Below are 115,343 nucleotides of genomic sequence, written 5' to 3' on the forward strand. Positions count from 1 at the left end.
AATAATTATATGAACAATTATGTGGTGCCCCAAGTAAAAGAAAAATTTAATATTGACCTCCAAATAAGCGGTGGGCAGGGACCTGAAATCGTACAACTGGTCATGGGCGAGACAGAAGCAGGTATTGAAAACGGCCAAGTAGATATTGTGTGGATCAATGGGGAAACTTCTTTCCAACTGCGCAAAATAGACGGACTCTGGGGTCCTTTCATTGAGCAATTGCCGAATATTAAATTCATAAATCTGGAAGACCGCTACATCAACACAGATTTTCAGCAACCTATTGAAGGTATGGAAGCGCCGTGGAGCATTGGCCAGGCGGCAATGGTGTACGATTCGGCAAAAGTGGCAAGTCCGCCGCGCAATCTTGACCAGCTCGAAAGTTATGTGAAGCAATATCCCGGCACGTTTACGATAAGTAACGATTTTTCGGGCATGACCCAACTCAAAAGCTTCCTGGCAGAACTTGGCGGAAGTCCGAACAGCCTCAACGGCGCATTTTCCGAAGAAAAATACAAACGGCTTTCCACAAAATTGTGGGCGTATATCAACCGGAACAAAAAATATTTCTGGAAAGAAGGCGAAACGTTCCCAAAAGAACAAACGAAAATGAGTCAATTGCTTGCCAACGGCGAACTGTATCTGGGTTTTGGCTTTAGCGAGGGCGGTATTGAAGAAAAAGTAGTCAGTGGTTTGTATCCCAAAACCGTACGTTCCTACGCCTGGGAAAACGGTACGATAAAAAACGCCAATTATATGGGTATTTTGAACAATGCGCCTAACAAAGCTGGTGCGATGGCGGTGATCAATTTCCTGATCTCGCCAGCAGCGCAGTTTGAAAAATCGCATGCCAATGGTATGGACTCCAATACCGTCCTTGACTTGGAGCGCCTGCCACAAGAATGGGCAACAAAATTCAAAAACGCACCGCAACGGCAGTATGGTCTGGAAATGGATGATTTAAAAGACTACGCGATTGAAGAACCCGCCCCGGAATATATGATACGGCTGTATGAAGATTTTAGAACCCAGGTGATTGAAAAATAAAGGCTCCATACTCGGCATTGTTTTTTTTGTGATCATTGGCGTGGTGCCTTTTTTTGCAGCGTTTCTGTACGCGCTGGGTTACAGTTTTGGCATACTGGGTATTCTGAATGATGGTTTTACCACCCGCTTTTGGGAACAGGTTTTTATATCTGGGGAATTCCTTAAATCCTTTGGTTATAGCGTGGCAATTGCATTGGTTTCGCTTGTGCTTTCCATAGGTGGCGCACTTTGGGTGACGCTGAAGTTCCGCAGGGAGCTGGACAGGAAATTCCTTTCTTTTATGCTGTATTTGCCACTCGCCATTCCTGGGGTCGTGGCTGGTTTTTTCATGATACAATTATTTTCAAAAGGCGGCTTTTTTGCACGGATCGCATTTCAGTTGGGCTGGATTGAAAAAACATCGCAGTTCCCTGATTTAGTGAACGATTCGCTTGCTTTTGGCATTATAATCACGTTTATCACCATGCTCGTCCCGTTTTTCACTTTGCTTTTTCTGAATGCGTATAAAAATGAACGCATTGAAGAACTTTCCATTCTTGCGCATGCGCTGGGCGCCAATGTCAATCAAGTAACACGGCGCGTGGTTTTGCCCATTATTTTGAAGAAAACGGGGGTGCTCATCGCACTCTATTTTATCTTTTTGCTCGGTGCTTACGAGGTGCCGCTCATTTTGGGTCAGGAATCGCCGCAGATGCTTTCCGTTTTGATCATTAGGGAAACGCGCCAGTTTGACCTTAGCAAAATTTCAGAAGGTTACGTGGTCGCTGTAATTTACACGATCGTCGTCTCAATAACCGCCATTTTGTTGTTTTTACCAAAACGAAAAACAGTGTATGAAATCTAGCTGGAAACCTTATATATTAACGCTGATCGTACTGCTGATAACCTTCCCGTTCATCTTTATGGTGTTGCTGTCGCTTTCTTCAAGTTGGCGGTTTCCAGATGTGCTGCCCGGTTATTTTGGTTTTAAAAATTGGGTTACGGTCTTGAATTCTGAAGCGGGATTATTGCAGAGTTTTATCATTTCCGTAGTTATTTCGCTTGCCGTGGGAATGGTTTCCACGATCAGTGGATTTCTGATCAGTAGAGCGGTATTTTACCATAAAAACAAGCGGATTTTGACCCTTTTTGCCTATTTTCCATATGTTTTGGCTCCGGTGGTTTTCGGCGCATGCCTTAGTTTTTTCTTTCTGAAAATTGGTTTGTTTGGGAATGTGACCGGTGTGATCGTGGCGCAGTTTCTGGTCGCTTTTCCGTACGCGCTGATCTTTTTTGGCAGCTTCTGGAACAAAAAAATAAAAAGCTATGAAGATCTGGTCGCCACTTTGGGAGGTACTTCACGGCAAACCTTTTTTAAGGTCTTGCTTCCACTCGCTAAAAGCATGCTCCTCATCTGTTTTTTTCAGACCTTTTTGATCTCCTGGTTCGAGTACGGCCTTACCTCAATTATTGGCGTGGGCAAAGTGCAGACGCTCACCATAAAAGTATTTCTATTTATTAAAGAAGCCAATTATTATTACGGCGCGCTGAGTTGCTGCCTGCTTATTTTTCCACCCGTGGTGCTGTTGTATTTCAACAAGCGCTACGTATTTAAAAATCTTGTTTGATGTTTCTTGAAGTCCAGCATATCACAAAAAGTTTTAATTACGAGCATGTAGTCAAGGATCTCAATTTTACCCTTGATGCGCATAAAACGCTGAGTATTCTAGGCAAATCTGGGTGTGGAAAAACCACGATGCTAAAAATAATCGCCGGACTCATAAAACCTGATTCTGGCACACTTTTGCTTAAAGGGGAAGACGTTACAAACGCGCGTCCAGAAAAAAGAAATATCGTGTATTTATATCAGGAAGATTTACTGTTTCCGCATTTAAATGCCTTTGAAAATATTGCCTTTGGCCTTCGGCTGAAAAAAATTCCAGAACCCCAAATCAATGAAAAAGTTGATCATATGATCGCGAGTCTAGAATTACATGGTCAGGCCAGTAAGATGCCCACGCAGCTTTCGGGGGGACAGCGGCAACGGGTGTCTTTTGGCAGGGCCATAATAACAAATCCGTCGTTGCTTTTGCTCGACGAACCCTTTGGCAGCCTTGATGCCGGCACACGCCAGCGCATGCAGCAACTCTTTAAGAAATTGACCCAGGAGTTTAAAATCACTTCGCTTTTTGTGACCCACGATCTTAAGGAAGCGGTACTCATGGGAGATGAGATCGGTTTTATGCGCGCCGGAAATTTACAGGTCTATAAAGACAAAAAGGATTTTATAAACGATCCCGAAACTGGCGTGCAGGAGGAAATGAAGTATTGGAAGAGTTTGGGAGGATAAATGACGTAGGACCTAAGACTTTTTGACTCAAGACTAAAAATTAACCCTGGTACGTCATGCTAAATTTAATTCAGCATCACACTAGTTACGCTTAGGATGAGACCCTGAACCTAATTCAGGGTGACGCGTCTGGGAATTGAAAAAAGCTGAGAGAATACGGTAATGTGGCATTAAAGATAAAATTGTCTTATGTCCTACGTCAAACTATCTTATATCTCTTTAATTATAATTGAAATGATTATGACAAAAAAACAAGTTTGGATAGATACTGACCTCGCTGCGGGGATGAAAAGAGTCAACGCCGAAGGCTTTAGCGATGTGGATGACGCGTATGCGATCCTCCAATTAATGAAAGCTGAAAATGTTGAAATAGTGGGAATGAGCGCTGTTTTTGGCAATACGCCATTAGAAAACGCATTCCCCCTTTGCCAAAAAATGAACACGGAATTTGCCGGGGGAAAAATCCCCGTTCATAGTGGCGCAGCGGAAGCGCTCAACCTACACGAGATAAAAACCAATGACGCCGTGGAAGCGCTCGCGAGCGCCCTTAAAAAGCAAAAAATGATTGTTCTGGCCATTGGCCCGGCAACGAATATTGCACTTTTACTTTTACGTTATCCCGAGCTTAAAACCCAGATTGAAGAAGTTGTTCTGGTTGCCGGTCGTCGCAAGGAAACCGATCATTTCGCCATTGGTAACCAGGGCAGGCGTGCGCAGGACCTTAATTTTGATCTGGATAACGATGCATTTCGGGTACTCTTTGAAAGCGGGGTTAAGGTAGTTCTTTGTCCGTTTGAGATCTCGAATAAAGTCTGGTTAAAAAAGGCAGATCTTGACCAACTCGCGCAAGGCGACGCAGGCAACAAATGGCTTGCCGAAGTATCGCAAAACTGGCTTGCGCAATGGATACATCTGGGCGCAGACGGTTTTAATCCTTTTGATGTGCTAGCCAGTCACTATATCAGCGCCCCAGAAGATTTGGTTATGGAAGAATTGAATGCCCATCTTGAAATTTATCCCGATGACACCGTCCCGGAAAACGACCGAAAAGCATATAAAAACTACCTTTTATGTGATAAAAATGCCGGTTTTCCGGTGATGTATTGTTATGATGTGGTTGCGGATTATCATGAAAGATTAATGGCGAGTTTTTGAGATTTAAAGACCATTTTCGGGCCAAAAAATACTGATTTTAAGCTGAAATTGACGAATTTTAGGAAAAGTAGAATATGAAAACACTAGCCAACATAAAAAATCAATTGATTGATAAAATTTTATTGACAGATAATGCCGATTTACTTTCTGCGATCGATTCTATTTTTAACGCTACTCAAACAAGTGATTCTTTAAAATTAGATTCTTATCAATTGGAAATGCTGATGATGAGCGAAAAAGATATCGAAAATGGCAATTTGATCTCAGAGGCTGACCTAGAAAAAGAAGATGCTAAATGGATGGATTAGCTCTTTTTTGGACGGCAACTGCTAAAAAACAGCGCAATTATGTTTTTGATTATTGGAATAACCGAAATAAAAGTAAAAATTATTCTCGAAAACTAAACCTTTCCATAAGAGAGCGAACCAAATTATTGAAAAAAAATCCGGAAATGGGCAAGAAAATCGATTATGCAGAAATGCGCTCAATTTCAATGGGTCATTATTCAATAATCTACAAAATAGCTGCCGAAGCGATAATAATTATAGCTTTTTGGGACAATAGGCAAAATCCCAAGAAACTACTCAACTTTTTGAAAAATAATTGAACATGCATGTTCATAAATTTGGAAAATAACACTTCAATCCTAAAATATGGTCGGTTCTCGTTTGATAAAATTCATCCATGAGCCGTGAATTTATTTCAGTGTCGCATAAGAGAAATAACATGAGCGTGATGCTGAACTAAATTCAGCAGGACGCAACAAAGATTAAAATGCAAAAACTCACCACAAACACACCCCAACTCGAAGCCTACCTTAAAAGTCAAGGTTGGTTACAAGCGCAAGAATATATCGCCACCATCGAAAAACCGGGCGAGGGCAACATGAACTTTACGTTGCGCGTGGATACCGGTGAACGCACCTTTATCATTAAACAAAGCCGCGGTTATGTAGAGAAATATCCTCAGGTAGAAGCACCCGAAAAAAGGGCGCTTATGGAGGCCGAATTTTACGCATTGACTTCAAAAAACACGCACTTGAAAGGGATGATGCCCAATTTAATCGCGGTTGACACAACCAATAATGTGCTCCAACTGGAAGATCTGGGCAGCGGTAAAGATTACAGTTTTCTGTACCAAAAGGGAAAAACCATAGCTGAAGACGAACTTTTTCAGCTTATGGATTACGTGGCGCAACTGCATAACATAACGGCAGGAGCTGTAGAAAACCCCATTTCAAATCCCGATATGCGCGCGCTCAACCACGAGCATATTTTTGTTTATCCCTATATGGAAAACAATGGTCTTGACCTGGATGCGATCCTACCAGGACTTGCCTCTGTGGGCGCTACGTTTAAAAAAGACACGGAACTTCAGCGTAAATTAAAAACACTTGGCGAACTCTATTTGGCTGATGGGGATCATTTATTACACGGTGATTATTTTCCCGGAAGTTGGTTGAAAACCACTCAAGGTATCAAAATCATCGATCCCGAATTCTGCTTTTTTGGTCCGCCGGAATTTGAAATTGGGATCACTATTGCACATCTTAAAATGGCAGATCAGCCTGAAAAACTGGTGAAAAGTGCCCTAAAACAGTATAAAAAACAGGCAAAACTGGACGAAAATCTGAAAAAACAGTTCACCGCTGCCGAAATTTTACGCCGTATTTTAGGACTGGCGCAGCTTCCGCTGGAAATTGATTTGGCAAAGCGAAAAGAACTGGTTGAAGAAGCGAGAAATGTAATTCTTAACACATGATTTTAATTTGAAACAGATTCAAAAAAGAGAAGAGAGAAGAGAGAAGAGAGAAGAGAGAAAAGAGAAGAGAACAAAGAAAGTTCCATGAATCTTTATTCTCTGTTCTATTTTCTTTGTTCTAAAAATAAATGTTATGAAAAGCAATTTTGAAGAGTATTACTGTATTTACTGGGTGTTTACGCAACTTTGCAACGATCACTGCGACCATTGTTACAACAACAGCGGGCCGCAGGGAACGCGCATTTCCGAAAAGGACTGTATGGCAATCATCGGTAATTTGCCCAGTGGTTTAAAGCAGATCATTTTAAGCGGCGGCGAACCGCTGGCTGACAAGAAATTGTTGTACGCGATTCTGGATAAACTGGCTCAAAAGTATAAAAACAAACTTTTTGTCACGCTTCAGTTTAATGGCGATTTACTCAATCCCGAAGTGCTGCAAACATTGATTGAAAAGGGGGTTGATCGTTTTTCTATCGCAAGTATAGATCGCTATCATAAAAAGCAAGGTGCGCGCAAAGAAGAACTGTCAGGTTTATTTGAAAGCAAAGGGATCGAATTTGTGGAAGGCCAACCTAAGATCACTACCGAAGCCAAGGAAAAGGATATACTTTCCAGACCACTTTCCTACGGATTTTTTGGCGCTACCGAAGATATGTGGCTGGGCGGAAACTGGGCCCGTGGCCGTGCGCTTGAAAAAGATATTTGGTTAAAAGATGGCACGCACAACTTTTGTGCGATCCATTCTGGCGCGCGTGGGTTTCTGGGGCATGAAGATGCTAACGTAATGCAGGAACTTTCTATCCAGTTATGGAAGATCAATCCCTGCTGCCCAGGCACAAAAGTGCCTATGGGCGACGCCCGCAAAGAAAGGGTTTCTGAAGTTCTGGAACGTATGTCGAAACACGAAGTGATGCAAAAACTCAATAAAGGTGACATTTATGGCGTGGGAGAAAGCATCGGTATTTCAGCAAAAGAAGGACTGCAACGTGCCATCGAGACCGGTAATGTATGCCTGTGGTGCGATGCGTTTTTCGGAAAATATTACGACATGAAAAAACAGGAACCTAAAACAGCGAAAGTCTATACGCAAAAACTGGATATCTAAAGACTGTTTTAAAAATTAAGTGAATCATTAAAGTATTCTTAAAGATTAGCCTCAGGATTTGAAAACCGTTAATTGTTCTGAAATAAAGTAGTACTTTTCATTAAAAATAAGAAACTATGTCTACTAAGAATCTATTCAGCAAAGAGGCGAAAGATAAAATTAAAGAAATGGCAGAATCCATTGATTTTACCATGATGGCAACTGATCTAAAAAACACTCCTTTTCATACCGTGCCCATGAGTACCAAAAAGGTGGATGATATGGGTTCTGTATGGTTTTTGAGTCTAAGGGACAGCGAACATAACAGCCATATAAAAACTTTTGGGGATGTACATTTGACCTACAGCGATCCTTCGGGAATGGAATTTCTTACAATATACGGTACTGCAGAAATACGCACCGAAAAAGTACTTTTGGAAGAATTTTACGGGAAAACAGATGATAACTGGTTTGATGGTGTAAATGATCCCAACCTTACCGCAATACAGGTTAAACCGCAAGAGGCGCATTACTGGGAACCGAAAAGCGGCAAATTTGTAGCGCTTTTGAAAATGGGCGTAGGCGCCGTGACCGGGAAAAAGCCAGATGTTAGCAATGAAGGTGATTTAAAAGTTTAAAATGCTTAATTAGGTGTTTATTAAGAAAGCCCCTGAATTTTTAAAAATTCCAGGGGCTTTTACATTTTAAAGGCAATTCTTCGGTTAGTTATGTAGTTTTATTCCATTGCATCATATAAAACCTGCTGAATCTGGGTACGTGTATTTAAGAAATAAAGCCTTGTATTCTCTCGTGTGGGCAACACACGGTTAGAAAGAAAAAGATACAATAAATCTTTTTCAGGATCCATCCAGACCATGATGCCCGTAAAACCGGTATGGCCGAAACTGGCTTTGCTTGCATCCTCTGCCGTATTGCTATCCACTTCCTTATATTCCAGATAAGGCTTATCAAAGCCGATGCCGCGGTAATTGTCATTTTCGGGAAATTGTACCGTGCTCCACTCTTTTAAAGTTTCTGGATCAATATAGCGCTCGCCGCCGTACGCTCCCATATTTAGGTACATCTGCATCAGTTTTGCCAGATCGTTTGCATTTGCAAAAAGGCCTGCATTTGCTGAAACGCCTCCCATCATTATCGCTCCTTCATCGTGTACGCTGCCATGAATGGGCTCATGCCGAAATTGATAATCATGTTCTGTGGGAACGATACGGTTCAGTTTAAATTTTTCCGAAGGATTATACCCTAAGGTCACCGCACCCAGTTTGTCATAAAAGTGTGCATGAATATAATCCTGAAAATCTTCGCCGGTGATATTTTCAACAATAGTGGGCAACAGATAAAACGCCAGACCGGAATACTTATATTTTGCTTCCGGCAGCAAAGGCGATTTTTTAATCGCTTTAAAAATTTTCTCTTTGTAGTTGCGGTGCAGCCACATTTGATCATTTACTTTAGTGGGAAAACGCCGCGAAGAGTCCTTTTTAAACGTGTACCACTTGTAACTACCATTCTCGCGCAAGGTATTTTTCCAGTAAGGAATCCACGGTTGCAACCGGGCCTGGTGCGTTAAAATCTGCCGGAAGGTAATGCCAGCCTTGTTGGAGTGTTTAAAAGAGGGCAAATAAGCGTCAATTCCATTATCCAGATCGAACTTTCCCTCATCACTCAGTTCCATAAGTGCTGGCAGCGCGGAAGATATTTTTGTTACCGAAGCCAGATCGTACAGATCAGTCTTTTTTACTTTTACCGTATCACTATATTGATGCAGCCCGTAGGCTTTGTGAAAAACCACTTTTTGATCTTTTGCAACAAAAATTTGTCCGCCGGGAATGGCTTTCGCATCCATCGCTTGCTTCATCAGAGAATCTATACGTTTATGCAACACTTTAGAATGCATCCCGGCATCTTCGGGCAACGTGTATTTAAAACGCAGACCGCCCTTTACGTCCATTCCGTCGCCACTTTTAAACTTCTCTCCCACACTTACCGGTAATTTCCCGGAAGCATCGATGCCGCCAAAAATAAGTTGGGCAGCCAGTTCCTCCGTGGTTTCAGAATCCTGATACGCTACAATGAGCACAGCAGAGTTTTCAATACCTTCCAGTTTATTGAGCACATACGGATTTTTGAAAATACTGAATAAGGTATTTTTCTTTTGTGAAATAGCCTCTATAAACTGTTGCACTTCCGTGGAAATACGCAGGCTGTTTTGAGGCCTTAGGCTATGATCGTGCAGGCCTATAAGCACCACATTGTATTCCTTGAGCTGCTTCATAAGCATTTTGGTTTCTAAACTTCCTGCCTGCTCGGGAAGATTAAAGTGCCTCACTTTAGCATACAGATCAAGCGATTGCTGAAAAGTTGTTTTTTGATCCCTGCCTATGGATAGTGATGCGATTTTAAGCGTATCTAGTTTGCGTAGGGGAATTAAATTTTTGTCATTTTTAAGCACGGTAAGCGAAGCTTCCACCAGGTTGCGGTTGAGCAGTTGCGCTTCGGGGGTGTATAGTTTTTCAACCAAATTTTCAGTAGGCAACGGCTTGTAGTTGTTAAGGCCTACCCATTGTTTTACGGCGAGTATTTTCCGACAGCGCTCATCAATTTCCGCTTGCGATATTTCGCCGTTTTTGACCGCTTTTTCAATTTCTTTAATCGCTTTTGCTACGTTTTCGGTAAATTCAATCAGGTCATTACCAGCGACCAGCGCACGTTTGTCAACGACACCTATTTCATTCCCTACGGTTACGCCTTTCATGTTCATAGCATCAGTAACTATAAGTCCCTGAAAACCCAGTTTATCCTGTAAAATTCCAGAAATTATGGGTTTTGAAAGGGTCGACGCAACTCCAGTACTATCCATCGCCGGGATATTTAAATGCGCTACCATAACGCCACCCACGCCCGCTTTTATGAGGGCTTTAAAGGGATAAAGTTCCAGCGAATCGAGCCGTTGCGTAGTGTGGTTGATCTGTGGCAAACCGTAATGGGAGTCCGTCGCGGTATCCCCGTGGCCTGGAAAATGTTTTGCGGTGGTAAGCACTTGTTCCTGTTGCATTCCCTTCATGTAGGCAATTCCCTTTTTTGCCACATTCTCCTTATTTTCACCAAAAGAACGGTAATTAATCACCGGATTATCTGGGTTGTTGTTTACATCTACCACCGGCGCAAAATTGAGTTGCAATCCCACGTTTTTGAGTTGGCGCGCAATCTCCACGCCCATATCCTGTATAAGTTCCTCTCCTTGTATCGCGCCCAGTGCCATCTGGTAAGGAAAACTCATCGTACTGTCCAGGCGCATGCCCAGCCCCCATTCTGCATCAGTAGCGCCCAACAAAGGTACCTGAGAAGCTGCCTGGAATCTATTCATCAATTTTACCTGGTTTACCGGACCGCCCTGCATAAAAATAATGCCTCCTATTTTATGGTTTTTAATGAGATCCAGGACCGGCTTATCATTTGTGTTTTCTGGAGTGGAATACGCAGGAAGCATAAATAACTGCGCGATACGCTCTTGTGGAGTTAAGGTCTTTACTATTGAATCTACCCAGGCACTGTGCGTATATTCTAAAAATACCGGTGGCGTTGAGGATTTTTCTTGTGCAAAAACGCTAAAAACCGGCAAAAACAACACTAAAATACCCCAAAAACCGGCAAATCTTGTCAATTTATTCAAAATCATACTTTTATATAAATTTTATTTTTATCAAGTATATACCCCAGCAGCCACATCAACAGCACATAGCTTACCGCAAAGGCCAGGGAAGCGTTATATGGAGTCAGCCAACTTAAAAAAAGATTTTCATAAACCAGTCCACTAAGTGATTGCCCTCCAATTTGCAGTAACCCCATAAGTGTGATCACCACACCAGACATTATGTAGATAAACAAAGGGTTTCTCCCAAATGCTTCAAAAAAATAAGTCCAGCTTTTTTGCTTCGCAATTTCCAGAATGTAGATAAGGGCAGCCAGGATTACCAAATCCCAACCCGTACTGAAAAGAACATAGGAGCTGGTCCAAATGGGCTTGTTGATGGGGAAGAAAATATCCCATAATAGGGCAGTTATTAACAAAAAAACACCTGAAATCGCAAGATTTATGATCGTTTTTCGGGTATTTCCCCACTTCTGAATAAAAATTCCCGCTGCGTAACCGGCGATCACATTTACCACTGCGGGAAGCGTACTCAAAATTCCTTCAGGATCAAAAGCAATCCCGTAACCCTGGTAAAGATTTTCTGAGGGAAATAAAAAAAAGTCCAGTTTTAACGCTGCGTTATTCTCTAAACTATAAGGTGCGGGATGATCTCCAAAAAACCAGAGCAGCGCCCAGTAGCCCAGCAGTATAAGTACACTAACGCTCATTGCTTTTTTTAAACTCAAATAATGCAACAGCAAAGAAGCAATACCATAACAAAGTGCGATGCGCTGCAAAACACCCATAATACGCATAATACGGACTTCCGTAAAATCTATAAAATGAAGGCCATCATGGGCACGGTAAATAAATGGAAACGCATTGAGCAAAAAACCAATAAGAAATATTAGTCCTGTACGCTTAAAAACCTTGCTTAAAAATGCACTATTTGAACGGTTTTTATACTTTTTAAGACTAAAACTCGCTGCGTTTCCTATCACAAATAAGAAAGTAGGAAAGACCAGATCTGTAAGGGTAAAGCCATGCCAGGCCGAATGTTCAAAAGGGGCGTAAATGCTTGCCCAACTTCCGGGGGTGTTTACCAGAATCATAAGCGCAATAGTCATCCCGCGTAGTACATCGAGCGCAAAATAGCGTTGTACTACAGGTGGTTGATCATGTACATTCATTTGATCGTGTTTAATTAAATAAATTCTGACTTTTATATCTAGACTTCCTAAAGGTATAAATTTTATATAAATAAATAATCTTTTATAAAAATTTATAAAAAGTATTTTTGTTCTACCTTTTTTTATTTACATTTATTTTTCGATCAATATCTTATCAGGAGAACAATCGAAAATATTTTGATTTTTAGAAAAATCACCATGACGGCATCCTTAAACGACTTCTTATTAAATGAACAGCAGGTGCTGGAAATTGGTAATGTAGATCGTAAAAAATATCTTCAGAAATTAAGGATAATAAAACACTTGTTTTTAAACGGCGATACGTCCAATGCAGGGATTTGCAGTAGATTTTCCTTAAGCCTTCCAACATCTATGGGGCTGATCAACCAACTTTTATCTGAGGGTATGATCGCAAAAAAAGGACAGGGCAAATCTGAGGGTGGCCGCAAGCCTGACCTCTACGGCTTAGTTGATGATTCGTTTTTTGTCCTCAGCATTCATATTGGTCGGTACGGTTTAAAACTGGCTCTTATTGACAATAACCACAGACTTATAGCTGAAAATTCGCTCTCCCTGGATATTTCAAAAGCTTTTGATATTGTTGATATATTGCATGAAAACAGCCTGGAACTTCTCAAAAATGCGAACCTTGATTTAAAACAGATCATGGGAGTGGGCATAAGTATGCCCGGACTTGTTTCTACTCATGAAGGGAAGAATTTTACCTATTACCTAAAGGAACAGGAACCGGAATCCCTTCGGGAAAAACTGGCCCGTAAATTTGATAAATCCATCGTTATCCTCAACGATGCAAAAAGTGCCTGTCTTGCGGAATATCGTTTTGGCCAGGCAAAAGATAGAAATAACGCACTTGTCATATCCATGGATTGGGGCATAGGACTGGGCATTATCATGGGAGGAAAAATTCAGGATGGTGCTTCGGGTTTTTCGGGCGAATTTGGTCATATTCCCTTCACTGATGACGGTTTGTTATGTCATTGCGGCAAACGTGGCTGTCTGGAAACAGAAGCTTCAGGCCTGGCGCTGGTTCGCAAAACCAAAGAAGGCCTGCAAAAAGGTCAGATCTCAACATTAAGTGACCTTTCCGAAAAAGATTTCGATAAAATGGATCCTACCATGGTGATAGATGCCGCAAACAAAGGGGATCAATTTGCCATTAACATGCTCTCGCAACTGGGTATAGACCTGGGCAAAGGTATTGCGGTTCTTATTCAGTTATTCAATCCAGAGATTATTGTTTTAGAAGGTAAAATCGCCGAAGCCAAACAATTTATCACCACGCCCATTCAACAATCGATGAATACGTATTGTATGATACAGCTCAAGGAAAAGACAACTATCGCACTGTCTGAACTTGGCCCAAACACAAACCTCTATGGAGCTACTATTGCAGCCGTGGATGCGGTTTTCAAAACGCAAATGGAACTCTTGAAAAATCAAATAAACTAAACGATCAGAATACATCTTAACCTACTATTATGGCTCGATTAAACTTTTTAGAAGAAACCAGATTTGAAAAATTACCCGTTCGCGTGTATGAAAACGAAGACACCGCCTCAAAAAAAGTGGCAGCGCGTATTGCAGCGATTATTCGGCAGAAACAGGACAGGCATGAACATGCGGTGCTGGGACTTGCGACGGGAGCCACACCGGTAGATGTCTATAATGAGTTGGTACGCTTGCACAAAGAAGAAGGCCTGAGTTTTAAAAACGTGGTTACCTTTAACCTGGATGAATATTATCCTATGCAACCCGATGCAAAGCAGAGCTACGTTAGGTTTATGGATGAAAACCTATTTGATCATATAGATATAAAAAGAGAAAATATCCATGTGCCAGATGGTACACTCGACAAGGCGGATATAACTAATTATTGTTTGGCCTACGAACAGAAAATCTCTGCAATAGGTGGCCTCGACCTTCAGGTATTAGGTATAGGTAGAACGGGACATATTGGTTTTAACGAACCAGGATCTGCACCTAATTCCGGTACGCGCCTAGTCACCTTAGACGACCTGACACGTCGTGATGCATCCCGTGATTTTGGCGGAAAGGAAAATGTGCCTACCAAAGCGATCACCATGGGAATTGGTACCATATTCAAGGCGCGTGAGATCATATTAATGGCGTGGAGCAAGAAAAAAGCGCCCATTGTCAAAAAAGCGGTGGAAGGAGAAATCTCAGCGAGCGTACCAGCAACATACCTCCAACTTTCTGATAATGTAGAATTTATACTTGATGCGGATGCCGCTTCTGAATTGACCCGTTTTAAAATGCCCTGGCTGGTTAAAGATTGTGTTTGGGAAGAATCCCTTATCAAACGTGCGGTTATCTGGCTTTCAAACAGCTTGAACAAGCCTATTCTTAAACTTACGGAAGAAGATTACAATGCGCACGGCATGGCACAGCTCGCCACCGAAAAAGGTCCGGTTTATGACATTAATATTAATGTTTTTAACCTTTTACAACACAGTATCACAGGATGGCCCGGCGGGAAACCAAACGCTGACGATTCCCAGCGACCAGAACGTGCAAAACCTGCCATAAAACGTTCCCTGATTTTTAGTCCGCATCCTGATGATGATGTAATTTCAATGGGAGGAACTTTTATCCGTCTTGTTGATCAGGGCCATGATGTTCACGTGGCCTATCAAACGTCTGGAAATACGGCAGTCTGGGACACAGATGTGCTGCGGTATATGGAGTTTGCCATAGATTTTAAAAAGAGTGTAGATGAAGACACGCAGAAGCTCACGGAGATCTATGAGAACATGCGCACGTTCATCAAAGAAAAACAGCCCAATGATATTGACCTCAAGGAAATTCAGGAGGTAAAAGGTTTTATCAGAAAATCTGAAGCCATTGCAGGCGCGCGCTATGCTGGTCTAAAAGACAAAAATATCCACTTTATGGCGCTTCCGTTTTATGAAACGGGAAAAAAAGTAAAGAGCCCGGTTACCGAAAAAGATGTGGAACTTACCATTAACCTTCTTCAGGAAATTAAACCCCAGCAGATTTTTGCAGCAGGTGATTTTGCTGATCCACATGGTACGCACATCACGTGTTTCAATATAATCCTGGAAGCCATGAACCAACTGAGAAAAACAGAATCCTGGACTAAAGATTGCTGGTTGTGGATGTACCGCGGTGCATGGCAGGAGTTTGAGCAGCACGAGATAGAAATGGCCGTGCCCCTTTCCCCACAAGAGGTTGAACAGAAGAAGCACGCGATCTTTCAACATCAATCACAGAAAGACCGCCCTGTTTTCCCTGGCGATGACGAACGCGAATTCTGGGTACGTGCTCAGGAGCGCAACAAGGAAACAGCGGTGAATTATAACAAGCTTGGCCTTGCAGAATACGAAGCTATGGAAGCTTTTGTACGCTGGAAGTTTGACGAGGATACAAACGAATAATTTAAGCATTGATGATGATGAATGCCACAACTGGTTTAAAAATTGGCTCAAAAGCCTTACTAATGGGTGTTTTTTGCTGTTTATTGACCGCTTGTGGCAATCCTTACAGTAAAACTAACCGCTTATATAAAAAACAGGCCAGGCGCTACGCGCAACAGTTGCGACCGTTACCCACTAACAACTCCCTGGACACCAGTCTTACCTACGGGGAATATGTGGTGGGTACAACTAATTTTAATCTTAGAAAGCCAGATTATTTGGTCATTCACCATACCGCACAAGATTCCCTGCAGGAAACATTGCGCACGTTTACTCTGCCACATAAAGAGGTAAGTGCGCATTATGTGATAAGCGATGCTGGGAAAATCTACCACATGCTCAATGATTACTATCGTGCCTGGCATGGTGGCGTAGGGCAATGGGGCAACAACACAGACCTCAACTCCTCATCCATAGGGATTGAACTTGACAATGATGGTTTTGAGGTTTTTTCTGATGCTCAGATCAAAAGTTTACTGGCATTGTTGAAGGATCTAAAAGTAAAATACAAGATTCCTGCCATGAACTTTATAGGCCACTCTGACATTGCGCCTTCGCGGAAAGTTGATCCCAATGCAAATTTTCCGTGGGAAAAACTGGCTGACGAGGGCTATGGCTTATGGTATGACAAAGACGCTGTGGATAGTTTGCAAATGCCTCCAGCGCCTCTAAACAAAAGCGCCCAACAGTTAGTAGACACATTTCCGCTGGATATGCCCCTGACGAAAATAACTTTTCTGGATAGGCTGGTTTTTCCGGATGTCCTTCCGGCAGATTTTAATTATATGGAAGCCCTCAAAATTGTTGGCTACGATATTTCAGAACCACTCGCTGCCATACAGGGATTTGAACTTCATTTTATTCAGGAAAATATTAATGGCGTACTTGATCATTACGATCTCAAAGTACTTTATAATTTATACAAGAAGTATTTATAAAATTAAGGGTTTACTTTAGCGCATTTTGGATTTTAAATCAATCTACAGCCAACTAAAACATACATTCTAACCGAAGTTATTGCTTGTGCATGACCATCCTTCGGTTTAAAATTATGGTTTTATGGGAGAGCCGCTTTTAAAAGGTTGGTTATCTTTACACAAAATCATCCGGTGGCACGTCCCTTTTTAATTTTACTGCATTTTTTTGCGATCGTTTGCGCTTTTGGTCAGAATGACCAACTCGCACGCAATTACCTGCAACAGGGACAGTATGAAAAGGCGGCCGCAACCTACGAGATCCTGCTCAAAAACCAGCCAGGCAATCCCACTTACGCACTGGGTGCCGTAGAAGCTTACCAGCAACTAGAAGCTTATGATAAAGCTTCTCAATTACTTTTAAACGCCCTCAAAACCGGCCGGCCCCTGCCCCATTTGCAGGTGGAACTAGGTTACAATTACCAGCTGCAGCAAAAAGAAAAAAAGGCAGACAGCCTTTACAAACAAGCCATTGCTGAGGTTCAAAACAATCCAACGTATGCATATACCGTGGGTCGTACCTTTGAAGAACACACGTTATTAGACCAGGCAATTACCACGTACAAAACCGCCATGAATAGCGAGGGGAACTTGCTTTTTGAGATACAATTGGCGCGCATTTATGGAGAACAAGGAGATATTGCACTCATGCTCAGCACCTATATTGACCTCATCGCGCGGGATAATAAATTTTACATGTCCGCGCAGCGTAATTTTGCTCAGTTCATCACAGAAAACCCTGAAAACGAAGCCAATCAGATTTTCAAAACATTGCTTATAAAACGCTCACAACAAGAGCCCAATCTGCTATACAACCGCTTGCTGAGTTGGCTATTCATACAACAAAAAGAATACGGGAAAGCTTTCGCCCAGGAAAGGGCAATATTTAAACGCACTGATGATGACATGCAGGGCGTGATCAACCTAGCGTCTATAACACTGGGCGCTGACGAGCCTGACGCGACAAGGGAAATCCTTGAATTTATTATTGCCGAAACTGCGGATACCGGGATAAAACTTTCGGCACAGCAAAAACTGTTGGAAATTCGTGTAAATGGGGCAAAACCTACCGATTTTCCTTCTATAAAAGCCGATTTTGAGCAATTATTGACAGAAAATGGCAAAACCGCACAGACCTTGAGTTTACAGGTTGCCTACGCGCATTTTCTGGGTTTTCAGATGGATAATAAAGCGGAAGCCGAAGATTTTTTACAGGAAACATTGAAGTTGCCACTTTCCCGATTTCAGGAAGCACGCGCAAAGATGGAACTTGCAGACTTATTAGTGCTGGAAGAAAAATTTGGTTCTGCCCTGCTTTACTATACCCAAATTCAGAAAAAAGTAGAAAACGATGTGCTCGCGCAAGAAGCACGTTTTAAGGTTGCCAAAACGAGTTATTACAATGGCGATTTTGAATGGGCTCAAACACAGCTCAAGGTTTTAAAAAGTTCGGCCACGCAGCTTATTGCTAACGATGCGCAAGAGCTTTTTCTCCTTATCGCAGATAATTCCCTTGAAGATTCTACCCATACGGCCCTTAAGCTTTTTGCCCGGGCAGACCTGCTCGCTTTTCAGAACAAAACAGTGCAAGCTATGGAGACCTATGCGACTATTTTAACAGATCACAAAGGGGAATCTATAGAAGACGAGGCGCTGCTGGCACAGGCAAAACTGTATGAGAAGCAGCAAAATTTCGCAGAAGCGGAAAAAAATTATCTGAAGATCATCGCTTATTACAAAGAAGATATACTTGCTGACGATGCCTATTACAAGTTGGCCATGTTGTATGAAAATCAACTGCAGCAACCCGAAAAAGCAAAGCAACTTTACGAACAGATCATTTTTAACCACGCAGACAGTATTTACTACGTAGATGCGCAAAAGCGCTACCGTATGCTGCGTGGCGATATTTTAAACTAAGAGAACAAGATTATGATTATTTATAATGTTACCACAAATGTGGAAGAAAGTATACACGATGAATGGCTGCAATGGATGCGGGACGAACATATTCCCGCCGTACTTGCCTCCGGAAAATTCAGTAAAGCGATAATGACGCGCGTACTGGTAGAGGAATCTATGGGCGGCATCAGTTATTCTACCCAGTACACGACAGAAAACAAGGCAACGCTAGAGCGTTACTATAGCGAAGATGCACCTGCATTGCGCAAGGACGCTGAGCGTTTTGCGGGAAAATTTGTTTCCTTCCGCACAGAACTGGAAGTAATCACCGAACTGCACAGCGAATAATCCACACTATTACAAACGTATTCCCTCACTCCTAAAAAGATCATTTAAATGAATAAAAACAAGCGTTTTAGTGTCAAAAACAACGCGAAAAGTGAGAAAACGGGCGTACGTGCAAAAAAACACCTCGGCCAGCACTTTCTTAAGGATGAAAATGTGGCGCGCGATATAGGAAATACGCTCACTTTAAAAGGCTATGATCGCATTCTTGAAATAGGCCCCGGGATGGGCGTACTGACTAAATACCTCCTTGAACGTTGCAAAATGGTAACGGCCATGGAACTGGATTCTGAATCTGTGGTGTATCTCAACCATAGCTTTCCGCTAGAGCATCCCAGCCTTGCGGAGCGGTCAAATTTAGAAATCATTGAAGCAGATTTTTTGAAATTTGACCTTGACCCTATTTTTGATGGACAGCCTTTTGCAATAACCGGTAATTTCCCCTACAATATTTCGACGCAGATTGTTTTTAAAACCTTGAAATACCGTGACCGCATTCCAGAATTTACGGGCATGTTTCAAAAGGAAGTGGCGCAACGTATCTGTGAACCTTCAGGCAGCAAAACCTACGGAATTTTATCTGTCCTGGCGCAGGCTTTCTATCATGTGGAATATTTATTCAGCGTTTCACCACAGGTTTTTGATCCTCCGCCCAAAGTTGAAAGTGGTGTGATACGCTTAACGCGGAAAGAAGATCACGATAAGCTGGGCTGCGATCCTGACCAACTCTTTAAAGTGGTAAAAATGGCCTTCCAGCAGCGGCGCAAAACCTTGCGCAACAGTTTAAAACAACTTGACCTCCCAGAGGAAATTCGGGAACAGGAAATTTTCAACCTGCGCCCGGAACAACTTGATGTGGATCAGTTCGTCGCATTGACAAATCTCGTCATAAACGGCAAAACCAATTAAAATTATAATCTAAATTCAATAAGAAATATGGCCCACGGATCTAAAATTGCCATTTACGGAGCTATTGTGGCAAATATCCTTATCGCGATAAGCAAATTCATCGCCGCATTCTTCACCGGAAGCAGCGCAATGCTCGCGGAAGGAATTCATTCAGTAATAGACACCGGTAATGGTGGTTTGCTGCTTATGGGTATCAAGCGTTCCAACCGGGAAGCGGATGCCAGTCATCCCTTTGGTTATGGTAAAGAAATTTACTTCTGGAGTTTTGTGGTAAGTATTTTGATCTTCTCCCTAGGTGGTGGTTTTGCCATTTATGAAGGCGTCCATTCCCTACAGTCACCAGAGCCCATCACAGATCCCCTATGGAATTATTGTGTGCTGGGTGCAGCAATAGTTTTTGAAGGGATTTCCTTGATTATTGCCATAAAAACCTTTAATAAAAGCCATAAAACAGGCGGTTTGCTGTCTAATATTATCAAAAGTAAAGATCCCGCAAATTTTGCCGTGATCATTGAAGATTCTGCCGCTGTTGCCGGCCTGGTTATCGCTTTGGTAGGCGTGTTTCTATCGCAGCAACTTGACAATCCTTACATTGACGGTTCAGCATCCATTCTTATAGGTCTCTTATTACTGGGTGTGGCCACCTTTCTTGCGCGGGAGACTAAAGGCCTGTTACTAGGAGAAAGTGCAAGTCCTGCCATAATTAAAGGCATTGAGAACATATTGCGCCAGCATAAAAACGTTAAAACCTTCCAACCGCCCAAGACTATGCACCTGGGCCCCGTGAATATTCTTGTGGTCATAGATCTGGACATTGTAGAGGATATTCCGCTTATAAACGCAGAAGAGGAAGTCGCACGTATACGTGAGGAAGTGGCAGAGGTCTCCCCACGAATAGACCTTGTGGTTATACAAACTTCTAATACGATAAAACGTAAAGGAATGACTAAAAATCAATAACCTTTGAAAGCCTGCTTTCAATCTCCTGGGCCTGTTTAATAATTTCATTGGGATAACCGTTTATTTCCAGGATTTTGATGGCATTTCGTGTTTTTAAAGGTCCGTTTTTCAGCTTATGGTCAAAGGATAATTCGCTGTCTTCTATACTTTCGGTAAAATGATACAGTTCAAAATCCCTGGGATTCAGCAATTGGGTAAGTTTCATGTCATGTGTGGCGACCATGACAAAATGCTGTTCTTTATTCAAAAATGAAATAATAGAAGCACCAGCGGAAACACGCTCCATCGTATTGGTGCCTTTTAGCAGTTCGTCCATTACAAACAGACAGGGATTACTATCATCTGACGATGCCACAAGGGTTTTAATACGCAGAACCTCTTCAAGATAATAACTCTTCTGATTGAGCAGATCGTCAGCAATACGTATCGCTGAGTATATTTTAAAAAAGGGGGTGGAATACCTTTTCGCAAAGCAAATATGAAGGGTTTGTGCCAATAATGCATTGATAGCAGCAGCCCTGATAAACGTGGTTTTTCCAGACATATTAGAACCTGTAATAAGCATACTTTTATTCGAAATATCAAGATCATTAGGCACACATTCTGTCAAAAGCGGATGGGTCAATTCAGTATAAAAAATACTATTCCCTGAACTAAAAACAGGTGAACAGGTTACCGTATTGCTTGCCCGTACAGATGCGCAGGAGATGGCAACATCTAGTTCCCCCATAAATTCAAAGAGTTTATTTAAGTTGTTTCGCTCTTTGACGATACGGTCTGCCAATCTATGAAATGCGATATATTCTATGTTAAAAAGTATCTTGATGCATTCTGAAACAATCCAGGATACAGCCATAAATTCATTGAAAAGCTTGCTCTCAGTACTAAGAAATCTAGTTTTATTCCGCATAGAGACAAGTGGTCGCAAGAAATCAAAATCAGTATAAAATGGCTGAATATCTTCATTTCTAGCCATAAATTGGGCTACAGGCACCGCTTTTGAAAATACCTCAAGTCCCCGTATGTAATATCCTATCGTTTCTTTATTGCGGTAATGAAAAATCATATTAACCACAAAAATAAAGGGCAATACTAAACTAAATGCAGGATAGTAAAAACTCAGCCCTAAGGCCGCGAAGGCAGCTATGGAAAGGATATAAAGGAGCATTGCTATTTTTGGCTCTTTTGGTATATTTAAATGGGTCAGTTCCTCAAGTTTGTAGTCTTTGACCTTATTTAACGCTGAAAGTTCTCGCTGAAAAAGGGTTCTTGTTTCCACATTTTCATCAAAAATTGAACTCAACGCTGCAAAGCGCGTTAAATCTTTTTTTGGCTGTACCACACGAAGTTTATAATACAAATATTGCTGTCCTATTTTTGAGGAAGTATGATCCATTCTTTCAAAAACCTGATCAAAGTCCAGATCGTTACAGGTATCATCATCTATAACCTGATACACATTATTTACCACGGTCCTACGATCAAAATAACGACGTATGCTCAGCATATTGAGATAGGACGTTTCTTTGGGTCTTCCCCAGCCTTCTTTAATTGCTTTATAGCGTTTGGATAGCTTTTTCTTTCTCAACAAATGAGTGCACAAAAGAACGCAAACCACAATAAGCGCTGTAACCAGTATTAAGTTCATAGAATGAGAATTCTGTTGTCAGGATCTCAAAGATAACCCATTCAAAACAGACCTTTTTTAGCAGGCCAAGCATCTCTAGAATTTATTGCTGCCGCTGCGCTACTTTAGCTATATTTGCCAAGCCCAGAACAGTATATTCACACCTAAAATTCCCTTATGGCTTTTGAAATTACCGAAGAGCTTATCGAGCAATTGGAACTTCTTATTGAAGCTGGGAATGATCCACAGATCCTTGAACTTCTTCATGAAGTGCACCACGCCGATATTGCCGAGATCCTGGATGAACTCAATACTGAGGAGGCCACACATCTCGTAAAATTACTGGACAGCAGCACCACTTCTGAGGCCCTTATGGAACTCGATGAAGATTTAAGGGAAGAACTGCTGAGCAATCTTACCCCAGAAGAAATAGCGGAAGAGCTTGATGAACTGGACTCTGATGACGCGGTGGATTTTCTTTCTGAACTGAGCGACGAGATTCAACAACAGGTAATTGATGCCATTGAAGATGAAGACCACGCGCGCCATATTATCGAAATGTTGCGCTATGATGAAAATTCTGCCGGTGGTCTCATGGCGCGTGAACTGGTACGTGTGAGGGAAACCTGGACGGTGGCAGGCTGCGTGCGCAAAATGCGCGCACAGGCGCAAAATGTGACCCGTGTCCATTCGGTTTATGTGGTAGATCGCAGGGAACATCTTATAGGTAGGCTCTCGCTCAAGGATTTGCTTACGGCAGAAGCCAAATCAAAAATATCTGACATATACATACCCAATGTTGATGCAGTAAACGTGCATGATACCGGTGAGGAAGTCGCCCGGCTCATGCAAAAATACGATCTTGAGGCTGTTCCCGTGATCAATGATATGGGTGTGCTTCTGGGCCGAATCACCATTGATGATATTGTGGATTTTATACGGGATGAAGCAGATAAAGATTATCAGATGGCTGCGGGTATTTCTGAAGATGTGGAGGCAGATGATACTGTGTGGGAACTTACGCGTGCCCGTTTGCCCTGGTTGGTACTGGGCTTAGTGGGAAGTCTTGCTGCCGTTAATATCATGCAGAGCTTTCAGGGGGCGCTTACCGTACACCCAGAACTTTTCTTTTTCACTCCCCTCGTCGCGGCAGTCGCCGGAAATGTGGGCGTACAATCCAGCGCAATTATCGTGCAGGGACTTGCTAATGATAATGTGACCGGAAGCCCCTGGTTGCGCTTAATCAAAGAAATCAGCATTGGCCTCATCAACGGCCTGGCCCTTGGTATTCTGGTTATAGGCTTTGGCGTTATTGTTGGTTTTGGCTGGTTGTTAAGCTGTACCGTAGCGGTCGCCATGCTTTCCGTAATTATCGTGGCCGCACTGGTGGGCACTTTTGTGCCTATCATCCTTCACATGAGAGGTGTGGATCCTGCCATCGCCACTGGTCCATTTATTACAACGAGCAATGACATTTTCGGGATTCTTATTTATTTTTCCCTGGCCAAATTGATTTTGGGCTTTTAAGCCGAAAATTGGTCAAATTCAGTTAAAAAACTCCTTTAAAGGCGGTAATTGAAAACATGCTCTTGTATTTTCGCGACGCTAAAAAGTTTATTAATTTTAGAATATGAACGCAAAAGCATTTCAATTAAAAGTCACGGTACCAGAAAGTGCCATAGATGGTATGGACCATGTAAACAATGTAAAATATTTACAATGGGTACAGGACGTTGCCGAAGCCCACTGGCAGGACAATTCTGATGCAGAAATGCTTGAAAAATATGCATGGGTCGCGCTAGAACATACCATAAAATACCACGCTCCGGCATTCCTGGATGATGAAATAATCGTTGAAACCTGGGTAGAAAAGTTTGAGGGTGTGCGCTCCATTAGACGTACCAAAATCTTTAGGCCAAAAGACGACAAAATCCTTGCTACGGCAATCACGCAATGGTGTTTATTGAGCATGCCAAAAGGCCGACCTATGCGCGTGCCGGCAGCATTTACCGAAATTTATGAACGTGCCAACCAGTAACTTATGAAAACCATTAATTTTTCAGAAAAACTCAATAAATTTAAAGAGCGTTGGTCACCACATCAAATTGCAGTGGTAGATGATATGCAAGTGCTTCTGGTAAAGATCAAAGATGAATTTGTCTGGCATATGCATGAGGATGAAGATGAACTTTTTCAAGTTATAAAAGGAACACTGATCATGCGTTTCCGCGATAGCGAGCAAATCGTAAAACAGGGAGAGCTTATCGTCGTCCCCAAAGGCGTGGAACATTGTCCCACAACAAAAAATGGAGAAGAAGTACATATTCTCCTCTTCGAAAAACTGACCACAAAACATACCGGCAATGTCACCGCCGAACTTACCAAAACCCAATACCCGAAAATCTAATGTTCACCATACTTCACATTGATAACAATCATCCCCTAATGCTTGACCAGCTTAAAAAAGCAGGTTTTAAAAACGAAGAAGATTATACTTCTTCAAAAGAGGAAATTGAGGAAAAAATTGCAGACTATCAGGGTGTGGTCATCCGCAGCAGGTTTAAAATCGATAAAACCTTCCTGGATAAAGCGACCAACTTAAAATTTATTGCCCGTGTGGGTGCGGGACTTGAGAGTATTGATGAACCTTATGCAGCCGAAAAAGGCGTACTGCTTATTGCAGCTCCTGAAGGAAACCGAAATGCGGTGGGCGAGCAAGCGCTTGGAATGCTGCTTTCCCTCTTCAACAACCTGAATCAGGCAGATGCGGAAGTACGCGAAGGAAAATGGAACCGTGAAGCGAACCGTGGCCTGGAACTGGAAGGAAAAACCGTGGGCCTTATAGGTTATGGAAATATGGGGAAGGCTTTTGCCAAAAAGCTCACAGGTTTTGATTGTGAAGTGCTTTGCCATGATATCAAAGATAATGTGGGTGATAAAAATGCCAGGCAGGTTTCTTTACAGGAATTGCAGGAAAAAGCTGATGTCCTAAGTCTGCATACGCCATGGACACCGCTTACCGACAAAATGATTGACGCGAAATTCATTCACGAGTTTACAAAGCCTTTTTGGCTTATCAATACGGCACGGGGAAAAAGTGTGGTCACCACAGATCTTGTGGAAGCTTTAAAAAGTGAAAAAATATTGGGTGCCGGACTGGACGTGCTGGAATATGAAAAACTTTCTTTTGAAAACCTCTTTACAGACACTCTGCCAGAACCCTTACAGTATCTGGTTGAAGCTAAAAACGTGCTGCTGACGCCACATATCGCGGGATGGACGGTCGAAAGCAAAATTAAACTCGCGCAGACTATCGTGGATAAAATTCTGGCGAATTTTGAGGTTGTAGCTTAGAAAGTCCGGTGGAAATGGTCATTTATAACCAAAAATTGGTTGTTTTTTGACCATTTTTCAGGTATAAATGGCAAGTCTTAGCGCTCTTCCATTTTCTTTTCCAGTTCCTTCTGAAATTCTTCAAGGACTGGTTTTACAGTGCTTTCTGGCAGATCAGCGATACGAATGTACATGAGTCCGTCAATCGCATCGTTAAACAAAGGATCAACATTAAAGGCAACCACTTTTGCGTTTTGCTTAATGTATTTTTTAATGAGCACCGGCACGCGTAGATTTCCGGTTTCCATTTCTTCAATAAGTTTGTCCAGCTTGTTAAGATCGGCTTCGGCTTCATCAAAGACAAATTCCTTATCTGCATCTTTTAATTTTACCTTGAATTCCTTTTTCGGCCTAATATATTGCGCGATATAGGGATCGTAGTAGTGTGACCGCATAAATTCGATCATCAGCGATTTTGAAAAGTTTGAAAACTGATTGCTTATCGTAACCCCGCCTATCAGAAACTTGTGTTCAGGATAGCGCAACGTGGTATGAATAATACCTTTCCACAGTAAAAATAAAGGCATGGGTTTTTGCTGATATTCCTTGATCACAAAAGCGCGTCCCATCTCAATGCTCTCGCCCATCATTTTATGGAGTTCCGGCTCAAACCGAAACAGGCTTTGTGTATAAAAACCATCTATCCCAAACTCAGGTAGTATCTGCGAGCCCATTCCCATTCTGTATGCGCCGGCAATGGTTTTTGCTTCCTGATCCCAAAGGAATAAATGATGATAATGGGCATCATAACGATCCAGATCGCTGGGTTCATTAGTTCCCTCTCCCACGGCCCTAAAGGTGATTTCTCGCAATCTTCCCAGTTCCTTCAGAATGTTTGGTATATCATTGGCTGGCGCCAGAAAAACCTCAAAGTTTTTAGAATGGGTAAGCCTGCGGTTATTGTCCCGAAGCTGGTTTACCTCTTTTTCTATCCAATTCGCGTCAACTGATTTTGCAATTTTCTGCGGTTCGCGGGATACTTTTAAAGAACGGGGCAAAGTACTAAGCAAACTTTTCTTTTCAAATGTACGTGCAAGCATGTACGTTTTACGACGCAAAAATTCTGTGAAATCTGCTATATTTTCATGCTCCTGTTGTGCCTTGACATTGATGGGGTTCCCTATGCGCACCTTGATCACACGGTTTTTCTGCGTAAGCAGTTCCGAAGGGAGCTTCGCGGTACGCAGCGTATCGCTCAACTGTGAAAGCCTGTAAAAAAACCGACTGTTTTTGCCGTGAAAATAGATGGGAACCACCGGTAATTCGGCTTTTTTGATCAATTTCATTGCGGCTTCTTCCCAGGGTCTGTCAATGACAAGTTCTTCATCCTTTAAAGTAGAAACTTCGCCCGCCGGAAAAATGCCCAAAGGAGAACCGCTCCTTAGATGGGAAAGTGCCTGTTTAAAACCGCCTATGCTTGATTTTACATCTTTGCGCTCCTCAAAAGGATTTACCGCCATGACATATGGTTTTAATGGCTCGATGCGATGCAGTAAAAAGTTGCCCATGATCTTAAAATCAGGCCGCTGCTCCACCATGAATTTCAGCAATAAAATACCATCAATACCTCCCAGGGGGTGATTGCTTATGGTTATGTATGCGCCATCTTTGGGAAGGCGTTTAAGATCTTCTTCGGGAATTTCAAAACGCACCTGAAATTCATCCAGGATAGCATCCAGAAACTCCAGGTCACTTAGATGCTTATTGCGGTCATAAACCTCATTGGCCTTTGATATTTTCAAGATACGCATCATGGCCCAACCCATGAATGTACCCACAAAGCCTAATTTATCAACCTTCATGGCATGCGCGACTTCCTTTGCTGTTACTAATCCCATGTAGTGTGGTTGTCTATTTTGGCTAGAAGGGCAAAGATAGCAAAAAACGAGTCGGGAAGTTTACTTAACTACGAGTTGTGCCATATTTCCGGCAACTTGTTTTACCAGAACATTTTTATTAGTCTCAATATCAGCAATGGCCTCCGTCGTAAAATGGCGTATCGTATAGAGTTCAACACCCATTATTATTTCCACTTTAAACCGATTTTTAAGCTCTTCCTTGAGTTCTTCAATCTTATTAAACCTGTCCTCAACACACAGCGAAAAACTAATAGCTGAGTTCTGAAGCAGGTCAATTTTTACACGATAGCGTGCCATGAGATGAAAAACCTCACCCAGGTGCTCTTCAAGCATAAACGAAAAATCACGCGATGAAAGCCTGATTAGGATCTCGTTTTTTTTGAGTATAAAACAGGGAGGCAACCTCATGACGTTGCTACTATCTGCAATACAAGTTCCCGGGGCGGCAGGATCTAAAAAGGGCTTCACATAAAGTGGAATCCCTTTTTTCTGTATAGGCTGCAAGGTCTTGGGATGAATTACCGAAGCGCCATAAAATGCAAGTTCAATCGCTTCATTGTATGAAATGTGGCTCAAAAGCATGGTTTTATCAAAATACCGGGGATCTGCATTAAGAACCCCTGCAACATCCTTCCAGATGGTTACGCTCTCTGCGTTGACGCACGACGCTATAATTGCCGCGGTATAGTCACTTCCCTCACGTCCCAGGGTGGTAGTTTGCCCTGCCTCATTGCTGCCCAAAAAGCCCTGTGTAATATAAGTACGTCCCTCTTTTATTTCCTGAAGTATCACTTTTTCAGTACGGTGCCAGTCAATTTTCGCTTCGCGGAAATTAGCATCGGTGCGCAACAGTTTGCGTATGTCCAACCACTCTACTTCAAAACCATGTTGTTCTAAAACCGCATGTACTATCGTGCTAGACAGAAGTTCGCCATAAGAAACTAGCTGATCGTAGACATAATCATAATTTTGCTGGGTATTAGTGTCAAAAAAGGTATGGATTTCCGCGAAAAAGCCGCTTATTTTGTCAATAAGCGACTGCTTTTTATCCAGAACAAGGGCGTTAATTATGTCGAAATGGTATTCCTGGCAACCTTCTAAAATATCAGTAAACGAATTTGTCTTACTAAAGTAATGTGCTACTACTTCCTCGAGCGTATTTGTGGTCTTGCCCATGGCAGAAACTACAATAACCAAATCGTCTGCACCGGTCTGCTGAAGTACGCGTACTACATTATTAAGCCCTTCAACATCTTTAACCGAAGCGCCGCCAAATTTAAAAACTCTCATGTCAGGCTATTGCGAACTATATAGGATATCTTAAAATCTGCTATATCTTACCTCTATCTTTAAGGAATTTTTTCATTCCTTCTTTATGCATTTGGACGGTGTGCCAGTTCTTCATCACATGGGCACCTGAGGCTTCATAAAAACCTATTGCCCCATGGTTATCATCTACGACAACCCACTCTACCCTTCGCACATCGTGCTCGTAAGCAAAGTTGATCACCTCGCTATAAAGCGCCATACCTATACCTTCTCCACGCTTGCTCTCTTTAACCACAAGATCTTCAAGATGCACGGTTTTTCCCTTCCAGGTAGAAAATCTAAAATACGTAAGTGCGATACCCACGATACCTTCTTCAGCACTATCAGCAACAAAACAGGTAAAATCAGGGTTTTCTCCCGTACCATGCGCGATCAGGTCATCTACCGTAACTTCTACCGCATCTGGTTCATTCTCATGTATGGCAAGCTCATTGACGAGTCTTAAAACTGATGCCATGTCACTGGCTTCTGCCTTTCTAATCGTATAACTCATAATCTGGTTTTTTTGAGAATCAAAGATACGGCTTCACTTTTTACGAAAACGATCTCGCCCTGGCCATTTTTTAAATACATTTACAAAAACACATCTTTTATGTCCAGAAAAAATCAAACCTTAGGTGAATTTATAATTGAGAACCAAAAGGAATTTCAATACACCACCGGCGAACTTTCCCGACTTATAAACTCGATCAGACTGGCCGCAAAAGTGGTGAGCCATGAAGTGCGTAAAGCAGGTTTGGTGGATATCATTGGTGAAACGGGAGAAACGAATATACAGGGGGAAACCCAGCAAAAACTGGATATTCTGGCAAATGATATGTTTATAAAAACACTAACGAACCGGGAGATTGTTTGTGGTATTGCCAGTGAGGAAAACGATGAATTTATACCTATTGAAGACCGTAACGGCAAAAACAAATACGTGGTTCTCATAGATCCACTGGACGGTTCTTCTAATATTGATGTCAATGTTTCCGTGGGAACTATATTTTCCATTTACAGAAGGGTCACCCCACCGGGAACACCGGTACAGCAAGAGGATTTTCTTCAACCAGGTAATCAACAGGTAGCTGCTGGTTATATCATTTATGGCACGTCCACGATGCTGGTTTATACAACAGGGTATGGCGTTAACGGCTTCACTTTAAACCCGGCAATTGGCACCTTTTACATGTCTCATCCAGATATGAAAATCCCCGAAAATGGTAATATTTATTCCGTTAATGAGGGCAATTATGTGCACTTTCCCCAGGGCGTTAAAGATTACATTAAATATTGTCAAAAGGAGGAAGGCGACCGCCCGTACACGAGTAGGTACATAGGATCACTCGTTTCAGACATTCACCGCAATATTTTAAAGGGCGGCATTTATATTTACCCTACAAGCTCCATAAAAGCGCAGGGCAAACTACGCCTACTTTATGAGTGCAACCCCATGGCATTTATCGTTGAGCAGGCGGGCGGCAGCGCAAGTGACGGCCATAAGCGCATTCTCGATATTGAGCCCAGTGAACTTCATGAACGCTGTGCCTTTTTCTGCGGAAGTAAAAATATGATGGAAACTGCGGAAGATTTTATGAAATCCCCCTTAGCAAAATAGGATCAATCTTATTTATTGAGTAGGTATTGGTAATCCTCAAAATCGACCCCACCGCTAAATATTTGAATAGAACGCTTGATTAGTTTCTGGGCGGTTTCTGCATTAAAGCCAAGACCTATGGCATATTTTTCTATAAGAAAACGCTCATGGTCGTCTATACCGTGATCAGCAAAAATCATCTGAAAGAGATCATGCAGGCGCTCAAGTCGTTTTTCGGTAGTATTGGGTGGATTTATGGGGAATTTGGTTGGATTTTCAAGAACCTCAATATATTCAGATTCATCAATATCAAGTTTAACGGCAAAGCGCTTTAAGAGGGTTTCCTCTTCAGGGCCTATTTCACCATCTACAGTAGCCATGTTGGCAATTGCGGCAAAGTGACCTAAATTTCTGCGGTGCTCGCCGCTATCGAATAAATCTGTAAAAGACATAAGTAATTTTTAAGAGGTCAAATATAGGAATTCGACAGGTGTTGGGAAATTAAAATCTCATTAATTTAAAGATGCAATAAACATCCAGAAATGGTCAAAAACCTGGTTATTTGAGGCCGTTTTTAGCACTTTATACCTAATTTTTTCTTAATCCTTATCACCGTGTTGCCCCCAATACTTAATTTCAATAACTAGCCCTAGCATAAAACTATTCATTCCTAAAATTCCACATGCCTTTACTAGAATTCAATACAAAAGGGATTTATTGTCCGCCCGCAAAAGTATATCTGGACCCCTGGAAACCTGTTGACAAAGCCATTATTTCACACGGTCACGCAGACCACAGCCGCTGGGGTCATAAACAATATATTACGCACCATACAAACGTTCCCATCATTAAACACCGCTTGGGCGACATAGAAGTAACCGGAAAAGCCTACAACGAGACATTTGTGATCAACAACGTGAAGTTTAGTTTTCACCCTGCCGGGCACATCATTGGGAGTTCTCAGATTCGTGTGGAGCACAAAGGCGAAGTCTGGGTATTTACCGGGGATTACAAGACCGAAAACGACGGTGTGGCAGTTCCCTATGAACCTATAAAATGCGATACGTTTATTACGGAATGCACCTTTGGCCTACCAGCTTTTAAGTGGGTTCCTCAGGAAGAAGTTTTTGAAGATATCAACAACTGGTGGGCAACCAATAAAGCGGAGGGAAAAACCTCGATCCTTTTTGGCTATTCCCTGGGGAAAGCCCAGCGTTTGCTAAAATATTTAAATCCAGAAATAGGAAAGATTTACACCCATGGCGCCATCGAAAACATGACCGAGGTCGTGCGCCCTTTTATAGACATGCCACCCACAGAACGCATCACACGGGAAACCGACAAAAAAGCGATCGCCGGGAATATGGTTTTGGCACCGCCCAGTGCACACGGCAGCACCTGGATCAGGAAAATGGTACCTTATGTAACGGGCTCTGCCAGTGGCTGGATGACTTTCCGCGGAGCGCGAAGAAGACGTGCCATTGATAAAGGTTTTGTACTATCTGACCATTGTGACTGGCCCGGACTGTTAGAAAGTATCAAAGAAACCGGCGCCGAAAAAATAATAAGTACCCATGGCTATAGCGATATTTTCTCTCGCTATCTGCGCGAGCAGGGCTACGATGCCCGTACCGAAGCCACACAGTATGAAGGCGAACTCGCAGAACTGGACAGTAAAAAAGAGGCTGAGGAGGCGTAAATCCCCCTAACCCTCAAAGGGGGGACTTTAATTCTTTGAATTTTAAAAGGCTCCCCTCTTTTTCAAGGAGGGAAAATTTTCCGCTTGCGGAAAGAGGGGTGGTTGCAGTTTAAAACAAGTTACAAGACAAAATGAAGAAATTTGCCCAATTAATAAAAACACTTGATAGTACCAATAAAACCAATCTTAAGGTTGAGGCGCTGGCCCAGTATTTTCGGGAGGCTGACGATGATGATAAAATCTGGACGATCGCCATTCTCTCGCACCGCCGCCCACCGCGACCTGTAAACACCACGTTGTTGCGTATGTGGGCTACAGAACTTGCCGGGATCCCATTGTGGTTGTTTGAAGAAAGCTACCATATTGTAGGTGATCTTGCAGAGACCATTGCGCTGATTATTCCCGCTTCAAGCGAAAGTTCTGAAAAAAGTCTTACTCAGTTTCTGGAAGAAATCCTGGCCTTAAAAAAGAAACCGGAAGACGATAAACGCGAATACCTTTTTGAAAACTGGACAAACCTCAACTATTATGAGCGTTTTGTCTTTTCAAAACTGATCACCGGCAGCTTCCGTATTGGGGTAAGTCAGAAATTGATGACGCGGGCGCTTTCAAAAGCAACCGAAATTGATGAAGATATCCTGGCCTATAAACTCATGGGAAGTTGGACACCACAGAACACGACCTATCAGAAGTTGATTCTGGAAACGAACGAAGAGGATTATCTTTCAAAACCCTACCCTTTTTACCTTGCCTACGCCATTGAAGGCGAACCTGAAGATCTGGGTTCTGTTTCAGACTGGTTTTTAGAACATAAATGGGATGGTATACGCGCACAGGTTATCCTGCGCAATGAAGAGGTTTTTGTCTGGTCGCGTGGGGAAGAACTGGTGACCGACAAGTATCCCGAGTTTCAGGATTTTGTGGGCGTGATTCCTGATGGAACGGTAATGGACGGAGAACTGCTGCCATTCCCCAAAGGGAAAATAGGCAGTTTTAACGATCTGCAAAAGCGCATAGGCCGCAAAACCATTTCTAAAAATTTACTGGCCAAAGTCCCCGTTCGTCTAAAAGCATATGATCTTTTAGAATGGAAGGGCGAGGATATTCGTGATCAGCCTTTCGCCGAACGCCGGAAACTTTTAGAACAACTTATTAAAAAAATCAACACTCCTGAATTGCCTCTGGAACTTTCCGAAACCATGCATTTTGACTCCTGGGAAGAAGCCGCTGAAGAACGCGAACGTTCCCGGGAAGTCCTTTCGGAAGGATTGATGCTAAAGCGGAAAGACTCTCCTTACCTTGTGGGCCGCAAAAAAGGCGACTGGTGGAAATGGAAGGTTGATCCCCTTACCATAGACGCCGTTCTCACCTATGCGATGCGCGGCCATGGCCGGCGTACCAATCTATTTACAGATTATACTTTCGGGCTTTGGGATGAAAAAAAAGAGGAACTGGTCACTTTTGCAAAAGCCTACTCGGGACTTACAGATAAAGAATTCCGAAGTCTTGATGCGTGGATCAAAAAAAATATACTTGAACGGTTTGGCCCCGTTCGCAGCGTAACACCGTATCATGTTTTTGAGATCGGTTTTGAGGGTATCGCGCCTTCCGGCAGGCATAAAAGTGGGGTTGCCACACGTTTCCCACGTATGCTGCGCTGGCGAAAGGACAAGAAGATCGAAGAAGCTAACTCACTGGAGGATTTAAAAGCACTCATTCCCACCGCAGCAAAAGAGTCTGCAAAAAGGACAAAAGAATCCTGATTGTTTTTTTAAGATAGTTGCGTATTAAACCCTTCCGTCAGCGCGAGCGCTGCCACCTTCCCTTCAAAAGGGAAGGAGCTTTTAAAAATCTCAGATTTTCACTTTTTTTGGGCTCTCCTCCTTTTTAAGGAGGAGAAAATTTCAGCTTTGCTGAAAGAGAGGTGGTTTTTTCTTAAGTTTATTGCTCATGAAACGTAAAATACATAACCTCAAACATCTAAAATCTTTTAGAAAAGACCTTAGGAACAAAGGAACTTCCGCAGAAGCCTATCTTTGGAAACACCTAAAAAATTCTCGTCTCAGGGACAGAAAATTTAGACGACAGCACAGTATAGAAAATTATATTGTAGACTTTTACTGTCCAAAAGAGCAACTGATTATTGAACTTGATGGAGCGGTTCATTTCAATGCAACTGCAGAAGAAAAAGATAACCTTAGAACAGAAAAATTAGAACAGTTAGGATTTACGGTAATTCGGTTTGAGAATAGGATGGTTTTTGATTTTTTGCCTTCTGTTTTAAAAGAAATTGAGGATTGTTTTAAACAGCATTGATGACCCCTCCGGCTTCCGCTGAAAAAGCGGAAGCCACCTCCCCTTGAAAAAAGGGGAGAAGCCAAAAAAGTGAAAATCTAAGATTTTCATTCATTTTAAAAGGCTCCCCTCCTTTTCAAGGAGGGGAAAATTTCAGCTTTGCTGAAAGAGGGGTGGTTACCCACCTATTATTATATTATCTTCACAATACCCTATCTTCAACAAAAATGACCCAAAATCAATTGATTTCCCTGGCTTCCGGCTGGTTTAAAAGCCAATCCTGGAAACCTTTTCCTTTCCAGAAAGAAACCTGGAAAGCCTTTCTAAAGGGTAAAAACGGACTTCTGAATGCACCTACGGGCAGTGGGAAAACTTATGCCTTGTGGATTCCCATCGTACTTGATTATATTAAGAACAACCCTGAATACAAGACCAAACGCAAAAAAGGCCTCAAAGCGATCTGGATCACACCACTGCGCGCATTATCAGTTGAAATCTCACAGGCTTCACAGCGTTTTGCGGATGATCTGGAAACCCAACTTGAAGTGGGCATACGCACGGGCGATACGCCATTAAAAGAACGGGCAAAGCAGAAAAAAAACATGCCAGACCTGCTCATTACCACGCCCGAAAGTCTGCATTTGCTCCTTTCCTCTAAAAATTATGACAAAACGTTTAAGGATTGCTCTGCCATTGTCATTGATGAGTGGCACGAATTACTGGGCACAAAACGTGGCGTTCAGATAGAACTTGCACTTTCCCGACTCAAAACCATTGCGCCCAGGTTGCGCATCTGGGGAATTTCGGCGACTATTGGCAATCTGGAACAGGCCCAGGATGTACTTTTGGGACCAGAATCCCCGGCATTGAAAAACTCGGTGATGATCAAGGCAGATCTTGATAAAAAATATCAGGTGGAGAGTATCATTCCGGAAACGATGGAAACCTTCCCCTGGCGTGGCCATATGGGGCTGCACCTTATTGATGAGGTCGTTCCCATTTTACATGCAAGCAAATCAACATTGCTTTTTACAAATACCAGGGCGCAGTGCGAACTTTGGTTCCAGAAATTAATGGCAAAATATCCCGAATTTGCCGGTGATGTGGCCATGCACCACGGGAGCATCAATAAAGAAACCCGCCTGTGGGTTGAAGATGCCATTCGCAATGAAAGCCTCAAAGCGGTAATTTGTACCTCAAGCCTTGATCTGGGTGTGGATTTTGCCCCGGTGGAAACCATTATCCAGATAGGCGGCCCCAAAGGTGTGGCGCGCTTTTTACAACGTGCCGGGCGAAGCGGCCACCAACCGGGAAAGACCAGTGTAATTCACTTTTTGCCCACGCATGCCATTGAGCTTATTGAAGCATCCGCGCTGGGCAAAGCGGTAAAACATCAGGTGGTAGAAGATCGTATTCCGTATTTATTGAGCTTTGATGTGCTCGTGCAGTACCTTTCTACGCTGGCAGTTTCCAATGGTTTTTTTCCGAAGGAAATCTGGCCAGAGATAAAGTCCACATTCTGCTTTCAAGCAATAAGCGAAGACCAGTGGCGATGGATACTCAATTTTGTTACTAAAGGAAGTCAGTCGTTGCAAAGCTACGATGAGTACAAAAAAATTGAGATTGAAGAGGATGGAAAGTTCAAGATCAACAACCGCGGGTTTGCCATGCGCCACCGGTTGCAAATAGGTACGATCGTTAGTGATGCCACACTGGCGGTAAAATTTTTATCTGGCGGCTATGTGGGCACGCTGGAAGAGTGGTTTATCTCAAAACTAAAACCGGGCGATGTATTTACGTTTGCCGGCAAAAATCTCGAACTATATCGCATCAAAGGCATGCAGGTTCTGGTCAAAAAAGCCAAAACCAAAAAACAGGCGAAGGTAGTGAGCTGGATGGGCGGCCGCATGACGCTTTCTGCACAAATGAGCGAACTCTTGCGGCAGGAATTGTACTCGGCAAACGAGCCTATTGAAAATCAGACGCGCGAACTAAAGGCACTTTCTCACATTTTTAAGCGTCAAAAACAAGAATCTATCATTCCCAATGCAGATCAATTTTTAATTGAAATGTTTAAAAGCAGGGAAGGTTTTCACCATATTTTTTATGCGTTTGAAGGTCGTTTTGTGCATGAGGCGCTGGGCAGTTTGCTGGCCTACCGTATTAGTTTGCTTTCCCCTATTTCCTTTTCACTGGCGTTTAATGATTATGGTTTTGAGATCCTTTCTGATCAGGAAATCGATATGCAACAGGTCATTGACAACAATTTATTTTCTTCGGAATACCTGCTGGAAGACCTTCAGAAAAGCCTCAATGCCACGGAAATGGCCCGCCGGAAATTTAGGGATGTCGCGGTCATCTCTGGGATGGTTTTTACCGGATATCCCGGAAAAATGGTCAAAAACAAGCATTTACAGGGTAATTCCCAGCTGCTTTTTGACGTTTTTCGGGATTTTGAACCTGATAATTTATTGTACCAACAAGCCTACCGCGAGACCTTTGAGCACCAACTGGAAGAAGGACGCTTGCGCCTTGCGCTAGAACGTATTGAAACCCAGACCATCGTGGTCAAACATTGTAAAAAGGCAACGCCTTTTTCCTTTCCTATCATTACAGACCGTCTCCGCGAAAAATTGACCAGCGAGAAACTTGAAGACCGTATCAAGAATATGCTTAAATATTTAGATAAGATTTAGTTTGCTCCTCCTAACATGGTCTTCCTCTCGTCGTAACTCCTCGTCGGAGACAATAGGGGGAACTCTTACGGTTATGGGAAAAATAAAATGCTGAAAATAGAGTGTGATCTTTCGTCACTGCTGAAAATAACGGTTCTGGCGAGATGACTATCGGAAATTATTATGGGCTTTTGGGTAAAAAACCCCAACTTTGCAGTTGCTATGTATCAAGAGATTTCAATTCATAACCATTCCTTTTTGCTTCATCCCTGTGGCGTTATTTTCTGGAAGGAAAAAAGAATGTTGCTCATCGCGGATGTGCATCTGGGCAAGGTTTCCCATTTCAGAAAATTTGGAAGTGCCGTGCCACAGCAGGCCGTTGATTCCAATTTTAATGCACTCACGCGTGTGGTAGAGGATTTTGAACCAGAAATTGTCTGTTTTCTGGGTGATCTTTTCCACAGTTCGTTTAATAAAGAATGGCTGCTTTTTGAAAAATGGATTCATACCCGCAATGAGAAATTCATTCTGGTAGCGGGCAACCACGATATCATTTCGCCTTTTCATTATGAAGCTGTAGGCATGGAAATCGCTTCAGAACTTGTGATAGGTGATTTTTTACTTACTCACCACCCTACCGAGCGTGACGGCTTCTTTAATTTTTCGGGACATATTCATCCCGGTATTCGATTGAGCGGTCTGGGCAGGCAAACGCTAAAACTTTCCTGCTTTTTTAAGTCGGAAAATCAGCTGATTTTGCCTGCTTTTGGCACTTTTACAGGTAATTATTACCTCAAACCCGAACCGGGAGATGCCGTTTTTGCAATCACAAAAAATGAAGTGATACAGGTGTATTAAAAAAGCTTTGCACATGCTGCTTGAGACTAATATTAAATAACACGAGTGCACAATAGTATGGCTTCGACAATAATTCTATCAAATATCTAAATAACATAATTATTTAGAATAAAAATTATATATATTTGAGAATATGGATATTAATTATCAAAAATCTATAACTACTATTTAATTTTACTTGATGAAAATATTGTCTACTCTTACCTTTTTAAGTCTTCTTCTTTTTTTGCCCAAAACAGATCAAAAACCACTTTTTAACGGAAAAGATTTAACGGGATGGCATATGGACGTACCTGACCTGGATAATAAAACCTCCACTAAAAAGCCCTTTATAGTGCGTGATGGAATGCTTGTGAGCCTGGGCGAGCCCCGTGGACATTTAATAACTGACGCCGTTTATAAAAATTTTCAGTTAGAAGTAGAATACCGCTTTCCTGGAGCTCCAGGCAATTGTGGTGTTTTAGTGCATGCATCTACCCCCAGGGCTCTTTACGATATGTTTCCGAAATCGATTGAGGTACAGATGGAACATGGCAATGCAGGCGATTTCTGGTGTATTATAGAAGATATTGAAGTAGAGAATATGGAAGCAAAACGCGGCCCAAAAGCGGAATGGGGTATTACAGAAGGTAAGGGAAGGCGTATTGAAAACCTGACCACAAACTCTGAAAAACAGCTTGGAGAATGGAATAAAATGATCATAAGGTGCAAAGCAGATTCGATCAAAGTGTGGGTAAATGGTGACCTGGTCAACGAAGGTTTCAACTGCAGTGCGCAGGAAGGCCATATTGCATTACAAGCCGAGGGAGCAGAGGTTATCTTTAAGCAAGTGGCACTAACACAGCTTTAATATATCATTTAAAATCTGCTCTTTATAATTATAATTTCTTCGATTAAAAATTTAGAATAATTTTTTTTTAAAAATGCGCAACAGAACACAATTTCTCCTTTTTATCGCTTTTAGCTATCACATCTCACTTTTTTATGCTCAAGATAAACGCGCTGACTATGATCAAGAGATAGGAGGCACAAAGCTTTCTATAGCAATGGTAGCCATACCTCAGGGTACTTTTATAATGGGAAGCAATGACACTACAGGCAATACTGATGAGCATCCCAAACATACAGTTGCTATAGATTCATTCTACATTTCAAAATATGAGATTACCTGGGACCTCTATAATCTCTACCTGAATAGAAGAATAGATGATCAGAATTCGAAAACCCGAGGTAAAGATGTAATGCTAGAAGTTGATGCCGTTGCAGGAGCGACTATACCTTATGTAGATATGAGTTTGGGCATGGGTACTGGTGAAGATCTTCCTGTTGGGAACATTACAGCTTATGCCGCTTCAAAGTTCTGCGAGTGGCTCTCAGCAATGACCGGTTATTTTTATAGGCTTCCTACAGAAGCGGAATGGGAATATTCTGCAAGGGCAGGATCAGATACCCCTTATTTCTTTGGCGATAGTGAGCAAGACTTAACTGATTATGCCTGGTTTTATTCAAATAGTGAAGATACTTATCATAAAGTTGGTCAAAAAAAACCAAATCCATGGGGATTATATGACATCTACGGTAACGTAGCAGAATGGACACTGGATCAATACCTTCCCGAAATTTATGCAGAACGTAAAAATGACGTTGAAAATCCCCTTGAAACACCCACAAAGGAATATCCTCGCGTAGTTCGTGGCGGTTCGTATTATGATTATGCAGAAGATTTAAGAAGTGCCGCGCGCATGCCTTCTTCAGAAAACTGGAAAATGCGCGATCCTCAGTTTCCCAAAAGCAAATGGTGGAATACTGACGCCCCGTACGTGGGTTTTAGAATCGTACGGCAGGTAAACCCGCCTGCGGAAGCCCAATATTCGAACTATTGGGATCAATAGAAATTTTCAACCAAAAACAAAAACCAATGAAAACGACTGACAAAACAAAACAACAACCCTTTTCCAATGCAACCAGAAGGGATTTTTGCAGGAATACGGCACTTTTTACTGCTGGAATGATGCTTCCCTCTCTGGAAATGGGCGCAATGGCGAATGTTTTTAACGATAAAAAACTAAAACTGGCCGTAGTGGGCTGCGGTGGTCGCGGTACCGGCGCTACCAACCAGGCGCTAAAAGCTGATGATAATATTGAACTGGTGGCCATGGCAGATGCTTTCCAAGATCGTTTAGATGAAAGTTTTAGCGCATTGAGTACTGAATTTGAAGGAACGAAAAAAATAAATGTAAAAGACAAGAATAAATTTGTGGGCCTAGATGCCTATAAAAAGGCCATTGACATGGCCGATGTGGTTATTCTTGCCACCACGCCAGGTTTTAGACCCTATCACTTTGAATATGCCGTCAACGCTGGCAAACATATCTTTATGGAAAAACCAGTAGCTACAGATGTTCCTGGTATTCGCAAAGTACTTGAAATGGCAAAGGTCGCCAAAGAAAAAAAGCTGAACGTGGTCGTAGGTCTTCAACGTCATTATCAAAACAACTACCTCGCCATCGCTGACAAAATAAAAGAGGGAACGGTAGGTAAAATCACTTCTGGTCAGGTATACTGGAACAGTGGTGGAGTATGGGTAAGACCAAGAACGCCAGATCAAAGCGAAATGGAATACCAAATGAGAAATTGGTACTATTTTACCTGGCTTTGTGGTGACCATATTTTAGAACAGCACATCCATAACATTGATGTGGCCAACTGGTTTATTGGTGAATATCCCGTTTCAGCGCAAGGAATGGGTGGCAGACAAGTAAGGACCGGCCCTGAACATGGTGAAATTTTTGATCACCATTTTGTGGAATTTACCTATCCCAGCGGAGCGGTAATTGCGAGCCAGTGCCGTCATCAACCGGGCACCTGGTCTAAGGTGGGCGAAAACTTTCAGGGAAGTAAGGGCATGATTGAAATGAACGATGCCGGGGCTGCAAAAATTGTAGATCTTGAAGGCAAACCTGTATTTGAATACAGAAACAGGCAGGATCCCAACCCATATCAAGTGGAGCATGACCGTTTATTTGCCTCTATCAGAAATGATGAAGTCATAAACGACGCCGAAAATGGCGCGAAGAGTACCTTTACGGCAATCATGGGACGTATGGCCACGTATACCGGTAATATCATCACCTGGGATGAAGCCATGAAATCTGAAAAAGTATTGATGCCCGCAGCGCTCACATGGGAATCTACGCCGCCCGTAACGCCAGGACCAGATGGTAATTACCCAATCCCTATGCCGGGACAATCAAATATGGCGTAACACCTTTGTGTTTTACGAATACATTCAAAAAATCTGTAGGTAACGTATTATCTACAGATTTTTTTAATTTGAATTTATAGAGAAAAATTGGGGCGCTTCGTTATTTTTTGCAAACAGAACCGTTTGCTCATCCCCCACGGAAATTACCCTAAGGGATTTGGTAACGCCCTGCGCCATGATGCCAGATTGAGCGGCACTTATGGCTTTGAAATCCCCCTTGCCATCACCCTTTAAAAACAAACCATAAGAAGCATCTGCACGTGGCGTTTCCACTTCGGCGGCGTATAGGTTTCCGGCCATAAGGATATCCATATTTCCATCCTGATCAAAATCCTGTAATAATGTGGAGTTTATTGAAGAAACCTGCGCTTCGTTAGGGAGTTTATGAACTTTAAAACTTCCTCCGGTATTTTCAAGCCACATGGATGCGAAAGTTTTTGCCTTTAGGTGGGTGGCTTCCTCTAATTGATCGTTATTAAATATATCTTTCACCGTGGCTTTACCAAAGGCCTCATAGGTAGGAAATTTCTCTTTGATAAAAGGCATTTGTTCTGAAGAACATTGACGACCGCGCAAAGGAACGAGGTTTTTGTTATCATAATAACCCAGTACAATATCATTAGTTCCCGAATTATCAAAATCTGCCGCGTAGACTTCAAACGGAGCTTCTAAAGACGCGTGATATTTATAATTCAATCCTAAGTTTCCTGCCACAAGATCGAGATCACCATCGCCATCAAGGTCGCGGGAATTTAGGCTGAACCACCACCCGTTAGTTTCTTGCAATCCATAAGCTTCGATTTTTTCTTCTAGATTTTTGCCATCCTTATTTTCAAAAACGGTGATGGGCATCCATTCACCGGCAGCGATTAAATCCATAAAACCGTCGTCGTTGAGATCCATCCATAGTGCGTCTGTAACCATACCCAGACTGGAAAGCTTATCGTTGAGCGAATTTTCGGCTAGTTCAAAGCGAATTTTTCCATTTTCACTTTTATTTTCCAATATATAGCTCCTGGCTGGAACGGGGTATTTACCGGGTATTTGCCTACCACCAATAAAAAGATCCATATCGCCGTCATTATCAAAGTCTGAAGGTTTCACGCACGAACCGCTGATGGCGATGGAGGGCAAAGCATTTGGCTTATATTGAAAATTTCCTTTGCCATCGTTCAGGTAAATCCGGTCTTTGAGCAATGCTGCCCCCTCAACATTTTCATTTCCACCACTTACCACATAAAGGTCAAGGTCATTATCCTGATCAAAATCAATAAAAACGGCCGCTACATCTTCGTATTTAGACGCAGTTTTAAGCAATTGGTGATTGGTTTGTGTAAACGAGCCATCTCTTTTCTGAATTAGAAAAGTTCCTGAATGGTTAAGTGCGCCGCCGATGTACATATCATCCAACCCATCACCATTAACGTCACCCACAGCCACTGCTGGGCCTTCGTTTGATAACTTATGAGGTAATAGACTTTCGCGTTTATAATCATCAAATTCATTTTCATTGTGGGAATAACCGGCAATTTCTAGCTGATTTTCGGTAAAAATTTGCCGTTTTTGAGGAGTTTTAGAGCGTTTTTCAGCGATTTTTGAATCGGTATAGCTTAGGGTGAGTGTTTGATTCGCCTTCACATTTTCAAGAAATTGTCTTCTTTGATCAGGCCATAATATTTCTACGTCAATCTGTGATGCTTTGCCCAGACCGAATAAAATTTCAGGATCAACAGCAGATAAAAATCCGCGGGAAGCATATACTTCCTGCATTTGCGTACTGCTATCAGTTTTAACAATCACCCGCGCCCCCAGACCGTTGCGATTTATTTTAGACCCTTTGAATTTAAAATTTATATAATTGCCCAAATTCATTTCCGCAGCGTTGTTCTTTAAAATGGAAGCAGGATCGTCTGTGTTGTTGAGCACGATATCCAGGTCGCCATCATTGTCTAAATCTGCGTACACGGCACCGTTAGAACTATTTATATCCCCCGTACCCCAACTATCGTTCATTTTTTCAAAACTTAGGTCGCCCTTGTTCTTAAAAAAATAATTTTCCTTTTTGCGTGTGGGCATCTTATCCAGCACATCAACGATATAATCCTTAGGGTCAAACTGTTGTTTGTTTTTAATAGAATCCTGCTTTTTATTCACGTAGTTCACAAAATCATTGTTTCTGAAATCGCGCTTAATCCCGTTGGAAACAAAAAGATCTTTCAGTCCATCATTATCCATATCAAAAAAGAGCGGAGCCCAACTCCAGTCTGTAGTGGCAACCCCTGCAAGTTGTGCGATTTCCGAAAATTGGGGGACACTGTTTTTATCCAGAAAGCCAGTATTGAGTTGCAAAGTGTTGTACATATATTGATGATGAAGTCCCAGGTTTACAGCCTCGTAAAAACCCGCGGGATTCATCCCACTCATGCTGGTCTTGACGTCATAACTGCTTTCACCCATCATATCTACCGTCATTATATCAAGCCAGCCATCATTATTGATGTCTGCCATATCATTACCCATCGAGAAAAATGAAATATGATTGGTAGCCTCTAAAATCCTGTCAGTAAAGGTTCCATTGGCATTATTTATATATAAATGATCTTTACCGGTATAATCACTGGAAATATATAAATCTGGCCAGCCATCATTGTTAACGTCCCCCACTGCAATGCCTAACCCATATTCAATTCTATTTTGAATGATACCCGCTTCTTTGCTTACATCCCTAAAAACACCATTATCATTGCGCAGCAATCTATCATTAGCTACATCCCCATCCATGTTTACCAGTTCAGCAAGGGTTTTATCGCCTGGGTAAGAAGATGGATAATGGTTGAGCAGATACATATCAAGATCGCCATCCTGATCGTAATCAAAAAATGCGGCTTGTGAAGAGCAATCGGTAAAATCGAGGTGGTAATCAGCAGATTGTTCCTTAAACGTGGGAACACCATTTTCAGCAGTTCCCATATTGATGTAAAGCTTGTTTTTTCGACTATCAGGATTCGTGAATTTGCCAGAGTTTGAAATGTAGATATCCATCCAGCCGTCATTGTTAATATCAACCGTGGTGACACCTGTTGAAAAATGTTTGCCATCCTTGATATTGGTCTGACTGGAAACATTCTTAAATTTCAGGTCGCCCTGGTTGAGATAAAGAGCATGCTGATCTAGGGCAGAAACAAAAAAAAGATCTTTTAGCCCGTCATTATCAAAGTCTGAAACAGCAAGACCGCTACCGTTATAATAATATTCATATTGCAGCCCATTAAAGCGGATATCCTCTTTAAGATCATTAGCAAAAGTGATTCCTGTTTCCTGAGCAGATAATTTTGTAAATATTCCTTGGTCTGAGGTGTTTACACTTCCTGTTTCAACATCTTTTTTACAGGAAAAAAGGCTACATATGATAATAAACAGGAAAAATTTAATTCGTTTCATTATTAGCTAAATAAAATTGGTTTGAAAATAAGTAGGTGCCCACTGCATTCTTTTTAAAAAAGAAGGTACTACAACAACATGATTTTCAAAACTATAAATTAGTATTTTAGACCAGATTTACCCTATTTTTAATCGAAATAAGGCTGTTTTAAATAAAAAAAGCCCAATATCTAATGACATTGGGCTTTTTAAATTCATTGATTTACTCGTAACCTGGATTTTGAATCAAAGCAGTATTGGCATTGAGTTCGTTGTTCCTGATGGGTGTATAATAACTTTTATCCAGCCAAAGTCGGTTTTCAAAACCGGGATCAATCTCTGATGGCTCGTAGGAATAGTTATAGTTACTTGTATCATATTTATAAGTTGCCACCGAAGCCCCAGGTTTTAAAGTCCCTGAAATTTCAATGATTCTCGCTTTTGCACCTATCGTTGAAGGTGCGATCATCCAGCGTCTTGCATCATGATAGCGGTGAGCTTCATAGGCAAGTTCTATAAGTCGTTCATTCCTATAGTCTGCCATTAGATCAACCCCACTGGACGTAATTGCGGGCATACCAGCCCTAAACCTAATTTGGTTCAGCCAGGCTTTTGCTTCCGTCTCGTCACCACCACTTTCTAAAAGTGCTTCGGTATAGTTTAAAACCATTTCGGTATATCTGAAAAAGGGCCATGGTATGGTCTGAAATTCATTTTGATCTACAAAATCGTCATCTGGATTTATAAATTTCTTGAAGTAATATCCTGTGCGGGTACCATTCCAGTTTTCAATAGGACCTTCCCTTGTATCAAGGCCATTATGGGTTATCACTTTAGAATCTAAAATAACTTCATATTTACCTGTTTGAATTTGATTTGCCGGGTCTCTTTCTGCCGCGTCAGAAGGCCGTGGCTTCCAGTCTGCACCATCGTAAAGAATGGTCGCATAAAAACGTGGATCCCTATTAAGATATGGGCTCTCACTATCTTCAGGATCATCCCAGCTAAATTCTGAACCATCACTCATACCATAAGCGTCAACCAAGTTTTGAAGCGGGGTATTCCCTGCCCAGTTATGGTAGCCGTTAGGACCGTTAAAAAGCCCCACTTGTCTTCCCGGACCAGATATTTGAACATATTGACGTTCCCAGATAACATCTGTTTCCCCTCCGTTACGCGATAGTGCGATATCAGAATAGTTCTGCTCCCCTTCCTCTGCGGAAACCGGTGCTTGCAGACCAAATTTATATCCTGTCCCCACATAATCCATAGCAGCTTTTGCCGCATCCCTTGCATTATTCCAGCGTTCTTCTTGACTTCCGGAAGTATATGCGATCAGTTCTGGGTTTGAATAGCCCGCTATCACCGAAGAATTTGCCGAGGCCACCTCTATATCGTGCAAATCGCTCGCAGCATAAAGCAATATTCGCGACTTTAAAGCTAATGCTGCCGCAGCATTGGTCCTGCCAGGATCTAAACTTACACCGTCAAGAAGCGCAAAGGCGGCATCACAATCTGCCACTACAAAATTCACGGATTCTTCAAAGGAACTCCTTGGGATTTTAAATTCTGAATCCAGCGCCAAAGGAGTATCCAATAAAGCCACCCCACCATAAAACCGAATCAATTGATGATAATAATAAGCACGCAGATAAAGTGCTTCCCCCAGTAGGCGATCGCTCAACTCCTTATTTTCTAAGGTACCCTCATTCATTTTTTCGATCGCGATATTTGCAGCGCGTATATACTGGTACATAAAATTCCAGTCGTGAGTCTCATCAACCCACCCTACATCATTTGAATTCGTACGCGATTCCATTATAGTGTTTATGCCCCTTCCCGTATGGGTGAAAATGGCCTCGTCAGAAAGGGATGCCATCATTTGCTCACCAAAACCTCCAGCGCCAAGACCGTTATAGATCCCGGTCACAGCTGCGGAGGCAAGGCCGGCATCTGACCAGACACTTTCTTCGGAAACTTCACTAAGCGGGGTAACATTGGTAAAGTCATCATTGCAGCCCAATACCAAGAATAAGAGGGGCACAAATAATATTACTTTAAATTTCATCATTATATTTTTGAGTTTATTTTTCATGGCTTAAAATGTTAAATTGGCTCCTAAGCTTACAATCTTTGAATTGGGATAATCCCTTCCACTTGCGCTTGTGCCTTCTGGATCAAAAACAGAATTAGTGATCGTGAATAGGTTGGTGCCATTTGCATAGACCCTAAAATTTTCTATACCCATTTTCTCTGTAATCTTAGCAGGGATGCTATACCCTATTTCAAAATTTTTGAGCCTTAAATAATTTGTGTTTTGTCTCCAGTACGTATTCCCATTGCTGTAATACTGATCAGCCCTATCGGTTATTCTAGGATCTACGCTACTTGGGTTATCTACAGTCCAGCGGTTGTTATAAATAAATGCAGGATAATTACCAATGGTTCCCGCCTCATCGAAGTTCAAGAACACCTCTCCTCCTGTGGCACCCTGAACAAGCGTACTTAGGTCAAAGTTTTTATAGCTTGCGGTAAGGCTCAGACCTCCCTGAAAAGTTGGGTTATTGTTCTTTTCTGTCCTATATCTATCATCTGGAGTGATACGGCCATCGCCATCATAATCCAATAATTTCATGTCTCCCGGGCGAAGTTCATTTACGAGTGAAGAATAGTCTAAAGTCTCTGCATCAATATCAGCCTGAGTTGCAAACACACCGTCATAGCCATAGACTAGATTAGAATTTATAGGCCGGCCTGTTGCCCGTTGCCATTCGGGAGAACCTTCGGCTTCATCATTAAAGATTATTTTATTTTTAGCATAGCCCCCGTTTACACTAACCCCAAAATTAAAATCACTTATATTATCGTTATAACCCACACTAAAATCAAAGCCCCTGTTTTCAACCTCTCCAATATTTTGACGGGGAGGCGTGATACCAGTGATTGCTGGAAGCGAAGCAGAAGGAGGGGTCAAGATATCTTTACGTTTGTTCAGGAAAACGTCAAATTCAAAATTGATCCTGTTCTGTAAGAATCTTGCATCAACACCTAGATCAATGTTTGTAGCTACTTCCCAGGTAATATAAGGGTTGGGGACTTTAGATTCTGAAAGCGTAATTACCTGTTGGTTATTGATCACATAGTTACCAAATCCATACGTTGATAAAAATTGATTTGGCGGAAAGTCATCGTCATTGAACTTATCGTTACCCAATTGTCCCCAGGAACCTCTTATTTTAAGGAAATTAAGAAAGGAACTGTTATCATTTTCCTCGAAGAATTTTTCTTTGGTAATCACCCATCCACCGGTAAATCCTGGGAAGAATCCATATCTGGTATCTTCTGGAAAAAGATAAGAACCATCATAACGCCATAAAAACTCAAAAAGGTACTTCTCTGAATAATCATAAGAGAATCTTCCATAATAGTTGAGACGTGCTGCCCTGTTTGAAGAACCGGTATTGTTCTGCTGGTCAGGACCTCCTGCAAATAGATCATCAATAACCGGCGAAATGAAAAATCTTCGGTATGCCTCAAAACCCTCATAATCTGTTGTCTCCCGCTGAATACCGGCCAATAAAAGCATATTGTGATTTCCAATAGTGCGCTTATAGGTAGCATTTGCTCCTAAAAGTATATTTAAGGTGTTGGTAGTATATTGATTCAAGTTGGGTTCGGCGGGCCCGCGTTGTCCCTTCACAAGTTCGGGAAGTCCATCTTCTCCCAAGGTGTTACCATCCCAAGTATAAAGCGACCATGGGGTACGCCATACTTTTTGGTTTTTAAAACTTTTATCTATTGCAGCAGTACCCTGCAAAGAGAGACCGCTAACCCATGGAATATTTATATCAAGGGTTCCGTTAGATTGAAAATAATCCCTTTTATCCTTATCATAACCTGTGGCATTAGTAGTTATCACTACTGGATTCTGACCATTTTCTATGTCTGGGCCTGGTAATCCATTAGGCCAGTATGCGGGTTCTGTGGGCCTGCCCCGTGTAAGCATCCTAAAAATGTCATTAGCACTTTGGGTAGGATAGTACCTGTACTCTTCTCTCCCCAATACCCCTAAACTGACTTTTACGTCTTCACTAATTTGCGCATCAAGATTAATACGTATGTCATACTGCTCATAACCTGTAGCAGAATTTTTATAATAAGCCCCCTGTTTTAAGAAGCCTAAAGAAGTATAGTAGCTAAAATTCTCACTACCACCGGTGAGCTGCAACGTGTGCTTTTGCTGCGGGGCTCCGTTTTGGAAAGTCTCGTCAAACCAATCTGTATTAGGATGCCCATAGGGATCTTCTCCATTTGCAAATAAGGCAATATCCTCTTGCGTAAATGGAGCAGGTCTTACAGAACCATCTGGTCTGGTATAACTCCCCGAAGTCCTAAATGCATTTGTAGCAGCGGTCCATTCAGAAACGGGAAGGTTGTAGACTTCAAGTTCATTACGCATTTGGGCATACTGGGGTGCCGTCGCCAGTTTGGGCACTTGTGTGGGGTCAGCCCATCCATAACTCCCTGAATAACTGAGTTTTGGCTTGCCTTCCCTACCTCTTTTGGTTGTAATCAAGATTACTCCGTTTGCAGCACGCGCCCCATAAATAGCCGCTGAAGCATCTTTTAGTACAGATATGGTCTCAATATCTGCTGGGTTTATACGGGCTAAGCCCCCGTCCCTGTCAGGGATTCCATCTACAACTACAAGAGCGCCGGTATTGTTATAGGTGTTCGTACCCCTAATTCTTATGGTAGCATTATCATATCCCGGTTGCGCACTGGCCTGCTGTACAAATAGACCTGAAACCCGGCCAGAAAGCGTATTGGTGAGGTTGAGCGCCGGCGACTTTACTAATTCTTCCCCTTCCACTGAGGCTACAGATCCAGAAATCGTGGCTCTTTTTTGCGTTCCGTAGCCTACTACGACCACTTCATCGAGGCTGGCAACATCATCCTCAAGGGCAACATTGATAGTTTCCCTGTTATTTACAGCTTCCACAAGTGTTTTAAAACCCACATAGGTGAATTTTAAATTGGATTCTGGACTCTCAATCGTTATAGTATAATTACCATCAAAATCGGTCACAGTGCCCACAGAAGTATCATCAGCATTTATAATGGACACTCCAGGCAGCGGCAAACCATCAGATGCCGCAGTCACGGTACCAGAAATTGTGACTTGAGCCGTCATTGAAAAACCGAAAAGTAAAAAAAGTAGTAAAACTGGAAAACGAAAAATTCCTCCCAGTTTTAAGTAGAGTAGTTGATTAATCATAGTTTAAGGTTGGTTAGTTGTCAACGTAAATATATCATAATATATGTTAATTAATTTAGCATTCATTAATATATTTTGAAAATATTATAAAAACCATATTCTAAATCATAAATATTTTTAAAAATGAAATAACAGAATGCGAGATTCTTGAATTGTTAAAATACAAATATTCCCAGATACTACGCTTTTCTATTGGGTGTCCCTACCGTACTTTTAAAGAAAAAAAATGAAAATGAAAAAGAAATTAGCGCTGCTCAACCTGTTTTCTGTCATCCTTGTAATTGGGGTCAATTATGCATCACAGGCATTCCGGTGGAATGATACGACGATTGGCGATATGAGTGCACGCTACGATAACCTGTTTACACCAGCACCGTATGCTTTTGCTATTTGGGGGGTAATTTTCTTGAGCCTTGTCGCCTATTCCGTTTTTCAGGTGCGGCGTGCTTTTTTCAGTAGTAAAGAATCTGCTTTTATTGAACAGACCGGTTATTGGTTTGCACTGGCAAACGTGCTGAATGCTGCCTGGGTGTTCGCTTTTACCTACGATTATTTGCTGTTTTCCGTAGTTATTATGCTGGGTATTCTGTTCAGTTTACTGAAAGTAGTGCTAAGCACAAATATGGAGCGCTGGGACGCGCCCATTGCTACGATTGCATTCGTATGGTGGCCCATTTGTTTTTACTCGGGTTGGATTTCTGTTGCCACCATCGCAAATATTTCGGCTTTTTTAGCAAAATTAGACCTAAAAGGAAGCGAGCTGAACCAAATTGTATGGACTATGGTTATGATAACCGTAGCAGTATTTATAAATATTTTAATGATCAATCTGCGCAACATGCGTGAGTTTGCAATGGTGGGCGCATGGGCACTTTTTGCGATCTTTAATAGGCACAACGGGGATTATAATGCGATTGCGTATTACGCGCTTTGTGGAAGTATACTTTTAATAATTGCTGCCGCAATTCACGGTTACAAAAACCGGGAGACCAATCCCATGGAAAAACTTAAAGAGCGACTTAATAAAAGTAAATAGCTTTGTAGTTCCTAAAAACGCTCCTAATAATTAGCTAAATTGATCGAAAATTGAGCTATATCCGAGGTTCTTTTGGGCATTTCCCTGTGGGCCGGGCTTTACATTGCAATCTTTTTGGTCGTGCCTCACAAAAAGGCCTCTTCCCGGAAGGGATAGATAAGTGCATTTCAATCCCTAACGCAAAATCAATATTCAAACCATAAGGCGATTTTAAACCTAAGGCCAGTTCTGTGAGCATTTTGTTTGCGAAATCAGCGGAACCAAAATCACTTTTAAAGTCAAAAAAAAAAAAGACCATAAAAATAGTTTTTCGTGGTCTTTATGCAATTTTCTGTGTTCTTGTATCTTTATTCTTTACTCTAAATTAAATCATCGCTTTCATGTCCCCTCCCCAGGTGGGGTATGTGAGCGGCAAACCTTTTAAGGTTCCCGTATCCAGTTTGCCCACCATGGCCAGCACAAATAAATTAATGGTTTCGCCAGCGTCAGGACTTAGAAGGTGCGCTCCAAGGATCTGGCCGGTATTTTTATCAACCAGGGTTTTAAAAGCATAACGAGGCGCATTTATGTGTTTGGCATTGTACCAGTCTGGTACGTTTTCTTCTTTTACATTAAAATCGTGACCCGCTTCCTTGGCCTCTTTTTCATTCATTCCTACGGTGGCCAACTGTGGTTGCGTAAAAACAACGGAGGGCGTGGGTGGAATCTCGAGTTCCAGATGGTTTCCCTTGAGAATATTTTTAGCGACAATGCGGCCTTCCTGACCAGAAAATGGCGTGAGCGGCAGAGTGCCACTGGCGGAAACATCACCGCATGCATACACTTTGGGATTAGACGTGCTCTGTAAAAAAGAATTTACGGTGATTCCTCCTTTCTCATACGCAACATTTCCTTTTTCCAGATTAAGCGCTGCTGTTGCCGGGATTCTACCAGCGGTATTAAAAACCAATTCCGCTTTTACCTCAACTTCCTTTTCGTCCTGTTCCGTACTTACGCGGAAATTTTTAGTGAGTTTTTCAATGCTCTTAACATCGGCATTCATTATAAATTTGATACCTAATTTCTCTGAATCTTCTTTTAAATACTCGGCAAGTTGCGCATCAAAACCATTCAGTATTTTATCAGAACGTTCTATCACGGTAACTTTAACGCCACAACGCGCGGCGATATGGGCAAATTCCATCCCAATATAGCCCGCTCCTATAAATATCATACTTTCCGGCAGTTCAGATAGTTCTAGAAAATCATCACTGGTAAGTACATGTTCGCGTCCAGAAATTTTCAATTCCATAGGAACATGGCCGGTAGCGATAACAATTTTTTTTGCTTTGACCGTTTTACCTTCTACGGAAAGGGTTTCCTCATCAATAAATTCTGGGGATTGATGGTACATTTTTATTCCTTCCTTTTTGAGGGCACGCTCTGTTGTAAATGGAACGGGATCAACAAAGGTTTCTTTAAAGGCCATTAAGTCTTTCCAGTTTACTTTCGGTGGATTTTCAATGCCCTTCCCTTCCAGATTACGTGCGTGCTGTAAGACTTGTGTCACTCCCACGAGTACCTTTTTAGGATCGCAGCCCCGGTTTGCACAGGTACCTCCATATTCACGATTGTCTGCAATGGCGACGCGCATTCCTGCTTCTGCCGCGGCATCAGCAACTTTTTTTCCGGCAGAGCCGGTTCCTATTACAAAAACATCGTATTCTTCAACAGCCATAATTGTTTCTATTCTCTATTAGTATTTTTATTCCCAACTATGATACCCGCTATTCAGAATTCATTTCAAAATCCCAGTAATTTTACGTGATGAAAACCTGAAAAACGTTTATGTTGGGGCGTATTAAATTAAAACTTAATAAATCGTCTTTACCACACCACCATCTACACGTAGGGAAGCGCCATTAGTTGCAGAAGATAACGGACTGGCAATATAGGCAACCATGTTTGCGACTTCCTGGGTTTCGGCAAAACGCTGAATCAAGGACGTGGGACGCGCCTTGCTAAAGAATTCCTCTTCCACTTTCTTACGGTCGCCGCCTTCATCCAGACCGGTCATTTCCTGTACACCTTCTGAAAATGTGGGGCCGGGCAATACACTGTTTACGGTAACATTAGTGCCTTTTGTGATTTCGGCCAGGCCTCTGGAAATTGCGAGTTGGGCGGTTTTCGTCATTCCGTAATGTACCATTTCTACCGGGATATTTACTCCGCTCTCGCTACTTATAAAAATGATTCGGCCCCAGTCCTTTTTAAGCATTTTAGGCAAAAAAGCACGGGATAAACGCACACCGCTCATTACGTTTACGTCGTAAAAACGTTGCCATTCGCTGTCTGGAATTTCCATAAAATCAGTCTCGCCAAACACACCTATATTGTTGATAAGAATATCAACTTCATCCAGTTCTTCAATGAGCTTTTCAACCGTTGCTATCTCGCTAAAATCACAGACAATCCCTGTCACATTTCCGTCAGGAACTTCCTTTAGAATCTCCTTTTTTGCCTTTTCTATTGATTCCGGGCTCCGGCCATTGATTATGACCTCGGCACCTTCTTCGGCAAGCGTTTTTGCGATCGCTTTTCCTATTCCCTTCGTGGAGCCAGATATAAAGGCCCTTTTATTTTTGAGTTTTAAATCCATCAATTATTTTTCTTTGCTTGCTATCTAATGCAAGTGCGTTATGTTCTAAATTTTTTAAAAGTATAAAAAAGAAAAGCGCGTAAACCATTTGTGATCCTACGCCCATCCAGTCTTCTTTGATGCCGGAACCAAAAATAAGCACCGCGATCAAAATTGCCCCTGCAGCGGCAAAAAATCGGGTTTTTAAGCCCAAAATTAGCGCTAAACCAATACTAAATTCAATAAACGGAAGCGTATACGCAAAGCCAGAAACAAGAACTTCTGGCAAATAAGTTCCTTTAAACCCTTCAACAACATGCGCTACAAAAGAGGAAAGTTTAGGGATTCGTATCAAGCCATGAATAAACAAATTTATCCCAATGGTAATTCGTGCCAGTAAAAACGCAAGTTGATCGTTAGATAGTTTTTTCATATGCCGTTGATGCCTTGTATATAGAAACTAAATAGAATTTAGATGTCTTTTAAGCAGTTAGCTAAAGTACCCAAGGCAAGTCGTAAAGCCTGTTAGTAAAATGGTAAAAAACAACTTTCATTTTTCCTGAACGAGCTTTTGCATTCCTTAACAAAAAAAGGGTTTTCTAATTTAGCGATTCGCTTTACCTTTGCGCCCGAATGGCGAAAACCAAAATAAATCAGCACTTTGCACAGCTCCCGCAACTGCAGGATCTGCAAACTGCCATTGCCAAGCCCCAAAACAGGCTTGCCGTAAATGGCCTTATAGGCTCTGCGCTTTCCTTTGTGCTGGCAGAAAGTTTTAAAACTTCGGAAAAACCGTTTCTGGTCATATTAACTGATAAGGAAGAGGCGGCCTATTTTCTCAATGATCTGGAAAACCTGATCAATTCAGGAAAGAAAAAGCAGCATGATGTACTTTTTTATCCCGGGAGCTACCGTCGTCCTTATCAGATCGAAGAAACTGATAATGCCAATGTACTGTTGCGGGCAGAGGTGCTCAACCGCATCAACTCCCGTAAAAAACCAGCACTGATCGTAACTTATCCCGACGCGCTTTTTGAGCAGGTGGTCACCCGAAAAGAACTGGACAAAAGCACGCTTAAAGTTGGCGTCAACGACAAATTATCCCTTGATTTTGTAAATGAAATGCTCTTTGAATATAAGTTCAAAAGAGCCGATTTTGTTACAGAACCGGGAGAATTTTCGGTGCGTGGGGGGATTATTGACGTGTTTTCCTTTTCTCATGATGAGCCGTACCGCATCGAGTTTTTTGGTGATGTGGTAGACAGCATCCGTACGTTTGATGTGGAGACACAACTTTCTACGGGACAGCAAAAAAAGATTTCCGTAATGCCTAATGTGGAAAGCAAGCACATTCAGGAAACGCGCGAGAGTTTTCTCAATTATATTTCCCCTGAAACCGTTGTATTTACGCAAAGTCTGGAACAGATAGCTTCTCGCATTGATACCAATTTTGAAAAGGCGAAAGAAGCTTTTGCTAAATTATCTGGCGAGATCAAGCACAATGCCCCAGAAGAATTGTTTTGCGACTCTAAACAAATTACCCGGCAATTACTTGATTTTACGCTTGTGGAATTAGGCAATTCAACCATAAACCTCAATGCATCAAAAACCACAGAGGAGATTGTTTTTGATCAGCAGCCACAGCCTTCTTTTAATAAGCAGTTTGACCTGCTGATTGAAAACCTGAACGAAAATGCAGAAAATGGGTATCGTAATTACATTTTCTGCGTAAGTGAACAACAGGCCAAGCGTTTTCACGATATTTTTGATGATGCCAAGCAACAGGTAAAACAATTTGAAACGGTGATTTTGCCACTATATCGCGGTTTTATAGATGACACGCTAAAAATTACCTGCTATACAGATCATCAGATTTTTGAACGTTACCATAAATTCAATTTAAAGGACGGTTACGCTAAAAAGCAGGCGATTACGCTTAAAGAACTTACCAGTTTGCAAGTGGGCGATTATGTAACCCATATTGATCACGGTATCGGTAAATTTGGTGGTCTTCAGAAAATTGATGTGGAAGGTAAAAAGCAGGAAGCCATTAAACTTATTTACGGGGAGCGGGACATCCTCTACCTCAGTATTCACTCGCTACATAAGATCACCAAGTTTAACGGTAAAGATGGCAAAACCCCCCAGATCTACAAACTGGGAAGTGGCGCGTGGAAAAAGCTCAAACAAAAGACAAAGACCAAGGTCAAGGATATCGCCTTTAACCTGATCAAGCTTTACGCAAAACGCAAGCTGCAAAAAGGACACGCCTTTGGCCCAGATACGCATTTGCAGCACGAACTCGAAGCGAGCTTTATTTATGAGGATACGCCAGATCAAAGCAGTGCCACGGAAGCTATAAAAGCAGATATGGAAAGTCCACGCCCCATGGACCGCCTGGTTTGCGGTGACGTGGGTTTCGGTAAAACTGAAGTTGCCATTCGGGCTGCATTTAAAGCGGTGGATAATGGCAAACAGGTCGCCATTCTCGTACCCACAACCATTCTTGCTTTTCAGCACCACCAGACTTTTGAAGAACGTTTAAAGGAATTTCCTATACGGGTGGATTACCTGAACCGTTTTCGTACCGCGAAAGAAAAAAGGGAAACCCTGGCAGATCTTGAAGCCGGGAAAGTGGATATTATCATAGGTACCCACCAGCTCACCAATAAAAAAGTAAAATTCAAAGATCTTGGCCTGCTCGTGGTTGATGAGGAACAAAAATTTGGCGTTTCCGTTAAAGACAAACTGAAAACCATAAGTGAAAATGTAGATACGCTCACGCTTACCGCGACGCCCATACCACGTACGTTACAGTTCAGCTTGATGGCGGCGCGCGATCTTAGTACGATTACCACGGCCCCGCCCAATAGATATCCTATCGAAACGCATGTGGTTCGGTTTTCAGAAGAAACCATGCGCGACGCTATTTCATATGAAATACAACGCGGCGGACAGGTATTTTTTATCCATAACCGCATTGAAAATATCAAGGAAGTTGCCGGTATGATCCAGCGGCTTGTCCCTGATGCAAAAGTGGGTGTGGGCCACGGCCAAATGGAAGGTAAAAAGCTGGAAACACTCATGCTGAAGTTCATCAATGGCGAATTTGATGTGCTTGTTTCTACCACAATTGTAGAAAGCGGTCTCGATGTGCCGAATGCAAATACTATTTTTATCAATAATGCCAATAATTTTGGCCTTTCAGACCTGCACCAGATGCGTGGAAGGGTGGGACGTAGCAATAAAAAGGCATTTTGCTATTTCATTACGCCGCCACTTTCTGCAATGACTGATGAGGCGCGCAAACGCATGACCGCGCTGGAACAATTTTCCAGTTTGGGAAGTGGTTTCAATATCGCCATGAAGGATCTTGAAATACGCGGTGCCGGTGATCTGCTGGGCGGCGAGCAAAGTGGTTTTATCAATGAAATAGGATTTGATACGTACCAGAAAATCCTTAACGAAGCTATTGACGAACTAAAAGAACATGAGTTTGCAGACCTTTATGAAGAGCAAAACAAAGCTGAAGATAAAGAGTATGTAAAAGACATGGTTATTGATACCGATTTCTCCCTGCTCTTTCCAGATGATTACATCAACAATATTTCTGAGCGTTTGAAACTGTATACAGAACTTAACGACCTTAAAACCGATGAGCAACTGGCCGAATTTCAGACGAAACTTGTTGACCGTTTTGGGGAATTGCCACCGCAAGCGGAAGATTTACTGAATTCTGTACGTATCAAATGGATTGCCACCGCTTCTGGAATTGAGAAAATAACCATGAAAAAAGGCAAATTGCTGGGCTTTTTCCTGGCAGATCAACAATCTGCTTTTTATCAAAGTCCGGGATTTTCACGTATTCTCCAGTACGTACAGACGCACTCCAACCAGGTAACTTTAAAAGAGAAGAAAACCCGCAGCGGACTACGTTTATTGCTTAGCATTCCTGGTATTACTTCTGTAAACAAAGCGCTGAAAATTCTCTCGCCTTTAAGGAAAGTTCAGGAAGTAGCTGAAAACGCGGAATAAAATCTCTCTTCCCAGGGAGGGGAGTACTTCAAAGTCAGATTTTTCGGTAATTTTCGGTATGAAATGGCGAAAAGTATATTTGAAATGCAATTCGGTATAGAATTTTTAAGCTGAATTTATTTTGTTCTCAAACGCTAAATTCAGGTTCAGAGTTGATAGTAAAGCAATTAAGCTTCCATAGTTATTTCCAGATGCGATCCTGAAACAAGTTCAGGATGAAGAAAGGAACTATGAAAAACCGTTTAAAAATGGTAAAAAGCATCTTCAAAATGCTCTAATTTTTCCCGGTTTTTGTTCTTTAGCACAGCGATAATATCAAAGCGCGCTTCCAGATCCAGATCGTTGGACACAATATATTCATTTGCCGCTTTTACTAGCAATTTGATTTTTGACGGAGTTACAAAATCCTGCGGATCGCCAAAAAAGTCGGAATTGCGCGTTTTTACTTCACAAATGATCAATATTTCGCCCTTTTGGGCAATTATATCGATTTCCGCCTTGGCAAAAAACCAATTACGCTCCAAGATTTTATAACCTTTTTTGAGCAAATAATCAGCGGCAAAGACCTCTCCCCATTTCCCGAGTTCGTTGTGGTTCATGATTCTGAATTTATTCTTTTGTGACATGACCTGCAAGGTATGAGCGAGGAACGAGTGATCCTTGTAGGTCTTACACAGAACAGCGATTAGACCTACAAGGAGGCCTTCGTTCCTCAGGCAACACCTTGCAGGGCTGAAATTCTAAGTTGATATTAACGTGAAGGTCTATAAATCAGCTAAACTTCAGTAAAATCCAACTGCACACTATTTTCTGATACATCAAGCGTTGCTTTTCTGCCCATGATCAGGGCACGGTTATCATCCAGGTGCCCGGCAGGGAAATCGAAACACACGGGATAAGCATATTCCGCTACTGCGTCCAGCACGATTTCCTTCGCATTTTTGCCAAAAGGAACACTATTATCATGCATTCGCGTCAACCCACCCACTACGAGTCCGCACAGGTTTTTCAGCAAACCGTTGCGTTTTAAATTTACCATCATGCGGTCCACATGGTACAGATATTCATCCAGATCTTCAATAAACAGAATTTTCCCATCTGTGGCAATCGCAGAGGGACTTCCGCAGAGCGAATAGATAATGGAAATGTTCCCGCCCACGAGTTGGCCGCTGGAAGTACCCATGCGATTTAACGGGTGGGAATCTACCTGATACTTTATAGGCTTACCAAAAAGCGCATCGTGAAGGCTTTCTTTCGCCTGGGCAGAATTATCTTCTACCCCTTTCCCCATCACCGCATGAATCGTTTCAAAACCCATCCTGTTGAGGTGGCTGTGCAATACGGTAACATCGCTGTAGCCTGCGATCCATTTGGGGTATTTGACGAATTTATAAAAGTCGAGACCGTCTATTATTCGTACGGTACCGTACCCGCCTTTAGCACACCAGATTGTCTTTATGGAAGTATCGTTGAGCATGCGCTGCAAGTCGTCGCGGCGCAAGGTGTCGCTGCCGGCATATTGATCTTCGGTGGCGCCTATGGTTGCACCCAAAACGGGTACAAGCCCCCAGTTTTCAAGCAGTTCAATTGCATTTTTAAGATCTGGCAAATCCACTTTGCGCGCAGTGCTTATTAAGCCTACTTTATCACCAGCTTTTAAATACGGGGGTGTGATCATGTTTTAGTCATTTTATAAAGGAAAATAGCCATTTTTAGGCAATTTTAGTCTTTCTACAGAATAAAAAGACTTAGGGCTCAAGACGGAATGACTTAGGATAACTGAGAAAAAGTCTTACGTCTTACGTCTAAACATGTTCAAACTTGCCCTAAGTCAAAGAAATTAAAACTTTAGAAAAGCTTGGGAAATTGAGTAAAATCCGTCTAAAATCCTACCTCAAAAAGTCCTGTCGTCATTAAAAAAGGAATCCCCCTATAAATAGTATCTTTGCCACCTAAATTTTCAATCAGCCCATGACTCCGCAACGCTATACCCTTACCGCCGCATTACCGTACACTAACGGCCCCATTCACATAGGCCACCTTGCCGGGGTGTACGTGCCCGCAGATATTTACGCCCGCTATTTACGCCTTACGGGTCAAGATGTCGCTTTTATCTGCGGAAGCGATGAGCATGGTGTTGCCATTAGCATAAAAGCAAAAAAAGAAGGGATTACCCCGCAGGAAGTAGTAGATAAATACCATAAAATGATCAAGGATTCCTTTGCGGAATTTGGGATCTCCTTTGACAATTATTCGCGCACTTCGGCTAAAATTCACCACGATACCGCTTCTGAATTTTTTAAGAAATTATACGATAAAGGTGATTTTATCGAAGAAGTGACCGAGCAGCTTTACGATCCTGAGGCAGATCAATACCTTGCCGATCGTTTTGTGGTGGGCACCTGCCCTAAGTGTGGTCACGACGAAGCTTACGGCGACCAGTGTGAGAACTGCGGTTCGTCACTCAATGCAACCGATCTAATTGACCCAAAATCTACCATTTCTGGTGCAAAACCGGTCTTAAAAGAGACAAAACACTGGTTTTTACCTTTAGATCGCTACGAAGATTTTCTACGGGACTGGATTTTAAAATCCCATAAAAAAGACTGGAAATCCAATGTGTACGGCCAGTGCAAATCCTGGATTGATGAAGGCTTGCGCGCCCGTGCGGTGACCCGCGATCTGGATTGGGGAATCCCGGTTCCCGTTCCCGGCGGGGAAGGCAAAGTGCTTTATGTGTGGTTTGATGCGCCCATTGGTTATATTTCTTCAACCAAAGAATGGGCCGAGCGCGAGGGAAAAAATTGGGAAGATTACTGGAAAAAAGACGATACTAAACTGGTGCATTTCATCGGGAAGGACAATATTGTTTTTCACTGCATCATTTTCCCCAGTATGCTAAAAGCAGAAGGAAGCTATATCCTGCCCGAAAATGTACCGGCAAACGAATTTCTTAACCTGGAAGGCCGCAAATTGTCCACCTCAAAAAACTGGGCGGTCTGGCTGCATGAATACCTGGAGGATTTTCCCGGCCAGCAGGATGTTTTGCGTTATGCACTTACTGCAAACGCCCCGGAAACCAAGGACAACGATTTCACCTGGAAGGATTTTCAGGCTCGTAATAACAATGAACTGGTGGCCATTTTTGGTAATTTTATCAACCGCGTGGTAGTGCTTACCGATAAATATTATAATGGTCTTGTACCAGAAGCGGGCGAACTCAATGAAGAGGATCAAAAAACCCTTGACGAACTTCGCGCCTACCCCGCGGTAATCGCTAGCTCGCTGGAGCGTTACCGCTTCCGCGAAAGCCAGAACGAACTTATGAACGTCGCGCGTCTGGGCAATAAATATCTTGCCGATGCGGAGCCCTGGAAAACGGTAAAAACCGACGAAAATCGGACGAAAACGGTCATGAATCTGGCGTTACAAATCGCTGCTTCTTTGGCGGTGCTCAGCGAACCCTTTTTGCCTTTTACTTCAGCAAAGCTCAGGGAAATGCTGAATATTACTGCCGGCCCCAATGCGGAATCCACAGATACTGTTGCCCAACTGCAATGGGATGACCTGAGCGAACAAAAACCGTACGTAAAAGCAGGACATAAAATCGAAAAAGGCACCTTACTCTTCAGTAAAATAGAGGACGAGCAGATCGAAAAACAATTGGAAAAATTAGAAAAGACAAAAATGGAAAATAAAGAAATCCCCTCCCCCCAGCCCCCGAAGGGGGAGCAAAATAAGAGTGAGAAAACACCCCCTTCTGGGGGCGGGGGTACTCCTCAAAAGGAGATTATTCAATACGAAGATTTCACTAAACTGGATATGCGCGTGGGCACGATTCTGGAAGCAGAAAAAATGCCGAAAGCCGATAAACTTCTGGTTTTAAAAGTAGATACTGGTATTGATGTACGCACCATTGTTTCCGGTCTTGCCGAGCATTATGCACCTGAGGATATCGTGGGAAAAAAAGTAACTGTTTTAGTCAATCTCGCCCCGCGCAAACTGCGCGGCACCGAAAGCGAAGGCATGATCTTAATGGCTACAACCGCTGAAGGAAAAGTGATTTTCCTAAATCCAGATGTGGAGAATGTGGAGAATGGGGCCGGGATTAGTTGATATTATTTTATATTCCAAAAGTTATATAAGATAAACGTAGTTCGTTTTTCTACTTTCCTGAGGCAATTTCACCCTGAACTTGTTTCAGGGTCTTATCAGGTAGTTCATTTTTTGTCAAGACTAAAAATGCGATGCTGAACTAAATTCAGCATTACTAAAAAACATTTATGCCCAGCATTCAAGATTTCATAATCCAACAAACCTCAATCTCACATGCTGGAGTAAAAAACACCCTCCAGCTTCTGGCAGAAGACTGTACCATTCCCTTTATTTCCCGCTATCGGAAAGAGCGTACCGGGAATCTGGACGAAGTGCAGATTGGTGAAATTGTAAAGCTCAAAGAGCAGTTTGAAACGCTGGAAAAGAGGAAAGGCACTATTCTAAAAGCGCTGGAAGATCAGAACGCGCTCACTCCAGATTTACAAAAGCAGATTGAAAATACGCAGGACGCAACCACCCTTGAAGATCTTTACCTGCCTTTCAAAAAGAAGCGGAAAACCAAAGCTGATACTGCCCGAAATAACGGACTCGAACCACTCGCTAAAATCATCATGTCGCAACCCAGCGGCATGAACGCACAAAAATTGACCGAAACCGCTTCAAAATATGCCAAAAAAGAGGTGAAATCCAGCGAGGAGGCACTGGAAGGTGCGCGCTATATTATTGCAGAATGGGTAAATGAACGCACTGATGTTCGCAATGCACTGCGCCGGGAACTGGAGCGTAATGCCGTGCTCACGACCAAGGTTATAAAAGCCCAGAAAGAAGAGGAAAAAGCGCAAAAATACCGCGATTATTTCAAGTGGGAAGAGGCCTTAAGAAATTGTCCATCGCACCGGTTTTTAGCTATTTTGAGGGCAGAAAAAGAAGGTTTTATACGGGTAAAAATAACTATTGATGAGGAACGCGCATTAGAACACATCAACAGAAAAGTAATAAAATCCCCTTCCGCGTGCGCGGAACAGATCAGCATGGCGGTTGAGGATGGTTACAAACGTTTGCTTTTCCCCGCACTTTCCAATGAGGTTTTAAATTCGGCAAAGGAAAAAGCGGATAACGAAGCGATTTTGGTGTTTGCCAAAAATCTAAAACAGCTGCTACTGGGTGCTCCACTGGGTCAAAAGCGCATTCTTGCCATTGATCCCGGGTTTAGGACGGGCTGCAAAGTGGTTTGCCTGGATGCGCAGGGCGGCCTGCAGCATAACGAAACCATTTATCCCCACCCGCCTAAAAAAGACATCAAAGGCGCCAGCAAAAAAATCAGTTTTCTGGTTGAGGCGTATAAGATTGACGCGATTGCCATAGGCAACGGTACCGCCTCGCGCGAGACCGAACATTTTATACGTAAAATCCCTTTCAAGACCGATCTGCAAGTGTTTGTGGTAAGCGAGGCCGGGGCAAGTATTTATTCGGCATCGCCCATTGCGCGGGCAGAATTTCCCAATTATGATGTAACCGTGCGCGGCGCGGTTTCCATAGGTCGCAGACTTGCAGATCCACTGGCTGAACTGGTGAAAATTGATGCAAAATCAATTGGTGTGGGGCAATATCAGCATGATGTAGATCAGGTCAAATTGCAAAGCGAACTGGACCGCGTGGTTGAAACCTGCGTGAACGCGGTGGGCGTAAATATCAATACCGCCAGTGCCCCGCTGCTGAGCTACGTTTCGGGAATAGGTGATAAACTGGCCGAAAATATTGTTGCCCACCGGGAGGAAAACGGTGCGTTTGCTTCGCGAAAAGAGATACTAAACGTCGCCCGACTTGGTGCTAAAGCCTTTGAACAATCGGCTGGATTTCTTCGTATACGCGATGGTAAAAATCCACTGGATAATTCTGCCGTGCATCCGGAAAGTTACCCAATTGTTGAAAAAATGGCTAAAAATGCCCATAAATCGGTTGCCGAATTGATTGGAAACACGTCTGAACTTAGCGATATAAATCTTGAAAAATACGAGACCGAAAGTGTGGGATTGCTTACACTAAAGGATATTATTAACGAACTTGAAAAACCCGGACTGGATATTCGCGCGGAAGCAAAAGTGTTTACTTTCAATCAAAACATCAAGACTATCGAAGATCTGGAAAAGGGCCAATTATTGCCCGGAATTGTCAATAATGTGACCAATTTTGGTGCTTTTGTGGATATTGGGATCAAAGAAAGTGGTCTTATCCATATCTCCAATCTCGCCGAAGGTTTTGTGAGCGATGTAAGTGCGCATGTCGCTCTTCATGAACAAGTAGTGGTTGAAGTGCTTGATGTTGATATTCCGCGGAAGCGCATTCAGTTGAAGAAAAGTAAAATCCCCCTAACCCCCAAAGGGGGGAAGTGACGCGCTGACCTGCAAGGCGATGTGCTGAGTTTATCGAAGTATATGAGAGAGGCACGAGCGGTTCCTTGTAGGTCTAATTGGATTCCACGTTAGACCTACAAGGAGGTCTTCGTTCCTCAGACAACACCTTGCAGGTTAAAAAAAGGAGGGGAGCTTTAACCTTAGTTTCAATTTTAAAATCGCAATTTAAGGCTCCTTCCCTTTCCAAGGGAAGGTGGCAGTGCGCAGCACTGACGGAAGGGTTTGCGCCCTAAACTTAAATAACCCGTTAGCGTGTAAACATCCTATTAATAAATCAATGCTAAAAATCGCTTACCATCCCATTTACAAACACCCCTTGCCGAAAGGGCACCGTTTCCCTATGGAAAAATATGAACTGCTGCCCCAGCAATTATTGCTGGAGGGAACGGTAACCCAGGCTGATTTTTACGAACCGGGAATGCCCGATGAAAACTATATACTTGCGGTACATACTCAGGAATATTTTCAGAATTTAAAAGCACTGGACCTGGAGCGCAGGGCGGCAAGAAAAGTGGGGTTTCCACTTTCTGCGGAACTTGTGCAACGCGAGCAGATCATCGCACAGGGCACAATTATGGGATGTGATTTTGCTTTAGAACATGGTATCGCTTTTAATATCGCCGGCGGTACGCACCATGCCTATAGCGATCATGGGGAAGCTTTTTGCCTGTTGCATGATCAGGCGATTGGCGCGCGCTATTTACAGGCTAACAGACTCGCGAAAAAAATACTGATCGTTGACCTGGATGTGCATCAGGGCAATGGGACGGCAGAGATCTTTCAGAAAGATGATTCCGTATTTACTTTTTCCATGCATGGCGCGGGCAATTATCCATTTAAAAAGGAGGTTTCTGATCTTGATATCGCCCTTCCCGATAAAACCGGCGATGAAATTTATCTGGCGAAATTAAAAGAAACCTTGCCCCGGTTGATCGATGAAGTAAAACCTGATTTTATCTTTTACCTCAGCGGTGTTGACATTCTGGAAACGGACAAGTTGGGCCGATTAAGCTGTACAGTTGATGGTTGTAAAAAGCGCGATGAATTTGCCCTAAGCTGCTTCCGCGAAAGCGAAATCCCGGTTCAGGTAAGTATGGGCGGCGGTTATTCCCCAGATATTAAAATTATCATTGAAGCGCATGCGAATACCTACCGGGTGGCGCGAAAAATCTTCGTCTAAAATCCCATTTTTAGCATTACAATAACATTTTTTAGCATAATTGAAACGGTTCTGCCTCCTTTTAATAAGTATATTATAAACACTTAAAAATAAAATATACTATGGGAATTAAAGTAGCAGTAATCTATTATAGCGCAACAGGGACAAATTATGAAATGGCAAAGCAAGCTCGCGATGCCGTAAAATCTGAAAACGTGGACGAGGTTAAGCTTTTAAAGTTTAAAGAAACCGCACCACAGGAAGCTATCAATAGTAAGGAAGACTGGAAAAAGCATGTGGAAAACACTAAAGATATCCCAGAAGTAACCCTTGATGACCTGGAAGCAGCAGATGCGATCATCTTCAGTATTCCTACACGCTACGGTAACATGCCGTCTCAAGTGCAAAGCTTTTTTGACACTACCGGCGGGCTGTGGTCTGATGGTAAACTGGTAAACAAAGTGGTTAGCGGTATGACCAGCGCCCAGAACCCACATGGCGGTCAGGAAACCACATTAATGTCTTTGTATAAAACCATGATTCACTGGGGAGCAATTATCGCCCCACCAAGTTATACAGATCCCGTAATCTTTAAATCTGGCGGAAATCCATACGGTACAAGTACCGAAGGCGGCGATGTTTCTGATGCGGTAAAAGCATCGATCAAACACCAGGCACAACGAACCGTGCAAATAGGTCGCTGGATAAAAGCAGGAATGAACTAAATCATATCCTTAAAAAGAAAATTAAACCTTGTAGAAATAATTTCTGCAAGGTTTTTTTTGAGTAACAGGCATTCTTAAATGCTATATAAAATTCACATATATAAGTCAGATTTGAATACTTCTACAAAAACAGAAAAAGTACCCTCATTGTTAAATAGCACTATTTATACTTCTAATTTGCCCTTTTCTTCGCAAACGTTTTAGTTTTTTAACTATATTCGGAACTTCTTTATAAAAACGGCTTATTTTCGATTAAAATTGGGCGTTTTTTCAACAAAATTGAACGTTTATGACCGAAAAACAGAAAGCTTCCGCATACTGGAAGGAGAATATAAAATACCTTGTGATCCTATTAACTATCTGGTTTGTCGTATCCTTTGGGTGCGGCATTTTATTTAAGGATGAACTCGATGCATTCCGGTTGGGTGGTTTCAAACTCGGTTTTTGGTTTGCCCAGCAAGGTTCGATTTATGTTTTTGTCGTCCTCATTTTTGTTTACGTCTATTTAATGAATAAGCTGGATAAAAAGTATGGCTATGACGAACCTTCAAATGCTAAGAAGTCATGAGCGTACAGGTATGGACATGGATTTTAGTGGGAATCACTTTTGCCCTTTATTTTGGTATCGCGATCTGGGCACGCGCAGGGTCAACAAAAGAATTTTATGTGGCCGGTGGGAATGTTTCCCCGCTGGCAAATGCCATGGCCACCGCGGCAGACTGGATGAGCGCGGCCTCGTTTATCTCCATGGCCGGGCTGATCTCTTTTATGGGCTATGATGGTTCCGTTTACCTGATGGGATGGACGGGTGGTTATGTGCTGCTGGCATTGCTTTTAGCGCCCTATCTGCGGAAATTTGGCAAGTTCACCGTGCCTGATTTTATTGGCGATCGCTATTATTCTAACACGGCACGCACCGTTGCGGTGATCTGTGCGCTTATCGTTTCCTTTACTTATGTGGCCGGTCAAATGCGCGGCGTGGGTATTGTTTTCTCACAGTTTCTGCAAGTGGAAATCTTCTGGGGTGTAATAATAGGCATGGTGGTGGTTTTGGCTTTTGCCCTTCTGGGCGGTATGAAAGGAATCACCTATACCCAAGTGGCGCAGTATTGTGTGCTCATCTTTGCCTTTATGGTCCCCGCAATCTTTATTTCCATACAAATGACGGGGAATATCATACCGCAGATTGGGATGGGCGGCACGGTAGAAGATGGTACATTTCTACTTGACAAACTTGACACGCTGCACACGCAGCTGGGTTTTAAAGAATACACAAGCGGAAGCAAATCTACCTGGGACGTATTTGCAATTACTCTGGCCCTCATGGCGGGTACTTCTGGCCTGCCGCACGTGATCGTCCGGTTTTTTACGGTTCCCAATGTTAAGGATGCACGCAAATCTGCCGGACTCGCACTGTTGCTTATCGCCATTTTATACACTACCGCGCCGGCGGTTTCCGTATTTGCACGTACCAATCTTATTGAAACCGTGAGCGAAAAAGCGTATACAAACTTGCCAGAATGGTTCAAAAACTGGGAAAACACCGGCTTAATTGCCTGGAGCGATAAAAATAATGACGGCAAAATTCAATATGTAAATGGCGAGGCGCTTACCGGCAAACCAGACTATATCTCAGCGCGCGGCGCTTCTGGAGAGCGAATCGTTACAAACGCTTCCGCGGAAGCAAACGAACTGTATGTAGATCGCGACATTATGGTGCTGGCCAATCCTGAAATTGCCGGTTTGCCCAACTGGGTCATCGCCCTTGTTGCGGCCGGCGGTCTGGCCGCTGCCCTTTCTACCGCAGCCGGTTTGTTGCTTGTTATTTCCACATCGGTTTCCCATGATTTGATCAAAAAACAACTCAAGCCAGAAATCAGCGAAAAAAGCGAATTATTGGCTGCGCGCATCAGTATTGTGGTTGCTGTGGTCATCGCCGGTTTCTTCGGGATTTATCCGCCGGGATTTGTTGCGGCGGTGGTCGCGCTCGCGTTTGGGCTTGCCGCAGCCTCTTTTTTTCCTGCGATCGTGCTCGGTATTTTTGACAAGCGCATGAACAAGGAAGGTGCCATTGCAGGAATAGTCGTGGGACTGGCGCTCATGCTGTTTTATATGATTCGGTTCAAAATCGGATTGATAGGCGTACTCGATCCCCTGCCAGAAAGTGAATGGTGGCTGGGCACTTCCCCAGAAGGTTTTGGTACGCTGGCCATGCTGCTCAATTTTGTGGTCGCCCTTGTGGTTTCCCGTTTTACACCGCCACCGCCAGAAGATGTTCAGGAAATTGTGGAAAGTATCAGAATTCCCAGTGGCGCCGGGGAAGCGCAGGGACATTAAGTCCTCCCCTCTATGCATTCCTCTCCCTATGGTCGTCGGTTGCAAGACCCAGGAGGGGGAATAAAATTCCGTAGTAAACTTTTTATTTCAGTTAACACTAAGAATTTCCGCTTTGCGAAATGGATTTCGTAGTTTTAATGAAAATAGAACAATGAGCCTAAAAAACGGACTTTTTCGCCTAAAACCAACCAATAATGAGCAATTATCACATCAAACATTTAGAGGAATATTTTCAGGTTTACCGCAAATCTGTGCGCGATCCTGAAAACTACTGGGAGGAGATCGCAGAAGAGCATTTTCTCTGGCACAAGCGATGGGACAACGTCTTAAGTTGGGATTTTGAAAAACCCGAAGTTAAGTGGTTTGAAGGTGCAAAGCTCAATATTACCGAAAATTGCATTGACAGGCACCTGCGCACGCGCGGCAATAAAACAGCTATTTTATTTGAACCTAACGATAGTTCAGAAAAAGCACAACACATAACCTATAATGCATTGCATGACAAGGTTTGCCAATTTGCGAACGTGCTCAAGCAGCAGGGCGTAAAAAAAGGGGACCGCGTTTGTATTTACCTGCCCATGATCCCTGAATTGTCTTATGCGGTTTTGGCCTGCGCACGCATTGGAGCGATACACTCGGTGGTATTTGCAGGTTTTTCCGCGAAAGCGCTCGCCACACGAATCAATGACAGTGATTGTAAGCTAGTGATCACATCTGATGGATCGTACCGCGGTAAAAAAGTGCTGGATTTAAAAAGCATCGTTGATGAAGCTTTAGAAACGTGTGAATGCGTAGAAAACGTACTTGTTGTGAAACGCACCAGGTCTAAAATTTCTATGAAAGATGATCGGGATCAATGGTTGGCACCGCTGATGGATGCCGCTGAAAAAACCTGCGAACCTGAAATTATGGATGCCGAAGATCCCCTGTTTATCCTCTACACCTCTGGCTCTACGGGAACACCAAAAGGGATGGTGCATACCACGGCAGGCTATATGGTCTACACAGCCTTTACGTTCAAGAACGTTTTTCAATACACAGAAGATGATATTTACTGGTGTACGGCAGATATAGGCTGGATTACGGGCCACAGTTACATTGTTTATGGTCCGCTGGCCAATGGCGCCACCACCGTTATGTTTGAAGGTGTGCCCTCTTATCCTGATCATGGTAGATTTTGGGAAATTGTTGAAAAACATAAAGTCACCCAGTTTTATACCGCGCCCACGGCAATACGCGCGCTTGGTAAGGAAAAGCTCGATTTTGTGGAAAAATATGATCTTTCTTCGCTCAAAGTCCTCGGTACGGTGGGCGAACCCATTAATGAAGAAGCGTGGCACTGGTACGATGAAAATATAGGTAAGCGAAAATGTCCCATTGTAGATACCTGGTGGCAAACGGAAACGGGAGGTATTTTGATTTCACCCATTCCCTATTCCACCCCGGCAATACCCACTTTTGCCACGCTCCCGTTACCCGGAATACAACCTGCGCTGATGGATGAAGAAGGCAAGGAAATTCACGAGAACCAGGTAGATGGCCGCTTGTGCATAAAATTTCCCTGGCCCTCCATTGCACGTACGATCTGGGGCAACCATGAGCGCTATAAAGAAACGTATTTTTCAGCATATAAAAACATGTATTTTACCGGGGATGGTGCGCTACGGGACAGCGTGGGCTATTATAGGATCACGGGTCGCGTGGATGATGTGGTCATTGTTTCCGGGCATAATCTGGGTACCGCGCCCATTGAAGATGCGATCAACGAGCATCCCGCTGTGGCAGAAAGTGCGATTGTGGGCTTTCCACACGACGTAAAAGGCAACGCGCTTTACGGTTATGTGATTTTAAAGGAAACCGGAGAAACGCGTGATCGTGACAACGTACGCAAGGAAATCAACCAACTTATTTCTGAAAGGATAGGACCCATCGCAAAACTGGACAAAATCCAGTTTACCAGCGGACTGCCAAAAACACGAAGCGGAAAGATCATGCGGCGCATATTACGCAAAATAGCTTCTGGAGACACCAGTAATCTTGGGGACACCAGCACGCTTTTAAATCCTGAGATCGTAGATGAAATCATGGAAAATGTGCTAAAATAAGAACAAGATACTACGTTTTCTAAGCCTTATATTACGGAAATGGCGCAGAAGTGTATCTTTTAAACATTAATAATTAACTTTCGACTTTAAAATAAAAACCATAGAATATATGAAATCAATGAAGCTTTTTTTAACTGCTGGTGTACTGGCAGGTACGTTCCAGATATATGCACAAGAGCAAAGTGAGGTTCCCGAAGTATCTCCCATGCCCATGAAACCCGAGATGACCGAAATCTGGCAGCCGGAAGTTGAAGTTGTAACACCAGCAAAAAAACTGGGCGATGCCCCATCTGATGCTATTGTCCTTTTTGATGGTAAAAATCTCGATCAATGGGTTAGCCAAAAAGATACTACGCAAACCGCTCCCTGGGAAGTTGTAGACAACGATTATTTACAGGTCGTTCCCGGTTCTGGAATGATACAGACTAAAAAGAAATTTGGCGATATCCAATTGCACCTCGAGTTCAGCGCACCAGACAAAGTTGAGGGATCAAGCCAGGGTCGGGGCAACAGTGGGGTGTTTTTTCAAAACCGCTATGAACTGCAAATTTTAGATTCCTATAACAACCGTACCTACCGCAATGGGCAGGCCGGCAGTATTTATAAGGATCACGCCCCGCTGGTCAACCCTATGCGCGGCCCACTGGAATGGAATGTTTACGATGTAGTTTACAGGGCGCCACGCTTTAAGGAAAATGGACTTATAGATTCCCCTGCGGAAATTACCGTTTTTCTGAACGGTGTCCTGGTACAGAACAATGCCACAATAAACGGACTCACGCAATACATTGGACTTCATGATTACCCAGAATCTCACGGTAATGATGTGATCGCCCTTCAGGATCATGGTAACAAAACCCAGTTTAGGAATATTTGGGTACGCGAGCTTTAAATTTATTGGGTCACAGTCCTTTTTAGTGTAAATAGCTAAAAAGAGAGTTGCGAATAGAGCAGCGCGTCTATATTTAGATTAAGAAAACAGGATCAAAAAGGTTGTTTTAAGGTAAAAAACAACCCTTTTTGATCCTGTTTTTTATATTTTCCGCCCATTTATCAAGCTTAATATAACCAGTATTTTTATAAAAATATCTTGATTTATTGATCTGAAATTAGCAGATAAAGACCCATTTTAATCTTCCAGTAGGGCATTTTTTCTTCAAAATGAATGAAAAATTCCTTAAGGCCTGTAGGATCCTCAATTTCAGATTTTGCGCGATCTATTGATTCGAGCTCTTCGGTAGTAATTAATTGGTGCAGATCAATGGCTTCGCCATCGGTTTTTAACTTCGTTAAATGACCATATATTGTTCCCGGTGCCAGATCCCTTTTTTCTGAAATTTCTTCTATGGAAAGCCCTTCGTTAAAAAGTTCGTGGGTTATTTTATATGTATTCCCCTTATTCTTTTTTGACTTCCTTTTCTTAGGTTTTTCCTGTTCAAGTAGTTCCAGGAAACGAGTACCGTACTTATCCAGTTTTGCCTGTCCCACACCGCTTACCATGATCATATCGTCAAGCGTTTGTGGTTTTTTAGCTTCCATATCTTTTAATGTGGCGTCACTAAAAACAATATAGGCCGGCACCCCTTCTTCTTTTGCAATGGCCGAGCGCAGTTCCCTGAATTTTTCAAAAAGAATGCCTGTGGCATCATCAAGCGTTCTGGCCACGCTCACCGCTGGTTTTTCCTTAACAAGACGGGCCAATTGTATCTGTTCCCCTTCAAAAAGTACTTTTTTAGCCAAAGGGGTCAACATGAGTCGGCCATGTTCATGAAACCGTATTTCAAGAACCCCCTGATTGATCATCTGGATCACATACTGCTGCAAATCGCGCCAAGGGATATCACTTGCCGCACCGTATGTCTTTACACTTTGATATCCTTTATCAAGAATAGTGGCATTTTCTGAGCCACGCAACACGTCAATAAGCGTTCCCATTGCTTCCTGCTCCTTTAAGCGTGCCACGGCAGAACACACCTTTTGCGCCAGCACGGTACCATCTATATATTGGGGCGGTCTTTTGCATATATCACAGTTGCCACAGTCCTCATAAATAAATTCCCCAAAATAATTGAGCAGCGCCTTTCGGCGGCAGCTTAGCGCTTCGGCATATTGCTGCATGCGGTCCAGCTTGGCCAACTGGTATTCTTCCGTAGGGCTTCCTTCGGCAAATTTGCGCAACTGTACCGTATCTGCATAACTATAAAAAAGTAAGGTATGCGCGGGCAGGCCATCACGACCGCCACGCCCTATTTCCTGATAATAGCCTTCAATATTCTTCGGCATATTATAGTGAATTACCCAGCGTACATTGCTTTTGTCTATGCCCATACCAAAGGCGATGGTCGCCACGACTATTGGCGTACGGTCGTTAATAAAATCTTCCTGTACGCGCATGCGCTCTTCTGGGGTTAGCCCGGCGTGATAAGCTTCGGCCTTGTGACCGGCAGCGGCCAACTTCTCTGCCACAGATTCGGTATTTTTTCGGCTTAAGCAATAAATGATACCACTTTCATCCTGCCTGCTATCCAGAAAATCAAGAATTTGCTTGTTCCTGTTGTTTCCCGGTCGTACTTCAAGATACAGATTAGGACGGTCAAAAGAGGCCAGATGCTTCGTAGCCTGCGGTATGGCAAGCTGTTTCATGATATCATCCTGTGTCGCCTTATCTGCGGTAGCGGTAAGGGCGATCAAGGGCACATGGCTCATTCGTTTTTTTAAGTACGCAAGCTGGGTATAGGCCGGCCTAAAATCATGCCCCCAGGAAGAGATACAATGTGCTTCATCTACCGCAATAAGATTGATGGTAATGTTATTTAGATAATTATCCAAGAGGGAAAGGCTTTCAGGGGCAACGTAAATCAATTGCAATTTGCCGTTTTCCAGTTGGCTCAGGGTGTTTTTTTGTTCAATTTCTGGCTGGGAACTATTGAAATATGCTGCGGAAATACCATTCCCCCGCAAGGCATCTACCTGATCTTTCATTAGTGCGATTAGTGGGGAAATAACCAGTGCCGTACCTGGAAGTGCCAATGCCGGCAACTGAAAGCACAACGACTTCCCACCGCCCGTTGGCATTACCGCCATGGCGTCCCTACCCGCCATAATATCTGCAATGACCGACTCCTGATTAGGCCGAAAAGTATCGTACCCAAAATTAGTTTTAAGAAGTTGGAGCAGTTCGGTTTTTGTTTCTGTGGGTAAGGTTGTTGCTGGCATTCGGCAAAAATAGGGAATCTTGGAATTAAACTGGATAAAGAGAAAAGAATGGTTTGCTGAAGGAGGAGAAAGATTGGACTAGAACTAAAAAAAATGTCAACGTAGAAACTTTTTATTTAGTATGGTTTATTAAATTTTAAGAACACAGTTATATCCAAAAATCAAATAGTGTCTAAAAATGTCTTCCTTTAAATGAACTTTTAAAAAGAGAAAAATTTGGAAGAGTTTACCTACTAAAAAAAGTATTTCTAAATTCCCGTGGAGTACTATTGTTTGTTCTTTTAAATGCCAAGTTGAAACGGCTCATAGAGTTAAATCCACATTCGAAGGAAATATCGGTGATACTCTTGTCGGTCGTAACCAATTTCCGTTGGACCTGGGTAATTCTTTCCTGAACGATGTATTCGTTAAGCGTCATCCCAAAAGCCTTTTTAAAAACAACATTGGCATAGTCCGGGTGCAGTCCCACCTCGTTCCCGATATCTGTGGCCTTTATTGGTCGAAAATAATTTTGGGCTATATACATGGCCATTCGCTCTACATAACTTATGTCGCCTGAATGGATTTGTAAACCATTATTTTGCTTTTTTGGTAAAACCTTATCTGCCATTCGTATCAATCGTGCATGCATTTCGAGCAATACAGCCTCACTTCGATTTTTTGAAGACAGGTCCTTGATCCAGTTGTTTAGAAGAAATTCATCATGAATGGATTGTACCCCTGAATTTTCGGTGAGCACTTCTCCCTTAAGCACCCGGTCAACATAAAAAGCTGGAAGTTTCCATTCCAAGAATTGGGTCAAAGGAATTGTACAGACATAGTAGGGAGCGGATTTACCATAACTTACAATCTGGTGGGGAACGAGACCCCAAAACAACGCCAAACTATTCTCTGGAATGGTTGTTTTGGAGCCGCGAAATAAATAGGTCAAATTACCCTCGGTAAGGTAGTTGATCTCAATTTCATTGTGGCGGTCGGGTTTTTGCATCAAATTTGGCCTCCATAGTTCACAGGTCAATCCATAGGGACTAAACGCGCCACGCCCCTTATCAAACTTTTTTAAATTCTCGGGATACAGTATGTTATTTTCCAATTCGTATTATTTTATGTAGAAATACGAGACTAAATTTACACAATAATTCAATTTAATAGGACAATTTATATATTCAGAGAAATTAATTGTCAGAGAAAGCTTAACTCCATTGCAAAAATGAAAAACACTTGGGTCCCATTAATCTTCCTATTCCTATTTGCATCCCGTGTTTCTGCACAGGCCATACAAGAACAGGAACTTGAAGGCATATCCTACAGACCAAGGATCATAAACACTACCGATCTGGGTGCCGATCCCGATGATAAACAATCTATGGTGCGTCAATTAGTAAGCGCCAGCGAGTTTGATATCGAAGGATTGATCGTTGCCACCGGCTGTTGGAGAAAAACACAGAGCAATACCAAAATGTTGGACACAATTTTAGATGCATACGCAGCGGCATACCCCAATCTAAAAGTCCACGCGGATGGGTATCCCACTCCGGAATACCTAAGATCACTTTCAGTTATGGGTCAAACGGGTTATGGAATGGACGACGTGGGATCGGGAAAGGACAGTCCAGGTTCGGAATTAATTATCGCCTCGGCAGACGGGGACGACCCAAGGCCACTTTGGGTTATGGGATGGGGAGGCATGAACACTATCGCACAGGCGCTTTGGAAAGTACGTGATACACGATCTGATGAAGGTTTGAAAAAATTCCTGAGCAAGCTTCGCCTCTTTGATGTTCTTGGGCAGGACGACGCCGGTGCCTGGATCGCGAAAAACTTTCCAGATGTTTTTTACATCCGTGCTACCGGAGTATACGGTTGGCAACCGCCAAAAAATGGTGATTATCAACGTAATGCCATTCAAAACCATGGTCCCCTTGGCGCTGTTTATCCAGATACCCAGTGGGCCACAGAGGGAGACAGCCCGGCTTTCATGCATGTATATCCGAACGGACTCAATGATCCCGGACAAATTGACCAGGGCAGTTGGGGCGGTCGATTTGATCCAACCAGAAAAGCCGGTATTCGAAGCATGTCCGAGGTGGCAAAAATAGAGAATGATGCAGAAACACAATATGACCCCTACTATATGTACGGCAATACGGAAGAAGGTGCAGATGCGATAAAGCGTTGGAGCAAGGGCTACAATAACGACTTTGCCGCACGTATGGATTGGAGCATCATAAGTAATTATAAGGATGCCAACCACCACCCTGTTGCTGTGCTGAACGGGGATAGGACCAGAAGGGTTATGTATATGACCGCATCAGCTGGCAATAATATTGTATTGAGTGCCGAAGGCTCTACGGACCCCGATGGCAATTCGATTTCATATGAATGGTCTTTTTATGATGAGCCCAGTTCGTATGAGGGTTCGGTATCCATTATGAACGACAAATCTATGAAAGCTTCTATTGAGATTCCTGAAAATTCAAAGGGCAGGAATATCCATGTGATCCTTGAAGTATATGATAATGGTTCTCCCAACCTGTATGCATATCGCCGTATGATCATCAATGTAAATCCATAGCATTGTTGAAATGAAACTGAATTTCAAGTTAACGTTTCTGGCGCTTTGTACTTTTTTGAACATGCAAATCATGGGCAACCCAAGAACAGGTCTCCAATATAAAAATGTAGGCTTTCCCATAAACACCACAGGTGTTAATTCGAATTGAGGTGTAATAAAACCCAGGTTTTCTTGAACTATACAAGGTTTATTTCAGGATTTCCTCCAAAATGTCTTTTAAATTAACCTGGTTAGATTTGGAAACTAATGTAAGTCAAGGACACGTATTATAAAATTTTTACAGCCATTTTTCGACTTATATCTCTGTATCACTATCTTTATATCCTCAAACGGATATTTATAGAAGATCTCTCCGAAATAATCATATAACCGCACAGTATTCCAAAATGGAAATCGAGAAATTACATCATATTGCCATCATATGTTCGGACTATAGAAAATCAAAGCATTTCTATACAGAGATTTTAGGGTTTGAAATTGGTAGTGAAATATACAGAACGGAGAGAAAATCTTATAAACTGGATCTTCTTTTGAACGGACAATATTTAATTGAACTGTTCTCCTTTCCCAATCCGTCCAATAGGCCCACAAGGCCAGAGGCAACGGGATTGAGGCATATTTGTTTTAGTGTGAAAGATATTGGCAATGCGATGGAATATTTAAGATCAAAAAATGTTGTAACCGAACCAATTCGGATAGACGAACATACCGGTAGGAAATTCACGTTTTTCAGCGACCCAGATGATCTACCGATCGAGATTTACGAAATATGATAAATTTAGAAAAGTACATTGATGATGTAAATTCAAAATTCCCGCATATCAAAAACCTGCAGCCATGGGAAATTGTACATGATATGGAAAGTATTTTATTACAAAGAATAAAACTCTTGGGTGATGATTATGAGATCAACGACAATGTTGCCATTCATAGGACAGCCACAATTGAACAGGGCGTAATCTTAAAGGGTACAATAATCATTTCCGAAAATTGTTCGTTAGGTGCGAATTCTTACTTTAGAGGGCCGATATTTTTGAGCAGCTCCGTAAGGATCGGGCCAGGTTCAGAAATAAAGCAATCCATGATATTCAATAATACCGCAGTGGCTCATTTTAATTATATCGGAAACAGCATAATTGGACAGAACATAAATTTTGAAGCGGGTTCAATCTGTGCCAACCACTTCAATGAAAGAAGGGACAAACGAATTTTTGTGACCCTTGATGGAAAAAGTATAGACACTAAGGTCGAAAAGTTTGGATCACTTGTTGGCGACAATTCAAAGATTGGCGCCAATGCGGTACTGTCTCCGGGGACAATTCTGGAAAAAGATAGTGTTGTAAAACGGCTTGAATTAATTGAACAAACAAAATGACGGAAGTCAGGGTAATTTTTCCCAACAAAGCTGAATCATTTAAAAGTTTAGTTTTTTAGCCTATAAATGAACTTCAAAGAAAATTAGGTTAAAAAGAGATTTTGGGTATTTTAACCCAGGTTTATTTGAACTATCCACCGGGCTCTAAAGAGCCTTTTTAATGTCTTTATATTAGCAACATATATTGCTTCTTCTTCAAGTTAATTCTAGAAAGTCCCACCTAGAATTCATTTTCCCATAACTAATTATTAAAATTTCTATTAGAGTATCATTTTAGGATCTCAATCACTCACTTAAGTAAATTTTCAATAAAAATTTCGATAGAATAAAAGCTCGAATTTGAATACAGTAATGATTTTTGAATCAAATTTTGATATACATTTGATAGAGAACAAAAATGTTCAAAACAACCGGAAAAACCTAAAAGTCAATCATTCAACTTCAAAACTACAAATTAAAACCAATGAAAAAAAAAGTACTCTTTTTATCTATTTTCCTTTTAATGTGCGGCAGCGCGTTCAGCCAATTCAAAGTAGGTTTTCACCAGTCTAACCTTCCTTTTATAGCGCTGGGTTACGAAATTCAAGATCGATTTACTCCAGAATTGAGATTGGGCAGTGATCAATTTATTGAAGATCTTTCGATTGAGGCTGTACTAACTTACAAATTCATCAATAAGGAAGATTATAATTTCTATGGAGGCTTAGGTTATAAGACCACTATTTATGAAGGATTGGTAATTCCTATAGGTTTTAATTTTTACCCTTTTGAAAATAAAAAATTTGGTTTTCATATAGAAGCGGCCCCTATCCTACTAAATGCTGATATTCTACGGGGTAGTTTTGGAATACATTACCGTTTCCTTAAAAGCTGATAATAAAACAGCAAGAACGGAACAAAAAAACGCCCTGTTTTCCTCCAAAAATTGGATAAAACAGGGCGTTTTCTGGTGTATTAAGCCAGTTTTCTGACTAATCCAGTGCTTGTTCTAAGTCGGCAAGAAGATCTTCTTCATCTTCTATACCCACACTCAGCCGAATCAGGGAATCTTTAATCCCTATTTTTTCGCGCTGCTCTTTAGGAATACTGGCGTGTGTCATACTCGCAGGATGACCGGCGAGGCTTTCCACTCCGCCCAGGCTTTCTGCAAGGGTGAAAACTTTAAGTTTTTCAACCACTTTTACGGCGCCCTCCTTAGAATCTTCGGTCGTAGTAAAAGATACCATACCACCATAATCCTTCATTTGTTTTTTTGCAATGTCATGGTTGGGGTGATCCTCAAAACCTGGCCAGTATACATGATCAACCTTAGGATGATTCTTAAGGAAATGTGCTACCGCCTTACCATTTTCACAATGACGCTGTACCCGTATATGCAGTGTTTTTATTCCGCGAAGCGCTAAAAAACTATCCTGTGGACCGCAAATTGCGCCACTGGCATTCTGTATAAAATAGAGTCGGTCTGCGAGTTCATCATCCTTGACCACCAGCGAACCCATAACCAGGTCACTATGCCCACCTATATATTTTGTAGCGCTGTGCATCACGATATCTGCGCCCAGATCAAGGGGCTGCTGCAAATAAGGAGTAGCAAAGGTATTGTCTACCGCAAGCAAAAGATCGTTCTTTTTTGCCACCTGGGAAACCGCCTCGATATCAATAACATTCATCATGGGATTTGTGGGGGTCTCCACCCAGATCAACTTGGTATTTTCATTGATATGCTCTGCGATCTTATCTGCATCCTGCATTCCCACAAAGTGAAATTTCAACCCGAAATCTTCAAAAATCTGTGTAAATAACCGGTAAGAACCGCCATAAAGATCATTTGTGGAGATTATCTCATCCCCGGGCTTAAATAATTTAAGCACCGCGTCTATAGCGGCTAGACCAGAGGCAAAAGCGACACCATGCTTTCCATTTTCTATGCTTGCCAGGGATTTCTCAAGGGCCGCACGGGTAGGATTTCCGCTTCGCGAATACTCAAAACCCTTATGGCCACCCGGAGTGGTCTGGGAAAAAGTAGATGTTTGATATATGGGGGGCATCACGCTGCCGTATGCAGGATCTACGTCCTTCTGGCCACCGTGAATGGTTTTGGTGTTAAATTTCATAATATACTGTGTTTTTAATCTTTCGTTAAAAGTGCCGTAAAAATACCAAGTGGTTAGCGGAACGCCAAAATTGCCTGTATCTTTGGCCTATGTTTAACGTAAAAACCTGCTTTTGAAAATCTTTGCGCCCCTGTTTCTTGTTTTGTTGCTCCTAACCAGTTGCCAGGACGAGGCTTCTACACTTTCTTTTTCTGAAAAATCCTACACTACTGCTTCCCTGCCGGAATGTAAAGAGGACCTCTGCCCTAAAATTGCTATTCAGCTTTTAATGGCTGAAGGCAAATCGCCGCTGGCAAAGACCATTAACACTGCAATAGAAGAAAAAATCGCCACTGGCCTCGCTATTAGCCCGGAAGAAGAAGGAAAAATCAAAACCATTGATGAGGGCGTTACCAATTTTATAAAGGAATACAGAACGGCAAATTCAGAATTTCCCAACTTACCCTCTACGGAAGGCTACGAATTTACAAGCAACAGCAGCATAAGCCTGGAAACCGAAAGTTTACTTTCCATAGCGATTGAAATGTACAGCTACTGGGGCGGTGCACATGGCTATGGCAGTACTACTTATGTGAATTTTGACAAAAAAGATGGGAAGCAGCTTACGATGGACAACCTTATAAAAGATAAACAAAAGTTCAGGGAACTTGCAGAGCGGCTCTTCCGAAAAGAAGAAGATATTCCCGAGACCAGAAATATTAATAATACCGGTTATTTTTTTGAAAATGACACGTTTAGCCTACCCAATAATTTTGGGTTTGAAAAAGATACCCTTATCTTGATTTACAACCCCTACGAAGTTGCATCGTACGCTGAGGGGCAAATTACAATCAAAATCCCGAAAGCAGAGGCAGCCCCTTTTCTTTCCGTGCATTTATAGCGCGTTTGAGTGCGGTGATTGCGCCGTGGTGAATTCCTTCATGAAAATTATTGAATACAATGGCCTCTTCTATCGTGCTCAAAACAGAACCAGAGTTGGCCGTATAGGGTTTATACTTTTCAAAAAGTCCTTCATGAAGGTCTTTCCTTGTTTGTTCAACAGCGGGTATTAGCTTTGATTTTAGATACTGCACAGCTACGTTATCAATGTTTTTAGTAGGTTTTGTACCCTTTTTATAATTGGTGATCCACTCTTCTGCAATCACGGGGGTCTGGCCTGTAAAAGAATACATATACATTTGCTGATGTGCCAGCGTGTGCGCAATGTTCCAAAAAATATTATTGTTAAATCCGTAGGGATTGCGTTCAACTCTTCAAGAGCAAGATTTTCCAGGTAGCCAGTGAGGATCTCATGATTTTTTAAGGTAATATCAAGTGTATAGTCCATAGCGTAAATTTAAATTATATTTGCCCGCTGCTAAGAAGCCAAAACCCTTTAGAAGCCCAACCATAAAAGCATAAGTTTTGAAGAAAATATATTACCTCTCCACCTGCGATACCTGCAACCGTATTATTAAAGAAATTGAGCTCCCAAGTGCTTTTATCAAACAGGATATAAAAACAGATCCTATTACCGGGGAGCAACTAGAAGAACTTTACAACCTTGCGGGCAGCTACGAGGCTTTGTTTAGTAAACGTGCCAGGCTTTATAGAGAGCTTGACCTCAAAAATCAAAACCTTGATGACGATGCGATGGGCAATTATATCCTGGAACATTATACCTTTTTAAAACGTCCCGTTATCGTGAACAACGGGGATATTTTTATAGGGAATGCCAAAAAAACGGTCGCTGCTGCAAAAGAAGCCATTCACCGCAACGATAAAGAGATATAGTCTATAAAATTGATCCTAAAGTAATTTATTGACTTAGAGCCTGAGGTTTTTTACCGGCAGTGCGGGTATCTTCTTTTGTGATCGTTCTAAAATCTTCGGTTCTATCCAGCTGGGAAAGGTTGTTGTACAATGCTTCGGGCAATGTGGTCAATTTTCGGCTTTTAAGATCCATCCAGGCACCCATCATTTCGCAGCGCGCAAAATTGTTCCCTTCCGCATCATAAAAATTGTGTACGAATTCAAAAAACTTACCGCCCTCTGCAAGGCCTTTCAACTGTAAGGAAACCTGTACAGGCTTACCGGCAAATACTTCTTTAAAGTAATACATATGCTCGTAGAATACCACGGGACCCAGATTGAGCTTTGCCATCTCTTTCTGGCCAAAACCGTTTTCCATCAAATAACTCATACGGGTATGGCTCATAAAATTTATATATGCTGAATTGGCCAAATGCCTATTTGCATCAATATCGCTCCAGCGTATTTCAAAATCCTTTAAATACATAAATCGTTCTTAGGTTATAAAACAAAGGTATTATTTTTAAATCCCTAATTCTGTTGTAAATATCTTAATGGATTTGCCTTAAGCACCCTTAGGGTCTATTTTTACGAAAAAAATACGCGTATGTACATCAAAAGAAATATGAGCTGGAAACTCATATTTAGATATACCTGGAAGAATATCCTGTTTTTCGTCCTATACTGCCTTCTTATATTTTTTATCTATGAAATATTAGGGTTCTATTTTATTGGTTTTCCCTTTCAACCACTAACTGTGATAGGTATTGCGGTATCTTTTTATGTAGGTTTTAAAAATAGCCAGAGTTACGACCGTTTCTGGGAAGGTAGAAAGATATGGGGCAGTGTGGTAAATTACAGCAGGACATGGGCCATACGGGTAATCAGTTTTGTGGATACCGATGACGAGGCTTTTAATCAGCGCGTAAGGACTGAAATGGTACATCGTCACGTAGCCTGGATCAATGCACTGCGCGTGCAATTGCGCCAACCCCGGTCCTGGTCGCTAGAGCATGGTTTTTTTGCAAAAAGGCTCTTTGACAGCCATGCAGAGCGCAACATGTCCAGAACAGGTGCACATAATTTTATATCTCAAGTGGAGTATGAAAATATTAGGGACCGCCCTAATATAGCTACGCACCTGGTCAAGAATCAGGCAAATTCAGTGACTCAATTGCGCAAAGACAATGTGATTGATGCCTTTCAGGAAATGCAGCTGCAAGCAGTGCTTGAAGAATTTTATAATCTACAGGGAATGTGCGAGCGTATAAAAAACACGCCATTTCCCAGACAGTACGCTTATATGTCAAAAATATTTACATGGATTTTTGTCTTACTTCTACCTCTTGGTTTATTGAATATTTTTGAAGAACATGTGCAAAGTGACACGATACATGAAGGGTTAAAAAACCCGTTACTGTTTTTACAAATGATTCCTTTTGCGGTACTGATCATGTGGATTTTTACCACCATGGAAATGGTAGGTGACAGCAGTGAAGACCCGTTTGATGGACGTGCAAATGACGTTCCCATGACCGCACTTTGCCGCACCATTGAAATAGACCTGCGTGATATGCTCAATGAAAAACAATTACCAAAACCCATAGAACCAAAAGACGATATTCTTTATTAAAATTTCATCTGAAAGAAGCGCTAAGTATAATTTACCAAAGGCATTTCAAAACGTGAAAAAAGCATTGCAAAAAGCTTAAATCTTCGTTATCTTTCAAATTCATTTAAAACAACCGTGCCGCTTTACAAACTGTTGAGGCACAGGTTATAAAATTAAGACTAAAACCATTTATTCATGAAAATCCTTAAGAAATTAGCGCTTGTAGCCCTTGCTACCTTGCTTGTAAATTGTGGCGATGCCGAAAAAAAAGAAAAAGATGAGGTCAAATTAAAGTCCAATAACTCCGCAACAACTTCTTCAAAAAAAGAATCTGATGTTACCGAAGTTGTGTTGCTTGCCACAGATCAAATGCAGTTCAATAAAACTGAAATACGCGTACCTGCAGGTAAGCCTATAACCCTGACTTTACGCCATACCGGTACCATGGATGTAAAAGTTATGGGACATAATTTTGTATTGCTGAAAAAAGATACAGAGATTCCCGCTTTTGCAAATGCGGCCGCTGGTGCAGCAGAAAATGAATATATTCCTGACGGTACTGAGGCCGTTATTGTACATACTAAATTAGTAGGTGGTGGTCAGTCTGACACTATTGATTTTGACGCTCCAGAGCCTGGGACTTATGATTTTATCTGTAGTTTCCCCGGTCATTACGCTTTGATGAAAGGTAAATTCATCGTGGAGTAGGTCAAAGACCTGAAAATCATTCCATTTTTAGGCTAAAATCAAGCATAAATACTTGGTTTTAGCCTATTTTTTTTCATTTTAATCCTTATTTTTCAATAGAATAAAAGTGTTTTCTAACTCGTGAATAACTTACAATTAGCAACTTTAAGTAATGATAAAAAATCGCGACTATATATTCTTTTTGATTATAACATGTACTCTTCTTGCCGTATGCTCGTGTAAGAAAGAAGCTAAAAATCATACTTTGCAAATTACCAAATCACAAGAAGCACAATTTTTAAAGAAAGAACTAAATCCTATAGAACGCTACGAGGAATTGCTCGTAGATGTACAGATGCAGCGCATCTTTGAGGATGGAAAAACGTTTGTGGACTGTATACCGAAATTTCCCGCGGATACTATTTTAAAAAATTACAGGGCAGAAAAAGAACGGGCAGATTTTGATCTGAAAACATTTGTTCTCATCAATTTTGAACTTCCCATTTCACCTACCACAGACTTCGAATCTGATACTACACGCACGGTATCAGAACATATTGAAACGCTTTGGCCCTATCTCACGCGCAATGCAGATGAAATCGTACCGGGCAGTCGCATAGCCCTACCAAATAAATATATCGTTCCGGGTGGGCGTTTTCAAGAAGTATATTATTGGGATTCCTATTTTATTCTTCTGGGGCTCAAGGAAACCGGCAATGATAGCCTACTGAAAAATATTGTCGATAATTTTGCCTATCAGATAGCGAAATTTGGTTTTGTCCCTAATGGGAACCGCACCTATTACCTTAGTCGCTCCCAACCCCCATTTTTTGCCGAAATGGTTGAATTGTTAGCTTCGGTTCAAAATGAAAAAGAGACGTATTTAAAATATAAGGACGCTCTGGAACACGAATACGCTTTCTGGATGAAAGGCGCCAGGACACTAGCTCCCGGTGACTCTAAAATGCGCGTGGTAAAAATGAAAGACGGCAGTGTTCTAAACCGTTTTTACAGTAATACCACAACCCCCAGGGCAGAAAGTTACTATGAAGATGTCACTACTGCGGCAAAGATACCAGAACGGGACGCGGAAGATGTTTACCTCAACATCTCTGCTGCCTGTGAGAGTGGCTGGGACTTCAGCAGCCGCTGGTTTTCAGAACCTGATAAATTAACGACCATTAAGACCACGAGGATTATCCCTGCAGATCTTAATGCCCTTATCTTCAAAATGGAAAAAACACTGGCCAAAATGCGCAGTTTTGCTGGAGACGAGCGCGGAGCAAACAATATGGAAACCGCGGCAGAAATTCGCAAAAAGGCAATAAATACGTATCTCTGGGACGCAAAAACCAGGATTTATCAGGATTACGATCTCGATAAGAATACTTTTACAAATGTGCTGTCGTTAGCAACCGTCTATCCTTTATATTTTGGACTTGCCAGTCAGGAGCAGGCAGATTCCATTGCTGAAATCTTACAAGAAAAATTTCTTAGCCCAGGTGGTCTTTCCACCACCTTGAATGACAACAGCGAACAATGGGATTATCCCAATGGCTGGCCTCCCTTACAATGGATATCAATCAGGGGTCTTGAGCGTTATGGCAAAAATGAACTTGCGACGACCATTAAATCAAGATGGCTGGCCCTTAATGAAGATGTATATAAACGTACCGGCAAAATGCTTGAAAAATATAATGTCGTAGATACCTCTTTACTCGCAGGCGGAGGGGAATATCCTAATCAGGATGGCTTTGGGTGGACAAATGGCGTATATCTGGATCTGAAAGAGAACTGATCGTTAAAGAAACAGGAGACTAATTTCAGTATTAAACTAAAGTTGTATCTGTTTATGAACAAGATATTCAGAGAGGCTTTATTGACTTCCTGATGTCTGCAATTTAATGCTGCCAAACTACCTTAAATAGGTAGTTCCAGGCCATTACTTTCTAAAATTAGGTTGAAATGGCCATAAATTGATCCCTGCGTGGGATTTAATCAGTGTAATGACAATGCATATCAAAGAAGTTGTACATTCTGTTTTAAAGTTTCTGAAGAGCACTAATTTTTTAAAAGGATTATTGCTTACCACTGCTGCTTTTACTGCCATTGCATTTTGCACTTATTTCTATAATGTAGCCGTGGGTAGCGGCGCTGCACTGGGTGTTTTATTGGTTTCAGCCAGTGATATTCCCGGTAATAGGAAAAATCATCTCATTGGTATGGGAGCGGCACTCGTACTGGCCCTTGTCAATTTTTTATGTATTCACCTTTCTTTACAGATTGATTATCTGGTTATTCCGGTACTCGCAGTTCTGGTTTTTTGCAATGCGATAATTGCCGTATACGGGTTTCGGGCTTCCCTTATTTCCTTTTCGGGACTACTGGCGCTTGTTCTTAGCTTTGCGCATCCACAGACGGGCAGCTTACTCTATTTCAATTTGTTGTATATTTTTCTAGGGGGGTTCTGGTACATTATATTATCCTCTATTTTAAGAAGTTACAGGACTGAAAAATACAGTAAAGAGCTTATTAATTCTTGTATGCACCATACTGCGGAATATTTAAAAGTTCGCGTATCACTTTATAAAACCAAAGATCGAAACGAGGTTTTTAAAAAACTGCTGACCCTTCAAGATACGATAACAACAGAACACGAAGATATTCGGAACGCTGTAATGACACAGCGACAGCAATCTGGTGCTACAGGTTCAAAGCGGAAACAGCTCTTAATGCTTATAGACCTCGTGGATATGCTGGAGCTAGCTGCCGCAAATCCCATTGACTATCAAAAATATGATACTAATGGACAGGAATATCAAAAGGTACTTCATACTTTTTCAGAGGTAATCCAGGAGGTTGCCGAACAGTTGGAGCATTTATCGAATAGCACTAACGCTAAAAAGCGGCATTCCGAAAAAGATCTCGGTGAATATCTACAAAAAGCAGCCGCCGCAATTGAAATTTATAAAACCGGAAAAGGGATCCTTACAAATCCCAAGAATTTGCTCACGCTCAGAAATTTATTTGATTATACAGAAAAGCAGGTACAAAAGCTTGCTTCCATAAAACGGGTTTTGCGATCAGAAGGGTTGAATGACAGATCTATACTTAAAAAAGAAGAACAGTATCAGTTTCTTACCCCACAGGATTACAATTGGGCTGTGCTTCAGGAAAACCTTTCCTTATCGTCCCCCATTTTTAAACACGCCATACGCCTGGTAATTACCGTACTAACAGGTTATTTACTGGGTTCAATATTTTCTATACAAAACGCCTACTGGATCATCCTGACCATTATAGTAATTATGCGTCCAGGCTATGTGCTTACACGGGATAGGTCAAAACAGCGGGCCATTGGGACTGTGATAGGTGGTATTGTAGCTGTGGGAATCGTAATGTTAACGCAGGATAAAATTATTTATGGCGTCCTGATATTTATAAGCATGACCCTGGCATTTGGTCTGGTACAGCAAAATTATAAGACCGCGGCCGTTTTTATAACACTGACCCTTGTTTTTGTTTATGCCCTGTTGACCCCAGATGCTTTAGCGGTAATAGAATATAGGGTGGTTGATACGCTGATAGGCGCCGCAATGGCGAGTATGGCTAATTTTTTACTTTGGCCAGCCTGGGAAGATCATACTATTAGACAGCAAATCCTAGATTCTATAGAAAATTCTCAGATTTATATCAAAGAGATCGGTAATCTTTATGAACTCGATAAACGTACGACCACAAGCTACAAACTCGCCCGTAAGAAGGCCTTTTTAGGAATAGCCAACCTCCATGCGGGCTTTCAGCGCATGGCTCAAGAACCCAAATCCCATCAGATCAAAACCATAGAACTTTATGAGGTAATGGTAAACAGCCACACCCTGGTTTCAGCAGCTGCCTCTTTGGGTACGTATATACAAATACACCCTACAACAAAACCCTCGGTTCATTTTACGAATAGTATACACGCGATCAGTGAGACGCTGCTCAATTGTAGGACGCATTTAAAAAACGATGAGGAGTTAAGGGACGGCAACGAAAAACTATTTGCTGAAGCCAGTAAGGAACTCACTTTTCTCTATGAAAATTTAACTCAGGAGCGCAATGAACAGCGAAAAGAGGGAATAGACAAGATAGATCCTGAATTTAGGGAGAAAATGAAAGAGGCACGTGTAGTTATTGATCAATTGAAGTATATCTATACTATTTCTGAAAATCTCTATAAAGCCCTGAAAAACTATGAAAAAAGGGCATAAAATCAATATTATAGCCAATTATCTAGTGTAAAAGGCATGTTTTTCAAATTTTAAATGCTTTAACTGTTAATAGGTATCGGCTTTCAGATAAGCTTCAATCACCGCTTTCTCTCCTTTCTCCCCTTCGATGGAATTACCATGCTCCATCCCAACCATGCCTTTGTATCCTTTCTCATGAATAAATTTGAAGACATTCTGAAAATTGATTTCACCAGTGCCAGGTTCTTTTCTACCGGGATTATCGCCTACCTGAAAATATGCGATCTCATCCCAGCTGTTCTCTATATTAGGAATCAAATTGCCCTCCTGAATCTGCTGATGATAAATATCATAGAGTATCTTACACGAAGGGCTTCCAACCGCTTTGCAGATATGATACGCCTGTGGTGATTCACTAAGAAACATACCCGGATGGTTATAAAAATTGAGTGGCTCAAGTACCATGGTGATCCCATGAGGTTCCAGAAGGGCAGAAGCCTGCTTAAGGCTTTCGATAACATGGGCGCTCTGATACTCCTTATTCTGGGTTTGGTCCACAAAACCCGGTACTACGGTGACCCACTTTGCATTAACCCTTTTTGCCACTTCTATAGAAGATTTGATTTCACTTAGAAACTCCTCCCTGAGGGCTTTATTGCCACTGGTAAGATTTGGCGTTGTCCAGTAAATTGTATGCGCCACAAAAACGCCCATTTCAATACCACGCTTCTGCATGGTCTGCGCCATTTTTTCCTGTAGTTCCACTGGGCGGTTACGCATTTCGTTATCTTCAAAGGCAGTGAAACCCTGATCTGCCATAAACATAAGTTGGTCTATAGGGTCCTTGCCCGCACTTTTTTCAAACATGCCTATATGCGGTGCATAATTTAGTTTGAAAGTATTTTCTGGCTGTGATAAATCCAAATGTGCGCCAGCGAAAGATTGCAAACCACCGAAAGCTAAAAAAGAGCCACTTAGGGCTCCTTTTTGCATAAAATCTCTTCTTCTCATATTATAATGACATTATTTTACCACCACCTGCTTCTTCTAAAGAAATACATCCTTTATAAGCACCAGGTACAGGATCATACCAAAGTACATTTTCCCCAACCGCTTCACTGGTTTTCCATGCCCATACTGCTTTATCACGTACATTATTAAGATAACCATAGGAATTTGCCTCCGTATCAATCTCTTCTTTTTCAGGCTTTTCTGGATCCTGTGTAGCAGATAAACGCTGATCATATTCTGCACGTTTTTCTTTTTCTGCACCTAGGTATTTAGCTACCATTTTCTCAAATTCTTCCGGTTTCCCGTCTACAATATCCTTATCGAATTCACTCTTAAAGTTGATGGCAAAAGCATTGGCCTGAGCCTTAAAGCTTCTTTGCTCATGTTCTTTTGCCACTTTATCCATATAACTGTCTATGAATTGAGCGATATTTAGTTCACCTGCACCAGGTGTTTCATCTTTCGGTATAATTATGTCAAGTACATGCTTTAAAGCATACCCATTGCTAGCCGTTAGAAAAATGGGTTGCCAATCTGGATCGCTCGTACAACTTTGCAACAGGCTGAAAACCGAAGGAGCCACAACAACATAACCAGCTCCTAGTCCTAAATTTTTTAATAAATCTCTTCTTTTCATCCTTAAGAATTTTTCTCATTTTTAAAATTGGCTGCTGCGTGCTCCGCGGCCCTTGCTGTCATTGCCATATAGGTAAGCGATGGGTTTACACAACTTGCAGAAGTCATAAATGAACCATCGGTCACATATACATTAGGCACGGCATGCACCTGATTGTTCCCATTGAGAACAGAAGTTTTAGGGTCGCGTCCCATACGCGCTGTACCCATTTCGTGAATACCTAATCCAGGTGCACCGGGATCGTCCATGGGCTCAATATTCTTGAAGCCCGCTTTTTCTAGCATTTCAGTAGCCTGGGCAACCATATCTTTACGCATTTCCCATTCATTTTCCTTCCATTCTGCATCAAAGGTTATGGTAGGTAAGCCCCACTTATCTGTCTTCTCATAATCCAGTTCCATTTTATTCTCGTGGTATGGCAAGCATTCGCCAAATCCCATAAGACCCATTTGCCAGTCACCTGGCTTAGAGATTGCTTTTTTGAAATCTGAACCATAGTTGGCCTCAGCTACTGCTTCAGACCAGTCACCACGGCTGGCTCCTCCCTGATATCCGTAGCCGCGCTTGAACGAAGCCTGATCAGAATCTCCACCCACATTTCTAAAACGTGGAATATAAAGGCCATTTGCACGGCGTCCTTTGTAATATTTATCTTCAAAACCATCGTAGCTTGCGCTCGCACCAGCTTTAAAGTGATGATCCATGATATTATGTCCTAACTCGCCGCTGTCATTACCCAATCCATTGGGAAAACGCTCTGATTTAGATTGCATTAATATGGATGCGGAAGCAATTGCAGAAGCACAAAGGAAAATGACGTTAGCCTTAAATTCGATCTTTTCATTGGTTTCGGCATCTATAACCTTAACACCGGTAGCCATTTTGGTTTTATCGTCATAAACTACTTCGCTTACGATACTAAAAGGTCTCAGCGTCATATTACCCGTACGTTCTGCTGCAGGAAGTGTGGAAGAATTACTGCTGAAATATGCCCCAAAAGGACAACCGCGCATACAACGGTTTCTGTATTGACATGCAGACCTGCCTTCATAGGTTTTGTCACCTGTAATATGGGCACATCTACCTATGGTAAGTAGACGATCCTTATAATTTTGCGCGATATTCTGTTTTAGGTGATCCTCAACACAGTTCAACTCCATTGGGGGGCCAAATTTACCGTCCGGCAGTTGTGGTAGTCCTAGATTTTCACCACTAACGCCTATGTATTCCTCTACTTTATCATACCATGGTGCAATATCTTTATAACGTATAGGCCAATCTACTGCTATGCCTTCTTTTTCATTCGCCTCAAAATCAATATCGCTCAGGCGGTAACTTTGCCTACCCCACATGATGGATCTTCCACCCACGTGATACCCGCGCATCCAGTCAAAACGTTTGGTCTCATTGTAGGGATGTTCAAGATCATTGACAAAAAAATGGTTGTGCGCCGCATTGGTAGTATATCCCGTACGTGCCTGTTTCAATTGTTTTTTCTGCTCCTCCTTTGGTAGTTCGCCCTTAAATTCAAAATCCCAGGGATCCATATTCATGGTAGGATAATCTTCTATGTGGCGCACCATACGGCCGCGCTCTAATACAAGGGTTTTAAAACCCTTCTCACATAATTCTTTTGCGGCCCAACCGCCACTTATTCCTGTACCTACAACGATAGCGTCGTACATCTCTTCTGGTTTTGCTTTACTCAAAATCTATTAGGTATTTGAAAATATTTGATATATAATGATACCAAATATATAAATTAAAGTTATTTTTTTAATGGATTCATAAAACTATAATTCAAAAAATGCATAGTTTTAACATCCTAAACACGGTGTCAAGCGCCTGAAACTAATAAATCGATTTAATTAATGATAAAACGACTCCTTTTATTCAGCTTATTTAGTGTATCCCTGATTTCCTGCAAAGAAAAACCCAACAAACAGGAATCAACTGAAACGGTGGAAACAACGGCCGCCGCCCAGCCATTCTTTAAAATTTCCCTCGCGCAATGGTCACTAAGTGGCCCCATAAGAGACGGAAGCATGAATCCGTTTGATTTTGCTCAAAAAGCCAGTGAGATGGATTTTGAAGGTATTGAATACGTAAGCCAGTTGTATACAGAAAAACTGCAAAACTATCCTGACCAGGCTACTGCTATGAATTCACTGGTGCAGACCCTAAAAGCCAAAAGTGAACAGTACGGGGTAAAAAACGTACTTATAATGATAGACAACGAAGGGGAACTTTCTTCTACAGATGTATCCACGCGGGACGAAGCCGTCAAAAAACATCAAAAATGGGTAGATGCCGCAGCGCAACTGGGTTGTCACGCGGTGCGTGTTAACCTTAAAGGGGCAGATGAGAAAGAAGCCTGGAAAGAAGCCTCTGTTGACGGTCTGACCAAGCTTGCTGATTATGCTGCCGAAAAGGATATTGAAGTCCTTGTTGAAAATCATGGCGGCTTTTCTTCAAATGCAAGTTTATTAATGGAAGTAATAAATAAGGTAAACCTTGATAATTGTGGCACATTACCAGATTTTGGCAACTTTTGTATAGAAAGTAGTGAAGATGGCTGCGCCGAAGAATACCCTCGTTATAAGGGCATAGAAGAAATGATGCCAAAGGCCATGGCCATAAGTGCAAAAACATATGCCTTCACAGATTCTGGAGAAGAAAAGGATATGGATTATATGAAGATTATGCAAACCATAAAGGACGCTGGTTACAGTGGCTTTATAGGTATTGAATATGAAGGGGATCAACTTACCCCAGAAGAAGGTATTGCAAAAACAAGGGAATTATTAATACAAACTGCCAAAAAACTAAATTAAGCCATTTATGAAATTTCTTACACGCTCCCAACTTTCGATCATGTTTTTCCTGGAATTCTTTATTTGGGGAGGCTGGTTTGTTACACTGGGTACTTTTATGGGACAAAACCTCAACGCATCAGACGTTGAAATAGGAGCCGCTTTTTCTACACAATCCTGGGGTGCCATTGTTGCCCCTTTTATAATAGGTCTCATTGCAGATCGCTATTTTAATGCCGAACGAATTCTTGGTGTATTGCACCTGGTAGGGGCAGTACTAATGTATCAAATGGCCAATACCGAAAATGTGGATGTTTTCTATCCATACGTTCTGGGGTATATGATTGCTTTTATGCCCACACTGGCATTGGTAAATTCCATTGCTTTCAGACAGCTGAAGGATCCCGCTAAAGAATTTTCGTTTATCCGTGTTTTTGGGACAATAGGGTGGATTATTGCCGGTCTGGTCATAAGTCTCGTGTTTGCATGGGACAGCAAAGTTGGTATCGCTGACGGTATGCTAAAAAACACGTTCCTGATGTGCGCGATAGCTTCAGCTGCGCTTGGTATATTTAGCTTCACACTGCCTAAAACACCACCGGTTGTCGCAAAAGGTGAAAAAGTGGGCCTTAGGGAAATCCTTGGCCTTGACGCACTGGCGCTTCTCAAAGACCGCAATTTTTTGATATTTTTCCTGGCTTCCATACTTATTTGTATTCCGCTGGCTTTTTATTATCAAAACCTAAGTCCTTTTCTGACCGAAATTGGCGTTGAAAACTCAACTGCAAAAGCCTCCATAGGGCAGGTTTCTGAGGTGCTTTTCATGCTGTTATTGCCCCTTTTCTTTAAAAAATTCGGTGTAAAATACACCCTTATTATTGGAATGGCCGCATGGGCGGTTCGCTACCTTCTGTTTGCTTATGGCAACGCAGATGACCTGGTTTTTATGATCCTTATAGGTATCGCACTCCACGGTTTGTGCTATGACTTCTTCTTTGTATCTGGCCAAATTTACACAGATAGCAAAGCAGGATCAAAGTTCAAAAGTTCTGCACAGGGACTTATTACGTTGGCTACTTATGGAGTAGGTATGCTTATAGGTTTTCAAGTTGCCGGGGTCATTACAGAGAGTAATCTCCTTAGCGATGGCGTTCACGACTGGAATGGGATCTGGACATTTCCGGTCCTGTTTGCCGCGGCTGTTATGGTTCTTTTTCTTATATTCTTCAAGAACGAGCGTATCGAGCCTAAAGAGCTGGAAAAACTATAATCGCAATACGCACGGCCAACTAATAAAAAATTAAAACAATACCGAAACATGAAAAAATTAAAAATGGGGATGATTGGCGGCGGCCAGGGTTCTTTTATAGGTGACGTACACCGCAAGGCAGCAAGCATAGATGGAATGATTGAACTGGTATGTGGTGCTTTTAGCAGCAGCGCAGAACGCAGTATCGCTTCCGCGAAAGCGCTTGGTCTTTCCGAGGAGCGTGCGTACAAGAATTTTGAGAAAATGATAGAAAAAGAAGCCGCTATGCCCGAAGGGGAGCGTATGGATATCGTTTCAATCGTGACGCCTAACCATATGCACTTTCCTCCTGCAAAAATGGCATTGGAAAAAGGCTTTCACGTCATCTGTGACAAACCCATGACCCTTACTTTAGAAGAAGCGGAAGAGCTAAAGGAAGTAGTTGAAAGAACAGGTAAAATCTTTGCGTTAACCCATACGTATACCGGTTACCCTATGGTTAAACAAGCCCGCGAGATGATCAGCAAAGGCGATCTGGGCGATATACGCAAGGTCAATGTACATTACCTACAGGGCTGGATGGCCACCGCAGTGGAAAATGATGACAATAAACAGGCTTCCTGGCGCGTAGATCCTAAAAAGTCAGGGATTGGTGGTGCATTGGGAGATATTGGTACGCATGCCGAAAACCTTGTGGAGTATGTTTCTGGAATAGAAATCAGTGAAATTGCAGCAGATTTAAGCACCTTTGGCAAAGACCGTGTGCTTGACGATGATGGCAATATTTTATTGCGACTTAAGAATGGAGCAAAGGGCACCATGAGTATTTCACAGATAGCGGCCGGTGAAGAAAACGACCTCAGCATTCGTGTATACGGTACGAAGGGAAGCATTTCCTGGCGCCAGGAAAACCCTAACGAACTTACCGTCAAGATGCTTGCCGAACCTAAAAAAATCTATACCCCGGGAGGGAACGGCACCTATCCCGCATCTGCTGATTATACGCGTATACCCGCAGGACATCCAGAAGGTTACCTTGAGGCATTTGCAACACTGTACCGCAGTTTTGCAAAAGAGGTAAATCAGGCAAAAGAAGGCAAAAGTAGATCAGAAAATCTTGATTTTCCCACGGTTGCAGACGGTTTACGCGGTATGCAGTTTATTTATGCCGCGGTAGATTCCGGTAAGAATAATGCCGCCTGGGTATCCCTTAAATAATTAAAAAAGATAGTGCCGAACGTTGACAAAACGTTCTTTATCATAACCATTAAATCAATTTTCAGCATGAAAACCATTAAAGGTCCCGCAGTATTCCTCGCACAATTTATGGATGAGAAAGCGCCATTTAATTCGCTCGAGGGTTTATGTAAATGGGCAAGTGATCTGGGCTACAAAGGCATACAGATCCCTACCTGGGAAAACCGACTTATAGATCTTAAAAAAGCAGCAGAAAGTAAAACCTATGCAGATGAACTCAAAGACAAGGTAGAAAGTTATGGCCTTGAAATAACGGAGCTAAGTTCGCACTTGCAGGGACAGTTGGTCGCCGTACACCCGGCCTATGACCTGATGTTTGATAATTTTGCCCCAGAAGGGTACAAGAACAATCCTAAAAAACGGACCGAATGGGCGGTTGACCAGCTCAAATATTCGGCACGGGCAAGCCGCAACCTGGGTATTGATGTGCATGGTACATTTAGCGGTTCCCTTTTGTGGCACACCTGGCACCCCTGGCCCCAGCGCCCACCCGGACTGGTAGAAATGGGTTTTGAGGAGTTGGCAAAACGCTGGAAACCTATACTTGATGTCTTTGACGAGCAAGGTGTGGATGTGTGCTACGAAGTGCATCCCGGTGAGGACGTTCACGATGGGGTTACCTTTGAACGCTTTCGCGAAGCAACGGGAAATCACAAGCGGGTGAATATTCTTTATGATCCCAGCCATTTTGTACTTCAGCAATTGGATTATGTAGAATATATAGACCACTACCATGAATTCATTAAAATGTTCCATGTAAAGGATGCCGAATTTAATCCTACCGGAAAAAAAGGGGCTTTTGGTGGCTATGGCGACTGGCGCGATCGTGCTGGAAGGTACCGCAGCCTTGGCGATGGACAGGTAGATTTTAAGACCATCTTTTCTAAATTGACCGAATACGGTTGTGACGTATGGGCCGTGATGGAATGGGAATGCTGCATAAAATCCCCGGAACAAGGCGCACGCGAAGGCGCTCCCTTTATCGCAGAACACATAATTGAAGCTACCGAAAAAGCCTTTGATGATTTTGCGGGAGCTGAGATCGATGAGAACCGACTTAAAAAAATATTAGGAATATAAATAAAACAACCATGAAATATACTTTAACCGCGTGTGCACTTGCAGCGATAACCCTGCTAAGTTGTAAAGAGAACAAAACCAATGAAGAGAATACGCCCATGGAGGAGACTACCGCTATGGATCAGGATGTAAACGCTAACGAACAGGAAGAATGGACCGTTCTCTTTGATGGCAAAAACATGGACGGCTGGCATGCGTACAATGGCGACAAACCCACGCAGTGGGCAATCGTAGATGACGCTTTAGTGCTGACCCCCGCTGAAAACAGGTCTGGTTCAGAAAATCTTATAACAGATAAAGAATATACAGACTTTGAACTTTCATTGGACTGGAAGATTTCTGAAGGCGGGAACAGTGGTGTGCTCTATGCTGTAGAAGAGGATAAAAAATACAATGAGCCCTATGCCACCGGCCCTGAGATACAAGTCCTGGACAACGAGCGCCATCCCGATGCAAAAGCGGGTACCACGCATCAGGCAGGTGCACTTTATGATATGATCCCTCCCAGTGAGAACGTGGCAAAACCAGCTGGTGAATGGAATACAATGACCATCATGATAAACCATAAAGAGAATATGGGCAAAGTAACCCTTAACGGAACAGAAGTGGTAGATTTTCCGGTTGAAGGCGACCAGTGGAAAGAAATGATCTCTAAATCTAAATTTGCGGACTGGGAGAATTTTGGCCAGGCCAAAACAGGTAAGATCGCCCTTCAGGATCACGGAAATAGTGTTTCTTACCGAAACATTAAGATCAAAGAATTGTAAAAGCGGAACATTTTCTGATAATCAATTGTTTCAAAAACAACCTAAAACCCCGAAATATCGGGGTTTTTTACGTTTAAAAGAGCATATTTCCGAGTAAATTAAGTCTAATTACTCCTTAGAAAAAATTACCTCACCCAACATTAAAAGGGCATTGACAAGTTTCCTTATATTTGCCCCTTAATTACGTTTATGATAAAGTCAATGACCGGTTACGGGAAGTATGTTTCCCAGTTACCCTCAAAAAAAATTACCATTGAAGTCAAGTCGCTCAACAGCAAAAACCTGGACCTCAATGCACGTATCCCCTCTTTTTATCGCGAAAAGGAATTGGAAATCCGCAATATCGCAGCTAAATCGCTTGAACGCGGTAAAATTGATCTCAGCCTTTATGTCGAACTCAACGGGGAAGAGACCAATGCTTCTATAAACGATGCGGTGGTAAGGCAGTACATGAAACAACTGGCCGGGGTAATTGACAGCAAGGAGCTTAATAATATCGAATTGCTTAAAATGGCCATGCGCCTGCCAGATACGCTTAAGACCGAAAAAGACGAGATAGACCCAGAGGAATTTGATGCTATTTTACATGCTCTTGACAGAGCCCTTGAACTTATCAACACTTACAGAAAGGACGAAGGTCGCGCGCTAAGGGAAGATTTTGAAATACGTATTGCCAATATCAAAGAATATCTTTCCGAAGTTGAAAAAATAGATCCTGAACGTATGGCCGGGGTGAAAGAACGACTCCTCAAAAACGTAAGCGACCTTAAAGCAGATGTTGATGAAAACCGCTTTGAACAGGAATTGACCTATTACCTTGAAAAATACGATATCACAGAGGAGAAAGTGCGCCTGGCCAACCATCTTGACTACTTTACAAAAGTATTGAATTCTGGCGAATCAAACGGTAAAAAACTAGGTTTTATAGGCCAGGAAATGGGACGTGAGATAAACACCATTGGTTCAAAATCAAACTATGCACCCATGCAGCAGGTTGTGGTGCGCATGAAAGATGAACTCGAGAAGATCAAAGAGCAACTCTTAAACGTACTTTAATGCAAGAAGGAAAACTCATCGTATTTTCCGCTCCTTCTGGAAGTGGAAAAACAACCATTGTACGCCATTTACTGGATCAAAAAGAACTTAAGCTTGACTTTAGCATATCTGCAGCTTCCCGTGAACCGCGTCCAGAGGAAAAAGATGGTGTAGATTATTATTTTCTGGATCTGAAAGAATTTAAGCGTCGCATCAAAGATGAAGAATTTCTGGAATGGGAGGAAGTCTACCGCGATAATTTCTACGGGACTTTAAAAAGCGAAGTAGAACGCATCTGGGCAAGTGGTAAGAACGTGATTTTTGATATAGACGTGGTAGGTGGCCTGGATATCAAAAAAATATACCCTGAGCGCACGCTGGCCGTTTTCGTAAAACCACCCAGTATTGAAGAACTGAAAATAAGGCTTAAAAAGAGAAAGACAGAAAGCGATGAACGCATCAATATGCGCGTTGCAAAAGCAAGCATAGAACTCGCCACGGCGCCCCAGTTTGACCATATCATACTCAACAATAAATTAGATGAAGCATTGAAAGAGGCACATACCCTTGTCGCTGATTTCGTATCACCCTCAAAAGACACCGAATAAAAAGCGCTTTCTCTATGAAAATAGGTCTTTTTTTTGGCACTTTTAATCCCATTCACATAGGGCATCTCATTATTGCAAACCATATCGCAGAATATGGGGACCTGGACAAGGTCTGGCTCGTGATCACCCCGCACAACCCTTTTAAGAAAAAGAGCAGCCTGCTCAACGATCACCACCGCCATCAGCTCGTGATCGAAGCCGTAGAAGATTACCCCAAACTTGAACCAAGCACGATAGAATTCAATCTTCCGCAGCCTAATTATACCGTAAATACGCTAGTGCATTTACAGGAAAAATATCCTGAATATACCTTTTGCCCCATTATGGGTGAGGACAACCTAAAAAGTCTTCATAAATGGAAAAACCATGAGGTCATCCTACAAAATCATGAAATCCTGGTCTATCCCAGAATTTCTGAGGGTACGGTAAAACATCAATTTAAAGGTCATATCAAAATACAGGTGGTCAATGCACCTGTGGTCGAGATATCTTCTACGTTTATTAGAAAAGCGATCGCAGAAGGCAAAAACTGTAAACCCCTGCTTCCAGAAAGAGTCTGGAAATATATTGACGAGATGCAGTTTTACAGGTAAAGTTTTTTTGCGGAACAAACTATATTAAATTGTAAAAGATTCGGATTATTAAAGTCAGAAAGCCGCAAAATCGCTCAATAAATACTTCAAAAATGGCTAGAAACTCCTGTTTTGAGGTTGTTTTTTGGCTGTAAATGGCATTTATTTTTAAGAATAAACCAAATATTTTAATCTCAATACATAAGGTTGAAAAGCAATTTTATGTTTTAAAAACGAATCTCGCGTTAGGGATTGAAGTGAAAATCCTTTTTGTGAGGCACGAGCAAAAAGATTGAAACAAAAAGCCCGACCCGCAGGGAAACGCCCTAAACCAATAAAAAAATCATATTATTGAGCTACCACGAATCTCGCGTTAGGGATTGCAGCGAAAATCCTTTTTGTGAGGTATGAGCAAAAAGATTGAAACAAAAAGCCCGATCCGCAGGGAAACGCCCAAAAACGATTAAAAACCAAAGTATTAAGCTACAACGAATCTCGCGTTAGGGATTGAAGTGGAAATCCTTTTTGTGAGGTACGAGCAAAAAGATTGCAACAAAAAACCCTAACGCAGGGAAACGCCCTAAACCAATAAAAAAATCATATTATTGAGCTACCACGAATCTCGCGTTAGGGATTGAAGTGAAAATCCTTTTTGTGCGGTACGCGTAAAAAGATTGCAACAAAAAACCCGACCCCCAGGGAAACGCCCAAAAACAATAAAAAAACCAAATTATTAAGCTACAACGAATCTCGCGTTAGGGATTGAAGTGAAAATCCTTTTTGTGAGGTACGAGCAAAAAGATTGCAACAAAAAACCCGACCCGCAGGGTAACGCCCTAAACCAAAAAAAAATCAAAGTATTAAGCTACAACGAATCTCGCGTTAGGGATTGAAGTGGAAATCCTATTTGTGAGGAACGAGCAAAAAGATTGCAACGCAAAGCCCGACCCGCAGGGAAACGCCCAAAAACAACAAAAAACCCATATCTGGCTCCTATTTTAAGAAACTCTTGAGAACATTCGCCTTTACAATGAGTCTGCAGATCTTCATTTATTTCCCTATAAAATGCTAAAAGCAGTTGATTTTAAAGCTTTTATCGTACATTTTATAAAAAGAGATGTATGAAAACTTCTATTGCATTAGACGTAAATGGCGAAGAAAAAGAAATAAATGTAAGTCCTGACACTCCCCTGCTCTATGTACTCAGGAACAACCTTCAACTCAACGGACCCAAATTTGGCTGTGGATTGGAACAATGTGGTGCCTGTTTTGTGCTTTTGGATGGAGAGGCGCAACCTTCGTGCAGGTTGCCCGTAAGTGCCGCCACTGGCAAAAAAATCACCACTTTAGAAGGTTTAGCCCATAAAAATGGCAAATTACATGTAGTTCAGGAAGCTTTTATTACTGAGCAGGCCGCGCAATGCGGTTATTGCCTAAACGGATTAATCATGGGTTCTGTCGCGCTGCTCAACAAAAACAGTGCTCCCAGCACAGCGGAAATTAAAACCGCACTTGAAAAAAACATATGTCGTTGCGGGGTACACACCCGTGCGATCAAAGCGGTAAAAAGGGCGGCGTCTCAGAAAAATCAGGATTGATATGCAAAAGAAACGAAGAACATTCATTAAACAATTGGGCTGTGTGGGTATAGGATTTAGTATTGCCCCTACTCTTCTTTTTGCCGAAAACAACGCAGCAGACAACATCTGTGGCGCCATAATCGCTAACGACGATGCCATCAACGCGTGGTTAAAAGTGCTTGAAAATGGTAAAATCGAAATATTTACCGGGAAAATGGAACTGGGACAGGGCATACGCATTGCAGTTGCCCAGGTCGCTGCAGAAGAACTGAACACTGATCCCGAAAACATTAGTGTAAATCTGGCTGAAACAGGAATTACACCAGATGAAGGATATACCGCGGGAAGCAATTCCATCGTTTCTTCTGCAATGGCAGTTAGAAAGGCCGCAGCGTCTGCACGTGAAGTTTTACTTACACTTGCAGCAGAAAAATTAAGTACTGAAAAAAGCAGTCTAAGCTTAGAAAATGGCCACGTAATCCAAGGAACTCAAAAAGTAAGCTTTAGCACGATCCTCAACGGGAAACAATTCAACCAAAAATTAGATCCTGAGGTCAAAATACAGGCAAAAAAGACTAATAAATGGGTTGGAAAGCCAGTTCCCAGAAAAGATATAAGCGCCATGGTAACCGGGCAACATACGTATGTGCAGGACCTGCGTTTCCCTAATATGGTGCACGCCCGTATCCTTAGGCCAAAAGCCTACAACGCTGCACTAAATGCTTTGGACGCCAATTTTGTAACCAGTGCGGAGGGATTTTTAAAACTGGTGCGCATTGGTAGTTTTGTGGGCGTGATCGCCGAAGAGGAATACCAGGCCATAAAAATGCGGGAGCAGTTGAACCGCAGGGCAAAATGGGACATAAAGGAAACGTTACCCACAAAAACCAATTTAAAGAACTATATAAAAAACCTCCCCACCGACTCAAAAACGGATGAAAATAAGGGGAATTCGGCAGAAATTATAGATAAATCAGGGATTAAACATTCCGCTGCATATAGCAAACCTTATGTTATGCACGCCGCAAATGGCCCTTCGTGTGCTGTAGCTTTTTATCAGGATGACAAGCTTGAAATATGGAGCCATACACAAGGTGTATATCCTCTCAGAAAGACGCTTTCCACCCTTCTTGAACTTCCTGAAATCAACATTCATGTAAAAGGAATTCCCGGTTCGGGTTGTTATGGGCACAACGGTGCAGATGATGTTGCGGCAGAAGCGGCGCTCCTGGCTCTTGAATATCCTGGCAAGCATGTGCGCCTGCAATGGATGAGGGATGATGAGCACGGCTGGGAGCCTTATGGAACTGCCATGCTTATGGAACTCAAAGCCGGACTCGCAAAAGATGGAACGATAGAAGGCTGGCAATATGATCTGTGGTCTGATGCACATAGTACCCGCCCGGGCGGCAATCCCGAAAATTTACTTCCCGCGCGGTATCTCGATAGAGGTTACGGCGCGGCAGAAGGCGGTTTTAGGGGCGGAGCCATACGCAATGCCTTGCCCTATTATGATCTGCCAAACATAAAAAACAACTCTCACATCTTTCGGGGTCCATTGCGTACTTCTGCGCTTCGCGGTCTGGGAGCTTACGCCAATATTTTTGCCATCGAATGTTTTATGGATGAACTGGCGGAAAAATCTTCCATTGACCCGGTTGTTTTTCGATTGAACCACCTCAGTGATGTTCGTGCGAAAGATTGCCTTTCGCGACTGCGGGAAAATACCCAAAAACCGGAACTGGCAGAAAATGAAGGTTTGGGATTTGCCTTTTCCCGTTATAAAAATTCAGCCGCCTATTGTAGTGTTGCCGCACATGTTCATGTAAATTCCAAGACGGGTTCTGTTCAGGTAAAAAAAATGTGGGCGGTTATTGATGCGGGCGAAACCATAAACCCTGACGGATTAAAAAACCAGACGGAGGGCGGCATGATACAATCTGCTAGTTGGGCGCTAAAAGAAAAGGTTCTTTTTGATGAAAATCATATCACGAGCCTGGACTGGGAAACGTATCCCATTTTCCGATTTCCCGATATTCCCGAAGTGGAAGTGGAAATTATAGACCGACCAGAAGAACCGCCACTTGGTGCTGGCGAGGCCGCGCAAGGGCCAGCTACGGCAGCGGTTATCAATGCGATTTGGGATGCTACCGGAATTAGAATTAGGGATTTACCAGTGAAAAAAGAGGATTTGGTACGTGTTTAGACCATTATTCATACTATTCTTGAATAGGTGTAACTATTATATTCCTAAATTCAATCACACCATGATCGCCCTGTAGCATAAACGGGCCAGATTTTGCCTCTTCACTGTCAAGAGCGCCACCGGTTATACCGGGAATGATTTGATCTGTAATAACAGGAATTCCATTAGCGATAATGGAAACACGGTTTCCTATTAAAGTTATATCGCAGGCCTGCCATTCGCCTGCTGGATGGGCCGCCATAACCGTAGGGGGCAGAAAACCGTAAACCGCACTGAATTCTATATCTGATGGCTGCTTACCATAGCTATCTGTAATTTGAACTTCATAACGTCCCCGTAAATAAATTCCGCTGTTGCTGCCTTCGGGATAACGAAATTCGATATGAAGTTTAAAATTCATAAATTCTTCATCGGAGATCAGGTTTGATCCTGATTTTGGACTTTTTAAAATTCCGTTTTCTACCACCCATTGGTTTTCTCCCTTTGTGTGCCAACCGTCAAGATTGTTTGTATTGAGCAGGTTTTGAGGTTCGCCCCAGGTAGGATTCGGGTTATATTTTAAGGTGGGTGCACGTGATCCTGTCCATATTGCTTTGCTCCCATCTGTATAGATCATACTTCCTTCAAGTTGGTCACCTGTAATACGACCTTCAAACTCCATATCCTGACCTTCTGGTTCCCATTGTGGTGGGATGGAAAAGGTAAAGTTATTCCCATCAGATTTAACTTCGGCAATGGGGCGCGCACTACCGAAGGCGTAAACAAAACGTCCCACGAGCGTATTATTACCCGAATGTTTGACCTCAAGCCAGGAGGGCATTTCTTTACCGTCTTTTTTCATGACCAGATCCCAGCGCCCTTCCAACGGATTAGAGTCCTGAGCTTTTGCTTCAAAATCTGTCAGAAACAGGCAAAAAAGAGTAAAAAGGGGTAAAATTCGGTTTGTTATGGTCATTATTAAGGCATTTTAAGCGTTCTAGAGTAAATATACGGTTTTCCTTTTCTCTATTTTAAAGTAAGGTCGTTTCGTTCCCAGTACCCAAACTCCATATAACAGCCCGTGTATATGCGATCGCCCATAACTTTTACAGATCGAACTATCGTCTGATTTGGTGTTTGATAAAGTTTCCACTGCCCTCCATTATACTCTAATAAACCCGCATTATTCCCAAAATAGAGATGCTCATTTAAATCCTGGGATATGGTCCAATTCTGATTGTCCGCATTATAGCGCTAAGGAAGAAAGTTCTGAAAAGGAGGAAACTCTTGCGCCCAGTTACTATACGCAACAAGAAAGAAGACGAAAAACATATAATATCTGGGGTCTTTCAAATTAAATGGTTTTGATGCTGTTTCACTAAATTGACTACTCAACTATGTTAATGTAACTATCCACAAGGAATAGATTTTTATAGCAAAAGCTAACCTTTTAAATTTCAAGATACCTATAACCTAAAATAAACAGATTAATCAATTAACAAAATTTTTTGAAAATTTATATATTTCAATTGTGAAATTTTCGCCTAGATTATGAATATATCTCTAAATTATATAAATTTTAAGGATATGGTATAAAATCTTTACTATATTAGCACACTAACTAAAAAATCAATCATTATGAGAAGTATTCTTTGGCTCGTAGCCGTAGTTTGTATAGTAGTTTGGCTATTAGGACTTTTAGAAATTATACCAGGTATGGGAACAAGTAGTTTAATACACGTTCTTCTGGTAATTGCTGTTATTATTATCCTTTATAATATTATTTCTGGAAGAGGTATCTAATCAACTCTTGAAAAATTATATAAAATATAAGTAGCATAAATCCTACTAATTACCTTAGCAATTGTTTTTAATACTTTTAGGAGTATAGATTCAATTTCTAAGGTAATTTTTTTTTAAATAATGCCTAGATTAAATATCGCTATTCCGTATAAATAACTCAAATACGTTATTTTTGATCTTTCATTTTTTCCATGAAGGTAAATGCCCTCTTTTCTTCGCCTGCTTTAATTCGTTCGATATTCCGCATCAGTTTTATACTTAGTTGCTTCGGACTTTTCTTCTTGATTTACGATTTTGGCTACGCCAAAACAGCATTTTTACAGAATCTTATAAATGGGTTTTATTTCCTGGTAATCGCCGCTGGTATTATAACAACAGTACTTCGCTATGTACTAAAACGTAAAGATGTACGGTGGAATGTAATAATATTTGACCTCCTCAGCATTCTAGTGACGGTAAATGTGGTACTCATCCATTTTTTCTCTCACAATGCAGCCAGGCACCTTAGTTTTCTATACGATGATAACTGGATAAAATATGTGATCCTTCTTACTTTTATAAGGGAATTTGCCGAGCAAAAAGTCAGCTACAAAAAGACCTTTCTAAATCCTGCCCAACTTTTTATCGTAAGTTTTCTTGGCATAATTGTCATTGGCACATTCATGCTTATGTTGCCGAAAGCAACCTATGAAGGCCTTTCATTTACAAATGCACTCTTTACCTCCACAAGTGCGGTTTGTGTAACGGGTCTCGCCGTTGTAGATACCGGAACTTATTTCACACCACTGGGTCAGGTAATCCTTGTTATTCTAATACAGATGGGCGGTCTGGGAATCCTAACCTTTGCGAGTTACTTCAGTTATTTTTTTAAAGGTGGTGCAACTTATGAAAATCAGCTGGTCCTTACAGACATGACAAATTCTCAGAAAATAGGAGAAGTCTTTGAAACCCTGAAAAAGATCATAATAATTACCTTTTCCATAGAGATTTTAGGTGGTATTATCATTTATTTTACCCTTAAACCTGCCCTTTTCCAATCCTTTTCTGATGAAGTATTCTTTTCGGTATTTCATTCTATATCCGCTTTTTGCAATGCGGGTTTTTCAACATTATCAAGCAGTTTGTACCAGGAAGGTTTTCGGTTTAATTATGGTCTGCAACTAGTCATAATTGCCCTTTTTGTATTGGGCGGGCTAGGTTTCCCCATCATTGCCAATGTAATCAAATATGTAAAATACCTGTTTATAAACCGTGTACTACGCCCGAAGAAAAACGAGCGCCGCTATATACCATGGATTCTCAATATAAATAGTCGAATCACCCTGGTAACCACTATTTCATTGACGGTTCTGGGCACCATTGTCTTTTATATCAATGAATACAACAATACCCTTGCAGAACATCATGGCTTTGGCAAATTTGTTACAGCGCTTTTTGGCGCCACAACACCACGAACGGCTGGGTTCAACAATATAGATATAGGGGCGCTTAATTTTTCTACCATCATGCTCATATTCTTCCTTATGTGGATCGGTGCTTCTCCTGCTTCTACGGGAGGAGGTATAAAAACAAGTACTTTCGCCATTGCGACGCTTAACTTTTTAAGTTTGGCTAAAGGAAAAGACAAAATAGAGGTTTATCGGCGTGAGATCGCAGAAATTTCGGTGAGAAGAGCCTTTGCTACCATTTCCCTATCCCTGTTAGTAATAGGTATGGGCATTATACTTATATCTGTTTTTGATGAGGAAAAAACGTTGCTCAGCATAGCGTTTGAATGTTTTTCGGCATATAGTACAGTGGGGTTGAGTGTAGGGATCACGGCAGCATTGAGCATCCCTGCAAAAGCAGTAATCATTACCATAATGTTCATAGGCAGGGTAAGTATGCTCACCATTCTCATCGCGGTCTTCAAAAAGGCGAAACACAAAAATTACCGCTATCCCACCGAAGAAATAACCATTAATTAATTCAAGCACATGAAAATAATAGTTGTAGGCCTAGGAAATTTTGGCGGCTCTATTGCCTCTAAACTTACCCTTCGCGGAAATGAGGTAATAGGTATTGACCTAGATATGAACAAGGTTGAACATTATAAAGAAAAAGTATCGCATACCATACGTATGGATGCAACTGACGAAGCCACGGTAAGCGGTCTTCCCCTTAAAGATACTGATATTGTGATCGTAGCTATAGGCGAAGATCAGGGGGTAAATGTGATGGTCACCGCTCTTTTTAAAAATTTCAAAGTAAAAAGACTTATCAGCCGTTCCATAAATACGCTGCATGAGAAAGTCCTCGTCGCCATAGGCGTAGATGATATTGCGAGACCTGAGCAGGAAACAGCAGAACGCTGGGCAAAAAAACTATGTTTTAAGGGCGTAGTGGATTCTTTTGAGCTTACTAAAGATTTTAGTATCGTAGAGGCAGACGTGCCCAAAAAATATCTAAATCAAACCATTGGGGATATCAATCTGCGTGAAAAATACAAGATCCTTATTTTAACGATATTAAAAAAAGAGGAAGTAGAAACAGTAATAGGTCAAACTAAAACCAACACAACTTCTCTTGGCGTTCCACCGGCAACATACGTATTACAAAAAGCCGACATCTTGGTTCTTTATGGTTCGAATGAAGATATTCAGGAGTTTTTAAAAACAAACTAAGTTTTAAAAGGGGATTTTAAAATAGTAAAATAGTTCGAAAAACACCTCAATTACCTGTTATTTAGGGTCTTTTAAGTCGGTTTTAAGTGCAAATAAAGCATTTTTAAAGGCGGAATTCAGGATGTATCCAGCTAAACAAATAGTGCTTTAAGTTCTGTAGCCTCATGCGCTTTCATCTTACCTGCAAGCACTAGACTTAACTGCTTGCGGCGCAGTGCAGCCTTAAAACGCTCTTCCTCAAGTTCTGTCTCCGGTTCAAGAGGCGGTACCGCTACAGGATTGCCCGTATCGTCTACGGCAACGAATGTATAAATGGCCTCGTTTGCCTTAGAGCGCAAACCACTTTCACGATCTTCTATCCACACATCTATGATCACTTCCATAGAAGTTTTAAAAGCGCGGGAAATAGCTGCCTCAACGGTCACAACACTACCTAAAGGAATGGTTTTGTTAAAAGCGACATGATTGACGGCCGCGGTAACCACGATGCGTCTGGAATGCCTTCTGGCGGCAATACTCGCTACACGGTCCATACGGGCAAGCAACTCCCCACCGAACATATTTTCTAGGGGATTGGTCTCGTTTGGCAACACGAGATCTGTTTGTATTGTTCTGGAATCTTTGGGATTTTTACTGGTCATCTCTAAATGCAAATTTTTAAAGATGCGAAGTTAAGCTAATCGAAAGAGACTGCGCCTTACTTATTTTTCTCAAGTTCTTCAACAAGCATCCAGGCACCTTGATTGTCGTTTTGACGCACTTGGCGCAAAGCAATAAGTGCCTCATTGGCATCGGCATAACTGCCATAAACCACCTGGTGAAGTCCAAATTTATTTTCACCTATCTGCCTCGCTTTGTACCCTTCTTCCCTCAGTTGGTCTACGCGGGTCTGTGCATTTTCCTCTTTACGGAATGCCCCGGCAACAATATGATACTTGCCTTTTGGCTTAAAAGCATTTAAAGTGATGGTGGGCAGCGGACTATTGATGGTAAAAGTTGCTTCCTGTATTTGGTTTTCAAGTTTAGAAACCGCTTCTTGTTTTGCCGCAACATTGTGGTCCTCCACATCTTTTAGGTACATATAGCCCATACTGCCGGAAAGGCCTATGGCCAGCAATCCCGCTGCCGCATACTTCATCCAAACACGATTTCTGTTTGTTGGATGATTTTGAAATGAAACTACTTTTTCATCGGAAAGCTGCGATTCTTCTTCTACTGCAATAGGATTGGCCACTACGGAAGAAAGTCCAAAGGCATCGGTCAAATAGTTGATCTCATGCTGTGGCTCAAAAACAAGGGCATCTTCCTGATTTAAGGAAAAAGCGCCTATTTTGTCAAGATTGACCACTTTTTTATCCTGAAGTTTGACCTTTAGGGAACGTACGGCAGCCTCAATGCTCCGTACCGCTTCCTCATAACTAATGCCTTCGCAATTGCTAATATACTTGGCAAGCAAACCATCGTTTGTATCTACCTGGGTATTAAAAGATATACGCTTCTGCGGTGGGAAAAATGAATTTTCCTCACTGTTTAATCGTGCAGGGTTACGGTGACTTAAAAAGGCACCTAAGCCCGGTACGATCACGCATTCATATCTATAAAGTAGGTCGCTAATGTAGTTTTCCAATTGCATGTGGTAAAAATATAAAAAAATCAGGTTGACAAAAATGCTTTCCGTTTAGTTTTATAAACAATTTGCAATATATTTAACCTCAGACCAGTAGCCATGACCGAAAATGAACTTATTGCACTTCTCACCCTTCAGCGGGTTCCTAACCTGGGCGATGCTTCCATAAAAAAACTAATTCACCATACCGGGAGCGCCGAGGCTCTTTTTAAAGAAAAACCGGCAAACCTTTTGCGTATAGACGGCATAGGAACTCATAAAATCAAAGAACTACATGCTTCGGAACATAAAAATGCGGCGCTAGAAGAATTGAGGTTTATAACCGAAAATAAAATCACCTGCACCGCGTATACTCAACCAGGGTATCCTGACCGCCTAAAACACTGCATAGATGGCCCTATTTTACTTTTTAAGCGCGGAAACATCGATCTTTCTAACCGAAGGATGCTCTCTATAGTAGGTACGCGCAAGGTTACTCCCCATGGTATTGCCCAGACACAGAAGCTTATTGAGGAACTTGCCGTACTAAATCCAGTAATTATTTCCGGGTTTGCCTATGGGGTGGATATTACCGCGCACAGGGCAGCACTACAAAACAACTTGCAAACTATAGGCGTAGTTGCACATGGGCTAAATCAGATTTACCCAAAAGTGCATAAAAAATACATGCAGGAGGTGGAAGAAAACGGCGGATTTATTAGTGATTTCTGGAGCAGCGATCCCTTTGACCGCAAAAACTTTTTGCGCCGCAACCGCATCATCGCAGGTATGAGCGAGGCCACCATTGTTATAGAAAGTGCCGCAAAAGGCGGCTCGTTAGTTACGGCAGACATTGCAAACTCTTACAATCGCGAGGTCTTCGCCATGCCGGGTCGCCCGGGCGACAGTCAGAGCATAGGCTGTAACAATCTTATCAAAACCCAGCAAGCTCGATTGATAACCAGTGCAGCAGATGTTGTTTATGTACTTAACTGGGACTTAAAAGAAGATCTGGCTCCGGTACAAAAACAACTTTTTATAGATCTCAATGAAGAGGAAGAACGACTCTACACCTTTTTGAACAAGAACGGCAAGGAGGAACTCGATTTTATCGCCCTGCATTGTAACTTCCCAACCTATAAAACCGCCGGACTTTTACTTAACATGGAAATAAAAGGCGTGGTCAGACCTTTGCCCGGAAAACGTTTTGAGCTTACCTAAAAACAATAAAAATCGACTAAAAAACCGGCTAATAACCCAGTTTTTGACGTACCCGCACCAATACTTCCCCTGCAACTTTACTGGCTTTCTGAGCACCATAACTTAATGCTTCATCTATTTTTTCAAGGTTGTCCATATAGTATGCGTAGGTTTCCCGTTCCTTTTTGAAATGCGTGAGAATCTTCTCATAAAGGGCTTTTTTTGCATGGCCATAACCATAACCGCCTTTTTCATAGTTATCGCGCATTGCTGCCAGTTCCTCTTTTGAGGCAATAAGTTTATAAATGGCGAAGACATTGCAAGTATCGGGGTCTTTAGGATCTTCAAGCGGGGTACTGTCTGTGGCTATTGCCATAATCTCCTTGCGCAATGCTTTGTCAGATTGAAAAAGGGTAATCGTGTTACCCTTGCTCTTGCTCATTTTTGCCCCATCTGCGCCCGGTATGTACATCGTTTCCTCGTGTAATCGCAATTCTGGTATTACAAAGGTTTCACCCATGCGCGCATGAAAGCGGGATGCGACGTCGCGGGTCATTTCCAGATGCTGGGATTGATCTTTCCCCACAGGTACGATTTCGGCATCATAAAGAAGGATATCTGCCGCCATGAGCATGGGATATGTGAAAAGGCCCGTATTTACATCTTCAAGCCGGTCTGCTTTATCCTTAAAACTATGGGCAAGGGTGAGGCGCTGGTAAGGGAAAAAACAACTCAGGTACCAGGAAAGTTCTGTAACCTGCGGAATATCGCTTTGTCTGTAAAAAACAGTTTTTTCTATATCCAGTCCACATGCGAGCCAGGAAGCTGCGGTGGAATAAGTGTTTTGTCTTAGGGTCTCCCGGTCTTTGATCTGCGTAAGTGAGTGCAGGTCTGCAATAAAAAAGAAAGAATCATTTTCGGCCTCATTTGCCATGTTAACGGCTGGTATGATTGCGCCTAAAAGGTTTCCCAAGTGTGGGGTTCCCGTACTTTGTACCCCGGTCAATATTCTGGACATAGTTTTGTTTTTGCACTGTAAAACTACATATTCTAGGTAAAAAGTGCCCTTTTTAAAGGTATAATTAGCTTTAATTGCCCATATTTAGCGCTTTGAAGCGATCACTTAAACGTGCTGAACCCTCTATATATAATTTTCCTATTTTTGAGCCACAACCTAAATGCCGTGCTATAAACCAAAAAGCTATAGCAAATACATGAAACCACTAAGAACTTTTGCCGTTTTCCTATTCCGTATATGGTTTTATGTACTGGTGGCGATCCCTATTTTTGCCATGCTTCCCTTATTGCTTATTTCTGTAATAAAAGAAAGTTGGTACCCACTATACTACCGTATGGCGCAATTCTGGGCTCGTTTTATTTTATACGGTTGTGGATTCTGGCCTCAGGTAAAGCGCCTGCAAGACACAATAGATGGAAAGAGTTACATGTATATTGCAAACCATACTTCAATTACAGATATTATGCTCATGCTGCACTGCGTGCGCCAGCCTTTTGTGTTTGTGGGCAAACAGGAACTTGCCCGTTTTCCGTTGTTCGGATTTTTGTATAGACGCACCTGTATTTTAGTAGACCGCAAGGATGCCAAAAGCCGAAGGGCCGTTTTTGAATCTGCCCAGAAAAAACTGAAAATGGGTTATGGGATCTGTATTTTTCCCGAAGGCAGGGTGCCTGATGACTATAATCTGCTTATTGATAGCTTCAAGGACGGCGCCTTTAGACTTGCCATAGAACATCAACTACCTATCGTTCCCCTCGTCTTTTATGATAACAAAAAACGCTTCTCCTATCAATTTGAATTTGCATCGCCCGGGAGAATGAGGGCTAAAATATTACCATTTGTAGATACTGAAAACATAACGCCAGATGGCAGACGCCAACTGCGTGACCATTGTTACGAACTTATAAAAGCGGAACTTAAATCAGGTACTGACCATTAAAATATAAAAAGCAGACCTAACCAGAAGCTGCTTTGTATCATTACCAGAACAATGAATGATCAATAAAACTAAAAGCAGTTATTTCCTTGCACCTTTTTAAAATTTTATACTAAAACCAGTATACAATCCCAGATAATAGGGTTTAAAATCGCTCGAATTATTTTTATACGCATTGAGCTGATATTTAAACATAGGTTCCAGATTGAATTTTATCTCATCTGTGAATTTATAGTTTAAACCAACGCCCACATTTGTTGAAAAACTGACGTCATTGAGGTTCGTAGCTTCTGGGAGTTCGGTTTTAAAGGAATCGCCATTAAAAACAAGTGCGTTGTCATTTAGAAATAAAGTGCTCAATCCGCCTATAAATTGCAGGCCTATTCTACTTTCCAGCACTGCGTATTCTATTTCCATGGGAATTTCATAATAGGCAAGACTTTGATTTACAAAACCCTGCGTGGTATTTAACGTGGGTATTTCTACAATACTGGGAGACGCATTTTCTTGCGGCGCACGCACTGCGCTTTCAATCATAAGCACATCAGATTTTTTATTAAAACTCGCGCTCTGCAAGGCATTTCCCTGAAAACCTGCAGACAAAATAGCATCATTTGTAGTGTAACTCAGATCGATTTTATGGAGACCAGAACGCACGGTGATTTTTTCATTCACCGCGTAGCTCAATAAAACCCCATAACTCATGTTCACCCCACCTTCTTTAGTATTTTGCTCAAACTGGGGCGCAATACCAGAGCCGCTAAAACTGTTATAATAAACTGGCGCCACATTAGGCATTACCGCCCATCGTTTTGAATTTTTCAGCCCCTCTTCATCTTGAGAGTTTTCTTCTGCAATACTGGCCGCGCGCTCTTCTTCTACAACCTGATCCAGCGATTTGTCTTCACCTGTATCTTTAGGCTCATTTTCCGCAGACTCATTCGTAACGATTGCTTCGGAACTGTCCTTTATAACATTCTGTTGATGCTGGATGCTATCTTCTTGAACCGCAATCGCTCTGTTTTCTTTGGAATTAAGCTGTTTTCTGCCATTTTTAGCCGATATTCCGGAAGTATTTGCCGTATTTATAGTGCTTTGTGATGTTTTTTCAGTGGTGTTTGTTGCGACTGCTTTTTGAGAGGAACTCATGCTACGTGAATTTTCTTCATCTTGGGGATCAGCAACAACTTCATAAGAATCTTCTATTTCAGAATCTGCCAAAACCCCCTGAGAATCGGTCGTTTCATCCATATTTTTAACCAATTTAGCGTCTGTTTTCGTGGTTTTTTCACTTTTCTGTTCCGTGTTGGAAACGATAGATTGCTCGATCGAATCTTTAACAATATCAGGTCGACCTACATACTTTTCACTTTGTGTTTCTGTACTGTCTTCCGTTACTAATTGCGGGTCGCTTTCCTGAAAGAAATCCGTTTTAGGGGCAAAAATGAGATTTCCTGCCAATAACAATAATGCAAGCAATGCCGCGGCACCGCTAAGTTTCCACCAGAGCGGAACCACTTTTTTCTTTTTCTTCTGACCCAGGCGCTGTTCTATCTTTGACCATACCTCATCAGAGGGATGCGCTTCAAAGTTTTTGAACCGCTCTTGAAAGAGTCTATCTATTTCCTTTTTTTCCTTCACTGCGTTGACGAATGTATATCGTTTTGCGCATAATACGCTTCTATTTTTTCTTTTAATATCAATCTTGCCCGGGAAAGGTTTGACTTTGAGGTATTCTCTGAAATTTTTAGCATTTCGGCTACTTCCTTATGGGAAAATCCGTCTAGCGCATACAAGTTGAAAACCAGGCGATATCGATCTGGTAAGTCCTGTATGATTTTCAGTAAAAAGGGTAGGGGTAGCTGTTCATCATCTATTTCAACTTCCACCTCTGGGATCTGCCCTTCATTTACAATATCAAATACCGGTTGCTGGCGATAGCACTGCAACGCGGTATTGATAACGATGCGTTTTAACCAGCCATCAAAAGAACCTTTAAAAGTGTATTGCCCTATTTTTGTGAATACCGTAATAAAAGCATCCTGCAGATTGTCTTCTGCTTCCTCGCGGTTGCGGGAATACTTTATTGATACGGAATATAACATACTGGCATAACGCCGGTAAAGTTCTTCCCGGGCGCTGGCTTTTTCTTTTTTACAGTCCTTAATGAGTTGGTCTAGACTCACATTTTTGATTTATTAACGATCCTTTACGGGAATGGTTTTGGTCAGATAAATAGGCTCGTCAGTAGCGTCAAAACCAGTCAAGAAATTAAAGGTATAACTGTAACTGTAAATTACCTCAAAATTGAGGTTGTTAGATATCGTATCAGGTGCCGTTCCACAATCTGCAATTTCAGATACGCGGTTGAGAGCACCCACAAATCGAATACTGTCAGTTGAAGTTGGATTAGAAGGATCTACCTGAAACCCATAAAAATTAGAACAGTCGCTTACTTGTGAAGTAATCTTAAAATTATACCTTTTTCCTATTTCCAGCGTATCTGGGAGTTCGACATTAGTAATATTGGCGTATTCAAACTTTACATCTTGACCGCCGTCATCATCGTTAAGGGAACAGCTTGTAATCAATGCCGTAAGTCCCAAAACCAAAAAAACCTTTTTCATAATTGTTTACTATTTTTATATAGATGCACAATTATGAAAAAGGTTGCGTTAAGGGACAAAAAAACTTTATCCGTTCGCTATCTTAATAGCCTCTTTGATTTTTACCTCAAGTTCCTCCATAAGATCTGGGTTGTCTTTTAATAATGCTTTTACCGCGTCGCGTCCCTGTCCTAACTTGGTATCCTCATAGCTAAACCACGAACCACTCTTTTTAATAATCTCGTAATCAACGCCTACATCAATAATTTCCCCTACTTTAGAAATCCCCTCGCCGTACATGATATCAAATTCTGCCTGGCGGAAAGGTGGCGCCACTTTGTTCTTGACCACTTTAACACGGGTTTTGTTACCCATAACGTTACCGTTACTGTCTTTGATCTGGGTAGAACGTCTAATATCCAAACGTACCGAGCAATAAAATTTTAAAGCATTACCACCGGTCGTAGTCTCGGGATTTCCGAACATTACCCCTATTTTTTCACGTAACTGGTTAATGAAAATAACCGTACATTTTGTTTTACTGATAGAGCCGGTGAGTTTTCTTA

At 42.0% G+C, this 115,343-nt stretch carries 97 protein-coding genes (2 of these 97 only partly in view); 65 read left to right on the forward strand and 32 right to left on the reverse strand.

The genetic code is table 11. The features are described from left to right. From P162_RS06570 to P162_RS06615, 10 genes are all read left to right on the forward strand, one after another. Positions 1-1,047, forward strand: partial view of an ABC transporter substrate-binding protein gene (locus tag P162_RS06570; RefSeq protein WP_031426458.1) — the 3' portion only. The gene continues 177 nt to the left of window position 1, outside the view; only the last 1,047 of its 1,224 coding nucleotides appear in the window; its start codon lies off the left edge, out of view; the stop codon is at positions 1,045-1,047. Beyond that, complete coding sequence (locus tag P162_RS06575; protein WP_035916918.1) at positions 1,037-1,891, forward strand: ABC transporter permease; 855 nt, start codon at positions 1,037-1,039, stop codon at positions 1,889-1,891. Before P162_RS06570 ends, P162_RS06575 begins: the two co-directional genes overlap by 11 nt. Then, on the forward strand, positions 1,881-2,654 hold the full coding sequence (locus P162_RS06580; protein WP_031426460.1) for an ABC transporter permease: 774 nt from the start codon (positions 1,881-1,883) through the stop codon (positions 2,652-2,654). The genes P162_RS06575 and P162_RS06580 overlap by 11 nt, the downstream gene beginning before the upstream one ends. Further along, on the forward strand, positions 2,654-3,376 hold the full coding sequence (locus P162_RS06585) for an ABC transporter ATP-binding protein (RefSeq protein WP_031426461.1): 723 nt from the start codon (positions 2,654-2,656) through the stop codon (positions 3,374-3,376). Before P162_RS06580 ends, P162_RS06585 begins: the two co-directional genes overlap by 1 nt. A gap of 240 nt (positions 3,377-3,616) precedes the next feature. Next, positions 3,617-4,531 (forward strand): nucleoside hydrolase, encoded by a 915-nt coding sequence (locus P162_RS06590; RefSeq protein ID WP_031426462.1) that lies wholly within the window; start codon positions 3,617-3,619, stop codon positions 4,529-4,531. Between the two features lie 74 nt (positions 4,532-4,605). Next, a complete protein-coding gene (locus P162_RS06595) occupies positions 4,606-4,839 on the forward strand; it encodes a hypothetical protein (protein ID WP_031426463.1) in 234 nt (77 codons plus the stop codon). Beyond that, a complete protein-coding gene (locus tag P162_RS06600; protein WP_031426464.1) occupies positions 4,827-5,138 on the forward strand; it encodes a type II toxin-antitoxin system RelE/ParE family toxin in 312 nt (103 codons plus the stop codon). Before P162_RS06595 ends, P162_RS06600 begins: the two co-directional genes overlap by 13 nt. A gap of 167 nt (positions 5,139-5,305) precedes the next feature. Beyond that, positions 5,306-6,292, forward strand: coding sequence for a phosphotransferase (locus P162_RS06605; protein WP_031426465.1), 987 nt, complete (start codon positions 5,306-5,308; stop codon positions 6,290-6,292). A 133-nt stretch (positions 6,293-6,425) separates the two neighbouring features. After that, a complete protein-coding gene (locus P162_RS06610) occupies positions 6,426-7,397 on the forward strand; it encodes a radical SAM protein (protein ID WP_051907808.1) in 972 nt (323 codons plus the stop codon). Positions 7,398-7,513: 116 nt separating this feature from the next. Further along, a complete protein-coding gene (locus P162_RS06615; RefSeq protein WP_031426467.1) occupies positions 7,514-8,014 on the forward strand; it encodes a pyridoxamine 5'-phosphate oxidase family protein in 501 nt (166 codons plus the stop codon). Positions 8,015-8,112: 98 nt separating this feature from the next. Here the strand turns inward: P162_RS06615 and P162_RS06620 are convergent, their stop codons facing one another. Together P162_RS06620 and P162_RS06625 are read right to left on the reverse strand one after the other, a co-directional pair. After that, positions 8,113-11,070, reverse strand: coding sequence for a glycoside hydrolase family 3 N-terminal domain-containing protein (locus P162_RS06620; protein WP_241077740.1), 2,958 nt, complete (start codon positions 11,068-11,070; stop codon positions 8,113-8,115). A 2-nt stretch (positions 11,071-11,072) separates the two neighbouring features. Then, entirely contained in the window at positions 11,073-12,221 is a 1,149-nt protein-coding gene (locus P162_RS06625; protein ID WP_031426469.1) for an acyltransferase family protein, read from the reverse strand. 198 nt (positions 12,222-12,419) lie between these two features. Between P162_RS06625 and P162_RS06630 the strand changes: the two genes are divergently transcribed. The 7 genes from P162_RS06630 (at position 12,420) to P162_RS06660 (ending at position 20,787) form a co-directional block, all read left to right on the forward strand. Continuing rightward, positions 12,420-13,691, forward strand: coding sequence for an ROK family protein (locus P162_RS06630; RefSeq protein ID WP_031426470.1), 1,272 nt, complete (start codon positions 12,420-12,422; stop codon positions 13,689-13,691). A gap of 29 nt (positions 13,692-13,720) precedes the next feature. Next, the gene (gene nagB, locus P162_RS06635) at positions 13,721-15,658 is read left to right on the forward strand and encodes a glucosamine-6-phosphate deaminase (RefSeq protein ID WP_031426472.1); all 1,938 of its coding nucleotides are present in this window, start codon (positions 13,721-13,723) and stop codon (positions 15,656-15,658) included. A 14-nt stretch (positions 15,659-15,672) separates the two neighbouring features. After that, positions 15,673-16,635, forward strand: a complete 963-nt coding sequence (locus P162_RS06640; RefSeq protein WP_241077741.1) for an N-acetylmuramoyl-L-alanine amidase — start codon at positions 15,673-15,675, stop codon at positions 16,633-16,635. A 171-nt stretch (positions 16,636-16,806) separates the two neighbouring features. Further along, positions 16,807-18,591 carry a tetratricopeptide repeat protein gene (locus P162_RS06645; RefSeq protein ID WP_051908025.1) on the forward strand — a complete coding sequence of 595 codons (1,785 nt, stop codon included), beginning with the start codon at positions 16,807-16,809 and terminating at the stop codon, positions 18,589-18,591. Between the two features lie 12 nt (positions 18,592-18,603). Next, positions 18,604-18,921, forward strand: a complete 318-nt coding sequence (locus P162_RS06650; RefSeq protein WP_031426475.1) for a DUF4286 family protein — start codon at positions 18,604-18,606, stop codon at positions 18,919-18,921. A gap of 48 nt (positions 18,922-18,969) precedes the next feature. After that, a complete protein-coding gene (gene rsmA, locus P162_RS06655) occupies positions 18,970-19,827 on the forward strand; it encodes a 16S rRNA (adenine(1518)-N(6)/adenine(1519)-N(6))-dimethyltransferase RsmA (protein WP_031426476.1) in 858 nt (285 codons plus the stop codon). Positions 19,828-19,854: 27 nt separating this feature from the next. Then, positions 19,855-20,787 (forward strand): cation diffusion facilitator family transporter, encoded by a 933-nt coding sequence (locus tag P162_RS06660; RefSeq protein WP_031426477.1) that lies wholly within the window; start codon positions 19,855-19,857, stop codon positions 20,785-20,787. Here P162_RS06660 and P162_RS06665 read toward each other — a convergent pair. After that, a complete protein-coding gene (locus P162_RS06665; protein ID WP_031426479.1) occupies positions 20,774-22,435 on the reverse strand; it encodes a MutS-related protein in 1,662 nt (553 codons plus the stop codon). The genes P162_RS06660 and P162_RS06665 overlap by 14 nt on opposite strands. Before the next feature lie 156 nt (positions 22,436-22,591). Here P162_RS06665 and mgtE point away from each other — a divergent pair, with 156 nt between their 5' ends. The 4 genes from mgtE to P162_RS06685 all read left to right on the forward strand — a co-directional run bounded on the left by mgtE (position 22,592) and on the right by P162_RS06685 (position 25,768). Beyond that, on the forward strand, positions 22,592-23,941 hold the full coding sequence (gene mgtE / locus P162_RS06670) for a magnesium transporter (protein ID WP_031426480.1): 1,350 nt from the start codon (positions 22,592-22,594) through the stop codon (positions 23,939-23,941). Between the two features lie 103 nt (positions 23,942-24,044). Continuing rightward, complete coding sequence (locus tag P162_RS06675; protein WP_031426481.1) at positions 24,045-24,452, forward strand: acyl-CoA thioesterase; 408 nt, start codon at positions 24,045-24,047, stop codon at positions 24,450-24,452. 3 nt (positions 24,453-24,455) lie between these two features. After that, positions 24,456-24,821 (forward strand): cupin domain-containing protein, encoded by a 366-nt coding sequence (locus tag P162_RS06680; RefSeq protein WP_031426482.1) that lies wholly within the window; start codon positions 24,456-24,458, stop codon positions 24,819-24,821. Then, positions 24,821-25,768 (forward strand): 2-hydroxyacid dehydrogenase, encoded by a 948-nt coding sequence (locus tag P162_RS06685; protein WP_031426483.1) that lies wholly within the window; start codon positions 24,821-24,823, stop codon positions 25,766-25,768. The genes P162_RS06680 and P162_RS06685 overlap by 1 nt, the downstream gene beginning before the upstream one ends. Positions 25,769-25,845: 77 nt before the next feature. Here P162_RS06685 and P162_RS06690 read toward each other — a convergent pair whose 3' ends face one another. The 3 genes from P162_RS06690 to P162_RS06700 are packed head-to-tail and all read right to left on the reverse strand — an operon-like array spanning position 25,846 to position 29,488. Further along, entirely contained in the window at positions 25,846-27,645 is a 1,800-nt protein-coding gene (locus P162_RS06690) for a GNAT family N-acyltransferase (RefSeq protein WP_031426484.1), read from the reverse strand. Positions 27,646-27,705: 60 nt separating this feature from the next. Then, positions 27,706-28,956, reverse strand: coding sequence for an aspartate kinase (locus tag P162_RS06695; RefSeq protein WP_031426485.1), 1,251 nt, complete (start codon positions 28,954-28,956; stop codon positions 27,706-27,708). Between the two features lie 40 nt (positions 28,957-28,996). After that, a complete protein-coding gene (locus P162_RS06700) occupies positions 28,997-29,488 on the reverse strand; it encodes a GNAT family N-acetyltransferase (RefSeq protein ID WP_031426486.1) in 492 nt (163 codons plus the stop codon). A 99-nt stretch (positions 29,489-29,587) separates the two neighbouring features. On the opposite strand from P162_RS06700, the gene fbp reads away from it, so the two are divergent. After that, complete coding sequence (gene fbp, locus P162_RS06705) at positions 29,588-30,595, forward strand: class 1 fructose-bisphosphatase (RefSeq protein WP_031426487.1); 1,008 nt, start codon at positions 29,588-29,590, stop codon at positions 30,593-30,595. A gap of 8 nt (positions 30,596-30,603) precedes the next feature. On the opposite strand, the gene P162_RS06710 is transcribed toward fbp, so the two are convergent. Then, positions 30,604-31,026 carry a TerB family tellurite resistance protein gene (locus P162_RS06710; protein ID WP_031426488.1) on the reverse strand — a complete coding sequence of 141 codons (423 nt, stop codon included), beginning with the start codon at positions 31,024-31,026 and terminating at the stop codon, positions 30,604-30,606. A 230-nt stretch (positions 31,027-31,256) separates the two neighbouring features. Here P162_RS06710 and P162_RS06715 point away from each other — a divergent pair, with 230 nt between their 5' ends. From P162_RS06715 to P162_RS06750, 8 genes are all read left to right on the forward strand, one after another. Continuing rightward, positions 31,257-32,273 carry a ligase-associated DNA damage response exonuclease gene (locus tag P162_RS06715; protein WP_031426489.1) on the forward strand — a complete coding sequence of 339 codons (1,017 nt, stop codon included), beginning with the start codon at positions 31,257-31,259 and terminating at the stop codon, positions 32,271-32,273. Between the two features lie 131 nt (positions 32,274-32,404). Continuing rightward, positions 32,405-34,036, forward strand: coding sequence for an ATP-dependent DNA ligase (locus tag P162_RS06720; RefSeq protein WP_031426490.1), 1,632 nt, complete (start codon positions 32,405-32,407; stop codon positions 34,034-34,036). A 187-nt stretch (positions 34,037-34,223) separates the two neighbouring features. Beyond that, on the forward strand, positions 34,224-34,589 hold the full coding sequence (locus tag P162_RS06725; RefSeq protein ID WP_031426491.1) for an endonuclease domain-containing protein: 366 nt from the start codon (positions 34,224-34,226) through the stop codon (positions 34,587-34,589). 206 nt (positions 34,590-34,795) lie between these two features. Further along, entirely contained in the window at positions 34,796-37,264 is a 2,469-nt protein-coding gene (locus tag P162_RS06730; RefSeq protein WP_031426492.1) for a ligase-associated DNA damage response DEXH box helicase, read from the forward strand. A gap of 201 nt (positions 37,265-37,465) precedes the next feature. Continuing rightward, on the forward strand, positions 37,466-38,101 hold the full coding sequence (gene pdeM, locus P162_RS06735) for a ligase-associated DNA damage response endonuclease PdeM (RefSeq protein ID WP_031426493.1): 636 nt from the start codon (positions 37,466-37,468) through the stop codon (positions 38,099-38,101). 181 nt (positions 38,102-38,282) lie between these two features. Next, positions 38,283-38,951 carry a DUF1080 domain-containing protein gene (locus P162_RS06740; RefSeq protein WP_031426494.1) on the forward strand — a complete coding sequence of 223 codons (669 nt, stop codon included), beginning with the start codon at positions 38,283-38,285 and terminating at the stop codon, positions 38,949-38,951. A 73-nt stretch (positions 38,952-39,024) separates the two neighbouring features. Next, on the forward strand, positions 39,025-39,993 hold the full coding sequence (locus P162_RS06745; protein ID WP_031426495.1) for a formylglycine-generating enzyme family protein: 969 nt from the start codon (positions 39,025-39,027) through the stop codon (positions 39,991-39,993). A 26-nt stretch (positions 39,994-40,019) separates the two neighbouring features. Beyond that, positions 40,020-41,366, forward strand: coding sequence for a Gfo/Idh/MocA family protein (locus P162_RS06750; RefSeq protein WP_031426496.1), 1,347 nt, complete (start codon positions 40,020-40,022; stop codon positions 41,364-41,366). Positions 41,367-41,429: 63 nt separating this feature from the next. On the opposite strand, the gene P162_RS06755 is transcribed toward P162_RS06750, so the two are convergent. The 3 genes from P162_RS06755 to P162_RS06765 form a co-directional block, all read right to left on the reverse strand. Beyond that, entirely contained in the window at positions 41,430-44,807 is a 3,378-nt protein-coding gene (locus tag P162_RS06755; RefSeq protein ID WP_031426497.1) for a VCBS repeat-containing protein, read from the reverse strand. 202 nt (positions 44,808-45,009) lie between these two features. Then, complete coding sequence (locus P162_RS06760) at positions 45,010-46,854, reverse strand: RagB/SusD family nutrient uptake outer membrane protein (protein WP_241077742.1); 1,845 nt, start codon at positions 46,852-46,854, stop codon at positions 45,010-45,012. 30 nt (positions 46,855-46,884) lie between these two features. Continuing rightward, positions 46,885-50,064, reverse strand: coding sequence for a SusC/RagA family TonB-linked outer membrane protein (locus tag P162_RS06765; protein ID WP_035916927.1), 3,180 nt, complete (start codon positions 50,062-50,064; stop codon positions 46,885-46,887). A gap of 232 nt (positions 50,065-50,296) precedes the next feature. Between P162_RS06765 and P162_RS06770 the strand changes: the two genes are divergently transcribed. Then, complete coding sequence (locus tag P162_RS06770; protein ID WP_031426500.1) at positions 50,297-51,100, forward strand: hypothetical protein; 804 nt, start codon at positions 50,297-50,299, stop codon at positions 51,098-51,100. 364 nt (positions 51,101-51,464) lie between these two features. Here the strand turns inward: P162_RS06770 and P162_RS06780 are convergent, their stop codons facing one another. The 3 genes from P162_RS06780 to P162_RS06790 all read right to left on the reverse strand — a co-directional run bounded on the left by P162_RS06780 (position 51,465) and on the right by P162_RS06790 (position 54,150). Further along, positions 51,465-52,817, reverse strand: coding sequence for a dihydrolipoyl dehydrogenase family protein (locus tag P162_RS06780; protein ID WP_031426502.1), 1,353 nt, complete (start codon positions 52,815-52,817; stop codon positions 51,465-51,467). Between the two features lie 135 nt (positions 52,818-52,952). Further along, positions 52,953-53,738 carry an SDR family NAD(P)-dependent oxidoreductase gene (locus P162_RS06785; RefSeq protein ID WP_031426503.1) on the reverse strand — a complete coding sequence of 262 codons (786 nt, stop codon included), beginning with the start codon at positions 53,736-53,738 and terminating at the stop codon, positions 52,953-52,955. Further along, complete coding sequence (locus P162_RS06790; protein ID WP_031426504.1) at positions 53,716-54,150, reverse strand: DoxX family protein; 435 nt, start codon at positions 54,148-54,150, stop codon at positions 53,716-53,718. The genes P162_RS06785 and P162_RS06790 overlap by 23 nt, the downstream gene beginning before the upstream one ends. A gap of 200 nt (positions 54,151-54,350) precedes the next feature. Here P162_RS06790 and mfd point away from each other — a divergent pair, with 200 nt between their 5' ends. Continuing rightward, positions 54,351-57,752, forward strand: a complete 3,402-nt coding sequence (gene mfd, locus P162_RS06795) for a transcription-repair coupling factor (RefSeq protein ID WP_031426506.1) — start codon at positions 54,351-54,353, stop codon at positions 57,750-57,752. A gap of 242 nt (positions 57,753-57,994) precedes the next feature. On the opposite strand, the gene P162_RS06800 is transcribed toward mfd, so the two are convergent. Continuing rightward, on the reverse strand, positions 57,995-58,378 hold the full coding sequence (locus P162_RS06800) for a YraN family protein (RefSeq protein WP_410471160.1): 384 nt from the start codon (positions 58,376-58,378) through the stop codon (positions 57,995-57,997). A 149-nt stretch (positions 58,379-58,527) separates the two neighbouring features. Continuing rightward, positions 58,528-59,430 (reverse strand): LD-carboxypeptidase, encoded by a 903-nt coding sequence (locus P162_RS06805; protein ID WP_031426509.1) that lies wholly within the window; start codon positions 59,428-59,430, stop codon positions 58,528-58,530. 293 nt (positions 59,431-59,723) lie between these two features. On the opposite strand from P162_RS06805, the gene metG reads away from it, so the two are divergent. The 8 genes from metG (at position 59,724) to P162_RS06845 (ending at position 71,440) form a co-directional block, all read left to right on the forward strand. Then, the gene (metG, locus tag P162_RS06810; RefSeq protein WP_031426510.1) at positions 59,724-61,868 is read left to right on the forward strand and encodes a methionine--tRNA ligase; all 2,145 of its coding nucleotides are present in this window, start codon (positions 59,724-59,726) and stop codon (positions 61,866-61,868) included. Positions 61,869-62,035: 167 nt separating this feature from the next. Continuing rightward, positions 62,036-64,201 carry a Tex family protein gene (locus tag P162_RS06815; RefSeq protein ID WP_031426511.1) on the forward strand — a complete coding sequence of 722 codons (2,166 nt, stop codon included), beginning with the start codon at positions 62,036-62,038 and terminating at the stop codon, positions 64,199-64,201. 298 nt (positions 64,202-64,499) lie between these two features. Next, positions 64,500-65,402: a histone deacetylase gene (locus P162_RS06820; protein ID WP_031426513.1), complete on the forward strand. Its 903-nt coding sequence runs from the start codon at positions 64,500-64,502 to the stop codon at positions 65,400-65,402. Between the two features lie 101 nt (positions 65,403-65,503). Beyond that, a complete protein-coding gene (gene wrbA / locus P162_RS06825; protein ID WP_031426514.1) occupies positions 65,504-66,106 on the forward strand; it encodes an NAD(P)H:quinone oxidoreductase in 603 nt (200 codons plus the stop codon). A gap of 289 nt (positions 66,107-66,395) precedes the next feature. After that, entirely contained in the window at positions 66,396-66,674 is a 279-nt protein-coding gene (locus P162_RS06830; protein WP_031426515.1) for a DUF4212 domain-containing protein, read from the forward strand. Continuing rightward, positions 66,671-68,443 carry a sodium:solute symporter family protein gene (locus P162_RS06835; RefSeq protein ID WP_031426516.1) on the forward strand — a complete coding sequence of 591 codons (1,773 nt, stop codon included), beginning with the start codon at positions 66,671-66,673 and terminating at the stop codon, positions 68,441-68,443. Before P162_RS06830 ends, P162_RS06835 begins: the two co-directional genes overlap by 4 nt. Before the next feature lie 194 nt (positions 68,444-68,637). Continuing rightward, positions 68,638-70,548: an acetate--CoA ligase gene (acs, locus tag P162_RS06840; RefSeq protein WP_031426517.1), complete on the forward strand. Its 1,911-nt coding sequence runs from the start codon at positions 68,638-68,640 to the stop codon at positions 70,546-70,548. A 109-nt stretch (positions 70,549-70,657) separates the two neighbouring features. After that, a complete protein-coding gene (locus tag P162_RS06845) occupies positions 70,658-71,440 on the forward strand; it encodes a DUF1080 domain-containing protein (protein ID WP_031426518.1) in 783 nt (260 codons plus the stop codon). 203 nt (positions 71,441-71,643) lie between these two features. Here the strand turns inward: P162_RS06845 and recQ are convergent, their stop codons facing one another. Together recQ and P162_RS06855 are read right to left on the reverse strand one after the other, a co-directional pair. Then, a complete protein-coding gene (gene recQ, locus P162_RS06850; RefSeq protein ID WP_031426519.1) occupies positions 71,644-73,764 on the reverse strand; it encodes a DNA helicase RecQ in 2,121 nt (706 codons plus the stop codon). Between the two features lie 226 nt (positions 73,765-73,990). Then, a complete protein-coding gene (locus tag P162_RS06855) occupies positions 73,991-74,857 on the reverse strand; it encodes a helix-turn-helix domain-containing protein (protein ID WP_206340680.1) in 867 nt (288 codons plus the stop codon). 117 nt (positions 74,858-74,974) lie between these two features. Between P162_RS06855 and P162_RS06860 the strand changes: the two genes are divergently transcribed. The 4 genes from P162_RS06860 (at position 74,975) to P162_RS06875 (ending at position 78,588) form a co-directional block, all read left to right on the forward strand. After that, complete coding sequence (locus tag P162_RS06860) at positions 74,975-76,339, forward strand: nucleoside hydrolase-like domain-containing protein (RefSeq protein WP_081868389.1); 1,365 nt, start codon at positions 74,975-74,977, stop codon at positions 76,337-76,339. 386 nt (positions 76,340-76,725) lie between these two features. Beyond that, the gene (locus P162_RS06865) at positions 76,726-77,112 is read left to right on the forward strand and encodes a VOC family protein (RefSeq protein ID WP_031426522.1); all 387 of its coding nucleotides are present in this window, start codon (positions 76,726-76,728) and stop codon (positions 77,110-77,112) included. After that, entirely contained in the window at positions 77,109-77,714 is a 606-nt protein-coding gene (locus tag P162_RS06870; protein ID WP_031426523.1) for a DapH/DapD/GlmU-related protein, read from the forward strand. The genes P162_RS06865 and P162_RS06870 overlap by 4 nt, the downstream gene beginning before the upstream one ends. 463 nt (positions 77,715-78,177) lie before the next feature. Continuing rightward, the gene (locus P162_RS06875) at positions 78,178-78,588 is read left to right on the forward strand and encodes a hypothetical protein (RefSeq protein WP_031426524.1); all 411 of its coding nucleotides are present in this window, start codon (positions 78,178-78,180) and stop codon (positions 78,586-78,588) included. A gap of 97 nt (positions 78,589-78,685) precedes the next feature. Here the strand turns inward: P162_RS06875 and P162_RS06880 are convergent, their stop codons facing one another. After that, positions 78,686-79,828 (reverse strand): cystathionine gamma-synthase, encoded by a 1,143-nt coding sequence (locus P162_RS06880; protein ID WP_031426525.1) that lies wholly within the window; start codon positions 79,826-79,828, stop codon positions 78,686-78,688. A 112-nt stretch (positions 79,829-79,940) separates the two neighbouring features. Here P162_RS06880 and P162_RS06885 point away from each other — a divergent pair, with 112 nt between their 5' ends. Continuing rightward, positions 79,941-80,708 (forward strand): DUF3298 and DUF4163 domain-containing protein, encoded by a 768-nt coding sequence (locus P162_RS06885; protein WP_031426526.1) that lies wholly within the window; start codon positions 79,941-79,943, stop codon positions 80,706-80,708. Here the strand turns inward: P162_RS06885 and P162_RS06890 are convergent. Together P162_RS06890 and P162_RS17675 are read right to left on the reverse strand one after the other, a co-directional pair. Next, on the reverse strand, positions 80,659-81,006 hold the full coding sequence (locus tag P162_RS06890) for a hypothetical protein (protein ID WP_410471161.1): 348 nt from the start codon (positions 81,004-81,006) through the stop codon (positions 80,659-80,661). The genes P162_RS06885 and P162_RS06890 overlap by 50 nt on opposite strands. Continuing rightward, positions 80,970-81,155 (reverse strand): hypothetical protein, encoded by a 186-nt coding sequence (locus tag P162_RS17675; protein ID WP_164076228.1) that lies wholly within the window; start codon positions 81,153-81,155, stop codon positions 80,970-80,972. Before P162_RS17675 ends, P162_RS06890 begins: the two co-directional genes overlap by 37 nt. A gap of 77 nt (positions 81,156-81,232) precedes the next feature. Here P162_RS17675 and P162_RS06895 point away from each other — a divergent pair, with 77 nt between their 5' ends. After that, on the forward strand, positions 81,233-81,601 hold the full coding sequence (locus P162_RS06895; protein WP_031426527.1) for an arsenate reductase family protein: 369 nt from the start codon (positions 81,233-81,235) through the stop codon (positions 81,599-81,601). 25 nt (positions 81,602-81,626) lie between these two features. Here P162_RS06895 and P162_RS06900 read toward each other — a convergent pair whose 3' ends face one another. Continuing rightward, positions 81,627-82,106 carry an acyl-CoA thioesterase gene (locus P162_RS06900; RefSeq protein WP_031426528.1) on the reverse strand — a complete coding sequence of 160 codons (480 nt, stop codon included), beginning with the start codon at positions 82,104-82,106 and terminating at the stop codon, positions 81,627-81,629. A 120-nt stretch (positions 82,107-82,226) separates the two neighbouring features. Between P162_RS06900 and P162_RS06905 the strand changes: the two genes are divergently transcribed. The 4 genes from P162_RS06905 (at position 82,227) to P162_RS06920 (ending at position 88,171) form a co-directional block, all read left to right on the forward strand. After that, positions 82,227-83,252: a bestrophin family protein gene (locus P162_RS06905; RefSeq protein WP_031426529.1), complete on the forward strand. Its 1,026-nt coding sequence runs from the start codon at positions 82,227-82,229 to the stop codon at positions 83,250-83,252. A gap of 174 nt (positions 83,253-83,426) precedes the next feature. Beyond that, complete coding sequence (gene azu / locus P162_RS06910; RefSeq protein WP_031426530.1) at positions 83,427-83,939, forward strand: azurin; 513 nt, start codon at positions 83,427-83,429, stop codon at positions 83,937-83,939. Positions 83,940-84,090: 151 nt separating this feature from the next. Beyond that, positions 84,091-85,716, forward strand: a complete 1,626-nt coding sequence (gene treF / locus P162_RS06915; RefSeq protein ID WP_035916931.1) for an alpha,alpha-trehalase TreF — start codon at positions 84,091-84,093, stop codon at positions 85,714-85,716. A 208-nt stretch (positions 85,717-85,924) separates the two neighbouring features. Then, positions 85,925-88,171: an FUSC family protein gene (locus P162_RS06920; protein WP_164076229.1), complete on the forward strand. Its 2,247-nt coding sequence runs from the start codon at positions 85,925-85,927 to the stop codon at positions 88,169-88,171. 66 nt (positions 88,172-88,237) lie between these two features. Here P162_RS06920 and P162_RS06925 read toward each other — a convergent pair whose 3' ends face one another. From P162_RS06925 to P162_RS06935, 3 genes are read right to left on the reverse strand one after another with little or no spacing between them, the layout of a single operon-like run. Continuing rightward, positions 88,238-89,161, reverse strand: coding sequence for a hydroxypyruvate isomerase family protein (locus P162_RS06925; RefSeq protein WP_031426533.1), 924 nt, complete (start codon positions 89,159-89,161; stop codon positions 88,238-88,240). A 1-nt stretch (position 89,162) separates the two neighbouring features. After that, a complete protein-coding gene (locus tag P162_RS06930; protein WP_031426534.1) occupies positions 89,163-89,798 on the reverse strand; it encodes a gluconate 2-dehydrogenase subunit 3 family protein in 636 nt (211 codons plus the stop codon). Positions 89,799-89,800: 2 nt separating this feature from the next. After that, entirely contained in the window at positions 89,801-91,483 is a 1,683-nt protein-coding gene (locus P162_RS06935; RefSeq protein WP_031426535.1) for a GMC oxidoreductase, read from the reverse strand. 186 nt (positions 91,484-91,669) lie between these two features. Here P162_RS06935 and P162_RS06940 point away from each other — a divergent pair, with 186 nt between their 5' ends. The 10 genes from P162_RS06940 (at position 91,670) to P162_RS06985 (ending at position 102,965) form a co-directional block, all read left to right on the forward strand. Next, positions 91,670-92,632 carry a sugar phosphate isomerase/epimerase family protein gene (locus tag P162_RS06940; protein ID WP_031426536.1) on the forward strand — a complete coding sequence of 321 codons (963 nt, stop codon included), beginning with the start codon at positions 91,670-91,672 and terminating at the stop codon, positions 92,630-92,632. A 7-nt stretch (positions 92,633-92,639) separates the two neighbouring features. Continuing rightward, a complete protein-coding gene (locus tag P162_RS06945; RefSeq protein ID WP_031426537.1) occupies positions 92,640-93,881 on the forward strand; it encodes a nucleoside permease in 1,242 nt (413 codons plus the stop codon). A gap of 48 nt (positions 93,882-93,929) precedes the next feature. Further along, positions 93,930-95,078, forward strand: coding sequence for a Gfo/Idh/MocA family protein (locus P162_RS06950; RefSeq protein WP_031426538.1), 1,149 nt, complete (start codon positions 93,930-93,932; stop codon positions 95,076-95,078). Between the two features lie 66 nt (positions 95,079-95,144). Then, a complete protein-coding gene (locus P162_RS06955; RefSeq protein ID WP_031426539.1) occupies positions 95,145-96,197 on the forward strand; it encodes a sugar phosphate isomerase/epimerase family protein in 1,053 nt (350 codons plus the stop codon). 11 nt (positions 96,198-96,208) lie between these two features. After that, the gene (locus tag P162_RS06960) at positions 96,209-96,964 is read left to right on the forward strand and encodes a DUF1080 domain-containing protein (RefSeq protein WP_031426540.1); all 756 of its coding nucleotides are present in this window, start codon (positions 96,209-96,211) and stop codon (positions 96,962-96,964) included. 189 nt (positions 96,965-97,153) lie between these two features. Beyond that, positions 97,154-98,020, forward strand: coding sequence for a YicC/YloC family endoribonuclease (locus P162_RS06965; RefSeq protein ID WP_031426541.1), 867 nt, complete (start codon positions 97,154-97,156; stop codon positions 98,018-98,020). Next, complete coding sequence (gmk, locus tag P162_RS06970; protein ID WP_031426542.1) at positions 98,020-98,607, forward strand: guanylate kinase; 588 nt, start codon at positions 98,020-98,022, stop codon at positions 98,605-98,607. Before P162_RS06965 ends, gmk begins: the two co-directional genes overlap by 1 nt. Before the next feature lie 14 nt (positions 98,608-98,621). Beyond that, positions 98,622-99,200, forward strand: a complete 579-nt coding sequence (gene nadD, locus P162_RS06975; protein WP_031426543.1) for a nicotinate (nicotinamide) nucleotide adenylyltransferase — start codon at positions 98,622-98,624, stop codon at positions 99,198-99,200. A 1,100-nt stretch (positions 99,201-100,300) separates the two neighbouring features. Beyond that, entirely contained in the window at positions 100,301-100,777 is a 477-nt protein-coding gene (locus P162_RS06980) for a (2Fe-2S)-binding protein (protein WP_031426544.1), read from the forward strand. Between the two features lies 1 nt (position 100,778). Further along, complete coding sequence (locus tag P162_RS06985) at positions 100,779-102,965, forward strand: xanthine dehydrogenase family protein molybdopterin-binding subunit (RefSeq protein WP_031426545.1); 2,187 nt, start codon at positions 100,779-100,781, stop codon at positions 102,963-102,965. Positions 102,966-102,978: 13 nt separating this feature from the next. Here the strand turns inward: P162_RS06985 and P162_RS06990 are convergent, their stop codons facing one another. Then, positions 102,979-103,920, reverse strand: coding sequence for a DUF1080 domain-containing protein (locus P162_RS06990; RefSeq protein WP_051907811.1), 942 nt, complete (start codon positions 103,918-103,920; stop codon positions 102,979-102,981). A gap of 662 nt (positions 103,921-104,582) precedes the next feature. On the opposite strand from P162_RS06990, the gene P162_RS06995 reads away from it, so the two are divergent. The 3 genes from P162_RS06995 (at position 104,583) to P162_RS07005 (ending at position 107,410) form a co-directional block, all read left to right on the forward strand. Further along, on the forward strand, positions 104,583-104,747 hold the full coding sequence (locus tag P162_RS06995; protein ID WP_031426547.1) for a lmo0937 family membrane protein: 165 nt from the start codon (positions 104,583-104,585) through the stop codon (positions 104,745-104,747). A 191-nt stretch (positions 104,748-104,938) separates the two neighbouring features. Further along, entirely contained in the window at positions 104,939-106,714 is a 1,776-nt protein-coding gene (locus tag P162_RS07000; RefSeq protein WP_051907812.1) for a TrkH family potassium uptake protein, read from the forward strand. Between the two features lie 9 nt (positions 106,715-106,723). Next, complete coding sequence (locus tag P162_RS07005) at positions 106,724-107,410, forward strand: potassium channel family protein (protein WP_031426549.1); 687 nt, start codon at positions 106,724-106,726, stop codon at positions 107,408-107,410. 131 nt (positions 107,411-107,541) lie between these two features. Here the strand turns inward: P162_RS07005 and P162_RS07010 are convergent, their stop codons facing one another. Together P162_RS07010 and P162_RS07015 are read right to left on the reverse strand one after the other, a co-directional pair. Next, a complete protein-coding gene (locus tag P162_RS07010; protein WP_031426550.1) occupies positions 107,542-108,051 on the reverse strand; it encodes an acyl-CoA thioesterase in 510 nt (169 codons plus the stop codon). Positions 108,052-108,107: 56 nt separating this feature from the next. Continuing rightward, positions 108,108-109,043, reverse strand: coding sequence for an SPOR domain-containing protein (locus tag P162_RS07015; protein ID WP_031426551.1), 936 nt, complete (start codon positions 109,041-109,043; stop codon positions 108,108-108,110). Between the two features lie 93 nt (positions 109,044-109,136). Between P162_RS07015 and dprA the strand changes: the two genes are divergently transcribed. Next, positions 109,137-110,237, forward strand: a complete 1,101-nt coding sequence (dprA, locus tag P162_RS07020; protein WP_031426552.1) for a DNA-processing protein DprA — start codon at positions 109,137-109,139, stop codon at positions 110,235-110,237. A gap of 28 nt (positions 110,238-110,265) precedes the next feature. Here the strand turns inward: dprA and trpS are convergent, their stop codons facing one another. Beyond that, positions 110,266-111,234 (reverse strand): tryptophan--tRNA ligase, encoded by a 969-nt coding sequence (gene trpS / locus P162_RS07025; RefSeq protein ID WP_031426553.1) that lies wholly within the window; start codon positions 111,232-111,234, stop codon positions 110,266-110,268. Positions 111,235-111,430: 196 nt separating this feature from the next. On the opposite strand from trpS, the gene P162_RS07030 reads away from it, so the two are divergent. Continuing rightward, positions 111,431-112,174: a lysophospholipid acyltransferase family protein gene (locus tag P162_RS07030; RefSeq protein WP_031426554.1), complete on the forward strand. Its 744-nt coding sequence runs from the start codon at positions 111,431-111,433 to the stop codon at positions 112,172-112,174. A gap of 96 nt (positions 112,175-112,270) precedes the next feature. Here the strand turns inward: P162_RS07030 and P162_RS07035 are convergent, their stop codons facing one another. From P162_RS07035 to recA, 4 genes are all read right to left on the reverse strand, one after another. Further along, a complete protein-coding gene (locus tag P162_RS07035) occupies positions 112,271-113,812 on the reverse strand; it encodes a hypothetical protein (protein WP_031426555.1) in 1,542 nt (513 codons plus the stop codon). Beyond that, positions 113,809-114,357: an RNA polymerase sigma factor gene (locus tag P162_RS07040; RefSeq protein ID WP_031426557.1), complete on the reverse strand. Its 549-nt coding sequence runs from the start codon at positions 114,355-114,357 to the stop codon at positions 113,809-113,811. Before P162_RS07040 ends, P162_RS07035 begins: the two co-directional genes overlap by 4 nt. A gap of 12 nt (positions 114,358-114,369) precedes the next feature. Then, positions 114,370-114,798, reverse strand: a complete 429-nt coding sequence (locus tag P162_RS07045; RefSeq protein WP_051907813.1) for a hypothetical protein — start codon at positions 114,796-114,798, stop codon at positions 114,370-114,372. 66 nt (positions 114,799-114,864) lie between these two features. Beyond that, positions 114,865-115,343, reverse strand: partial view of a recombinase RecA gene (gene recA, locus P162_RS07050; protein WP_031426559.1) — the final stretch only. It continues 544 nt past the right edge of the window; 479 of the gene's 1,023 nt are visible here — the last part of the coding sequence; its start codon lies beyond the right edge, outside the window — the gene reads right to left on this strand; its stop codon occupies positions 114,865-114,867.

Origin of the sequence: Flavimarina sp. Hel_I_48, assembly GCF_000733945.1 — a bacterium.
Lineage (GTDB): Bacteria > Bacteroidota > Bacteroidia > Flavobacteriales > Flavobacteriaceae > Leeuwenhoekiella.

What these genes read in the sequence shown, in the direction of transcription:
- P162_RS06580 (WP_031426460.1), top strand. Translation starts at nt 1,881, where the DNA reads ATGAAATCTAGCTGGAAACCTTATATATTAACGCTGATCGTACTGCTG.
- P162_RS06585 (WP_031426461.1), top strand. Translation starts at nt 2,654, where the DNA reads ATGTTTCTTGAAGTCCAGCATATCACAAAAAGTTTTAATTACGAGCAT.
- P162_RS06590 (WP_031426462.1), top strand. Translation starts at nt 3,617, where the DNA reads ATGACAAAAAAACAAGTTTGGATAGATACTGACCTCGCTGCGGGGATG.
- P162_RS06595 (WP_031426463.1), top strand. Translation starts at nt 4,606, where the DNA reads ATGAAAACACTAGCCAACATAAAAAATCAATTGATTGATAAAATTTTA.
- P162_RS06600 (WP_031426464.1), top strand. Translation starts at nt 4,827, where the DNA reads ATGGATGGATTAGCTCTTTTTTGGACGGCAACTGCTAAAAAACAGCGC.
- P162_RS06605 (WP_031426465.1), top strand. Translation starts at nt 5,306, where the DNA reads ATGCAAAAACTCACCACAAACACACCCCAACTCGAAGCCTACCTTAAA.
- P162_RS06610 (WP_051907808.1), top strand. Translation starts at nt 6,426, where the DNA reads ATGAAAAGCAATTTTGAAGAGTATTACTGTATTTACTGGGTGTTTACG.
- P162_RS06615 (WP_031426467.1), top strand. Translation starts at nt 7,514, where the DNA reads ATGTCTACTAAGAATCTATTCAGCAAAGAGGCGAAAGATAAAATTAAA.
- P162_RS06625 (WP_031426469.1), bottom strand. Translation starts at nt 12,221, where the DNA reads ATGAATGTACATGATCAACCACCTGTAGTACAACGCTATTTTGCGCTC.
- P162_RS06630 (WP_031426470.1), top strand. Translation starts at nt 12,420, where the DNA reads ATGACGGCATCCTTAAACGACTTCTTATTAAATGAACAGCAGGTGCTG.
- nagB (WP_031426472.1), top strand. Translation starts at nt 13,721, where the DNA reads ATGGCTCGATTAAACTTTTTAGAAGAAACCAGATTTGAAAAATTACCC.
- P162_RS06640 (WP_241077741.1), top strand. Translation starts at nt 15,673, where the DNA reads ATGATGAATGCCACAACTGGTTTAAAAATTGGCTCAAAAGCCTTACTA.
- P162_RS06650 (WP_031426475.1), top strand. Translation starts at nt 18,604, where the DNA reads ATGATTATTTATAATGTTACCACAAATGTGGAAGAAAGTATACACGAT.
- rsmA (WP_031426476.1), top strand. Translation starts at nt 18,970, where the DNA reads ATGAATAAAAACAAGCGTTTTAGTGTCAAAAACAACGCGAAAAGTGAG.
- P162_RS06660 (WP_031426477.1), top strand. Translation starts at nt 19,855, where the DNA reads ATGGCCCACGGATCTAAAATTGCCATTTACGGAGCTATTGTGGCAAAT.
- P162_RS06665 (WP_031426479.1), bottom strand. Translation starts at nt 22,435, where the DNA reads ATGAACTTAATACTGGTTACAGCGCTTATTGTGGTTTGCGTTCTTTTG.
- mgtE (WP_031426480.1), top strand. Translation starts at nt 22,592, where the DNA reads ATGGCTTTTGAAATTACCGAAGAGCTTATCGAGCAATTGGAACTTCTT.
- P162_RS06675 (WP_031426481.1), top strand. Translation starts at nt 24,045, where the DNA reads ATGAACGCAAAAGCATTTCAATTAAAAGTCACGGTACCAGAAAGTGCC.
- P162_RS06680 (WP_031426482.1), top strand. Translation starts at nt 24,456, where the DNA reads ATGAAAACCATTAATTTTTCAGAAAAACTCAATAAATTTAAAGAGCGT.
- P162_RS06685 (WP_031426483.1), top strand. Translation starts at nt 24,821, where the DNA reads ATGTTCACCATACTTCACATTGATAACAATCATCCCCTAATGCTTGAC.
- P162_RS06690 (WP_031426484.1), bottom strand. Translation starts at nt 27,645, where the DNA reads ATGGGATTAGTAACAGCAAAGGAAGTCGCGCATGCCATGAAGGTTGAT.
- P162_RS06695 (WP_031426485.1), bottom strand. Translation starts at nt 28,956, where the DNA reads ATGAGAGTTTTTAAATTTGGCGGCGCTTCGGTTAAAGATGTTGAAGGG.
- P162_RS06700 (WP_031426486.1), bottom strand. Translation starts at nt 29,488, where the DNA reads ATGAGTTATACGATTAGAAAGGCAGAAGCCAGTGACATGGCATCAGTT.
- fbp (WP_031426487.1), top strand. Translation starts at nt 29,588, where the DNA reads ATGTCCAGAAAAAATCAAACCTTAGGTGAATTTATAATTGAGAACCAA.
- P162_RS06710 (WP_031426488.1), bottom strand. Translation starts at nt 31,026, where the DNA reads ATGTCTTTTACAGATTTATTCGATAGCGGCGAGCACCGCAGAAATTTA.
- P162_RS06715 (WP_031426489.1), top strand. Translation starts at nt 31,257, where the DNA reads ATGCCTTTACTAGAATTCAATACAAAAGGGATTTATTGTCCGCCCGCA.
- P162_RS06720 (WP_031426490.1), top strand. Translation starts at nt 32,405, where the DNA reads ATGAAGAAATTTGCCCAATTAATAAAAACACTTGATAGTACCAATAAA.
- P162_RS06725 (WP_031426491.1), top strand. Translation starts at nt 34,224, where the DNA reads ATGAAACGTAAAATACATAACCTCAAACATCTAAAATCTTTTAGAAAA.
- P162_RS06730 (WP_031426492.1), top strand. Translation starts at nt 34,796, where the DNA reads ATGACCCAAAATCAATTGATTTCCCTGGCTTCCGGCTGGTTTAAAAGC.
- pdeM (WP_031426493.1), top strand. Translation starts at nt 37,466, where the DNA reads ATGTATCAAGAGATTTCAATTCATAACCATTCCTTTTTGCTTCATCCC.
- P162_RS06740 (WP_031426494.1), top strand. Translation starts at nt 38,283, where the DNA reads ATGAAAATATTGTCTACTCTTACCTTTTTAAGTCTTCTTCTTTTTTTG.
- P162_RS06745 (WP_031426495.1), top strand. Translation starts at nt 39,025, where the DNA reads ATGCGCAACAGAACACAATTTCTCCTTTTTATCGCTTTTAGCTATCAC.
- P162_RS06750 (WP_031426496.1), top strand. Translation starts at nt 40,020, where the DNA reads ATGAAAACGACTGACAAAACAAAACAACAACCCTTTTCCAATGCAACC.
- P162_RS06755 (WP_031426497.1), bottom strand. Translation starts at nt 44,807, where the DNA reads ATGAAACGAATTAAATTTTTCCTGTTTATTATCATATGTAGCCTTTTT.
- P162_RS06760 (WP_241077742.1), bottom strand. Translation starts at nt 46,854, where the DNA reads ATGAAATTTAAAGTAATATTATTTGTGCCCCTCTTATTCTTGGTATTG.
- P162_RS06765 (WP_035916927.1), bottom strand. Translation starts at nt 50,064, where the DNA reads ATGATTAATCAACTACTCTACTTAAAACTGGGAGGAATTTTTCGTTTT.
- P162_RS06770 (WP_031426500.1), top strand. Translation starts at nt 50,297, where the DNA reads ATGAAAAAGAAATTAGCGCTGCTCAACCTGTTTTCTGTCATCCTTGTA.
- P162_RS06780 (WP_031426502.1), bottom strand. Translation starts at nt 52,817, where the DNA reads ATGGCTGTTGAAGAATACGATGTTTTTGTAATAGGAACCGGCTCTGCC.
- P162_RS06785 (WP_031426503.1), bottom strand. Translation starts at nt 53,738, where the DNA reads ATGGATTTAAAACTCAAAAATAAAAGGGCCTTTATATCTGGCTCCACG.
- P162_RS06790 (WP_031426504.1), bottom strand. Translation starts at nt 54,150, where the DNA reads ATGAAAAAACTATCTAACGATCAACTTGCGTTTTTACTGGCACGAATT.
- mfd (WP_031426506.1), top strand. Translation starts at nt 54,351, where the DNA reads ATGGCGAAAACCAAAATAAATCAGCACTTTGCACAGCTCCCGCAACTG.
- P162_RS06800 (WP_410471160.1), bottom strand. Translation starts at nt 58,378, where the DNA reads ATGTCACAAAAGAATAAATTCAGAATCATGAACCACAACGAACTCGGG.
- P162_RS06805 (WP_031426509.1), bottom strand. Translation starts at nt 59,430, where the DNA reads ATGATCACACCCCCGTATTTAAAAGCTGGTGATAAAGTAGGCTTAATA.
- metG (WP_031426510.1), top strand. Translation starts at nt 59,724, where the DNA reads ATGACTCCGCAACGCTATACCCTTACCGCCGCATTACCGTACACTAAC.
- P162_RS06815 (WP_031426511.1), top strand. Translation starts at nt 62,036, where the DNA reads ATGCCCAGCATTCAAGATTTCATAATCCAACAAACCTCAATCTCACAT.
- P162_RS06820 (WP_031426513.1), top strand. Translation starts at nt 64,500, where the DNA reads ATGCTAAAAATCGCTTACCATCCCATTTACAAACACCCCTTGCCGAAA.
- wrbA (WP_031426514.1), top strand. Translation starts at nt 65,504, where the DNA reads ATGGGAATTAAAGTAGCAGTAATCTATTATAGCGCAACAGGGACAAAT.
- P162_RS06830 (WP_031426515.1), top strand. Translation starts at nt 66,396, where the DNA reads ATGACCGAAAAACAGAAAGCTTCCGCATACTGGAAGGAGAATATAAAA.
- P162_RS06835 (WP_031426516.1), top strand. Translation starts at nt 66,671, where the DNA reads ATGAGCGTACAGGTATGGACATGGATTTTAGTGGGAATCACTTTTGCC.
- acs (WP_031426517.1), top strand. Translation starts at nt 68,638, where the DNA reads ATGAGCAATTATCACATCAAACATTTAGAGGAATATTTTCAGGTTTAC.
- P162_RS06845 (WP_031426518.1), top strand. Translation starts at nt 70,658, where the DNA reads ATGAAATCAATGAAGCTTTTTTTAACTGCTGGTGTACTGGCAGGTACG.
- recQ (WP_031426519.1), bottom strand. Translation starts at nt 73,764, where the DNA reads ATGCCAGCAACAACCTTACCCACAGAAACAAAAACCGAACTGCTCCAA.
- P162_RS06860 (WP_081868389.1), top strand. Translation starts at nt 74,975, where the DNA reads ATGAAAAACACTTGGGTCCCATTAATCTTCCTATTCCTATTTGCATCC.
- P162_RS06865 (WP_031426522.1), top strand. Translation starts at nt 76,726, where the DNA reads ATGGAAATCGAGAAATTACATCATATTGCCATCATATGTTCGGACTAT.
- P162_RS06870 (WP_031426523.1), top strand. Translation starts at nt 77,109, where the DNA reads ATGATAAATTTAGAAAAGTACATTGATGATGTAAATTCAAAATTCCCG.
- P162_RS06875 (WP_031426524.1), top strand. Translation starts at nt 78,178, where the DNA reads ATGAAAAAAAAAGTACTCTTTTTATCTATTTTCCTTTTAATGTGCGGC.
- P162_RS06880 (WP_031426525.1), bottom strand. Translation starts at nt 79,828, where the DNA reads ATGAAATTTAACACCAAAACCATTCACGGTGGCCAGAAGGACGTAGAT.
- P162_RS06890 (WP_410471161.1), bottom strand. Translation starts at nt 81,006, where the DNA reads ATGTATATGTATTCTTTTACAGGCCAGACCCCCGTGATTGCAGAAGAG.
- P162_RS17675 (WP_164076228.1), bottom strand. Translation starts at nt 81,155, where the DNA reads ATGGACTATACACTTGATATTACCTTAAAAAATCATGAGATCCTCACT.
- P162_RS06900 (WP_031426528.1), bottom strand. Translation starts at nt 82,106, where the DNA reads ATGTATTTAAAGGATTTTGAAATACGCTGGAGCGATATTGATGCAAAT.
- P162_RS06905 (WP_031426529.1), top strand. Translation starts at nt 82,227, where the DNA reads ATGTACATCAAAAGAAATATGAGCTGGAAACTCATATTTAGATATACC.
- azu (WP_031426530.1), top strand. Translation starts at nt 83,427, where the DNA reads ATGAAAATCCTTAAGAAATTAGCGCTTGTAGCCCTTGCTACCTTGCTT.
- treF (WP_035916931.1), top strand. Translation starts at nt 84,091, where the DNA reads ATGATAAAAAATCGCGACTATATATTCTTTTTGATTATAACATGTACT.
- P162_RS06920 (WP_164076229.1), top strand. Translation starts at nt 85,925, where the DNA reads ATGACAATGCATATCAAAGAAGTTGTACATTCTGTTTTAAAGTTTCTG.
- P162_RS06925 (WP_031426533.1), bottom strand. Translation starts at nt 89,161, where the DNA reads ATGAGAAGAAGAGATTTTATGCAAAAAGGAGCCCTAAGTGGCTCTTTT.
- P162_RS06930 (WP_031426534.1), bottom strand. Translation starts at nt 89,798, where the DNA reads ATGAAAAGAAGAGATTTATTAAAAAATTTAGGACTAGGAGCTGGTTAT.
- P162_RS06935 (WP_031426535.1), bottom strand. Translation starts at nt 91,483, where the DNA reads ATGTACGACGCTATCGTTGTAGGTACAGGAATAAGTGGCGGTTGGGCC.
- P162_RS06940 (WP_031426536.1), top strand. Translation starts at nt 91,670, where the DNA reads ATGATAAAACGACTCCTTTTATTCAGCTTATTTAGTGTATCCCTGATT.
- P162_RS06945 (WP_031426537.1), top strand. Translation starts at nt 92,640, where the DNA reads ATGAAATTTCTTACACGCTCCCAACTTTCGATCATGTTTTTCCTGGAA.
- P162_RS06950 (WP_031426538.1), top strand. Translation starts at nt 93,930, where the DNA reads ATGAAAAAATTAAAAATGGGGATGATTGGCGGCGGCCAGGGTTCTTTT.
- P162_RS06955 (WP_031426539.1), top strand. Translation starts at nt 95,145, where the DNA reads ATGAAAACCATTAAAGGTCCCGCAGTATTCCTCGCACAATTTATGGAT.
- P162_RS06960 (WP_031426540.1), top strand. Translation starts at nt 96,209, where the DNA reads ATGAAATATACTTTAACCGCGTGTGCACTTGCAGCGATAACCCTGCTA.
- P162_RS06965 (WP_031426541.1), top strand. Translation starts at nt 97,154, where the DNA reads ATGATAAAGTCAATGACCGGTTACGGGAAGTATGTTTCCCAGTTACCC.
- gmk (WP_031426542.1), top strand. Translation starts at nt 98,020, where the DNA reads ATGCAAGAAGGAAAACTCATCGTATTTTCCGCTCCTTCTGGAAGTGGA.
- nadD (WP_031426543.1), top strand. Translation starts at nt 98,622, where the DNA reads ATGAAAATAGGTCTTTTTTTTGGCACTTTTAATCCCATTCACATAGGG.
- P162_RS06980 (WP_031426544.1), top strand. Translation starts at nt 100,301, where the DNA reads ATGAAAACTTCTATTGCATTAGACGTAAATGGCGAAGAAAAAGAAATA.
- P162_RS06985 (WP_031426545.1), top strand. Translation starts at nt 100,779, where the DNA reads ATGCAAAAGAAACGAAGAACATTCATTAAACAATTGGGCTGTGTGGGT.
- P162_RS06990 (WP_051907811.1), bottom strand. Translation starts at nt 103,920, where the DNA reads ATGACCATAACAAACCGAATTTTACCCCTTTTTACTCTTTTTTGCCTG.
- P162_RS06995 (WP_031426547.1), top strand. Translation starts at nt 104,583, where the DNA reads ATGAGAAGTATTCTTTGGCTCGTAGCCGTAGTTTGTATAGTAGTTTGG.
- P162_RS07000 (WP_051907812.1), top strand. Translation starts at nt 104,939, where the DNA reads ATGAAGGTAAATGCCCTCTTTTCTTCGCCTGCTTTAATTCGTTCGATA.
- P162_RS07005 (WP_031426549.1), top strand. Translation starts at nt 106,724, where the DNA reads ATGAAAATAATAGTTGTAGGCCTAGGAAATTTTGGCGGCTCTATTGCC.
- P162_RS07010 (WP_031426550.1), bottom strand. Translation starts at nt 108,051, where the DNA reads ATGACCAGTAAAAATCCCAAAGATTCCAGAACAATACAAACAGATCTC.
- P162_RS07015 (WP_031426551.1), bottom strand. Translation starts at nt 109,043, where the DNA reads ATGCAATTGGAAAACTACATTAGCGACCTACTTTATAGATATGAATGC.
- dprA (WP_031426552.1), top strand. Translation starts at nt 109,137, where the DNA reads ATGACCGAAAATGAACTTATTGCACTTCTCACCCTTCAGCGGGTTCCT.
- trpS (WP_031426553.1), bottom strand. Translation starts at nt 111,234, where the DNA reads ATGTCCAGAATATTGACCGGGGTACAAAGTACGGGAACCCCACACTTG.
- P162_RS07030 (WP_031426554.1), top strand. Translation starts at nt 111,431, where the DNA reads ATGAAACCACTAAGAACTTTTGCCGTTTTCCTATTCCGTATATGGTTT.
- P162_RS07045 (WP_051907813.1), bottom strand. Translation starts at nt 114,798, where the DNA reads ATGAAAAAGGTTTTTTTGGTTTTGGGACTTACGGCATTGATTACAAGC.